We start from the raw sequence: 115,343 nt of genomic DNA, 5'->3' as shown, positions 1-115,343 counted from the left end.
GAGGGCGTTGCTGATGTCGTGGTGACGGATGGTTTCAGTGGCAACATAGCGCTGAAAACGATTGAAGGCACTGCAATGACGATGTTTTCTATGATAAAAGAAACATTTATGTCTAACTTCAAAACGAAACTGGCAGCCGGGCTGGTAAAAAGTGATTTGAGACAGCTGAAGGATCAACTTGATTACTCAGAATATGGCGGCGCCGGGTTGTTCGGCCTTGCCGCCCCTGTCATCAAAGCTCATGGTTCTTCTAATGCCAGAGCGGTTTTCAATGCCATTAAACAAGCTTCCCACATGGTGGAAGAGGATGTTACAACAAAAATAGCCGAAACGGTGAAGAATATCCACGAAGCAGAGGAGGAAAAAGCATGAAACGCGTAGCTTTTATTTTCCCCGGCCAAGGTTCTCAGGAAGTCGGAATGGGGAAAGCGTTGTTCGACACTTATGACGAAGTGAAAGAATTATTTGAACAAGCAGATGATCAACTCGGCGTTTCTTTGACAAAGTTGATGTTTGAAGGCCCACAGGAGGAACTGACGAAAACAGAGCATGCTCAGCCGGCGCTGTTAGTAAATAGTGCCGCTATCGTATCCCTTCTTAAAAAAGAAGGAATCGAACCGGTGATGACAGCCGGCCACAGCTTGGGTGAATACAGCGCGCTGGTGGCCTCCGGGGCTTTACAGCCTCTTGAAGCGGCAGCACTGGTTCAAAAGCGTGGACAACTGATGGAGCATGCTTACCCAACTGGTAAGGGGGCTATGGCTGCTGTTCTTGGTCTTGAGCAAGATGCTATCCAGGAAGTTCTGGATAAAATTGAAGGAGAAATTGTAGATCTGGCGAACATTAACTGCCCTGGTCAAATTGTTATCTCAGGCAGCAAAGAAGGTGTAGACAAAGCATCAGATTTATTAAAAGAAGCTGGAGCCAAACGTGTCCTCCCCCTGAATGTGAGCGGTCCGTTCCATTCCCGTCTGATGAAACCGGCAAGTGAGGACTTTACCGAAGCACTGAAGAAGGCCGAACTGTCTGATGCTTCCATTCCTGTGTATGCAAATGTGACTGCAGAACCCGTGACAGACAAGCAAATGATTGAAGAACTGTTAATCGAGCAGCTTTACTCTCCTGTCCGCTTCCAGGAAATTCTGGAAAAGTTTGTCGATCAGGATATCGATGCCATCGTAGAAGTCGGACATGGTAAAGTATTGAGTGGATTGGTTCGTAAAGTAAAACGGAGGATGAAGACGTTCCAAATTCAGGATCCAGAAACATTGCAAGCATTCATTGACTGGTATAAGGAGGATTCGTAATGTTGGAGAATCAAGTAGCGCTGGTTACAGGTGCTTCACGTGGAATTGGACGAGCGATCGCCATGGAGCTTGCTGGTAAAGGTGCCGCAGTCGCTGTCAACTATGCAGGCAGTGAAGCAAAAGCACAGGAAGTTGTAGAAGAAATTGAAGCTAATGGCGGAAAAGCGATCAAAATCCAGGCAGACGTATCAAAAGAAGCCGATGTGAAAGATATGGTCAAACAGACCATTGAAGCTTTTGGCCGCCTGGATATCCTGGTGAACAATGCTGGTATTGCAAAAGATAACCTGTTGATGCGAATGAAAGAAGAGGAATTCGACCAGGTGATTGATACCAACCTGAAAGGTGTGTTCTTAACTACCAAAGCTGTCACCCGTCAAATGATGAAGCAAAAAAGCGGGCGAATCATCAATATCGCATCCATCGTTGGTGTATCCGGAAATCCTGGACAGGCGAATTACGTGGCAGCAAAAGCGGGTGTTATCGGGATGACTAAATCAAATGCGAAAGAATTGGCGACTAGAAATATCCTTGTCAATGCCGTAGCACCAGGGTTCATCACTACGGATATGACCGATGAATTGTCAGAAGAACAAAGGGAAGAAATGTTGAAAATAATTCCTTTGAACCGATTGGGTGAAGGAAAAGATATCGCGAATGTAGTTCGTTTCCTTGCCTCTGAAGACAGCAGCTATATGACTGGCCAGACTATTCATGTGGATGGCGGCATGGTAATGTAAGGATTGACCCGGTGATTTACACCGGTTGAAATCATAAATTTTGAATCATCTAGTTTTTCTATGGAATTTCTACTATAATAACGGAAGGGAGGTGAAGTCTTATGGCAGATACTTTTGATCGTGTCAAACAAATCATTGTTGACCGTCTTGATGTAGAAGAATCTAAGGTTACAATGGAGGCTTCCTTCAAAGACGATCTTGAAGCGGATTCTTTGGATGTAGTTGAGCTTGTTATGGAGCTTGAAGATGAATTCGATACAGAGATCGCTGATGAAGAAGCAGAAAAAATCAATACTGTTGGTGACGCTGTGAATTACATAAACAGCATCCAATAAACAGTTGGCAAGGAGCTGTCCATCAAGTGGACAGCCCTTCCTATATTTCATCAAATCAAACTGAAAGGGTTTAGGTGAGCGATGGAAGACTTTTCAACCTTTCAAGAGAAAATAGGTATCCATTTCAACGATCTCGATATTTTAATACAAGCATTTACCCATTCATCTTATGTGAATGAGCATCGTAAGACAGAACGTAAGGACAACGAGCGTCTTGAATTTTTAGGAGACGCAGTACTTGAGCTTGGGGTGTCCCAGTACCTCTATCGCAAATATCCCGATATGAGTGAAGGTGAACTGACAAAACTCCGTGCCTCCATCGTCTGTGAAATTTCCCTGGTTCGTTTTGCTGATGAATTGAACTTCAGTGAGCTGATCCAGTTAGGGAAAGGCGAAGAGATGACAGGAGGAAGAAACCGTCCGGCACTGCTTGCGGATGTTTTCGAGGCCTTCATTGGTGCACTCTATCTGGATCAAGGGTATGAGGCTGTCCTTGCCTTTTTGGAAAAGTATGTTTATCCAAAAGTTCAAAAAGGTGCTTTTTCGCATGCGATGGATTTCAAAAGCCAGCTGCAGGAGTTTGTCCAGCGTGAAAAAAACAGAGTCATCGAATACGAAATCGTCGAAGAACTTGGTCCTGCACATAACCGTGAATTCGTCGCCCATGTCCGCATCCAGAATGAGACCGCGGGCGTTGGTATCGGTCGAACCAAAAAAGAAGCTGAACAAAAAGCTGCTGAAGAAGCGCTCCGGAAAGCTGGAGCATGTAAATAAGATGGAAAAAAGCCGCGCAGACTCTGCGCGGCTTTCTATTGGGTTTGCTATTTTCGGTAGGCGCCCAGTTCTTGGACAAATGCCTGGGTTTCTGACACACTTAATTGTCCTTTAGTTACAACCATATCATGCAGGGATTTGATTTCATCATAGTTCGCAAGGTCATAATCGGCGGGGTCCATAATGGAACGGTTGACAACCTGCAAGCGGTCAGCCAGGTCGTTGATGATCGTTTCTAAGTTTTCCTGGGTCGGTTCATTCAAGCTCATATTGGTTTCCTCCTTACAACAGGATTGGTTGGCTTCTTCTATAGCCTTATTGTTTATGATAAAATAAATGAGTTGAAATGCAAACTAAAAATCAAAGTGAATGTTAAATACATAGGAGGATGCAAATGTTCCTCAAACGTTTAGATACAGTTGGATTCAAATCTTTTGCTGAACGGGTCACCGTAGATTTTGTACCTGGTGTTACTTCTGTGGTTGGACCGAATGGCAGTGGCAAGAGTAATATTACCGATGCAATCCGTTGGGTACTCGGTGAACAGTCTGCCCGCTCATTAAGAGGCAGCAAAATGGAAGATATCATTTTTGCAGGCAGCGACACAAGAAATGCATTGAATATGGCAGAAGTGACGTTGACATTGGACAATGAAGACCAAACCCTCCCGCTGGATTACCAGGAGGTCAGTGTCACCCGGAGAGTATACCGATCAGGTGAAAGTGCTTTTTATATCAATAAACAAGCCTGCCGTTTGAAGGATATTATCAATTTATTCATGGATTCCGGACTGGGCAGAGAAGCCTTTTCCATCATCAGTCAGGGAAAAGTCGAAGAGATCCTGAGCTCAAAAGCTGAAGAAAGACGAAGTATTTTTGAAGAAGCAGCAGGAGTGTTGAAATACAAGCAACGTAAGAAAAAAGCCGAATATAAACTTGCGGAAACACAAGAAAACCTTAATCGTGTGGAAGATATCATTTATGAAATTGAAGGACAGCTTGAACCTTTGAAGGAACAGGCAGCTATTGCAAAAGATTACCTGGAGAAAAAAGAAGAATTGAAACAAGTCGAGATTTCTTTATTGATCGCCCAGATTGAAACGATTAATGAAGAATGGCAGCACCTTTTGAATAATCTGGAAGAGATGAAATTAAAAAAATCGGAAATAAAGACGGCTATTGAAGAAAAAGAAGCAATAGTCGAAGCCGAACGCGAGCAAATGCTTGCGTTGGATGAATCGCTGGAAAGTCTTCAGGAGAAGCTGCTTGTTTTGACGCAGGAATTAGAGAACTTAGAGGGAAAGAAACAGTTAGTCAAAGAACGTTTTAAGCATTTTGAAGAAAACAAAGCGAAGCTTGAAGAAGAATTCAGCCAACTTTCAGACAGGGTAGCGCAGACAAAGGAATTATGCGAAGAACATGAAAACAAACTGAACAGTTGGAAAGAACAGCGATCCAATACGAAAAAAGCGTTAAAAGAAACAGCCAGACAGCTTGAGCTGGAGACTCAGAATATTGGTGAGCAGATTGAAGAGTTGAAAAGTGATTACATTGAACTGTTGAATGAGCAAGCGGCCAAGCGGAACGAAAAACAATCCATTGCGAGACAGTTGGAACAAATCGGCTCCAAAAGTGAAGTGCAAAAAGATAAATTTAAAGATATGCGAGAAGAAAGAGAACAATTGCTTGTCGAGAAGGAAAAGCTGGAGCGTGAAGTAAACCATATCCACGAGCAGCGGGTACAAAAGGAACAGGAATTGAGCGACCTGGAAGAAAAGCTGAACAACAGCCAGGAACGCTACCAGGAATTGCAGAGCAAGCTTTACCAGGGTTATCAGTATGTAGAGAAATTAAAATCCAAAAAAGAAATGCTGGAAGAAATGAAGGAAGATTTCTCTGGCTATTTCCAAGGCGTTAAAGAAGTCCTGAAGGCGAGAGAGCAACAGTTTTTGTCAGGGGTGGAAGGGGCGGTACTGGAATTGATCGATGTTCCTGGTAATTTAATTACAGCCATCGAGACAGCGCTTGGCGCCCAGGCTCAGCATGTGATCATGCAAAATGAATCTTCCGCCCGCCAGGCCATCCACTGGCTTCGTCAGCACAATAAAGGCAGAGCGACGTTCCTGCCACTTGAAACGATACAGCCACGCTTCATTCCGGCAGATATGACTTCCAGAATAAGCGGACAACCCGGTTTTGTCGGGGTAGCTGCTGATTTGGTTCGATTTGAGGATCGTTATGATCGTGCCATCCGTCATTTACTTGGCCATATTGTGATAGCAGAAAACCTGGAAACAGCGAACAAGCTTGCTCAAACGATGCAGCGGCGTTTCAGGATTGTTACTTTAGAAGGGGATGTCATCAATCCCGGGGGAGCGATGACCGGTGGTGCAAAGAAAAAGACTAACCAATCCTTGTTTACAAGGGAAAGAGAATTGCAGGAACTGAATGACAAGCTTTCATCTTTTGAACAAAAGACCATAGCTGCAGAACAAGAGATGCAGCAATTGAAGAATCTCACTACCAATCAACAAGAGCAGGTGCAGGAACTTCGGACGATAAGAGAAGATTTGAAAGAGCAGGAACAGGAAAAACGGGCTGTCTTGCGTGAGGCCCAGGTGAAACATCAAAACCTGAATGACCAGCTGTTACTGTTCGACCAGGACCAGGAACAATATGAACAGGACCGCGACCAGCTTACGACTAGATTTGAAGACCTTGCTGGTGAATTAGAACAGTTGGAACAGGAGTTGTCAGCTTCCCAAAAAGAAATTGATACACTCACAGAAGCTGAAAAACGACAGTCAGAAAATGAGGAAAACCTGAAAGCAAAGCAGCACGAATTACAGTTGAAGCTAGCGGAGCAGGATTCTGAAGTGAAAAATCAGCAAGAGAAACTGTATGGATATCAAGTTCAAAAGAAAGAACTGGAACAACATGTTGAAGAGAACCGTAAGCAATACGAGCAGCTGATGGATATTGCCCATAACAAGCAAACAGAAGCTGAATTGGAAGCTGCAATTGAAGATAAAAAATCAGCCAAGGAAGAGACAGCTCGCCTGATTACAGAACGCAGAGAACAGCGCAACGAGCATGCTGATACGATCAAACAGATAGAGGTGCAGTTGAAGGAAGAGAACAGGACCCATCACCATTACGTCCAGGATATCCAGGATAAAGAGGTCAAGGCAAACCGTCTTGATGTAGAGTTGGAAAACATGTTGGATTACCTGCAAAAAGAATATTTTCTTACTTTTGAACGAGCGCAGCAAGAGTATGAGCGCACAACCAATATTGAAGAAAGCAAGACAAAAGTAAAACTGATCAAACGTGCCATTGATGAACTGGGTACGGTCAATCTCGGAGCGATCGACGAATATGATCGAATTCAGGAGCGTTACCAATTTTTGAGCGAACAACAGACCGATTTGAATGAAGCGAAGGATACATTATATTCTGTCATTTCCGAAATGGACGGGGAGATGGAGCGCAGGTTTGAGGATACATTTACACAAATCAAGCAGGAGTTCTCGGTCGTTTTCAAAGAGTTATTTGGAGGGGGACGAGCCGACCTTCGACTGACCGACCCTGATAATATGCTGGAGACGGGGGTGGATATCGTAGCTCAGCCGCCAGGTAAAAAGCTGCAGAATCTCAGCCTGCTGTCCGGGGGAGAACGTGCTTTGACAGCGATTGCGCTGCTATTCGCCATCCTCAGAGTGCGTCCTGTGCCGTTTTGTGTGTTGGATGAAGTGGAAGCAGCACTCGATGATGCCAATGTTGATCGGTTTGCGCGTTATCTGAAAGTCTTCAGTGAAAATACGCAATTCATCGTCATCACGCACCGGAAAGGCACAATGGAAGAGTCGGATGTACTGTACGGAGTCACGATGCAGGAATCCGGCGTTTCCAAGCTTGTTTCAGTAAGGCTGGAAGAATCTCAAGACTTACTAGAAGTATAGAAAGGAAGATTGGATGAGCTTTTTCAAAAAGTTAAAGGATAAATTTATATTAGATCCATTTGAACAAGAGTTGAAGGAACTGGAGCAGGAACAGGCAGAAGAACTGGAAGAGCAAGACCTGGAAATTGATGATACAGATGCACCAGACGAAGAAAACACAACACCAGCACCAGAAACAGACGAAAAGTCTGCTGAAGTAGAAGCGGTCCCAGAAGCAGAAGAGGAGGAAACTATCGAGGAAGCTCCGGTAGAGCAGCTTGAAACGGATGTGGAAGAGCCGGCAGAATTGGAAGCACCCGAACCTGCTCCAGCGTTACCTGTCGAAGATACCAAGCCGGAGATAGAGGAACAGGAGCCTAATATTGAAGGTCGTGAAAAATCGATTGCGGCTAAGTTCCGTATTGGCTTAACGAAAACAAGGGATTCCTTTTCTGGTAAGATCAATGATCTTGTCGCACGTTATCGCACCGTGGATGAAGATTTCTTCGAAGATTTAGAAGAGATCCTCATTTCGGCAGACGTTGGTGTGACTACTGTCATGGATATGATTGATGAACTGCAGCTGGAAGTAAAAAGACGTAATATCAAAGATACCCGTCAAGTAAGAGAAGTCATTTCAGAAAAGCTTGTAGAAATCTATTATGGTGATGACGACAGCGAAGAAATCGAAGGCTTGAACATTGATCATGACGGGTTGTCCATCGTTTTATTCGTCGGTGTCAACGGTGTTGGTAAAACGACCACCATCGGAAAACTTGCCCATCAGCTGAAAAGTGAAGGGAAGAATGTCATGATGGCAGCCGGCGATACTTTCCGTGCCGGCGCCATCGAACAATTGGATGCCTGGGGAGAACGAGTCGGCGTCAATGTGGTCAAGCACAGTGCGGGTAGTGACCCTGCAGCGGTTATCTTTGATGCCATCCAGGCAGCTAAATCACGTGATGCCGATGTGCTGTTATGTGATACGGCAGGCCGGCTGCAGAATAAAGTGAACCTCATGAATGAACTGTCTAAAGTAAAGCGTGTAATCGAACGCGAGGTACCATCAGCCCCACACGAAGTGTTGCTGGTTTTGGATGCTACTACAGGGCAGAACGCGATGAGTCAGGCCAAGACATTCTCAGAAGCTACAGATGTGTCTGGTATTGTGCTGACGAAACTTGATGGGACCGCCAAAGGTGGTATTGTACTTGCGATTCGCAATGAACTGGAGATCCCTGTTAAACTAGTAGGGCTTGGTGAAAAGGTCACTGACCTTCAGCAGTTTGACGCCCACGCTTTTGTATACGGACTATTTGCCGACATGGTGGAAGCCCACGATGAAGAAAAAGAATAGTGATGCTTGACAGCCTAGCCTTTCATTCTGTAATATTCATATATGTAAAGGCATTTCACTTAACAAGGAGTGGTTGCCGTGCTAGAAAAGACGACACGAATCAACTATTTGTTTGATTTCTATGAGACGTTGTTGACCCCTAAACAGCGGAATTACATGGAACTGTATTATTTAGAAGACTATTCTCTAGGGGAAATATCAGAAACGTTTGATGTCTCAAGGCAGGCTGTCTATGACAACATCCGTCGTACGGAAGCCATGCTGGAAGAATATGAGGATAAATTGAACTTATATGAAAAATTCCAGGAGAGACAACAACTGATCAATAAGCTGCAAGACAGGCTGAAGAATCAGGAAGAAGTGCAGGGTTTACTCGAAAGATTAAAAGAATTAGATTAGGAGGGCTCCTTCTATGGCATTTGAAGGTTTAGCCGACCGTTTACAAAATACAATCCAACGTATTAAAGGTAAAGGGAAGGTAACCGAACAAGATGTAAAAGAAATGACCCGGGAAGTCCGTCTCGCCCTCCTTGAGGCAGACGTCAACTTCAAGGTCGTCAAAGAGTTTGTCAAGCGCGTGAAAGAACGTGCAGTAGGCCAGGAAGTCATGGAAAGCTTGACACCTGGCCAGCAAGTCATCAAAGTGGTCAAAGAAGAATTGACCGATTTGATGGGTGGGGACGAGAGTAAAATAGCTGTCGCCAAACGCCCGCCGACCGTCATCATGATGGTCGGTCTCCAGGGTGCCGGTAAGACGACAACCACAGGGAAACTGGCCAATCATTTACGGAAGAAGCACAACCGTAATCCGATGCTGGTAGCGGCAGACGTCTATCGTCCGGCGGCCATCAACCAGCTTCAGACACTTGGAAAGCAGCTGGATTTGCCGGTATATGCCAAAGGCACAGATGCCAATCCAGTAGACATCGCCAATGAAGCAATTGCCGAGGCGAAAGAAAACCATCATGACTATGTCATTATCGATACCGCGGGTCGTCTGCATGTCGATGGCGAACTGATGGGTGAATTGCAGCAGATCAAGGAGAATGTCCAGCCGGATGAAATCTTTTTGGTTGTCGATGCAATGACCGGTCAGGATGCCGTCAACGTCGCAGAAAGTTTCGACGAACAGCTCGAAGTCAGCGGTGTCGTACTGACGAAACTTGATGGGGATACCCGAGGCGGGGCCGCGTTGTCTATCAAGGCAGTGACAGGCAAGCCAATCAAATTCGCCGGTATGGGAGAAAAGCTTGACCAGCTCGAGCCATTCCACCCAGAGCGGATGGCATCCCGTATCCTTGGTATGGGAGACGTCCTGACGCTGATTGAAAAAGCACAGGACAGTGTCGATGAAAAGCGTGCCAAAGAATTGGAAGAAAAGATGCGCTCAGCTTCCTTCACCTTTGATGATTTCCTGGAACAAATGGGGCAGGTCCGAAATATGGGACCCCTGGATGAACTGCTGGATATGATTCCTGGAGCCAATAAGATGAAGGGCTTAAAAAATGCGCAGATTGATGAGAAACAAATTTCGCATGTAGAAGCAATCATCCAGTCAATGACCAAGAAAGAACGTCAGGATCCATCTCTCATGAATGCGAGCCGCAAACGCCGGATCGCCAAGGGGTCTGGTACCTCTGTTTCCGAGGTCAACAGGCTTCTCAAACAATTCGAAGAAATGAAGAAAATGATGAAGCAAATGAGCAACATGCAAAAAGGAAAAAAAGGCAAAGGAATGAATTTTCCATTCATGTAATGGAAAAATCCTTTACACACAGAAAAACATCTGCTAAAATCTAAACTTGTGCGAAACATTAATAATTTATGGAGGTGCTTAAAGATGGCAGTTAAAATTCGCCTAAAGCGCATGGGATCAAAACGTAACCCATTTTACCGTGTAGTTGTAGCTGATTCACGTTCTCCTCGTGATGGACGTTTTATTGAACAAATTGGCACATATAATCCAGTAGCTAACCCAGTAGAGGTTGACATTGATGAAGAAAAGGCATTGAACTGGATGACTAATGGTGCTAAGCCAAGCGACACGGTTCGTAACCTATTTTCTAACGAAGGCATCATGACGAAGTTCCACGAAGCAAAAAACCAAAAGTAAAGTAGTGGTGATACCATGAAAGCCTTGATTGAAACTATTGTCAATCCGCTTGTCGATTACCCGGAAGACATCCGAGTGGACGTGAAGGAAGAGGAACGTAAAATCGTTTATCATCTCACAGTCAACCAGGACGATGTCGGCAAAGTGATCGGAAAGAACGGTCGGATAGCAAAAGCAATCCGGACAGTTGTTTACGCAGCAGGGTCAGACTCTAAGAAGAGAATTTACTTGGATATCATGTAATGAGGGAGAGGGATTAATAACCTTTCCCTTTTTTACACTTTCAAAGTTACAGAGTTTTTAGGAAAGCTTCGGGACAAAGGGGCAGGAACATGAAAATAATTAAAAAAATTCCTGTAAAACAAGTATTAACGGAAGAAAGCAAGAAACAGCTCTCCCAGGACTTCCAGGCACGTTACCAACGATATGACCGCGAATGCCAGCAACTTCGTTTTGAACAGAGAAAGCTGGAGAAAAGAAGTGACATTTCCCCAAGTGAAATCGAAAAACGGTTTACACAGGAAATCAAGCTCCGAAAAGAAAAGATGAACTGGGTGGAGTACAAGCTTCAACAATTAGAAATACTGCCAGAAGGCAGCGAATTGTTCATCGAAGAGGTGGAAGCGATCGTGGATGTCCAGGAAGGTGCTAAATGGAATGAAATATATGAACACCAGACAATCGTCATTAAAGATGGAATAGTAATTCAAGCGAGGTAATGAAAAACTATGGAACAACAAATGTACAATGTAGGTAAAGTTGTCAACACGCATGGGATCAAAGGGGAAGTGAAGGTGATGCGTATCACCGACTTTGACGAAAGATTCCAGCCTGGAGAGCCTTTGTATTGGGTGAAAGACGGGGGAAAGCCTGAAAAGTTGATCGTCTCCGGCCACCGTAACCATAAAGGGTTTGATCTACTCACGTTCGAAGGCCTTCCGACAATCAATGATGTCGAGCGTTTGAAAGGTGGAATCCTTCAAATCCGGGAAGAACAATTGTCTGATTTGGAGGAAGGGGAATTTTACTTTCACGAAATCATTGGGTGCCGCGTCATTCTCGAGGATGGCACGGAACTTGGAAAAGTAAAAGAGATCCTCACCCCTGGTGCGAATGATGTCTGGGTCGTGGAACGGGATGGAAAGCCAGACGCCCTTATTCCTTATATCGAAGATGTCGTCAAGAAAGTGGATATAGAGGAAGAGCAGATAGTCATTGATCCAATAGAAGGGCTGCTCGACTGATGCATATCGATATACTAACGTTGTTTCCAGAAATGTTTGAAGGTGTATTGAATAATTCCATTTTAAAGAAAGCTCAAGACCGTAACATTTTCAGTTATGATTTCATTAACTTTCGTGATTACAGCGTAAACAAGCATCAAAAGGTCGATGATTATCCTTATGGGGGTGGCGCAGGGATGGTGCTTACTCCTCAACCGCTGTTCGATGCAGTCGAAGCGGTCAAGGAACAACGGAAAACCACCCCTCGTGTAATTCTCCTGTGTCCTCAGGGCGAAACCTATACCCAGAGCAAAGCGGTAGAACTTTCGGAAGAGGATCATCTGATTTTCTTATGCGGCCATTATGAAGGTTATGATGAACGCATACGGGAACATGTGGTCACAGACGAAATATCAATCGGGGATTATGTGTTGACTGGCGGAGAGCTTGGGGCGATGGTTGTTATCGATTCTGTCGTACGTCTGTTACCTGAGGCATTAGGGAATAAACGGTCTGCGCCAGAGGATTCCTTTTCAAATGGTTTGCTTGAGCATCCCCATTATACACGTCCTGCCGATTTTCGAGGGATGAAAGTGCCGGACACTTTATTATCCGGTGACCATGCCCGTATTGAAGAATGGCGCCATCAGCAGTCCTTATATCGTACCTGGCAGCGTCGGCCTGATCTGTTAAGAGAAAGAAACTTGACGGATAAAGAAAAATCATGGATAGAAAAATGGGAAAATAACGGATAGCTTGTTGCAGTAGCAATGAAATTATGATATATTAAATTTTGTGCTTAAACGTCGGTTTAAGCGGAAAACGATGTTCCGCTGTCTCCTAGTTAGTCAAGAGCATTAGTTTGGAAGGAGAGTGAAATAGGATGCAAGATTTGATTAACGAAATTACAAAAGATCAACTTCGTACAGACCATCCTGATTTCCGTCCTGGTGATACCGTGAAGGTCCACGTAAAAGTCGTGGAAGGTACTCGCGAGCGTATCCAGGTTTTCGAAGGCGTTGTAATCAAGCGTCAAAACGGCGGAATCAGCGAAACATTCACTGTACGTAAAATTTCTTACGGTGTTGGAATCGAGCGTACATTCCCGCTACATTCCCCACGTATCGAGAAAATCGAACGTACACGCCGTGGTAAAGTTCGTCGTGCGAAGCTATACTATCTACGCAATCTGCGTGGTAAAGCTGCGCGTATTAAAGAAATCATCTAATGAAACAGTAAGGAGCTTGCACATGCCAAGCTCCTTTTTTCTACTTGAAACTACTTATGAACTTATTAGTCAGCTTATAGGAAAGGGATGGCCTTCATGAAGAATGCATGGGTGGAATGGATCAAAGCATTCCTGATCGCTGCCATATTAGCAGTATTGGTAAGAGTCGTACTTTTTGCTCCGGTCGTAGTCGAAGGACCATCGATGCTTCCGACCCTGGAAGATAATGACCATCTGATCGTCAGTAAAATCAATTACACTATCGGTAAGCCGGAACGGTTTGATATCATCGTTTTTCATGCAACCGAACGGCGTGACTATATCAAACGTGTCATCGGTGTGCCTGGTGATCATGTAGCGGTGGAGAATGATGAGTTATACATCAATGGAGAAAGAGTAGAAGAGCCCTACTTGGAAGAACGGAAACAGGAAATGCCAGACAGTCAGATCCTGACACAGGATTTTACTTTGGAACAAGTGACAGAAGAAGGATATGAAACAGTACCGGAAGGACATGTTTTCGTACTGGGCGATAACCGTAATAATTCTACTGATAGTCGTATGTTCGGTGTTGTTCCTATGGATCAGATTGTAGGGGAAGCAGTTCTGACTTACTGGCCGCTGGAACGAATCCGAATCGTACTGGAATAAGGTGATAATATGACAATACAATGGTTTCCAGGCCATATGGCCAAAGCAAAAAGAGAAGTAGGAGAGAAGCTGAAACTCGTCGACTTTGTCATCGAACTGGTCGACGCAAGAGCACCGGAATCCTCACAAAATCCGATGCTGCAGCAATTGCTTCAATCGAAACCGAAAATGATTGTAATGATGAAGAAAGATCTTGCCGATCCAAAGCTTTCCGATCAATGGAGGAATTCATTTAAAAATGCAAATGCTCCGGCTATAGCAGTGAATGCGCAGGATAAGAAAGATATCCAGGCACTCATTCAACTGGCCAAGGAAATGTCGCAGGAAAAGATGGACAAATTGAAAGCGAAAGGGATTAATCCCAGACCGGCGCGTGCTATGATTCTTGGAATACCCAATGTAGGGAAATCTACGCTTATCAACAGTCTGGCCAATAAGAAAATTGCAAAGACAGGCGACCGCCCGGGAGTTACTACCAGTCAACAGTGGATCAAGGTCAAAAAAGATTTTGAACTGCTGGATACCCCCGGGATTCTATGGCCTAAATTCGAAGATGAAGAAGTGGGATACCGACTGGCTGCTATAGGAACAATCAAAGATCAAATCTTGCCTATAGAAGATGTTGCCGCCTATATATTAGACTACCTGAAAAACTTTTATCCAGATCTCATGCAGCAACGGTATGGATTTTCCAGTTTCCATGATATGATGGAAGCATTCGAGACGATCGGTAAAAAACGCGGATGCCTTGAATCCGGGGCCAGAGTCAATTATGAAAAAACCGCAGAGGTGATCATACAAGATTTGAGGTCTGGCAAGCTTGGCCGCATTACTTTTGATGTACCGGAAGGGTATTGATGTACCAGCGCATTTTTGAATTTCAAAAGTGCGCTTTTTTCTTTGTAACTACATAAATGTAATAAATGTCCGATAATAATAGTGACGATAGGGGAGTTAAACGTTGGGAAAATGGACGATAGCTGAAGTGAAAGACATGCTGACTCGTAAACAGCTGGCTGAGAAAGATATAGAGGAATTAAGAAAGGATACCCGTAAAGGAATTCAAAAGTTACTTATGCAACATGAACAACAGCTGCAAAAAGAACATGCCATGCTTCTCAAGTATCAGGAAATGATGGAGTTTGAAAAAAAACAATACCAGCATGGCCATCATTTTGTAGCAGGCATTGATGAGGCTGGCCGAGGGCCATTGGCGGGCCCGGTGGTAGCAGGCTGTGTTGTTTTACATAAGGATTATTATTTAGAGGGTCTGAATGATTCCAAGCAGCTTTCCCCGGAGAAGAGGGAAAAGTTTTTTGAACAGATTGTAACTGACGCATTCGCTTATGGGAGCGGCATCGTAACGAATGAAGAAATTGATCGTTATAACATAAACCAAGCTACAAAAATGGCGATGACAAGAGCAGTTGAAAATCTCGGCATGACGCCGGATCATGTGCTGATTGATGCTGTAAAACTTGAGGGACTGCCTTGTCCATCAGAATCTTTGATTAAGGGCGACCAGCGAAGTGTTTCAATTGCAGCAGCAAGTATTATTGCTAAAGTAACCAGGGACCGGATGATGCGCGCAATTCATGAAGAATTTCCGATGTATGATTTCAAAGCGAATCAAGGATATGGAACCAGCACCCATATGGAAGCACTTGAACAATTCGGGCCATCTCCATATCATCGACGCAGCTTTTCACCTGTTGCAGCTGCAATCAAAAGGTAAGGGAGGAGGCAATGGGATGCAAGCCAGCGCTTCAAATCTTTTTCAAGCTTTACAGCGAGTAGCGGCACCAAATGGACCAGTCTTACGTGCTGGCCAAATGTTATCGGGGAGTGTGAAGAAACTGCTGCCAAATAATATGGCGGTCGTTTCGTTGGGGGACAAGCAAGTGACCGCAAAGCTGGAAGCATCACTGACCTTAGGGAAAAACTATTTGTTCCAGGTTCAATCGACAGACGAAGTAATTCATTTGAAAATGGTTTCGAAACAAGCTGGTGCGCAGATAGAAGAGATGAGTGAGCTGCTCAAGCGTATTGGTATAAAAGCAACATCTGAAAATATCAGGCTCTTGGACCAACTGATAACAAGAAATATTCCTTTTCGCCAATCCTCATTGAAGCAAGCGGCAGCCATTTTGAAGAGCTCCCCCAATGCCCATCACGCACTGCCAGCCCTCATCCATTTATTCGAAAAGCAGCTGCCAGTTCGGCCGGCGATTGTCAATGCTTTAATAGCCAGGCAGCAGTCGCAGTTGACAGGACTCCTGGACAAATTGGAAGATTCGCTCCTTCATAAACAATCATTAAGTAATACGGAAAATAACCTCCTGAACCGAATAACAAGTATACGGGGGAGTGGTTCAGCAGATAAGAGTATACTGACAGCAACCCTTTTGCATCATGTAATGAACGGTAACACCCAAAGCTTTCAGGTCATGAAGCAGGCAGGATTAATTGCTGAGGGTACCAGCTTTGACCGTTTTCAACGGTTGTGGCTGCAATGGGCAGTCAATCAGGGGATAAAGCTACAGACTGGAGAATCAGCTGCTTCCATTCAAGCGAAGTTGACAACACAGCATCTATCCGGTTTCCCTTTTGACTTGACCTCTGAGGCCTTCTCACGTGGAATAATGCAGCTGTACCAGCAGCAGTTACCATGGAATAAAACATCACAGGCAACATTGAATCAATGGATGAAAGCACTGGATGCGCTTCTGGACAATCCGGATAAGGGGGTATCTTCCCGCTTGATCCAGCATCAAAATTACTTAGAAAAGCAGATATTTCCTCAACTTTTTAAGCATTCACCGGATATGCAGGCAGCTCTTCACCATTTACGAGAATCAGCAAGCACAGGTAAGATTCCAACGAATGAACAGCTGAGTCGCCTCCATCAAGTTAGAGAATTGGTAGATGCAGCAGCAGGAAATCAATTAAACTCAGCAGGGAAAAATATCCTGACCACCTTTTTGCACACCATTCCAACTTCACCAGAGTTATCGCAGAGGCTATTGCTGCAAATGAAAACCACGCTTCAATTTGCAGGGCTCGATGATGAAGCGAGCTTTTTGAAACAATTACTGAACAATGAGAACATCCAGGGAAGCCAAAGTCTGAAATCCATCTTACTACAGGCAATACAGGAACAATCGGCGGGCAAGACGCAATCAGAGCGGATGCAGCAGTTGGTCCACTTCCTGAATGGTGTTCAGCTGACTGCTCACCAGGAAAATACGCAGATGGCACAGATGAGCCTTCTTTTTCCAGGTGCGTATTTGAAATCGCGTAATGATATTCAAATCAATATAGAAGGCAGGAAAAATGAAGAAGGGGTTATTGACCCTGAGTTTTGTCATGTCCTGTTTTATTTGGATTTAGAAACTTTAAAGGAAACGGTCATTGATATGTCTATCTATGATAGCAAAGTTATGTTGATCATTTATAATCATGACCAGGCCACCCTCCGAACCACAGCAAATATTCAAACAGAATTAGAAGCAGGATTGGACAAGATCGGGTATCAGCTTACTTCGCTCCAGGTAAAGAAAATCATGGAGACGAATAAGCAATCTGTCTATCCCAGCCATTTTTCAGAGAGAGGAGTGGACTACAGGATATGAATGAAAAACAAAAGCAGGCAATTGCACTTGGTTATGAAGCGGAAACGGATTATGCTCCCAAATTGAAGGCTAAAGGAAAGGGCTATGTAGCGGAAAATATCATCGAGAATGCCCGCAGAAATGAAGTTCCCGTACAAGAGGATGCCTCGTTGGTCGAATTGTTGTCCCAATTGAATATTAATGAACAAATACCAGAGGAATTATACCAGGTCGTCGCGGAAGTTTTTGCGTTTATCTACCGGGCCGATCAGGATGCAACTCCTTCATAAAAAGCTTGTGCAACAATAGGGCCGAAAAGTCGAAGACTTGATTTCGAGATATTGTAAGAGGAGAAGGACGTTGGGAAACAACTCGCTTTCCGTGGGCGAGTGATGAGCCTCCTCGAGCTGACGCTCTGTGGGGTCTCATCTAACACGCATTTCCCACAGGAGTCTCGCAGTTCCCCTACGTCCTTTGCCATAGGAAGTTCTCGAAATCCCACTTGTAAAACGCCATGATGGTAGAAAGAAGCCTTAGTCCCATATACCTCTTTATAATCATGAACATGAAGATTTTAGTTAAACACTCTTTTTTCTTTTGAAGGGTTCGTTTAGTACAAAACTGGCTGGATGGGAAGGGAAACGGCGAGACTCCCGCGGGAGAAGGGGCTAGGCGAGATCCCGCAGGGCTTTAGCCCGAGGAAGCTTGCCAGGTCCCCCGCAGGAAAGAAAAGAATGCGTAATCGCCTTGGGAGACACGACACGCATAAGCAGAACAGCAAAAGGGAAGTGATCTTTCTTCCCGTTGATGGACTGCTTATGTCGCGAGTGTCTAGGCGATGAAGCTGGAAAGCGAGTCTTTTCCCGGACCATCCCATTACTCTTATGGTAACGGACCCCACTATTTCGAAATGAGTCTTCATGGCAATACAGGATAATATAAAAGGAGAAATGTAGTTTACATAATCATATTATAGTCCCTGCAACGCCGTGTATGTCACTTTTTCGACAAGTTCCTGACGCTTACTGTGGACAATTCCCGACGTTTTTTTATACAATGGTAATGCAGTTAAAATGATGGGAGGATGGAACATGAACATTCACGAGTATCAAGGGAAAGACATTCTACGCGAATTTGGCGTTTCAGTACCAAATGGTCATGTGGCATATACCGTAGATGAAGCTGTTGAAGCAGCTGAAAAATTAGGTTCTGGTGTCACAGTTGTGAAAGCACAAATCCATGCGGGAGGCCGCGGTAAAGCCGGCGGTGTCAAAATCGCTAAAAATGCTGATGAAGTGCGTACATATGCCAATGAAATTCTTGGCAAGACGCTCGTAACTCATCAAACTGGACCAGAGGGTAAGGAAGTAAAGCGCTTACTGATTGAAGAAGGCTGCGACATTAAGAGTGAATATTATGTCGGCCTTGTATTAGACCGTGCTACAAGCCGTGTTACCATGATGGCTTCAGAAGAAGGCGGTACGGAAATTGAAGAAGTTGCAGCTGCAACTCCTGAAAAAATCTTTAAAGAAGTCATCGATCCAGTAGTCGGATTGACTCCTTTCCAGGCTCGTCGTCTGGCGTTTAATATCAACATTCCGAAAGAGCAAATTTCAAAAGCAGTTAAATTCATGATGGGCCTTTACAAAGTATTTGTAGAAAAAGATTGCTCCATCGCTGAAATCAATCCACTAGTCACTACAGGTGATGGGGATGTCATGGCGTTAGATGCTAAGTTGAACTTTGACGACAATGCACTTTACCGCCAAAAAGACGTCCAGGAGCTTCGTGATCTCGATGAAGAAGATCCGAAAGAAGTTGAAGCTTCTAAGTATGACCTCAGCTATATTGCACTTGATGGTAATATCGGTTGTATGGTTAATGGTGCCGGTTTAGCAATGGCAACGATGGACACCATCAAACACTATGGCGGCGATCCTGCCAACTTCCTTGATGTAGGGGGCGGAGCCACTACAGAAAAGGTTACAGAGGCATTTAAAATCATCTTGTCTGACGATCATGTCAAAGGAATTTTTGTTAATATCTTCGGCGGTATCATGAAGTGTGATGTCATTGCTGAGGGTGTTGTAGAAGCTACCAAACAGATCGGATTGACACTTCCATTGGTCGTTCGTTTGGAAGGTACGAATGTCGAGCAAGGTAAGAAAATCTTGGATGAATCCGGTTTGAACATCACATCCGCGGATTCAATGGCAGACGGTGCACAAAAAATAGTAGAACTAGTGAAGTAGAAAGGCGGGGAATCAGATGAGTGTATATGTTAATAAAGACACAAAAGTAATCGTGCAAGGAATTACAGGTTCAACAGCCCTTTTCCATACGAAACAAATGCTGGAGTACGGTACGAAAATCGTGGGTGGTGTCACACCAGGCAAAGGCGGCACAGAGGTTGAAGGTGTCCCTGTATTCGATACCGTTTCTGAAGCAGTCGAAAAGACTGGTGCCAATGCTTCTGTCATTTACGTCCCTGCACCTTTCGCAGCGGATGCCATCATGGAAGCGACAGATGCTGAAATGGATTTAGCCATCTGTATCACAGAGCATATTCCTGTGCTTGACATGGTGAAAGTGAAACGTTATATGGAAGGGAAGAAGACACGCTTAGTAGGGCCTAACTGTCCTGGTGTCATTACTCCAGAAGAATGTAAAATTGGTATTATGCCTGGTTATATTCATAAAAAAGGCCATGTCGGGGTCGTTTCCCGTTCTGGTACCTTAACTTATGAGGCAGTACATCAGCTTTCTGAAGCTGGAGTTGGCCAGTCTACAGCTGTAGGTATCGGCGGTGACCCAGTCAATGGTACAGACTTTATCGATGTTCTGCAGGCGTTCAATGAAGATGATGACACAGAAGCAGTTATCATGATCGGGGAGATCGGTGGTACTGCAGAAGAAGAAGCGGCAGAATGGGTTAAAAGCAACATGACCAAACCTGTAGTCGGCTTCATAGGTGGTCGTACTGCACCTCCAGGAAAACGTATGGGCCATGCTGGTGCTATTATTTCTGGTGGTAAAGGTACAGCTGACGAAAAGATTCGTGTCATGAATGAGTGCGGTATCCAAGTAGCAGAAACACCATCCGTTATGGGAGAAACTCTAATTGAAGTGCTTAAAGACAATGGTCTTTATGACAAGTGTAAAACGCATTAAAAACTAGGAAATTAACCAAGATCGTGCATGGCAGCTCCGTGCACGATCTTATTTCTAATGGAAAAAAGGAGTGGTTCTGATTGGATGAAACACGGAAATTGTTGATTTTTCTTCACAATAACCCCTACGCCAGCCGGCCTTTACTTCGTAAATTTCTTCAGCAAGATCCCGGTTTAACAACTATTTTCAACATGTCCCCCCATAACCTCTCTACCAGTTACGGTATCCCCTTGAAACGTGCATCTGCCTTCCTTCACCAACTCCATTCAGAAAATCATAGGTATAAGATGGAACAATTTATGAAAGAATTTTCTATAATGACGATATTAGACAATGATTACCCGACGCTTTTAAAAAATATCCCAGATCCTCCACTAGTCCTTTATCTGGCTGGAAACCGGGCGCTGCTTAATCATTGTCCTGCTTTGAGCGTGGTTGGAACTAGAAACCCATCAGAATCAGCATTTCCGGCGATGGAGCGTGTGCTTGCCCCACTAATCAAAGCGGGGTGGATGTTAGTCAGCGGACTTGCAGTCGGGATAGATAGGTTTGCACACCTGTTGGCTTTACGCTATCATGGTACAACAGTTGGAGTCATAGGATCGGGTTTCCATCATATTTACCCGAAACAAAACATATCCTTATTTCAACAAATGGCACAAAATCATCTGGTCATATCCGAATACGCACCTGATATTAGGCCGCAAAGATACCATTTTCCTGAACGGAATCGTATCGTCAGTGGGTTGTCGGAAGCTACGCTTGTTGTGGAAGCGAAGGCGAGAAGCGGATCTTTGATCACCGTGGATCAGGCATTAGAGCAAGGCAGGGAACTATTTGCATTTCCAGGTTCTCTTTTGCAAGAAAACAGTGAAGGGTGTAACCGTATGATTCAGGAAGGTGCCAAAATGGTTCTAAATACCCAGGATATTGTGGATTCATGGCCGAAATAACTCCATCTGTTTTGTCGAAGTTTGGCAAATAATATTTATTATCTCCTTTTTTTGAAAAAATTCTGACCAATCACGTTTGACAAATGAAAAGAAAGTATTTAATAATAGGGAAAGTTTATCAATGAAATATGCATAAGGTGCACACACCTCTATGGGAGGAACAGTTATGGCAGATTATCTAGTTATCGTCGAATCACCCGCAAAAGCCAAAACAATCGAAAAATACTTAGGAAAAAAGTATAAAGTAAAGGCTTCACTTGGACATGTCCGTGACTTGCCCAAAAGTCAAATGGGTGTAGATGTCGACAAAGAATATGAACCTAAATATATTACGATACGCGGGAAAGGTCCCGTATTGAAAGAATTGAAAACCGCAGCGAAAAAAGCAAAACGCGTTTACCTCGCTGCCGACCCCGACAGAGAAGGGGAGGCAATCGCGTGGCATTTAGCGCATAGCTTAGATATCGATGATAAATCGGAATGCCGGGTAGTTTTCAATGAGATCACTAAAGACGCAGTCAAGAATTCATTCAAAAACCCGAGAACCATTGATATGGACCGTGTTGATGCCCAACAGGCAAGACGTATCCTGGATAGGCTGGTAGGATATAATATCAGTCCTATTCTATGGAAGAAAGTGAAAAAAGGGCTTAGTGCCGGGCGTGTACAATCGGTCGCCGTCCGTTTGATCATTGATCGTGAAAATGAAATCAATAAATTCCAACCGGAAGAATATTGGTCTATTGATGGCACTTTCCTGAAGGGAAAAGAAAAATTCCCTGGTGCATTTTATGGAATCGATGGAAAAAAACAAGAATTAAAAACGAAAGATGATGTCGATAACATCTTGAATAAGATGAAGGGAAAGGAATTCCACATCGACAAAGTCAATAAACGGGAACGTAAGCGGAATCCTTCCGTACCATTTACTACCTCATCCCTGCAACAGGAAGCAGCCCGTAAGCTGAACTTCCGGGCGAAAAAGACGATGATGATCGCCCAGCAGTTATATGAAGGGATCGATTTAGGAAAGAAAGAGGGAACTGTCGGTCTGATCACTTATATGCGTACCGACTCTACCCGTCTTTCAGACTCCGCAAAAGAACAAGCCCGTAATTACATCGAAGGTCAATATGGGAAAGAATATCTTGGAGGCAATAAGAAAAAGAAACAGAAGGAAGGAGCCCAGGATGCTCACGAAGCGATCCGCCCTACTTCTGCCAACCGTGACCCTAAGGCTATGAAAAGCATTTTATCCCGCGATCAATATCGCCTGTACAAATTGATCTGGGATCGGTTCACTGCCAGCCAAATGGCCCCGGCAGTTCTGGACACGATGACGGTGCATATGACTAATCAGGGTGTCGAGTTCCGTGCTACCGGCTCTAAAGTGAAATTCAAAGGTTTCATGAAAGTGTATATCGAAGGAAACGATGACAACAAAAAGGAAGAAGATAAAATGCTTCCTGAGCTGGAAGAGGGAATGACCGTAAAAGCTGATGCGATTGAACCTAATCAGCACTTTACCCAGCCGCCTCCTCGTTATACAGAAGCAAGACTGGTCAAGACTTTGGAAGAGCTCGGAATCGGAAGACCATCCACTTATGCACCAACATTGGATACTATCCAACGGCGTGGCTATGTCGCACTCGATAATAAACGGTTTGTGCCGACTGAACTTGGAAGTATTGTACATGAATCAATCGAACAATACTTTCCTGAAATCATCAATGTGGATTTCACAGCAAAAATGGAAGAAGATCTCGATGCTGTCGAAGAAGGAAAAGTAGAATGGGTTAGTGTCATCGATGATTTTTATAAAGGTTTTGAACCACATTTAGAAAAAGCGGAACAAGAAATGGAGAAAGTCGAAATCAAAGATGAACCCGCAGGTGTGGATTGTGAAAATTGCGGACATGAAATGGTCTACAAAATGGGCCGTTATGGAAAGTTTTTGGCTTGCTCAAACTTTCCTGAATGCAGAAATACAAAACCGATCCTTAAGAAAGTTGGCGTCACCTGCCCGAAATGTAAAGAAGGGGAAGTGGTGGAGCGAAAAAGTAAAAAGCGTCGGACATTCTACGGTTGTGACCGTTATCCTGAATGTGATTTCATATCATGGGATAAGCCGATCAGCAGACCTTGTCCAAAGTGCAGCTCACTCCTGGTTGAGAAGAAATCGAAAAAAGGGGTACAAATTCAATGTACCGAATGTGATTATAAAGAAGAGGCTCAAAAGTAAGCGCAAAGTTTGCGCTTGCTTTTTCTTTTTGTTATGTATGATAGGAGTAAAAAAATTATTGACACTATCAGACCGTATCGATATAATTACCGAATGGTAAGTATATATACTTGACACGTTTTGAAAGGAGCATGCCTGATGAGTGCACAACATGTAACCGTAATCGGAGCTGGTCTGGCTGGTAGTGAAGCTGCCTGGCAGTTGGCTAAAAGGGGTATACAAGTACATTTATATGAAATGAGGCCATCTAAACAGACACCGGCCCACCATACAGATAAATTTGCGGAGCTCGTTTGCAGTAATTCGCTTCGCGCCAACTCCCTTACCAATGCAGTAGGGGTCATCAAAGAGGAAATGCGTACATTGGATTCCATCATCATACAAGCTGCCGATCAATCACAGGTTCCAGCAGGTGGAGCATTGGCGGTCGATCGCCATGAATTTGCGGGATATGTAACAGAGCATGTAAAAAACCACCAGAACGTAACTGTATATAATGAAGAAATCGGAAAGATTCCTGAAGACGGACCAGTAATCGTAGCCACCGGACCATTGACTTCAGAATCACTATCCACTCATCTGAAGGAGATGACAGGAGAAGAATACTTATATTTTTATGATGCAGCGGCACCGATCATAGAGAAGGATTCCATCGATATGGACAAAGTCTATTTAAAGTCACGGTATGATAAGGGAGAAGCCGCTTATCTCAACTGCCCTATGACCGAAGAAGAGTTCAATCGTTTCTACGAGGCATTGATATCAGCTGAGACAGTTCCATTGAAGGAGTTCGAGAAGGAAATATTTTTTGAAGGCTGCATGCCAATCGAGGTCATGGCCCAACGCGGTAAAAAGACAATGACATTCGGGCCGTTAAAGCCTGTAGGTTTAGAAGACCCGAAAACAGGAAAAACTCCATATGCGGTCGTTCAATTACGCCAGGATGATTCTGCAGGAACTTTATATAATATGGTAGGTTTTCAAACACATTTGAAATGGGGGCCGCAAAAAGAAGTTTTCCGTTTAATACCTGGCCTGGAGAACGCTGAAATCGTACGTTACGGTGTTATGCATCGCAATACGTTTATCAATTCTCCTAATTTACTTAAAGCGACCTATCAATACAAAGATAGAGACGATCTGTTCTTCGCTGGGCAGATGACCGGAGTGGAAGGCTACGTAGAATCAGCTGCAGCCGGATTGATCGCAGGCATCAATGCAGCACGTCTGCTGCAAGGAAAAGAGCCGGTTGTGCTTCCCCATGAAACGATGATGGGAAGTATGGCAAACTATATAACGACAACCAATCCTAAACACTTCCAGCCGATGAATGCTAACTTTGGTTTGATCAAACCTCTTGAGAATAAAATAAAGAATAAAAAAGAAAGAAATGATGCATACGCTAAGCGGGCATTGGAAACAATTCAGAATTTTGTTACAATTTAGTTAAAAGGATTGCACGAATTGATTGAATTGTGTTAAAATTTAAACGCCTTGAAGAGGTGGATATATGGACGATTTACAATCAGAAAAACTTCTTTTTCTGGAATACCTGCAAATTGAAAAAAATGCATCTTCACTAACCATCCAACACTATGAGAAAGATGTAGATGCATTTTTTCTTTTTATGCAAACAGAAGGGATCCCCAGTATCAGAGACGTAGATTACCCTTTGATCCGCATATTTCTGACCCGGTTGTACCAGCAGAAACTTTCCAGGAGAAGCGTTTCCCGTAAGCTGTCCTGCATGCGGTCGTTCTATCGTTTTCTTGAACGGGAAGGGAAAGTGAACCATAATCCATTCATCAATGTATCCTTACCGAAGGAAGGAAAGCCGATTCCAGAATTCTTTTATGAAGAAGAGCTGGAGCGGTTATTTTCTGTGAACGACTTGTCTACGCCGCTTGGACAACGTAATCAGGCTTTGCTTGAGTTGATGTATGGTACAGGAATCCGTGTCAGTGAATGTGTAGGCACCAAAGTGGAAGATATAGATTTCACAATCGGTACCATCCTGGTGAGAGGGAAGGGCCGGAAGGAAAGGTATGTCCCATTTGGTCAATTCGCTTCTAAAGCGATGAAGATGTACATCGAGGATGGCCGCTCCAGGCTTCTAAGAAATAGTAACAAAAAGCCGGATCACCTTTTTCTCAATGCGAAAGGGGGCACGCTATCTGATCGAGGTGTACGTCTCATCCTGGATAAAATGGTGGAAAAAGCAGCCATGACCGTAAACATCCATCCACACAAATTAAGGCACAGCTTCGCCACCCATATGTTGAATCAGGGTGCGGATTTACGGGCAGTCCAAGAGCTGCTGGGTCATGAAAATTTATCATCCACACAGATTTATACTCATGTGACGAAGGACCATTTACGTAAGATATATAGGGATAGTCACCCGAGAGCAAATAAATAGAGGTGAGAATAGGATGAGTCAACAGTTTCATGCAACAACAATTTTTGCTGTCCACCATAAAGGACAGTGCGCGATGAGCGGGGATGGCCAGGTTACACTTGGCAACCAGGTGGTTATGAAACATACAGCGAAGAAGGTGAGAAGGCTGTTCAAAGGCCAGGTACTGGCGGGATTTGCCGGATCCGTTGCGGATGCCTTCACTTTATTTGAAAAGTTTGAATCCAACCTGGAAGCGTATGATGGCAATCTAGCTCGCGCGGCGGTGGAATTAGCCAAAGAGTGGCGAAGCGACAAAGTGTTAAGGAAGCTGGAGGCCATGTTGATCGTCATGAACAAGGACGAAATGTTTCTTGTCTCCGGGACAGGGGAAGTAATTGAACCGGATGATGGCATTCTGGCTATCGGTTCAGGCGGTAATTATGCCTTGAGTGCTGGTCGTGCGTTAAAACGGTATTCTTCTGATAAAAGTGCTGAAGAAATTGCCCGTGCCGCATTGGAAATCGCAGGAGAAATCTGTGTTTTCACAAATGACCAGATTACACTCGAGGTCATCGAATAAGGAGGCTGGTATGGATGTCATTTGAGTTGACCCCAAGACAAATTGTCGAGAGACTCGATCAATATATCGTTGGTCAAAAAGATGCGAAGAAGTCGGTTGCGGTAGCATTGAGAAATCGTTACCGGCGGATGCAGCTTGATGATTATCTGAGGGATGAGATTGTACCCAAAAATATTCTCATGATCGGACCTACCGGCGTCGGAAAAACAGAGATTGCACGCCGCCTGGCAAAGCTTGTTGGAGCTCCGTTTGTCAAAGTGGAAGCCACCAAATTCACCGAAGTCGGTTATGTTGGACGTGATGTTGAATCAATGGTTCGGGATTTGACGGAAACAGCGGTCCGAATGGTTAAAGAAGAACAGATGGAAGCTGTGAAGGATCGGGCTGAAGAGCAAGCGAATAAACGCCTGGTTAAACTCATTGTTCCATCAAAAAAGAAACAGACGAATTTCAAAAATCCTTTCGAAATGATTTTCAATCAGCAACCCAATCAGGAGACCCAGGAACAGACGGGCGATGAAGAGGTTGAAGTAGAAAACAAACGGAAACGGATTGCCCAGCAGCTTGCTATGGGAGAGCTGGAAGATCAGATGGTTAACGTAGAAGTCGAAGAACAACAGCCTTCGATGTTTGATATGCTCCAAGGTTCAGGAATGGAACAAATGGGGATGAATATGCAGGATGCCATGGGTCAGTTCATGCCGAAGAAAAAGAAAAAGCGACGGCTTCCTGTTTCTGAAGCTAGAAAAGTACTTACTCAGGAAGAAGCACAAAAATTGATTGATATGGATGAAGTTACCCAGAAAGCTGTTCAGAAGGTCGAGCAATCGGGTATGATCTTCATCGATGAAATCGATAAGGTGGCCGCGAAAAGTGATAACCAGGCCAATGTATCCCGGGAAGGGGTGCAGCGAGACATCCTGCCGATCGTGGAAGGTTCCACAGTAGTGACAAAGCATGGTCCTGTCAAAACGGATCATATCTTGTTTGTTGCTGCCGGTGCTTTTCACATGGCGAGACCTTCTGACCTCATTCCGGAATTACAAGGCCGTTTTCCGATCCGGGTGGAATTAGAGAAGCTCACCATCAGTGACTTCAAACGGATTTTGACGGAGCCATCCAATGCATTATTGAAACAATATAGTGCATTATTAGAAACAGAAGGTATAAAGGTTGAATTTTCTGACGAAGCTGTAACTAAGCTTGCAGAAATCGCCTTTGAGGTTAATCAGGAAACAGATAATATCGGTGCACGGAGACTGCATACGATTCTCGAGAAACTGTTGGAGGATTTATCGTTTGAAGCACCCGATGTAACGATGGATACGATAAAAATCACCCCACAATATGTCGACGAGAAATTAAGCAGTATCGTGAAAAACAAAGATTTAAGCCGATTTATCCTTTAGAAGCGAGTACAGTTAGGAGGAAAACAAATGCAATTATTAGAACGTGCCAGAAAAATCAACTCTATGTTGCAGAAAACAACAGGGAAATCAGTCAATTTCAATGACATGTCCGCAACATTGCGTGATGTCATTGGGGCCAACATTTTTATTTTAAGTCGTAGAGGTAAGCTTTTAGGTTTTGCGATCAAACAGGAAATCGAGAATGAACGTATGAAAGCGATGCTTTCTGAACGTCAGTTTCCGGAAGCGTATACGCAAAACTTGTTCACCATCCAGGAAACAACTGCCAATATTGATATTGACAGTGAGTATACAGCATTCCCGGTAGAGAACAGAGAGCTATTTGAAAATGGCCTGACTACCATCGTACCTATCATTGGTGGTGGGGAGCGCCTTGGAACACTGATCCTAAGCCGTCTCAGCGATAGTTTTGAGGAAGATGACCTATTGCTTGCAGAATACGGGGCAACTGTTGTAGGGATGGAGATTCTTCATGAAAAGACAGAAGAAATCGAACAGGAAGCAAGAAGCAAAGCAGTCGTACAAATGGCGATCAGCTCACTATCCTATAGTGAATTGGAAGCTATTGAACACATTTTTGAGGAACTGGAAGGCAACGAAGGCCTGCTGGTAGCAAGTAAAATTGCCGACCGTGTCGGTATTACGAGATCTGTAATTGTCAACGCTCTTCGTAAACTGGAGAGTGCGGGTGTTATCGAGTCTCGCTCCCTCGGTATGAAAGGGACTTATATCAAAGTGTTGAATAACAATTTCCTGCTGGAACTGCAAAAATTACGTACCAATTAATATAAAAACTAAAAAGGCTGCCGGGATTTCCCGGCAGCCTTTTTATATAAATTATATTTGTTTCGTATCATTGATAACCATATAATAATAAATTTTTCGGAAGATTCCCTTACCCCGGAAAGTATGTAATAATAAAGGTAAGATGTTCATTATTCGCCAAAATGCTACATATTTCCCAGTAAAATACCTCGATGTAAAATATTGTCAAATTAAAAAGTAAAAAGAACTAGGACTATAGTCATTTTTTGTAAGATTTCGTAACATATTGACGATTTCGCATAGACAACCAGTCGCTATTTTCTTACAATGTGTTGGTAGGTTATGGGTCTATGCCCATTAATCAGGAGGTAGATGAAATGAAGTTATTCGGCGGGACAATGCAGACTCTGGAACATTCGCTCAACTATGCAACACAGAAAAATAATACCATATCCAATAATATCGCAAATGTCGACACTCCAGGATACAAGGCTAAAAAAGTAATCTTCAAAGACATCTTAGCGGAACAAACCACAAACAGTATCGAAGGCTTTCGTACCCACCCCAGACATCTTCCCATCGGGAATGGCGCTCTGACTCCTTACCAGGTTGTCACCGACAAAGGAACTACATATAACCACAATGGCAATAACATCGATATTGATAAAGAAATGAACGAACTTGCCAAAAACCAATTGTATTATCAATCCATGGTAGACCGAATGAACGGAAAATTCCGCAGCTTGGAAACTGTAATCAAGGGAGGCAGATAACGTGAGCATCTTTCATTCGATGAATATCAGCGCCAGTGCTTTGACGGCCCAGCGTTTGCGGATGGATACTATTTCATCCAATATTGCCAATGCAGAAACTACTAGAGCTGAATTGAATGACGACGGCAACTGGCAGCCTTATCGCAGAAAGCAGGTAGTATTTGAGCCTCGTGAAAAGGACTTTGGCACTTTTCTTAAACAAGCGAAAGCTTCTTCTGCCACTTCAGGCCAGGGTGTAAGAGTGAGCGAAATACGAGAAGACAATTCCGAACCCTTCAAACTGGAATATAACCCGAATCATCCGGACGCAAATGAAGATGGGTATGTCCAACTTCCTAATGTTGATCCACTAAGAGAAATGGTTGATTTGATGAGTGCTACCCGCTCTTATGAAGCGAACATCACTTCAGTCAACGCCTCTAAATCAATGCTGATGAAAGCATTAGAAATAGGAAAATAAGGCAGGTGACTTAATATGGTCAATTTAAATACAATCAATGGAGTGTCCAGCCTGGTACCTAAATCTCAAAATAATCTCAAAATGACCCCGGGTGATGCACAAGCAAATTTCGCCGCCGATTTAAAGCAGGCAATCGCTGATGTAAATCACAGCCAAAAGCTTTCTGATCAGAAAACGGAGGCTCTTGCTAAGGGAGAGATCGATGACTTGCATGATGTGATGATTACTGCACAAAAAGCGAGTGTTACCTTACAAACTTCTGTAGAAGTCCAAAACAAGGTCATCGATGCGTATCGTGAGATTATGAGAATGCAAGTTTAATCGCATTCTATTCCATTTCGACATTATAGTATTCTTTTGAAGTGTGTGTTTTATGGGGGCAATTATGAGAAAAAAATTAATTATTTTTAAAGAAAACATAGCAAGCTTTTGGAAAGAACGTACAAAAGCCCAAAAAAGCACCTTAATTGGCTCTGTATTAGCTTTAGTCATTGTGCTTTTGGTAGTCAGCATCTTATCTTCAAAAAGCAATATGGTCCCCCTTTATCAAAATCTATCGTTACAAGAGATCGGTCAAATGAAAACAGAATTGGATGCCCGTAATGTAAATTATGAACTGACACAAGGTGGGCAGACGATCCTGGTGCCGGAGTCGCAAGTGGATGGCCTTCTAGTAGATTTGGCAGCATCCGGACTTCCGAAAAGTGGAAACATTGATTATTCTTTTTTTAGTGAAAACACGTCATGGGGAATGACAGATAATGAATTTGACATGATTAAATTGGACACGATGCAAACAGAATTAGCGAATTTGATGAAGGGTATCGAAGGGATAACAGATGCACAGGTAATGATTAACCAACCACCTGAACCGGTTTTTATCGGGGATGAACAGCAGGAGGCTACAGCTTCCATCGTATTACATACATCACCAGGTTATCAGTTCAAAGGTAACCAGCTCGAAGGCCTTTATAACTTAGTTTCAAAATCAGTACCCAATCTTACTACAGATAATATCGTCATCATGAACCAGTATTTTGAATACTTCGATCAAAAAAGTTCAGATTCTCCTGGCAGCGGAGATACATATACACAGCAGCAGAACATCAAGAAAGATATTGAACGGGACATTCAAAGGCGAGTCCAGCAGATGCTGGGAACCATGATCGGCATGGATAAGGTAGTGGCATCTGTTACGACTGATATCGATTTTACCCAAGAGAATCGAATAGAAGAATTGGTCGAGCCTGTAGATCCTGACAGTATGGAAGGACTTCCGGTAAGTGTCGAACGTCTGACAGAGACATATACAGGGAACCCTCCTATGGCTGGCGGTGCTCCTGCAGGAGAGGACGATCCGGCAGCCTATAACGCGGAAGATGCAAATGGTGATGGCGAATATGAAATGGTCAAGGAAACGATCAATAATGAATTTGACCGTATCCAACGCGAAATTGTGGAAAGTCCATATAAGGTAAGAGATATCGGCATTCAGGTAGCGATCGATACATCAAAAGGATTAGATGATACCGGTGAGGTTCAGCTTTTATCACAGCAGGAACAAGCGACCGTGGAAGCGAGTGTCAGCTCTATCCTCGATTCGATCATTGCCACCTCTGTTGCAGCTCCTTATGAAGGAGAGGCTATAGGTGAGAATGTTTCGATCGTGTTCCAGGAGTTTAATGGAGCAGCAGAACAACAGCCTGTACCAACAGGTATCCCGCTCTGGGCATATATTGCAGGGGGCGTTTTATTGGCAGTAGTCCTCACACTGCTCTGGGTAGTGTTACGAAGAAACCAGGGACAAGATGAGGATGAAGACAGTTATCAAGAATTCATGCAGGATACCGTAGAATATGATGTTCCGGAGCTGGACGAAGAAAAAGATACCGAAGGCACTGTCAAACGAAAACAACTCGAGCGTATGGCAAGAGAAAAACCGGAAGATTTTGCGAAATTATTACGGTCCTGGATAGCTGAAGATTAGGGGGAGTGACACATGCCGAAAAAAAAGGCACTGACAGGGAAACAGAAAGCAGCCATTCTGCTGATTTCTCTTGGTCCGGACGTGTCCGCGCAAGTATACAAACACTTGACAGAGGAAGAAATTGAAAAACTCACCTTGGAGATTTCTTCCGTGCAAAAAGTGGATTCCAAACAAAAAGAAGAAATCCTCGAACAATTTCACCAAATTGCTCTTGCTCAGGATTATATAACGCAGGGCGGGGTGGGCTACGCGAAAACGGTATTGGAAAAAGCTATGGGGGAACAGGAAGCAGCCAATATCATCGGGCGCCTTACCTCTTCATTGCAGGTCCGTCCTTTTGACTTTGCACGAAAAGCGGACCCTGGTCAAATCTTAAATTTTATCCAAAATGAACATCCGCAAACGATTGCATTGGTATTGTCTTATCTTGATTCCGCTCAATCGGCCCAGGTTCTTTCTGAACTGCCACAGGAAATGCAAGCGGACATCGCCAAACGGATTGCATTAATGGACTCAACTTCACCTGAAATCATCAGCCAGGTGGAACAGATTTTGGAAAGGCATTTATCCTCCTCAGGAACACAGGATTATACACAGACCGGTGGTATCCCTGCAGTTGTGGAAGTATTGAATGGAGTTGACAGAAGTACAGAACGCACGATTCTGGATGCCCTGGAAATTCAAGATCCTGATTTGGCAGAAGAAATCAAGAAGCGGATGTTCGTATTCGAAGATATCGTCACGCTGGATAACCGTGCGATACAGCGTGTCATAAGAGAGGTTGAAAATGATGATCTCCGCCTATCACTGAAGGTAGCTAGTGAAGAAGTAAAAGAGATCGTATTCAACAATATGTCCCAGCGTATGGCGGAAACCTTCCAGGAAGAAATGGAATTCATGGGACCTGTCCGGCTAAAAGATGTAGAAGAGGCACAAACACGTACAGTAGCGGTTATCCGGCGATTAGAAGAAGTCGGTGAAATAGTGATTGCACGTGGCGGAGGTGACGATATCATTGTCTGATATTGGTGGTAATCAAAAAGAAAAGACCAGGCTTATCCAGCTCAGACCTATCCATGTAGCTGAACAAGAATTGGAACAAGACACAGAAGCATCTTTTTTCATAAAAGAAGAGGAGGTTGCCCGAAAACTCCAAGAAGCAGACAGAAAACTGAAGGAAGCTGAGCTGGAGACGGAAAAACGGCTTAAAGAAGCTGAAAAGATTATCGAGCAGCAAAAACAAGCATGGCAACAAGAAAGGTCCGATTTGGTGGAAACAGCACGAAAAGAAGGGCTCGAAACAGGATATAAAGAAGGCAGGCAACAGGGTTATCAAGAAGCGGATGATCATATAAACCAAGCTCGTCAGGTGGTTGAGAAGGCAAAAGAAGATTATCAGCAAATCATCGATTCAAGCGAGACCACCATCCTGGAGATCGCTTTACGCATTGCTGAAAAAATAATGAAACATAAATTAACAGAAACGCCGGAAGTTTTTCTTCCACTAGTTAAAAGGGTGATAGCGGAAGTCCACGATCAGCCGGAGGTGGTTGTTTCTGTCCATCCAGACCAGTACTCCCTGGTCTTAGCTCAAAAAGATGAATTGGAACTGCTCACCTCAAGTAAATCGGTTTTGACAATCTATCCGCAAGCTGAGCTTGAGCCATTCAGTTGCAAGGTCGAATCATCTTTCGGAAGTATTGACGCTTCCATCGATAGTCAATTGACCGAGCTCCGAAAACAATTGCTGGAAGTTTCCCAGGAGGGCGGTTTCGTTGAATCATAAAAGCTATTTGGAAGCCATTGATCAAATAGATACATATAAACGATTTGGGAGGATCCACCGGGTAGTCGGGCTGATGATTGAATCAAAAGGACCGGAAGCTTCGATCGGGGATGTATGTATCATCCATACACCTTCCCATACCAACAAAACCATCCAGGCGGAAGTAGTCGGATTCCATAATGAGAACATATTATTGATGCCTTTCAAAGAGGTGAGGGAAATTAGTCCGGGAAGTCTGGTTGAAGCTACCGGCTCTCCACTCCGGATAAAAGTCGGGACAGGTTTAATCGGATCAGTCGTGGATGCCATGGGGGAATCTATGGATGATCAGCTCCTTCCGAAAGGGCTAAGGTCCTATCCAACGGAACAGTCTCCGCCAAACCCTTTGTCAAGACCGACAATTAAAGAACCCCTCCATGTCGGAGTCCGGGCTATCGATACATTGCTCACTGTAGGTAAAGGTCAGCGAATCGGCATATTTGCCGGAAGCGGAGTTGGAAAGAGTACGTTAATGGGGATGATTGCCCGTAACAGTTCGGCGACAATCAATGTCATTGCACTAATCGGTGAACGAGGCAGAGAAGTCAGGGAGTTCATAGAAAATGATCTTGGTGAGGAAGGATTGAAAAAATCGATCATTGTAGCCGCTACTTCCGATCAGCCCGCACTAATGAGGATGAAAGGTGCTTATACAGCGACCGCTATCAGCGAGTATTTCCGCGACTTAGGCTATCAGGTCAATCTGATGATGGACTCGGTGACACGAGTAGCGATGGCTCAAAGGGAAATCGGGCTCGCCTCGGGAGAGCCCCCGACCACTAAAGGCTATACCCCTTCTGTATTCGCAGTCCTGCCTAAATTATTGGAACGGACAGGTACGAGTAAACAGGGAACCATCACCGCTTTTTATACGGTCCTGGTGGACGGCGATGATATGAATGAACCAATCGCTGATACGGTAAGAGGGATATTGGATGGCCATTTCGTTCTGGATCGAAAGCTGGCGGAACAAAATCAGTTCCCAGCCATTAATGTACTGAAATCGATCAGCAGGGTGATGAATCAAGTAGTTGATGAAGAACATAAACAAGCTGCCGATCGTTTGCGATCGCTGCTCGCTACTTATGAAGAAAATAGTGAATTAATTCAAATTGGCGCCTATAAAAAAGGGGCTAACCATGAAGTGGATGAAGCAATTCGCGCGTATCCGAATATAATCAGTTTTTTAAAGCAAGGCACCCATGAACCGGCACCATTCGCAGAAGCGATGATCCAACTGAAAGAGCTTAATCGCAGGAGTGATAACTGATGGCAAGTTTACATGCTTTCCATAAAATACGGGATATCCATGAAAATGATAAATTGTCTGCACAGGAAGCTTATCAACAAGCGATGAGTAAGTTTGAAGAAGCTGCAAAGCATTTATATGAAACGTTGAAAAAGAAAGAAGACGCCGAACAATTGCTGCAGAATAAATTAGCAAACGGGAAATTGTCTGCGCATTATTTTTCTCAAATGCAAGAATTTATAGCGCGATTAGATCAGAAAGTAATGCAGCTACAGCCAAAAGTGCAAACAGCAAGAAGTGAAATGGAGCAGTGCCAGCGCAAATTGACAGAAGCCTATGTCGAAGTGAAGAAGTTTGATAAATTGATCGATAAAAAAGTGGAAAAGTGGCAAATCCGACAAAAGGAAGCAGAAAAAAGACAAATGGATGAGCTTTCTTTACGTCAATTCTTAATCCAAAGAAACAGGTGAAGTTATGGCAAAATCACGTCCGAAAGAATCAGACAGCACAAATCGTCTCCAATGGTTCTTTTTTGTCATCATCATTCCTGTCATCTTTGCTGTCACATTAACTTGGATTGTATTGATGATAGCAGGAATCAACCTGGGTGATATGGCAGCCAAGTATGGTAAGGAAGTTCCGGTTGTTCAATCTTTGTTTCCTTCCCAGGAAGAAAAGAGCGAAAAACAAAGGTTCAATAAAATGCAGTATAGCTTAGATGAAAAGAACGACAGGATTGGCCAGTTGGAACAAGAAATTGCAGGGAAAAACGCAACCATCGAGGAGTTAGAGCAACAAGTCGGAGATTTGGAAGCAAAGCTGTCAATGGAAGAAAGTACAGACGAAGATAAAGAAGCGCAAGTCAAGCAGGTTTCCTCTTCGTTTAAAGATATGGATCCCGAGCAAGCTGCAGCAATCATCGGCAACTTAGACCAGCCGATTGCAGTTACCGTTCTTCGTAACCTGCCAAATAGCGAGCGGGGAAATATCCTTGGAGAATTGGATCCAGAACAGGCTGCCACATTGACAAGCTTATTGATATCAAGAGGAAATTAATGATAGTACACCTTGAAAGGAGGTGATTATGTGAATACAAGTGCAATGAAACTGGCTTTCTTTACCTCCTCAGCACAGAATGGGAAGGTACAAAAAAACATATCTCAGAACGGGGATGCAGCTACCTTTGAAAACGTATTAGCAGCTCTTCATTTAGAAAAAGGAGAGGGATCAGGAACAGCTACGGTAGCAGGAATGGTCCAGCAATTGTTGTCGGCAATCGAGGAGTCTCAAGGAACTAAGAGGACAGGCCTTCAAGATAAGCTTCAAAATATAGTGCCAAAAACAGCCATGGAGGACTTAGAGCAGCTTTCCTCGGAATTTTCCCTCGAAGATTTACAGTCATTAAAACTATTAATTGGAGGGGATAACACTGAGGCAAAAGAACAAGCTGCGGGAAACCACATATTTTTTCCTGCACCATTAGCTTCTACTCCTGCAACAGACACAGCGGAAGGGGAAGTAATGGAACATGAGAACTTGACATTAGCTATACATATTAAAGATTTAATACAACAGGCACAGCAATGGAGAGGCTCAGATACAAGTGAAACCCAATTCGGAAAGCTGGCAAAACAACTGCTTCAATCATTAGAACAATGGGCAGCTCAACAAAATGGAAATAACAGCAATCCCCAGAAAGCAGCAGCACAGGGGATCAAGGCAGCAAACACCATGGACGAGCCTCTACTGCGTGACTTGATTAAATGGTACCAATCGCGTACAGCTATACAAAATCAGGCGTATCAAAGTCAATCCCAGGTGACAACTAAAGATATGACAAAATGGCTGCAGCACGCTTTGAACAGGTATAGTGCAGACGACAAGGGTACGAAGCAGCAAACCTCTCTACCTGCAGGAGCTTTGACCAAAGTGGAACAATTCATGATCCATATAGAGCAAAAAAAATCGCCTGAAGGGATGCAAAAACAATTGATGCAGGAGTTCGATCGTGTCTTGAAATCGAGTAATATACAACTGTTGAAAAATGGTTCCATGGAAATGCAGCTGAAACTCAGACCCGCTCAGCTTGGAGATGTTGTAGTTAAAATGACACAGTTGAATGGAGAAATGGCTGTAAAAATCATCGTGACTTCTCAAGCCGCTAAAGAAATGCTTGAGGGTAATATGCAGCAGCTTCGTCACATGTTCTCCCCACAACAAGTGGTGGTTGAAAAGGCGGATATGAATACTGCACAGCAACAATTCCAATCGAAAGACCAACAAACCAACGGCAGTGATGAACAATCCCGTCAACAACATACTGCTAAGCAGCAAGAACGAGAAGAAGAGAATAATGAAAACGAAGATAGTTTCCAGGAAATTTTGTTGAACGAGAAAGTGTAGGTGAATGGAATGACCAAAGTCGATGCTTCACTTTATTTAAACCAGCAGCCATCGAGAGGATCAACAAATTCCACATTAGATAAAGATGATTTTATGAAAATTTTGATGACGCAGCTTCAAACCCAGGATCCGATGAATCCAATGGAAGATAAAGAATTCATCTCCCAGATGGCGAGTTTTTCCAGCTTAGAGCAGATGATGAACATGTCAAAAGCAATGGAGAAAATGACGGAATCGCAGTCTTTTGCACCTGTTGTCCAATATAGTTCTTTGATCGGAAAAGAAGTGACTTATCCGGTAGATGAAACAGAGAGTGGCGAAGACAGCCGACAAGAGAATGCAGTAGTTACGGCTGTCAGTCAAAAAAACGGCGAAGTCCTGCTTGAATTGAAGAATGGTAAGACGGTCGATGTCCAGTCAATTTCAAGAGTGAGTGATCTGACGACAGAATGATGTAAAGGAAGGAGACGTCATGGAACCTCGTATCCACCAGCTGCACCAACCGCTGCCTTTACCTAAGACACAATTGAAACAACAAGCAGCAATGTCTGAAGTTTCATTCAAGGATGTCTTGGCTGATGTCCAAACGCTGAAGGTAAGTAAACATGCCGGGGAGCGGCTGCAGGAAAGAAATATAAAGATTTCTCAAACTCAATGGGGAAATATTGCCCACAAAATGAGTGAAGCAAAGCAAAAGGGTATTACAGATTCATTGATATTGCTTCCCGATGCCGCGTTAGTAGTCAGTACAAAAAATAACACGGTGATCACAGCCATGGACCGCGGGGAAGCGGCCACGAAAATATTTTCGAATATCAATGGAACGATTTTAATGGATAAATAGGCTGGACCCAGAAAGGGAGGCCTGCAGAACTGCTGACTGATAGAAGCAGTTCACAAATACATGCGAATAGGAAAGGAATGTCAGCCTCATGTTACGTTCAATGTACGCTGGAATCTCAGGAATGAAAGGTTTCCAAACCAAACTGGATACAATCGGTAACAATATTGCCAATGTCAATACTTTCGGCTACAAAAAAGGCCGTACCACTTTTCAAGACATGATGAGCCAAACAATTTCAGGAGCTCAGGGTCCTACTGAATTTTTAGGAGGGAAAAACCCTTCTCAGGTTGGGCTAGGTTCAAAAATCGGTACTATCGATACGATTCATACCCAAGGGAATCGTCAATCAACCAATCGTCCACTGGACTTAGCTATTGAAGGTGATGGCATGTTTATGGTGGCTGAAGATATAAATGAGACCAACATTCTACAATCAACCATGAGCTTTACCCGTGCAGGAAACTTCTACCTTGATAATGATGGTTATGTAGTCAATAGCAACGGGCAATATCTAATTGCGGAAAATTTAAACGAAGAAACAGGTGTTAGTGAAGGTGCTGGACGTATTCAAATACCGACAGATGCTCAAAGCTTCAGTATACAAAGCAACGGTACGGTGACTTACGTAAACGATGAACAAAAAGCAGTAAATACGGCTCAAATTCGTCTGGCTAATTTTTCTAACCCTGATGGATTGGAGAAAGTTGGTAGTAATATGTATAGAGTTACTGATAATGCAGGTTTTAACTTGCAAAATGAAGAGGCAGGAATAACCCTGGATGATTTAGCAATACCAGGTCAGGGTGGAGTTGGTCAGACTGTAGATGGCGCACTTGAAATGTCCAACGTAGACCTTTCAGAAGAATTCACAGAGATGATTACAGCACAGCGTGGTTTCCAGGCTAATACAAGAATCATTACGACATCCGATGAAATCCTGCAGGAGCTTGTCAACCTGAAGCGATAAATAAGGGATGAAGGAGGATTCAACCACTGGTTTGAATCCTCCCAAATATGATTAAACTGACACGGTTGAACGGAGAAACGTTCCAACTAAATGCTTTATACATAGAACAAATACAGTCCTGCCCGGATGCAACCATTACTACGACTACCGGAAAAAAACTGGTTGTAAAAGAGGATGAAGAAGAGATTAAATTGCGTTTCACAAAGTTTTATCAGGAGATTGGTCTTGCAGGCCGATGGAAAGAAATGGGTGATAAAAGATGAGTTCCAAACTACTCAAATCAATGGTGATTGCACTATCGAGTTTGACCGTGCTTGGAATCGTAGCACTTATTATCGTACTGAACATTGGTGATCAACAAAAAGCGGAAGGGAAGCGATCGATCGATGAAATTATCGAGACTTCCTATGAAACAGAAGAAATCACAACGGATTTGAAAGATAATCGTTTCGTACGTATTCAATTTCGTATTGTAACAAACAGCAAAGATGCCAATGAAGAATTGCAGAAACGCGATTTTCAGTTACAGAATGTCCTGATCAAAGAACTTGCCTCCATGGAAGTGAGTGAGTTCAAGTCAGGTCTCGGTCAGTTGGAAAGTACAGTGAAATTGAAATTGAATGAAATGATGACAGAAGGCGAAGTCACAGATGTATATACCATTAAAAAAGTTTTGCAATGATAAAAAGTTTTTACACCTGAACGGAGGTGACATTATTGGCAGAAGAGGTTCTTTCCCAAAGTGAAATTGATGCCCTTCTTTCCGCTATTTCCACTGGGGAGATGGATGCGGATGAATTGAAGGAAGAAGAAAAAGAAAGAAAGGTAAGAGTATATGATTTCAAACGTGCGCTCCGGTTTTCAAAAGATCAGGTAAGGAGCTTATCAAGAATTCATGAGAATTTCGCACGTTTATTAACTACTTATTTTTCAGCAAAGCTTCGTACGTATGTGAATATTTCAGTTGCTTCAGTCGACCAGGTTCCATACGAAGAGTTTATCCGTTCGATACCAAAAATGACGATTTTAAACATTTTCAGCCTCCCGCCATTGAATGGAAGGATCCTCTTTGAAATCAACCCTAACATCGCTTATACGATGCTTGATCGGGTGTTGGGGGGAAGCGGAGCAAGTGTAAATAAGGTGGAAAATTTAACGGAAATCGAGACGACGATCATGAGCCAGTTATTTGAACATGCCTCTGACAATTTAAAGGAAGCATGGAGTTCTATTGTAGATGTGAATCCAATGATGGAAGAATTCGAAGTCAACCCTCAGTTTCTCCAAATGGTGTCACCGAACGAGACAGTGGTTGTTATCTCTTTGAATACGACAATCGGAGATTCTAGCGGAATGATCAATATTTGCATCCCACATGTCGTCTTAGAACCAATCATTCCTAAGCTCTCTGTCCATTACTGGATGCAGAACCAGCAACCAAAAGAAAGCAAGCCAGAAGAATACCAGGCACTTTCCAAATCGATAAAAAAGACGACGATTGAAGCGAAAGCGATTTTAGGAGAAGCGGATATTTCCATTGAGGAATTTCTTAACTTGAACCGTGATGATGTCATCCAACTTGATCAATTAATCAATGAACCAATGCGGTTATGTATTGATGAGGAACCTAAATTCTATGTACAGCCAGGTAAAAAACGTAAAAAAATGGCTGTACAGGTTCTCGAAGAAATTAAAAGGGGGGAAGATGACGATGATGAATGATGATATGTTATCTCAGGATGAAATTGATGCCCTGTTAAATGGCAGTGGTATCGATGAGGATGATAGTAATGAACAAAGCAGTTCAAACCAACGTGTAAATGTGGATGAATATTTGTCCGAATTAGAACAAGATGCCCTGGGCGAGATCGGGAATATTTCCTTCGGAAGCTCTGCCACGGCCTTATCATCGTTACTGAATCAAAAAGTAGAAATCACCACACCTACTACGAGGGTGGTCGATAGGAATCGGCTGCATGAAGAATTTCCTAAACCGAATGTGGCAATCAAAGTGACCTATACCGATGGATTCTCCGGAGAAAATTTATTAATCATCCGTACCGAAGATGCGGCCGTTATTGCCGATTTGATGCTTGGGGGAGATGGTACTTCTCCGGCGGATGAATTGAATGAAATACATCTAAGTGCTGTGCAGGAAGCGATGAACCAAATGATGGGTTCAGCCGCGACCAGTATGTCAACGGTCTTTGAAAAGCGTGTTGATATTTCGCCGCCGGTCATTGATATGCTGGATATTCCGGAGGATGAAGGACTTGATTATATACCGGATGAAAATATTTTAGTTAAAGTCTCTTTCAACTTAAAAGTGGGTAATTTGATAGATTCTAATATCATGCAGCTTTTGCCATATAAATTTGCTAAAGAACTAGTGGATCAGTTATTAAACCCTGCAGAGCAGGAAAATCAAGCTCGAGCCAAACATTACTCTGAAAAAGAGCAAACACCAACTCAAATGAGTTTAGAGAAAGATAGCCAAGGGTCCCAATCGCCCTCTTACTCTAAGCAGCAGCCGACTACACAAGCTGAAGCAACCAGGCAAGACGCTCAGCTATTAGGAGGAAATGGACAACCGAATCCGGATGCAGCTATCCAGTCAGCTCAGTTTTCTGATTTTGGTAATAACCAAATGATTTCCCATGAACAAAGGAATTTAGACATGTTGTTGGATATTCCCTTGAAGGTGACGGTGGAACTGGGCAGAGCTAAACGTACTATCAAAGACATTTTAGAATTGTCTTCAGGATCCGTTGTAGAACTGGATAAGCTTGCTGGTGAACCGGTCGACATTCATGTCAATAATAAGCTGATCGCCCAAGGTGAAGTAGTCGTCATCGATGAAAACTTTGGCGTCCGGGTGACGGATATATTAAGTCCTAAAGACAGGCTTAAAAAAATTAAATAGCAGCATGGAGAGAGGAGAAATTTTAAATGGCTAATAAAGTATTGATTGTTGACGATGCCGCTTTTATGCGGATGATGATCAAAGATATTTTAACAAAGAATGGGTTTGAAGTGGTGGGTGAAGCTCAAGATGGCCAGGAGGCTATTGATAAGTATGAAGAGACTTCACCTGACCTGGTGACCATGGATATAACCATGCCGGAAATGGATGGCATCACTGCTTTGAAGGAAATCAAACAAAGTCATCCCAATGCCAAAATCATCATGTGTTCAGCTATGGGGCAGCAGGCGATGGTCATCGATGCTATCCAGGCAGGAGCAAAGGACTTTATCGTCAAGCCATTCCAGGCAGATCGCGTTATTGAAGCAATCCAGAAAGCATTAGATTAAGCGAAGAAGTGAGGCTGCTATGATTAACAAAATGATGATCTTCACCCTGGTCATACTGGCTTCTGTCACCCCCTTTTCGCCGAATTTGGTAATAGCAAGCCCTTCCGTCATCGATTGTACGGAAAATCCAGCATTGGAGGGCTGCGCAGAAGGTGGAACAGGAGCTGGTGAAGCGCCAGTGGATGCAGAAGAACAGAGTAATGAGCCTTCCCCGTCAAACGACTCAATGGCCTGGAACCTCATCCAGTTATTATTTTCTCTGCTATTGGTCCTGGGGTTGATTTACGGGCTGCTGAAATTTTTCAATCGAAAAAATAAGATGTTTCAAAAAAATCGCAAGCTGGAAAATATCGGAGGGCTGTCGCTCGGTCCAAACCGCTCCCTTCAGCTTATCCGAATTGCAGATCGTGTGTTAGTGATCGGAGTGGGTGAGAATGTGGACCTGGTGACGGAAATTACGGATGAAGCTTCCAAACAAAATTTATTGGAGGCAGATCAGGAAGAGACGCTGGATGAACAGTTGATTTCCCGTTTTTTCAACAAGAAGGACAAAAAGAAGCCGAAAACCTACCAGCAAGCTTCATCCGTGCAATTCCAACAATTGTTTGAGGGTGAACTTGGAGACCTGAAAGAAAGCCGACAACGACTACTACATAACAAGAAGCAGCGAGAGGATCATCACGATGAATGAATTCGTAGAAATCTTTTCAAGCTCTGACCCTGAAAATGTCTCGACAGCCGTGCGGCTTCTATTATTGTTTACCGTTCTTTCCTTAGCACCAGGTATTTTGATTTTAATGACCAGCTTTACGCGAATACTAATTGTCCTGTCATTTGTACGCACTTCCCTTGCGACGCAGCAGATGCCACCCAACCAGGTATTGATCGGGATTGCCCTGTTTCTCACCTTCTTTATTATGGCTCCGACACTGCAGGAAGTGAATAATGAAGCATTGCAGCCACTTTTCAATGAAGAGATTACATTAGATGAAGCTTATGAAGAGGCAGCTGCTCCTATGAAAGAATTCATGGCGAAGCATACGCGACAAAAGGATCTTGCTTTATTTATGAATTACGCACAAATGGAACGGCCGGAAACCATTCAGGATATTCCAATGACGACGCTCGTCCCTGCTTTTGCTATTAGTGAATTGAAAACCGCTTTTCAAATGGGGTTCATGATATTCGTCCCGTTTCTTGTCATTGATATGGCAGTGGCCAGCGTCTTGATGTCTATGGGGATGATGATGCTTCCCCCTGTGATGATTTCCCTGCCATTCAAAATTCTATTATTCGTACTCGTTGATGGATGGTATTTGATTACGCATTCCTTATTGGAAGGCTTTTAGGGATAGGAGGTAGGTTGGATGAACAGTGAGATGGTCATCTCTCTGGCAGAAAGAGGGATTTATACAGTATTGATGGTAACCGGTCCATTGTTGATATTAGCACTCGGTGTCGGTTTGCTGGTAAGTATTTTCCAGGCGACCACCCAGATCCAGGAACAGACACTTGCCTTCATCCCGAAAATCGTTGCAGTCTTGCTTGGACTGATCTTTTTTGGACCATGGATGCTGACGCAAGTAGTAGAGTTCACTGCGGATATCTTCAAAAATCTTAATATATTGGTAGGTTAGATTATGCTTGAAACTATTAATCTGGCAAGCATTCCTGCATTTTTATTGATTTTAGTCAGGGTTACAGCATTTTTTGTAACATTGCCACTCTTTTCCTACCGCAACGTACCGACTCAGCATAAAGTCGGGTTCAGTTTCTTTTTAGCACTATTGATGTTTTTCACGATTAATATTCCACTCGTTTTGCCGAACGGTACATACATACTCCTTTTATTAAAAGAAGCTTTTGTTGGAATCATGATCGGATTGATTGCTTATATCATATTAGCTGCTGTTCAAATTGCAGGAGGATTCATCGATTTCCAAATGGGTTTTGCGATCGCGAATGTTATTGACCCACAGACAGGAGCCCAAAGTCCATTGATTGGCCAGTACCTTTATACTTTTGCTTTATTGTTCTTATTAGCGGTGAACGGTCACCATTTAATGCTGGATGGCATCTTTTACAGCTATGAATTGATTCCGATGCAGGCCTGGATTCCAATTGGAGACAGCAATATAGCCGCGTTTGTCATCCAGGCATTTAACCAGATGTTCATCATCGCTTTTTTGATGGCAGTGCCTGTTGTCGGCTGTTTGTTTCTTGTGGATGTCGCGTTAGGTATCGTAGCCCGGACAGTGCCGCAATTGAATGTATTCGTTGTCGGCCTTCCTTTGAAAATATTAGTAGCCCTGGCCGTTTTGTTCCTATCGATGGGAATATTCATGATGTTGATCGAAAATCTATTTGAAACCATGCTCGTCACAATGAGAGGCTTGATGCAGCTGTTTGGAGGCGCCTGATATGCACCTGAAGCTAGACTTACAGTTTTTTGCCGGTGAAAAAACAGAAAAAGCAACTCCGAAAAAGCGACAGGATTCCCGAAAAAAAGGCCAGGTCGCAAAAAGCCAGGACGTAAACACGGCTATCCTGATGCTGTTTATGTTTGCGTTGTTCATGGTTTTAGGGGATTACCTTAAAAGCGTCATGACCGGTATGTATCAACATGCTTTCCAGGAATACTTGCACTGGGAAGTCACGGAAAGAAGTGTCTTTCAGGTATTTAATGAAACGACAGTTGAATTAAGTAAAGTCATCGTACCGATTATGGGGACAGCAGTAATAGCCGGCCTTGCTTCGAATTGGCTCCAGGTAGGCTTTATGTTCACTGCGGAACCGTTGAAATTCAAACTGAACAAGATTAATCCAATTGAAGGTGCCAAGAAAATCTTTTCAGCTCGTGCGTTAGTCGAGCTGGTGAAATCGTTATTGAAAATAACCATGATTGGCACGATAACTTTTACGGTCATCTGGCTGAATAAAGACGAAATGATGATGATTTCGCAACGATCTGTCGATGGAGCACTCTCCTTTTTTGGCCATACCACCGTGATTATGGGAATAGCTTCTGCTCTGGCTCTGCTATTGATTTCCGTCCTGGATTACAGCTATCAAAAATACGATTATGAAAAAAGCATCCGGATGTCAAAAAACGATGTCAAAGATGAGTATAAAAATATTGAAGGTGACCCGCAGATCAAATCCAAAATTAAAGAGAAACAGCGTCAAATGGCTATGCAGCGGATGATGAGTGAAGTACCTGAAGCAGATGTTGTCATCACCAATCCTACCCACTATGCCATTGCCATCAAGTACGATGAAAGTAAATCCGATGCACCTTTTGTATCGGCAAAAGGCGTCGATTTTGTAGCTCAGAAAATAAAAGAAGTGGCCAAAGCGAACAAAGTGGTTATGGTAGAAAACCGTCCGTTGGCAAGAGCTTTATACGCTGAAACAGAAATAGGGGAAAACATCGACGAGCAGTTTTATAAAGCGGTAGCAGAAATATTGGCATATGTTTACCGAATTCAAAAGAAAGTCTAGAAAGTAAGGGGAGAAGACAATGGCACCGAGAGATTTATCGGTTTTATTAGGCGTCATCATGATAATCGTAATGTTGGTCATCCCCTTACCGGGCTGGCTGCTAAGCTTTTTAATTCTTATTAATATTTCACTTGCATTGATGGTCATTCTCGTTTCGATGAACATGAGAGAAGCTTTGCAATTTTCGATATTTCCTTCCTTATTATTATTAATGACATTGTTCCGGTTAGGATTGAATGTTTCGACAACCCGGTCCATTCTGTCAAAAGCTGAGGCGGGAGGTGTCGTTGAGACATTCGGAACATTTGTAATCGGCAATAATCCGCTTGTTGGCTTCGTTGTATTCATCATTTTAGTAATCATCCAGTTCTTAGTCATTACCAAGGGTGCTGAGCGTGTATCCGAAGTCGCGGCCCGTTTCACCCTGGATGCGATGCCAGGTAAACAGATGAGTATCGATGCCGACTTGAATGCCGGCATGATTTCTGAGCAGCAGGCTAAAGAACGCCGGGAAAAAATTGAACAGGAAGCCGACTTTTATGGAGCGATGGATGGAGGAAGTAAATTTGTCAAAGGGGATGCCATCGCCGGGATTATTATCGTATTAATCAATATCATCTTTGGCTTGATCATTGGAATGGTCCAGATGGATATGGGGTTTGCAGAAGCGGTGGATGTATATATGCGTCTCACTGTCGGTGACGGACTCGTCAGCCAGATACCTGCCTTATTGATTTCAACGGCAACCGGTATTGTAGTAACCAGGGTAGCTTCCAAAGGGAACCTTGGGACCGATGTATCCGATCAATTGTTACAGGATCCCAAGTTATTATATATTGCCGCTGGAACTATCTTTTTCCTGGGGCTCACACCGATCAACTTTTTCTTGACTACCTTGATTGCCTCCGTTCTCGCTTTTGGAGGTTACTGGTTGTCTCGTCCTTCGGAAACAGATGAATTCGAAGTGGAAGAAGAAGAAGAGGAAGAGGAAAGCAATCAAATGAAATCACCTGAAAATGTTGTCAACTTGATCAGTATGGATCCGGTTGAATTCGAATTCGGCTATGGACTGATTCCGATCGCAGACACAAATCAAGGCGGAGACCTGCTGGACCGTATCGTCATGATCCGGCGCCAGCTTGCGATTGAGCTTGGTATCGTGATTCCGGTAGTCCGCATCAGAGACAATATTCAATTGAGTCCTAACGAATACCGGCTGAAAATCAAAGGCAACGAAGTGGCACGGGGTGAACTAATACTCGATCATTATTTAGCGATGAGTCCAGGACATGAAGAAGATGATATTGATGGAATCGACACGCAGGAGCCCGCTTTCGGCCTGCCGGCCAAATGGGTGACAGAAGAAGTGAAGGACGACGCGGAATTGTCCGGTTATACGGTGGTTGATCCACCTTCTGTCGTGTCCACTCATATTACCGAAGTCATCAAACAGCATGCCCATCAATTGTTGGGAAGACAGGAAACACAGCAATTGATTGATCACTTGAAGGAATCTTACCCAATTCTGGTAGATGAGGTTACACCTGAACCACTTGGTGTCGGAGACATCCAGAAAGTGCTGGCTAAACTGCTGCGTGAAAATGTTTCCATTAAAAATCTGCCAATCATTTTCGAAACGCTCGCAGACTTCGGCAAGATGACTACCGATACAGAATTGCTCGGAGAATATGCCAGGCAGGCTCTTTCACACCAAATCACCCGACAGTTCACCAATGACGGTCAATCGATGAAAGTGATTACGGTTTCCGGCAAAGTGGAAAAACTGCTTGCTGATCATATTCAACAAACAGAGCATGGCAGCTACCTCACCCTGGACCCGGAAACGCAGCAAACGATCATCCAATCCGTTGCGGAACAGGTAGAACAGCTTTCTTTACAAGAGGAAACGGCCATTGTGCTTTGCTCGCCGGCAGTAAGGATGTATTTGAAACAATTGCTCGAACGCTTCCTGCCGCAAGTTAATGTGTTGTCTTATAATGAGCTGGAGCCAACAATTGAAGTCCAAAGTGTAGGGGTGGTGAACGTAGCATGAAAGTGAAAAAATTCGAAGCAGAATCGATGCCTAAAGTAATGAGCCAGGTGAAAAAAGAAATGGGCAACGACGCAGTCATTTTAAATTCCAAAGTAGTTCATCGTGGTGGTTTCCTTGGCCTTTTCAAGAAAAAAAACATTGAAGTGATTGCTGCAATCGACCCGGCAGATAAGCAGCCTCCAAGGAAACAAGCATGGAAAATGGAGAAGAAGAAGGAAGCAGCTGCGGCCACTTCCGATAACAGCTTAGTTTCTGATCAAACAGTCTTGAGCGAAATAAAAGCTCTAAAAAAGTTGGTGGAGAAAAAGCAGTCTGTCCAGCCTACAGGTTATCCACAACCCTATCAGGAACTTTATGATCATCTTGTTGCTCAGGAGATTACGGCAGAGTTAGCTGATGGTTTGCTTGCCAGGTTAAAAGCAAACGAGGAAAAGGTATCTGTCTCTATCGATGGTTTAAAATCTATCATACTTGATTCACTTGAAAGTAAAGGAACTTCCTGCACCTTTGGAGGGGTAGATTATAGCCGCCAGTTCGTTCATTTCGTGGGCCCAACAGGCGTGGGGAAAACTACTACGATCGCAAAAGTAGCCGCTCGGGCAGTATTGAATGATCAGAAAAAAGTAGCGTTCATAACTACGGATACCTATCGCATTGCAGCAATAGATCAATTGAAAACATACGCAAAACTATTAGATGTGCCTATAGAAGTAGCCTATTCGCTGGAAGATTATATGGAAGCAAGGAATAAATTCACACATTATGATTTGGTCCTGGTAGATACTGCGGGCAGGAATTTCCGGGACCCACAATATGTCTACGAGTTAAGTAAACTGATTGATTTCCGTACAGATATGGAAACCTATCTTGTGCTGTCTTTGACCTCCCGTTATAAAGATATGCAGGCAATTTTTGATCAGTTCAGTAATATACCCATCAGGAAATTCATCTTTACCAAATCTGATGAAACTTCCACATATGGAAGTGCATTGAATTTGTTGCTTAACAATGAGGTCGGGGCAGCTTACATTACCAACGGTCAAAATGTACCGGATGACATACAGACAGCATCAGCACAATGGATAGCTTCCCGAATCGCAGGTGACCGCCGTGATGCATGATCAGGCACAACAGCTACGGGACCGTTTATTGGCTAAACAACAATCCTCTCGGGCAAAAACGTTAGCAGTAATCAGTGGTAAAGGAGGAGTCGGTAAGTCGAATTTTGCGTTAAACTTTGCCCTGGCGCTGTCACAGCGCCAGCAGCGGGTGTTGGTATTTGATCTCGATATCGGTATGGGTAACATTGATATTTTAACAGGCTCGTCAGCTAAATATAATTTAGTCGATTTATTCGAGCATGGTTTGTCGATGAAAGACCTTCTTACACAAGGACCAGAATCACTGACATACATAGCAGGGGGATCGGGGTTAAGTGATTTTTTTCAGCTGGATGACACAAGGTTCGAGTATTTCTTGTCTCAATTCGATCAGATTGCCAAAGATTATGAATATATCATTTTTGATATGGGGGCAGGAATCAGCCAGGACAGTTTAAGTTTCATCCTTGCTGCAGAGGAAGCAATATTGGTAACTACTCATGAGCCTACCTCAATGACCGATGCTTATGCCATATTGAAACATATCTATCGAATGGATAAGGAGATCAAAATATACACTCTGATCAATCGTGCATACAGCCGGCAAACCGGTAAAGAAGCAATGGAACGACTCCAAAAGGTTGTACAGCAGTTCCTGACCAAAGATTTGCATCCGATGGGGATTCTCCCCGACGATAATCAGGTAATGAAAGCCGTTGCCCGACAGGTACCATTTTTACTTCTTAACCAGCATTCTCCTGCCTCAAAGGCGTTACAGCATATAACCGATCAATATTTGGAGAATAAACTTGATATCACTCCACCGCTAGCCACAAGCTTTATCGCAAAGCTTAAGCGGCTGGTTACAGAAAGGTAGAACTTATGGCTAGGACATTATTTCAGGATAAAGTGCCTCACCCTTTTAATGGCGGTCACTTTCCACAGTCGAAACCAATTGTTGCTATTGGCACTTCCACCGGGGGACCAAGGGCATTGCAGCATGTCTTAGGCAGTCTTCCTGCTGAATTCCCTTCTCCTGTGCTCATCGTCCAACATATGCCGGCAGGTTTTACTAAGTCTCTTGCACATCGGTTGGATATAGCCGCTCCAATGAAAGTGAAGGAAGCTGAACATAGAGAAATACTCGAGAATGGCACGGCATACATAACCCCGGGTAATTATCATTTGAGATTAAAAGAAGCAGGTAAGTGCTTACAAGTGGACCTGAGCCAAACCGACCGTGTGAACGGGCACCGTCCATCGGTTGATGTGTTGATGGAATCGGTTGCCTGGTTAACGGATTACCATCCGGTTGCTGTGATAATGACAGGAATGGGAACAGATGGATGGAAAGGCATCGAGAAACTGAAACAAGCTAATCGACACGCTTATGTTATTGCGGAAGCGCGGGAATCCTGTGTAGTTTATGGGATGCCAAAGGCAGTTGTGAGCCGTGGATTGCACGATAGCATGGTTTCAGTGGATGCAATTGGAAAAACAATCTTGGACGTTATGAGGGTGTAGGGGGAAATTTAAATGGAAGTGAATCAATATTTGGATATTTTCATCGAGGAAAGCAAAGAAAATCTCCAGACGGTAAATGACCAGCTGCTTGAGCTCGAACGCAACCCGAAGGATTTAACCATTATCCAGGAAATTTTTCGTTCTGCCCATACATTGAAAGGGATGTCAGCAACCATGGGATTTCAGGACCTGGCTGACTTGACCCATAAAATGGAGAACGTATTGGACGCTTTACGGAATGGTGAGATTATTGTTGACACACTGGTGGTGGATGTCCTTTTTGAAGCGGTTGAATACTTAGAAGCTATTATTATGGATATTTCGGATGGTGGACAAGGAAGAAGGGATGTTACGGCGATCGCATCCAGCATAGAAGCAATCGAATCAGGAAAAATGACGGTGGCTGAAGATGCAGAACTTGCACGTGTTTTGTCTGATTCCATAGAGCAGCCCACAGAATATCATTTGGATGAGTTCGAAACAACTGTGTTACAAGAAGCGGAAGCGACTGGTTATCACATCCTGGATATCACCATTTCTCTGCATGAAGATTGCCTCTTGAAAGCGGCCAGGGTTTATATGGTTTTCGAAGTTTTGGAGCGGGCAGGCGAAGTCATAAAGGCATTACCTTCTATTGATGAATTGGAGAATGAGCAATTTGAAAGTAGTTTTTCTGTCCTTTTAGTTACCCAGGAAAAGGGAGAAAACGTGCAAAGCAGTATTATGAAAGTATCTGAAATCGAAGAGGTCGTTGTCGCCCCTTTTTCCTTAACTGTAACAGGAGGGGAACCTCCTCAATCTGACCTGCCTGAAGATGAAAACCATCTTCCCATCGAAAAGCCTACAGAAGAAAACAGGGTAAAAGAGCAATCATCTTTGACATCAGGAAAACGTGCCCCCGGTAACAAAACCATTCGTGTTAACATCGATCGGCTCGATATTTTAATGAACTTATTTGAAGAGCTTGTCATAGACAGGGGCAGACTGGAACAACTATCAAAAGAATTAGAGCACAAGGAATTACAGGAAACGGTAGAAAGAATGGCCAGAACTTCCGGAGACCTGCAGGATATTATTTTAAACATGCGAATGGTTCCAGTCGATCAGGTTTTCAATCGTTTTCCTCGTATGGTCAGGCAGTTGGCAAAAGATCTGGGAAAAAGGATCAACCTTGAAATTTCAGGCGCTGATACGGAACTGGACCGGACGGTAATTGATGAGGTCGGAGACCCTATCGTCCATTTGATTCGGAATGCCGTAGACCATGGGATTGAAACTCCGGATGAAAGGGCAGGAAAAGGAAAACCCAGGGAAGGGACACTGAAGCTCCATGCCTATCATAGCGGCAACCATGTATTTATTGAAATATCGGATGATGGCGCTGGAATCAGTCGTGAAAAAGTTCTAAACAAGGCAATCCATCATGCTGTAATCACCCAGGAACAATCAGAGAAGCTTTCGGACAAGCAAGTCTATGAATTGCTCATGGCAAGCGGTTTTTCTACGGCAGATAGAATTTCAGATGTTTCCGGACGCGGTGTCGGGTTAGACGTGGTCAAGAATACGATAGAGTCATTGGGCGGGACGATAGAGATTTCTTCTGTTTTTGGTGAAGGCAGTAAATTTTCAATCCAATTGCCATTAACCCTGTCCATTATCTCTGCCTTACTAGTGAAACTGGATTCAGATACTTTTGCGATACCTTTATCTTCTATTATCGAAACCGCGATAATATCCCCTGCTGAAATGAAGGATGCCCACAATCAAAAAATGATTGATTTTCGAGGCAGGATGATTCCCTTGATCTTTATTAAGCAACTATTTGATATGCCAGATAAGAAAGAAACTGAAAATTGCCATGTAGTGATTGTTAGAAAAGGTGATAAGTTTGCCGGGATAGTAGTAGATTCGTTTATTGGACAGCAAGAAATTGTCCTGAAATCAGTAGGAGACTATTTATCTGAAGCTTTCGCGATCTCAGGAGCTACTATCCTTGGAGATGGACAGGTCGCACTGGTAATTGATAGTGATACTTTAATCAGGTAAAAAGAATGTAAATCAATAACGGAGGGCTAATAGGTGAACACAATAGTAGAAGAGGATTTGAAAGTGATCGTATTTGAATTGAATAAAGAAGAATATGCAGTTCCAGTGCAACAAGTAGGATCGATAGAGCGGACACAGTCGATTACTCGTGTGCCGAATACAGCTGATTTTGTCAAAGGTGTCATAAATCTTCGTGGGGTGGTTACTCCAGTCATCGATTTACGGACCCGTTTCGGGATGAAAGAAAGTGATCAATCAGAAAACACCAGAATCATCATAGTATATATGGATGATATCAAGGTGGGAATGATTGTCGATGCTGCTAACGATGTAACCGACATCCCCGGGTCTTCGGTAGAACCGCCTCCGTCTGTTGTCGGTACCGTAGAAACAGACTACATAAGAGGAATTGCAAAACTAGAAGACCGGTTGTTAATACTGCTGGATCTTCACAAAGTACTACATGAAGATGAGGTAGAAGTCATTAAGACGGTAGAAGGGTAACGTTAAATGATGAATAAATTCAGTGATTTGCACTTAGATGTATTGAAAGAAATAGGCAATATTGGGGCAGGTCATGCAGCGACTTCCCTATCCTTATTATTAGATAGAAAAATTGAAATGCATGTACCGGCAGTGAAAGTAGTAGATTTCGATGAAATGATGAATTTGGCAGGCGGTCCGGAAGAAAGGGTAGTTGCTATTTTCCTTCGCATTCATGGTGATGCCCCGGGGAATATGTTTTTCGTATTGCCCCCAATGCAGGCTGGCATGTTTGTCAAGACGATGACCGGTGTCGTTTCATGTCAATTCACACAACCTCCTTATGATGATATGGCAGTCTCTGCTATGCAGGAATTGGGCAATATTCTTACTGGATCTTACTTAACATCGTTAGCTGATTTTACAAACATGAACCTCCAGCCCTCTGTGCCTGCATTAGCGATTGATATGGTGGGTGCTGTTTTAAGCTATGGATTACTTGAATTATCTCAGTACAGCGATCAGGCGATAGTCATTGAAACGCTGCTGGCGGACGAAGCCGGGTCCACGAAGGATATCCGCGGTCACTTTTTTCTGTTGCCTGACCCAGGTTCTTATCAGAAGATATTCACTTCACTGGGGGTAAACACCCATGATTAAAGCGGCGAAGGTCGTGAAAGTGGGTATTGCAGACATGAATTTTGTAACAGCACCTGACGTGCTCAAGACCTCGGGGCTGGGTTCCTGTGTGGCTGTCATATTATTTACCAGCCATAGGCAAGTGGCAGGGATGGCCCATGTCATGCTGCCAAGTAGCAGTTTAAACCATAGTCAGTCGCTCAATCATGCTAAATATGCCGACACAGCCATCCAGGCATTATTAGCAGGTTTTAAGAAACACCATATTGCCGGTTACATGTTAAAAGCTAAAATTGCAGGTGGAGCGCAAATGTTTCCGTTCGCTTCACAAAACGATGATGGGTTGGCTCGCATAGGACCGAGAAACGTAAAGGCTGTCAGGCAGCAGCTGGAAGCTTACCGGATTCCGTTGATAGCGGAGGATATTGGCGGCACAGCTGGCCGGACAGTGGTGTTTGACCCTGCTACCAGCATACTGCAGGTGAAGACGGCCGATAGAGGGGTGGCTGAAATATAATGGCAGGAAATCTTTTATGGAACTTATCCTTTGCCGTGTTCGGTTTTTGTTTATCATTCATTTTATCACTGCAAAATAATTCACTTGATACATCCATGATCCGGGCCGCTGCCGTATTTATTTTCATGTACGTGATTGCTTTTTCATTCCGGTGGGCATGTCACTATATTAATAGAACTAATCACGAAACAGCTGAGGACGATAGGAAGAAGATGTCAAGAATTAAAGATGATAGAAACCATACCAGAGAAGATCCGGTCGCTAAACAAGCATCGGAAACGATCAGACAGCTGTTAAACGAAGACTAAAGATAAACTATGGATGAACATGTAAGAAGGAGGGGTTGTATGGCAAACTCGTTAACTGCTAAGGAACAAGAACTATGGAGTCAGTGGCAGCACGAAGAAGATATGGAAGCTGCAAATGAATTGATTGAAAAACATCTTCATCTTGTAAACTTTCATGTGCAACGAATATCTGCCCATTTACCTTCAAGTGTAAATAAAGAGGATATTAAAAGTTTAGGATTGTTAGGGTTATATGACGCCCTTAAAAAATTTGATGTCAATCGCGATTTGAAATTTGATACATATGCCTCTTTTAGAATTCGCGGAGCCATTATGGACGGACTGCGTAAAGAAGATTGGCTGCCTCGGTCTGTAAGAGACAAGGCTAAAAAAATCGAACAAGTATCAGAACGTATGGAACAGCAGTTGCAGCGTCCCCCTTCCGCAAAAGAAATAGGGGAAGCATTGGACATGGGGGAAGAAGAAGTAGCTGAAGTCATTAAAGATTCTTTATTTGCCCATGTGCTATCGATGGAGGATAAATCTAAGGATGGCGACAGTGAACATAAGGAAGGGATAGGCTATACACTCCCCGACACGAAAACATTGACCCCTGAAAAAAATATTGTACAACAGGAAAACCATCAAGATCTGGCAGAAGGGATAAAAAAGTTAAAAGAGAAAGAGCAGCTGGTCATCAGCCTTTTTTATTATGAAGAACTTACGTTGACCGAAATCGGTCATGTGCTAGGGTTGACGACTTCCCGGATTTCCCAAATTCATGCAAAGGCATTATTCAAATTGAAAGATGGCCTTGCAGGATTATTGTTGGATTGATGATCAGCTAGAGGTGATAGCATGGAAATGGCTCACGATTTTTTAATTATAAGAATAGCAAAAGATAAGATGAAGGTGGAATTGGACATCAGAAAAGATGATTTGCCATTTCCGCTATCAAGGGAAGTGCTGTTGGAATTTTTACAACACCATCATGTACAGTTCGGCATTAATCTCGAATTGATTGAGCATGTGGCATCAACAGAAGATATCACGTTGTTTCCTATCATAGCCGCTGTAGGAAGGGAACCTGTTAAAGGAGAAGATGGGCAAGTATTATTTTATAAGCCATACACCCATACGATTAATGAAAAAGAGAAAGTGAGTTTCAGGGATATCATCCACATCCCTTCCGTAGAAACAGGAGAACGTATTGCAGACATTGTACCTCCTGGACCAGGAACGCCTGGGAAAAACATACATGGCGAAAAAGTACAAGCAAAACCAGGACGTGCCGCACGTATGGTTGCTGGTGAAAACGTTAAAATGAACCAGGCGGATCATGCTTTTTATGCCAAGGCTTCCGGACAGTTGAACATAAGGGGTCATGCACTAAATGTACTCCCTTCTTATGAGGTTAACGGTGATTTAGATATGCGTACAGGAAATTTAGACTTTGTCGGTTCGGTCACTGTAAGAGGAAATGTTCCAACAGGTTACCATATTAAAGCAGAGGGCGACATCACTGTGAAAGGGCTGGTAGAGGGAGCGAAACTGGATGCAGGTGGAACGATTACGATAACAGAAGGAATAGCCGGACAAGGAAAAGCGGAAATCTCTGCTGGGATGGACATTCGTCTTGGATATATCAATCAAAGCAGGGTGGAGGCTGGTGGAAACCTTTTTGTAGAAAAATCCATACTCCACAGTGAAGTGACAGCGAAAGGCGATATCTATTGTCAACAAGGTCATATTATCGGCGGTGTATTATCGGCCGGACGTGCAATCGAGGCGAAAGATGCCGGAAACCGTATGAGCACCAAAACAGAATTGTATTTAGGTGTGAATAAAAAGGTAAAAGCAAGAGAAAAAACGTTACACGATGAATATAAGAGTCTTGAAGATAATATGAAAAAATTACGATTGATCGGAAATCTCCTGGATAATAAGAAACACAAAACAGGAGAATTAACCCCGAAAGAACGGGTGACGAAGCTGCGTCAAAAAAATTCATTACATAATTATGAACTTAGAAGGCAAGTTCTTTTAGAAGAGTTGAGTGAACTGAAGAGTGATATTGGGGAATTAAAAGATACAAGGCTGTGCGTCAATGGCACGCTGTACTCTAATGTAGAAATCGGTTTCGGCAAGTATCATAGGAAAATCTCCCGTCCGATTACTAATATATATGCTACACTTACTGATGGAGAAATCGTGATTCGCTCACTGGGATAAGAAAAGTATATAGTTGAATGGATTTTGGAAATAGCGAGGGTTGTTTAATGGTTACTTTTTTATTGATCATTAGTTTTATATTACACGGCGTTCTGATACTGAGCATGGTTATCTTGTCCGCGAGGGTGAAGAAAGCAGAAGAACTCGAGAGTCGTCAAAAGCAAGTAGCAGAAGACATTGAACAAATGTTTACCGCATACCTGCTTGAAATCAAAGAAGAAAATGAACGTTTTCAGCAAATGCTTAATATGGAAGAGAAAACGGCGACCCATTATTCACCTTCACACCCAGAGCGAAATCGTGTTTCTGAGGCAGAAAATCCTGTCCATACCGGACAACAGGACTTCGAGAAGCAATCAAAGCCGGTTTACCAGCCACTTATGCCGGGAAATGAACAAGTAAACTATGAACCTTCTTTCTCAACCCAGGTATTTGCACTCCAAGATCAGGGTTATTCTATTGAGGAAATCGCCCGCAAATTAAACAGGGGTAAGACAGAAATTGCTTTAATTTTAAAATTCAATCAACAAAATATGTGATTATACTTGATTGCACCAATGGCTTATGATATATTTACTTTTGGTGTCAATACACACGGTTGCAGATTCCCGCCGAGGGTGCTCTATACATGAGTTTCGGTAGGAAGATGAAGTGGCCGGAGGATACTAAAAAAACCAAACAGGAGGAATTAACATGTCTGTAATTTCAATGAAACAGCTGCTTGAAGCTGGTGTTCATTTCGGACACCAAACTCGCCGCTGGAACCCGAAGATGAAAAAATACATCTTCACTGAGCGTAACGGCATCTACATCATCGACCTTCAAAAGACGGTCAAAAAAGTAGATGAAGCATTCAACTACGTCAAGGACGTAGCTGCTGACGGCGGAAACATTCTTTTCGTCGGTACAAAAAAACAAGCACAAGAAACGGTACGTGATGAAGCTACCCGTTGTGGTATGTATTACATCAACCAACGCTGGTTGGGTGGTACATTGACAAACTTCCAAACTATCCGCAAGCGTATCAATCGTTTGAAAGATATCGAACGCATGGAAGAAGACGGAACTTTCGACGTACTTCCTAAGAAAGAAGTAGTCGGTCTTCTTAAAGAAAAAGATCGTCTAGTCAAATTCTTAGGCGGTATTAAAGAAATGAAGAGTCTTCCTGATGCAATGTTCGTTATTGACCCACGTAAAGAGCGCATTGCTATTGCTGAAGCTCATAAACTGAACATTCCAATTGTCGGAATTGTAGATACAAACTGTGACCCGGACGAAATCGATTATGTCATTCCAGCAAATGACGATGCGATTCGTGCTGTTAAATTGCTTACTTCTAAAATGGCTGACGCTGTTCTTGAAGCGAAGCAAGGGGAAGAAACTGAAGTTGCAGAAGAATCTGCTCCAGCTGAAGAAGCAGAAGCTGCAACCGAGTAACAAAGGTTTCAAAGGTGATAAGAGGGGAGAACCTTTTATCACCTTTTTTAAAGAGGATGTTCAGAGGCCTTAGGACGCAAGTGTATGCAATCTAGCTTCCACCCAAAGCCGGACTTCCTTTTCTTCTTTGTTTGAATTTAACTAATAAAGCATACGTTGAATGCTAAATTTCTAAAGGAGGAAATTACATGGCTGTAACTGCTAAAATGGTAAAAGAACTGCGCGAAAAAACTGGTGCAGGTATGATGGATTGTAAAAAAGCACTAACTGAAACGGATGGAGATATGGACAAAGCGATGGAATGGCTTCGCGAAAAAGGTATCTCTAAAGCACAAAAGAAAGCGGATCGTATCGCAGCAGAAGGTTCTGCACACGTTGAAGTTGACGGAAACACTGCTGTATTGCTTGAAGTCAACTGCGAAACTGACTTCGTAACAAAGAACGATCAATTCAAAGCTCTTCTTCAGGAGCTTGGCAAGCACTTGCTTTCTCAAAAGCCTGCTACAGCAGAAGAAGCATTGGAGCAAAAGCTTCATGGGGAAGGCGATACTGTAAACGAATATATCAATTCCACGATTGCTAAAATCGGTGAGAAAATTTCTCTTCGCCGTTTCACCATTCTTGACAAAACAGATAACGACGCTTTCGGTGCTTACATTCACATGGGTGGAAACATCGGCGTACTGACTCTTCTAGAGGGTACGACTGACGAAGCTGCAGCTAAAGATGTAGCGATGCATATCGCTGCTGTTAACCCTCGTTATGTATCCCGTGATGAGGTTTCTGAAGAAGAAGTAAACAAAGAACGTGAAATGCTTAAGACTCAAGCGTTGAATGAAGGCAAGCCTGAACATATCGTTGAAAAAATGGTAGAAGGCCGTTTAGGTAAATTCTTCGAAGAAATTTGCCTGCTTGAACAAAGCTTTGTAAAAGATCCAGATCAAAAAGTTAAAAAATTCGTCGAATCTACAGGCGGTTCTGTAAAAGGTTTCGTACGCTATGCAGTAGGCGAAGGCATGGAAAAGCGCGAAGACAACTTTGCTGAAGAAGTTATGAGCCAAGTTAAAAAATAAGCATGCCTGAAAAATAGGGGACACACATGGTGTTCCCTATTTTCAAACATGCTACATATTTTGAAATCAGCTTCTTTTTAAGAACGAATGATAAACAATCAGATAAAATAGGTATATGGAGGTTACTATGACTGCAGCTCGTTACCGTCGAATCGTATTGAAACTAAGTGGTGAAGCCTTAAGTGGAAAGCAAGGATATGGCATTGATCCTGCTATTATCCAATCTGTAGCCAAACAAATCAAAGAAGTTGCCGAACTAGGAGTAGAAATTGCCGTGGTAGTAGGTGGCGGTAACATTTGGCGAGGAAAAGTCGGAAGTGAGATGGGCATGGACAGGGCAAATGCTGATTATATGGGGATGCTTGCCACTGTCATGAACTCTCTTGCATTGCAAGACAGCCTGGAAAATAACGGCATTCCTACCCGTGTCCAAACTTCGATTGAAATGCGCCAGGTGGCTGAACCTTACATCCGTAGAAAAGCAATCCGTCACCTAGAGAAAAAACGAGTCGTCATTTTTGCGGCAGGTACGGGTAACCCTTATTTCTCCACGGATACCACTGCGGCGCTTCGTGCTGCAGAAGTAGAAGCAGATGTGATTCTTATGGCTAAGAATAATGTGGATGGTGTCTATAATGCGGACCCTAAACTAAATAAAGATGCTGAAAAGTATGATCAGCTTTCTTATATGGATGTTTTGAATGAGGGATTAGGTGTTATGGATTCAACGGCATCATCTTTATGTATGGACAATGATATTGCTTTACTGGTATTCTCGATAACTGAAGAGGGTAATATCAAAAAAGCAGTTCTAGGTGAAAATATCGGAACGATTGTAAGGGGGAAATAAACATGTCCAATGAAGTGATCAAAGAAACGAAAACGAAAATGGAACAAGCTGTGCAAGCTTATTCCCGTCAGTTGGCAACAGTACGTGCAGGTCGCGCGAACCCTAATCTATTAGATAGTGTCCATGTCGACTACTATGGAGCTTCTACCCCTTTGAACCAACTGGCTCAAGTCTCTGCACCAGAAGCGAGATTGCTGGTCATCACACCTTATGACAAATCTGCGATTGCGGATATTGAAAAAGGAATCCAGAAAGCTGATCTTGGCTTATCTCCTTCAAGTGATGGCAACATCATCCGTATCAATATTCCCGCTTTAACAGAAGAACGTCGTAAAGATCTTGTAAAAGTAGTAGGGAAGTACGCGGAAGAAGCAAAAGTTCAAATCCGGAACATCCGTCGTGACAGCAATGACAAATTGAAAAAGCTTGAGAAAGACGGAGATCTTACTGAAGATGAATTACGTGGATTCCAGGACGATGTGCAGAAAGCCACGGATAAGCATGTTGCGAAAGTCGATGAGCTTTCCAAAAACAAAGAAGCAGAAATCATGGAAGTTTAACCAAAAGCGCAAGCGTCCCATTCAGTGACGTATCGATTGGACGCGGAATGAACTGTTTCCTTTTAATAGTACTTTAAAGTAAAAAGCCGCGCTGTAACTGGCGCGGCTTTCTATTTTGCCGTTCTTTTTAAGAAAAAGTAAGCGAATCTTTTCGTGTTTTGCTTTATGTCATTATACGCATGGTGTAGGATTATAGTATAATAAATAAGATAAGTATCCTTATTGGAGGATGTCGAAATGCCAATCAAATTTCCATTTACGAAACAAAAAACAAAACCTGAACCTCAAACTCCTGGGTTGGATTATAAGCAATTGCCACGTCATGTCGCTATTATCATGGATGGAAATGGAAGATGGGCAAAAAGTAAAGGACTGCCTAGAATTGCAGGTCACAAAGAGGGCATGAATGTCGTCAAAAAAATTGTCAGGCATGCCTCAAACCTGGGAATTGAAGTACTGACTCTTTATGCTTTCTCCACAGAAAATTGGAAGCGCCCGAAAACGGAAGTGGAATTCCTGATGAAATTACCCATGGAGTTTTTAAATACATATCTCCCGGAACTGATTGAAAAGAACGTACGCGTTGAAACAATCGGTGATTTCGAGAGATTACCTGAGCATACAAAAACGGCCGTCCAAGAGGCGAAAGACCGTACCAAAAATAATACCGGTCTTATATTGAACTTTGCATTGAATTACGGCAGCCGGTATGAAATGGTAGAAGCTGTCAAGGTAGTAGCTGATGAAGTGAAACAAGGAAACCTGGATGTTGATGAAATAGATGAAGGCTGTATTTCCAGGCATTTGTATACAGCTGATTTAAAAGAACCGGATTTATTAATACGTACAAGCGGGGAACAGCGTCTGAGCAACTTCCTGCTCTGGCAGCTGGCCTATAGTGAATTCTGGTTCACCGATGTATACTGGCCGGATTTTGACGAAGCATATTTTGAAAAAGCGCTGTACGATTATCAAAACAGAAAACGTCGTTACGGCGGAGTATAAGGTGTTGAAGTAGCATGAAACAAAGAACCATTACAGCAATTGTGGGAGCACTTATCTTCCTTCCCTTGATAGTACTGGGTGAATGGCCTTTTAAAATATTCGTTTACCTCATTGCCAGTATAGGAATTTTTGAATTGATCCGTATGAAAAGGATATCCCGTTATTCTTTTCCATCGATTATTACACTTCTTTTGTTATGGGCGCTAATGTTTCCATTCGGAGAAGTTTTTGGAATGGAAGATGTGGAGGTCACCAAGTCTGAATTGACATTGCTGGCAGTATTGATATTACTAAGCTATACCGTGCTGGTGAAAAATCGTTTTACTTTTGATGATGCAGGTTTTCTATTAATTTCCGCAATTTATGTAGGGATGGGCTTTCATTATTTGATTGAGACGCGCGATAGCGGATTGCATTTCGTTTTTTATGCGCTGTTTGTTATTTGGGCAACGGATACAGGAGCCTATTTGTTTGGCCGCGCATTCGGTAAGCATAAGCTCTGGCCGAAAATCAGCCCTAAAAAGACGATCGAAGGGGCAATAGGTGGTGTTGTCCTGGCATGTATCGTGGCGCTCATCTTCCAGTACTTCTACCCTGTGCACTCATCAACAATCATCGTCGTGATCGTTACGATTGTAGTTTCGTTCTTTGGTCAGATCGGCGACCTCGTCGAGTCTGCATTTAAACGTCACTACGCTGTGAAGGATTCTGGAAATATCCTTCCCGGTCATGGCGGGGTACTCGACCGGTTTGACAGCCTGATTTTCATTTTACCGGTATTACATTTCATAAATTTCATTTCATAGCATTCAATAGAAGTGGGAGAGATTTATCTTATGAAGCAAATAACACTCCTGGGAGCGACCGGTTCGATTGGAATCCAGACGCTTGATGTCATTCGTCTGCACCCCGATCATTTTTCCGTCTATGCGCTTGCCTTTGGAAAAAATATTAATAAAGCATTACCCTTAATAAAAGAATTCAAACCAGAAGTAGTGGTGGTACAAGACCACTCAGTCAAGCAACAGGTAGAAAGTGAGTTTCCGACTATTAGGGTATTGCAAGGAACTGAGGGAATGATTGCTGCCAGTACAGCGGAAAAAGTAGATATCCTGGTCAACGCAGTGATGGGGAGTGTAGGACTGCCGGCAACAATGGCAGCGATTGAAGCACGTAAACTGATTGCCATCGCAAATAAAGAAACTCTTGTTACAGCCGGGCATCTTGTCATGGAAGCAGCCAGAAAATACCAGGTAGACTTATTGCCGGTAGACAGTGAACATTCCGCTATTTTTCAAAGTTTAAATGGAGAGAAAAATGAATCGGTAGAACGGCTGATTCTTACTGCCTCCGGCGGAAGCTTCCGCGACAAAACCAGGGAGGACCTTGCAGGTGTCACCGTTGATGATGCCTTGAACCATCCGAATTGGAGTATGGGTGCTAAAATTACGATAGATTCAGCCTCCATGATGAATAAGGGCCTCGAAGTGATCGAGGCCCACTGGCTATTTGATATTCCTTATGAGCAAATAGATGTTATACTTCATAGAGAGAGTGTCATACATTCCATGGTGGAATATAAAGACAGAAGTGTCATCGCCCAGTTAGGGACTCCTGATATGAAAGTTCCGATCCAGTATGCTCTCACTTATCCTGACCGTCTTGATTTATCGATGACAAAACGGTTAAACTTAGAAGAAATTGCCACATTACACTTTAAGCCGATGGATTATGAGCGGTTCCGCTGCTTGAAATTAGCATATCAGGCAGGAAAGGAAGGTGGTTCCATGACCACTGTACTTAACGCCGCTAATGAACAAGCTGTCGATTTATTCCTTAAAGGGGAAATATCATTTTTAGACATAGAAACATTGATTGAACAAGCTTTAGAGCGTCATCAAACGATCCGCAAACCTGATTTAGAGACAATCATCACTATCGATCAGGAGACCCGGCAGCAGGTGCGCTCGTATTTAAAATAAAGGAAGGTGCTTCTTTTGACGACTGTTATCGCTTTTATACTCATGTTCGGTGTGTTGGTATTTGTACATGAGTGGGGGCATCTGATCTTTGCCAAGAGGGCAGGGATGCTTGCAAGAGAATTCGCGATCGGGTTTGGTCCGAAAATCTTTGCCTTCACAAAGAATGAAACGCTTTATACAATCCGACTGCTTCCTGTTGGAGGATATGTAAGGGTCGCTGGTGAAGATCCGGAAATAATCGAATTGAAAGCTGGACATCATGTCGGATTGGAGTTCAATGATCAAGGCAAAGTCAACAAAATTATAGTCAATAACAAGTCCAAACACCCTAACGCACGCGTGATTGAAGTTGAAAGAGCTGATCTTGATCACCGTCTTGTCATCGAAGGTTATGAACTCGACGAAGATGAGAAGCTGGTTTTTGAAGTAGATCCTAAAGCCTACTTCGTTATGGATGAGAAAGAAACGCAAATTGCTCCGTATAATCGCCAGTTCGCTTCTAAGACAATAGGACAGCGAGCGATGCAGCTGTTTGCAGGTCCAATGATGAACTTTGTATTGGCCATCATCGTCTTTTTCATTTTGGGATTCATCCAGGGTGTGCCAGTGGATGAAGCTCAAATAGGAAACGTTGTCGAGGATACTCCTGCTCAACAGTCCGGCCTCCAGACCGGGGATGAAATTATTGCAATCGATGGTCAGCAAGTATCTACCTGGGAGGAGTTTACAGAAATTGTCCGTAATCACCCCGATGAGGAATTGGACTTTACAGTCGTGAGAAACGGACAGGAACAGGAGCTTTCTGTAACACCTGCTTCCATTGAGCAACAGGATGTGAAGATTGGTCAAATCGGAGTGGAACGTGCTTTTGATGATTCATTTGTAAAAACGATCCAATTTGGTTTTACTCAAACATATGACTGGACAAAGCTGATCCTCGTCAATTTAGGCAAGCTCGTGACAGGTCAGTTTTCCTTAGATATGCTTTCTGGTCCAGTTGGCATCTATGATGCTACAGATAAAGTGGTTCAAACAGGATTCATCAACTATTTGATGTGGTCAGCGATTTTGAGTATCAACCTTGGTATTGTCAATCTACTGCCATTACCTGCACTGGATGGAGGACGGCTATTGTTCGTAGCCATTGAAGCAGTAAGAGGCAAGCCGATTGATCCACAAAAAGAAGGCGTCGTCCATTTCATCGGCTTCGCATTGCTTATGCTGCTGATGCTGGTGGTTACCTGGAATGATATCCAGCGCCTTTTCCTATGATAACCCGACAAGTTATAATAGAAGATAGATCATTATCTTGTAATATGGAGAACTGGAAGTAAGGTCTACAGCGATTACTTCCAGTTTTCCTATCAGTAGTATGGAATAGAGGTGTCGACTATGAGACAAAGTGAAATGTTATTGCCAACCTTGCGAGAAACCCCGGCAGATGCGGAAATTAAAAGCCATCAGTTGTTAGTCAGAGCGGGGTATATCCGTCAGATTGCTTCTGGAGTCTACAGTTTCCTGCCGATTGGCCGCAGGGTATTACGGAAAGTTGAAGAGATTGTAAGAGAAGAAATGGAAAAGGCCGGAGCTCACGAAATGTTGATGGCAGCTTTGCAGCCAGCAGAGTTATGGAAAGAAACGGGTCGCTGGGATACTTTCGGACCTGAACTTATGCGTCTGCATGACCGCCATGAACGGGAGTTCGCTCTCGGGGCTACCCATGAAGAAGTTATTACAAGTATCGTTAGAGATGAAGTGAAAAGCTATAAGAAACTGCCACTGACTGTCTATCAGATTCAAAATAAATTCCGTGATGAAAAACGTCCGCGTTTCGGTTTATTACGCGGCCGGGAATTTTTAATGAAGGACGCTTATTCGTTCCATGATTCTTTTGAAAGCCTTGATGGTACATACCAAAGGATTTTTGATGCGTATTCAAACATCTTCCGGCGCTGCGGTTTGAATTTCCGTGCGGTAATTGCGGATTCAGGAGCAATGGGTGGTAAGGATACTCATGAATTCATGGTTTTGTCAGAAGTGGGAGAAGATACAATTGCTTATTCTGATACTTCCCGCTATGCCGCTAATATTGAAATGGCGCCTGTCATTACAGAATATACAAAGTCTGAAGAAGAGCCGAAAGACATGGAGAAGGTGGAAACTCCTGATCAGAAGACCATGCAGCAGGTTGCTGATTACCTTGGCCATTCCCTTGAAGAAGGTCTGAAATCAATCATGTTCAAAGTAGATGACCGCTTTGTTATGGTTGTTACACGAGGGGATCATGAAGTGAATGATGTAAAACTCAAAAATCTTTATGATGCCAGCTTGATTGATCTCGCTTCTGAAGAAGAAACAAGAGAAATGATCGGTGCCGGTTTTGGTTCACTCGGACCTGTTGGTGTACCGGAAAAGGTAGAAGTAATCGCTGATCTTGCTGTGGAGGCAATGGTGAACACCACCTGCGGCGCCAATGAAGAGGGTTATCACTATAAGAATGTAACGCCAGGCAAAGACTTTACCGTGGATAAATACGCCGATCTCCGTTTTATTAAAGAAGGTGATCCATCTCCGGATGGAGAAGGTACCATTAAATTTGCCAGAGGTATTGAAGTAGGACATGTATTCAAGTTAGGTAAATTCTATGCAGATAAGATGGACGCTTCTTACCTGAATGACCAGGGCAAGTCCAATACCATGATCATGGGATGCTACGGCATAGGTGTTTCAAGAACATTGGCATCGATCGTGGAGCAATACCATGATGAAGACGGGATTACATGGCCGGCAAATGTTGCACCTTACCAAGTACATGTATTGACCCTGAACCCTAAAAAGGAAGAGCAGGCAGCACTTGGAGAAGAGTTGTACCAGAAGCTGTTAGCTCAAGGGATTGAGGTTTTATATGATGACCGGAAAGAGCGCCCAGGAGTGAAATTTGCGGATAGTGATCTGATCGGTATCCCGCTTCGTGTGACAATTGGAAAACGTGCAGGAGAAGGCATCGTCGAATTTAAAGATAGGGCCACCAAGGAACAAATCGAGCTTGAAGCGGATCAAGTTATCGATCATGTGAAACAGTTCCTGAACAAATAAACGCTTCAATTGTATCTTGATTTAACGGATATACCCTTGCTACATTAATAATGCGAGGGTATATTTTATTGTTTCGATGAAGTTGTTATTGGTCTGCCAAAATCGAAGGCTGTAACTCAGCCGCGAGGGCTACGATTTATTGGGAGGAATCATCGTGGGAGTTTCAAGTAGAGAAAAGATGGAGCTGTTATTAGAGCAAATTCAGTTCCCTGAAGAAATAGCAGAACAGCACTTGAGCAAAAGCTCATTAAAAAAATTGGAAGTATACAAACAGACGAAAACATGGCACTTTCACTTTCAACTGGAGTCTCCGATGCCTCCATCAGTGTATCAATTATTCATTACTAAACTGCAGGAAGGTTTCCGCCATATTGCTCCTGTGGTGGATTGGACATTCCACACAGACCAGCAAACCATCCAGGAAAGTGACTTGCTGGATTATTGGAAGTGTTTTGTACAGACAGTACCTCAGTTATCTCCTGCCTACAAGGATTTAGTGTTAGAACAGCAGCCGGAGATAAACGGGAATAAGATTATGTTAACCTGTCGCAACGAAGCAGAAAGTCATGCCGTTCAGAAACGCCTGCATGAGCCATTGCTTTCCTTCTGCAAAAAAGTAGGAATTACTCCATGTACAGTTGCGACACAAGTAAAAAGCCAGGAAGAGGAAATCAAGAAGTTTCAGGAAGCGCGGCAAAAAGAAGATCAGTTATTCGTCCAGCAGGCAGTCAAAGAGAAAGAAGAACGTGCCAAGCAGCAGGGGGAAAAAGAGCATGAAGGTCCTGTCATGATTGGGTATAACATCCAGGAGGATCCTGATAAGATGTGCGATATTCTCGAAGAAGAACGGAGAAAAATCGTTCAGGGTCATGTCTTCGATGCCGAAGTGAAGGAATTACGTTCCGGCCGCCATCTGCTTTTGTTGAAAGTTACAGATTATACGGATTCTTTCTCCATCAAGATGTTCTCTCGCGGTGATGATCATGCTGAACAGTTCAAGGCGATTAAAAAAGGAATGTGGATCAAAGCACGGGGAAGTATCCAAACAGACAATTTCACATCTGAACTGACCATGATGGCGAATGACATCAATGAAATCAAACCGCTTCAACGCGTCGATGAAGCACCAGAAGGTGAAAAACGGGTAGAGCTGCATGCGCACACTACCATGAGCCAAATGGATGCTCCTGTTGCTCCCGGACGTCTTATTGAAACTGCAGCAAGATGGGGACACGAAGCAATTGCCATTACCGACCATGCGGTTGTACAAGCCTACCCAGAAGCACATTCGGCAGGAAGTAAACACGGCATCAAGATCATTTATGGGGTGGAAGCGAACCTGGTCGATGATGGAGTGCCAATAGCTTATGAAGAACAGGATCGCGACTTGGCCAGCGATACGTATGTAGTGTTTGACGTCGAGACGACCGGTTTATCAGCGGTCTATGATAAAATCATTGAACTTGCTGCGGTTAAAGTAAAAGACGGGGATATCATTGATCGTTTTGAATCATTTGCAAACCCGCATCACCCGCTATCCCAAACGACTACTGACCTGACTGGAATTACCGATGATATGGTGAAAGATGCTCCTGAAATTGAGGATGTGTTAAAGGAATTCCATGAGTGGACAGGAGATTCCATTTTAGTCGCTCATAACGCTAGCTTTGACATGGGCTTTTTGAATGCCGGTTATAAAAATTTAGGTATCGGTAAATCAACTTTGCCTGTCATCGATACGCTCGAGCTGGCTCGTCTGCTCGTGCCAGAATTGAAAAACCACCGTTTGAATACGTTATGTAAGTTTTTTGATATTGAACTTACCCAGCATCACCGGGCAATCTATGATGCTGAAGCAACTGGATATTTGCTTTGGAAGTTAATTAAAAAAGCTTTAGAAAGAGGAATCACCAACCATAAGAACTTGAATGATTATATGGGAGAAGGGAACGCGTATCAGCGTTCACGTCCCTTCCATTGCACATTGCTTGCCACCAGTCTTACAGGCTTGAAAAATATCTATCGCCTTGTTTCTCATGCTCATGTCGATTATTTTTACCGGGTGCCCAGGATACCTCGTTCTAAATTGACAAAGCTGCGGGAAGGAATCCTTATCGGATCTGGATGCGACAAAGGTGAAGTGTTCGAAACGATGATGCAAAAGTCTGAAGAGGAAGCGGAGAAAACGGCTGAGTTTTATGATTATATTGAGATCCAGCCACCTGGAAACTACTACCACTTGATAGAGAAAGAACTGGTACAGAACGAAGCACAGATTTACGATATTTTAAAAAAGCTGATTGCGATGGCGGATCGTCTTGGCAAAAAAGCGGTGGTAACCGGGAATACGCATTACATTGAACCGCATGAAAAAATGTATCGCCAAATTCTTATTTCTTCCCAAAACGGTAATCCGTTGAATCGCCAGACACTACCGGAAGTCCACTTCAAAACGACCAACGAACTTTTAAAAGAATTCGCTTTTCTTGGAGAAGACACCGCTAAGGAAGTAGTGGTGACCAACACGCAGGCAATAGCCAATCAGATAGAAGAAATTTCTCCGGTCAAAGATGATCTGTTCACTCCGAATATCGAAGGTGCTGACCAGGAAATCCGTGAAATGTCCTACAATAAAGCAAAAAGTCTTTATGGCGATGTGCTGCCTGAGTTGGTTGAGAAACGTTTGGAAAAAGAATTGGACAGTATTATCGGACACGGGTTTGCCGTCATCTATTTGATTTCTCAAAAGCTGGTTAAAAAATCACTGGACGATGGCTACCTTGTCGGTTCACGTGGTTCTGTCGGTTCCTCTTTCGTAGCGACGATGACCGGAATCACCGAAGTCAATCCATTGCCTCCGCATTATGTCTGTAAACATTGCCGTGAGCCGGAATTCTTTACAGACGGTTCCGTCGGAAGTGGGTTTGATCTCCCTGAGAAGGATTGTCCGAAGTGTGGAGAACCGATGAATAAAGATGGCCAGGACATTCCGTTTGAAACTTTCCTTGGTTTCAAAGGAGATAAGGTCCCTGATATCGATTTGAACTTTTCTGGGGAATATCAGCCGCACGCTCATAATTATACAAAAGTACTGTTCGGGGAAGAAAAAGTCTACCGTGCGGGAACAATTGGTACGATTGCAGAAAAAACTGCTTACGGCTACGTAAAAGGGTATGCAGGAGATCATCAATTACAAATTAAAAATGCCGAAGTGGATCGACTTGTCCATGGGTGCACTGGGGTGAAACGAACCTCTGGGCAGCACCCGGGCGGTATCATTGTTGTACCGGATGATATGGAAATTTACGATTTTACCCCGATACAATATCCGGCGGATGATACGAAATCGGAGTGGCGTACGACTCACTTCGACTTCCATTCCATTCACGACAACCTGCTCAAACTTGATATCCTCGGTCACGATGACCCGACTGTCATCCGTATGCTGCAGGATTTGAGTGGCATCGACCAAAAAGAAATCCCTGTCGATGATCCGGAAGTCATGAAAATTTTCAGTGGGCCGGAGACTCTGGGAGTCACCGCCGATGAGATTTTATGTAAAACCGGTACACTTGGTGTTCCGGAATTCGGGACACGCTTTGTTCGTCAGATGCTTGAAGACACCAGGCCGAAGACATTTGCTGAACTAGTAATCATTTCAGGCTTGTCACACGGTACGGATGTATGGCTCGGTAACGCCCAGGAATTGATCAATGATGGCATCTGTACATTGCCGGAAGTAATCGGCTGTCGTGATGACATCATGGTTTATTTGATGCACAAGGGGCTTGAACCTTCACTTGCCTTTAAGATCATGGAATTTGTTCGTAAGGGACGCGGACTTCAGGATGAGTGGATTGAAGAAATGAAGAAACACGGGGTCCCTGACTGGTACATTGATTCCTGTAAAAAAATCAAATACATGTTCCCGAAAGCCCACGCGGCTGCTTACGTATTAATGGCAGTGCGGATCGCCTACTTCAAGGTTCACTATCCGATCTATTTCTATGCTGCTTACTTTACCGTCAGAGCAAGCGATTATGAATTGGAGACGATGGTCAAAGGGGCAGATGCGATCAAGAAACGAATTGAAGAGATTCTGGCTAAAGGAAATGACGCTTCGCCGAAAGAGAAGAGTTTGCTGACAGTGCTCGAACTATCTCTGGAGATGTGCCAGCGAGGCTATTCCTTCCAGACAGTTGACCTGTATAAATCAAGTGCATCCGAGTTTCTTGTCGATGGCAATACCCTGATTCCACCTTTCAATGCCATTGACGGCCTTGGAACGAATGCCGCTATCAATATAGTGAAAGCGCGGGAAGATGGCGAGTTTTTATCCAAACAGGACTTGCGAGAGAGAAGCCGGATTTCCAAAACAGTGCTTGAATATCTAGACCAGCAGGGCTGTTTAGAAGGGATGCCGGAAGAAAACCAGCTTTCTTTATTCTGATGGTTAGGAATGGCCTTTCTTGCAATAAATAGCAACGTATGATATATTTTTATTGGTTAGAAAAGTGATACGAAGGACGGCGAAAGAGTGGGGCAACCCGCTCTTTCGTTTATCTTTACGGTTATTTTTCTGTGTCGAATTGGCTTAGCACCTGTTGCGCACTACATATGCTGTAGTGCCGTATTTTTGTAGAGATACATTACCCGACAACTACAGAATTCAATTGAATGAAGAAAACCCGCCAATCATGCATGATAGGAATGGTTATATTAGAAATACTAAGGGGAAGAAGAAGGAGGGAACGACATGGGTGAAAATGTTATACGCTTGACAGAAGAGCTGGTTCAGCCGGTATTGGAAGACATGAACCTGGAGCTCGTCGATGTTGAATTCAAAAAAGAAGGGAAGAACTGGTTCCTTCGTGTGTTTGTAGATAAAGAAGATGGCGTAGATATCGAGGAATGCGGGTATGTCTCTGAACAGCTTAGTGAAAAGCTGGATGACGTGGATCCGATTGAATTCCCTTATTTTCTCGAAGTAGCCTCACCAGGAGCGGAACGACCGTTGAAAAACAAGGAAGCAATTCAAAAGCATGTCGGCCGCCGCGTTCATGTGAAGCTATATGAACCGATAGATGGTGACAAAGAATACGAAGGTGACTTGAAATCCTTTGATAATGATGTCGCTGAAATTGAATTCCGAATTAAAACGAAAACAAAAACAGTTGAAATTCCTTATGATAAAATCGCTAAAGCCCGTCTGGCAGTGAGTTTCAATTAAAGGGGGAGAAGATAGTTGAGCAACGAACTTTTTGAAGCAATCCATTATCTAGAGAAGGAAAAAGGCATCGATAAAGATATATTGATTGATGCCCTTGAAGCTGCGTTGATTTCTGCTTACAAGAAAAACTTCAATTCAGCTACTAACGTACGAGTGGATTTGAACGAAGAGGAAGGATCCATGCGGGTGTATGCAAGGAAAACAGTAGTTGAGGAAGTTATGGACCCTCAGCAGGAGGTTTCAACGGAAGAAGCAAAAGAAATTAATCCGAATTATGAGCTGGAAGATGTCATTGAAGTGGAAGTTACACCGAAGGACTTCGGACGTATCGCAGCTCAGGCAGCTAAACAAGTAGTGACCCAGCGTGTCAGGGAAGCGGAACGTGGTATTATCTATGGCGAATACAGCGACCGCGAAGAAGATGTCATGACGGGGATTATCCAACGGAAAGATCCACGCTTCATATATGTGAATCTTGGTAAAATCGAAGCCCGTCTTCCTGAAGCTGAACAAATGCCGACGGAAACATATGAAATCCACGACCGCCTGAAAGTATTGGTCACAAAAGTGGAAAACACCAATAAAGGTCCACAGATTTATGTATCACGTACTCACCCGGGCCTTCTGAAGCGCCTGTTTGAAATGGAAGTTCCAGAAATTTTTGACGGGACTGTAGAAGTTAAGTCAGTAGCACGGGAAGCGGGAGACCGTTCTAAAATCTCTGTCTTTGCGGAAGACCAGGAAATTGATCCGGTCGGTTCCTGCGTTGGCCAGCGGGGGCAGCGTGTTCAGGCTATTGTCAATGAATTGAAAGGCGAGAAAATAGATATTGTCCAATGGTCTGAAGACCCGGTAACCTATGTTTCCAACGCCTTGAGCCCTTCCAAAGTGGTGAAAGTGCTTGTTAATGAGGAAGAAAAAGCAACCACCGTCATCGTACCCGATTACCAGCTATCCTTAGCGATCGGTAAACGTGGTCAGAATGCCCGTCTTGCTGCCAAATTGACTGGCTGGAAGATCGACATCAAGAGCGAATCAGAGGCTGAAGAAGAAGGCCTATTGGATGATAATGCCGATAATTTAGAAGAAAACGATACAGTTGAAGCTTTTTCTGACACAGACGAAGAACGCTTTGAATAAGGAGTGGTAGTTATGGCTGCTTCCAGAAAAGTACCATTACGTAAATGTGTAGTAACGAAAGAAATGAAACCAAAACAGCAGCTGATACGTGTCGTGCGCAACAAAGAAGGAGAAGTATTTGTTGATCCGACTGGAAAGAAAAATGGCAGAGGCGCTTATGTTTCAAAAGACACAAAAGTGATCGAAACAGCCCAGGACCAGGATGTCCTCAGCCGGCAGTTGAATACAAAAGTGGATGTTTCCATTTATGAAGAACTGAAAGAAATTGCTGGAGAATGACGAAATGCAAAAAGCATTGAATTTACTAGGACTTGCCTTTCGAGCCGGCAAGTGTACACTCGGTGAAGAATTAATCACAAGAGATATCCAGAAAAAAAGAGCCAAACTTGTATGGATAGCAGAAGATACAGGCTACCAGACGAAAAAAAAGCTGATAGACAAATGCAGCTTTTACAATATACCCTACTATCTTGCAGCCGACAGGGATACACTTTCCCAGGCTATTGGTAAGGAGGGGAGAGTCGCGATCGCAGTTCTTGACCAAGGATTTGCGAAAAAGTTGCAATCGCTGCTCGATGAATCTATTCGGGGGTGAACGTATGAGTAAGATGAGAGTATATGAATATGCGAAAAAAAATGAAATGACAAGTAAGAAAGTGATCAATAAATTGGAGTCCTTGAATATCGAGGTATCCAACCATATGTCAACGATTTCAGACGAAACAAAATCTAAGTTGGACCAGGAATTCGGCTTTGGGAAAAAGGAACAAAAGCCAGAAAAACAGCAAAAAAACGATTCCAACAAAAAGGATGCTCAAAAACAAAACAATATGAATAATCAACCAGGCAAGCAAGGAAACAACAAGAAAAAATCCAATCAGAATAAAAAGAAGAGCAACAATCAGAAGAAGAACCAAAAACAAGAACGAAACCAGCAGCAGCAAAACCAAAAGCCGGCTAAAAAGGGCACTCCGGAGAAAATTTTATTCTCTGGCACGCTTACAGTAGCTGAGTTGGCGGAAAAACTGAACAAAGACACTTCCGAAATCATCAAAAAATTGATGATGTTAGGTGTCATGGCAACGAAAAACCAGGATCTTGATGTAGATGCGATCGAATTGATCTGTTCCGAGTATGGGGTAGAAGTCGAAGAAGAAGTACAAGTCGACGAAACCGATATTGAAAACTACCAATTCGAAGATGCGGCGGAAGATTTAGAAGAACGTCCTGCAGTGGTCACTATCATGGGGCACGTCGACCATGGTAAAACAACATTACTTGACTCTATCCGTGATACCAAAGTGACCGAAGGGGAAGCAGGCGGCATCACCCAGCACATCGGTGCTTACCAGGTAGAGGAAAATGGCAAGAAAATCACTTTCCTTGATACACCAGGTCACGCTGCTTTTACGAGCATGCGATCCCGTGGTGCCCAGGTAACGGATATTGCAATTTTAGTTGTAGCAGCAGATGACGGTGTCATGCCGCAGACAGTAGAAGCGATCAACCATGCAAAAGCTGCTGAGGTACCGATCATCGTAGCTGTCAACAAAATGGATAAAGAAGGTGCAAACCCTGACCGTGTCATGCAGGAACTGATGGAATATGAGTTGATTTCCGAGGACTTCGGGGGCGAAACCATTTTCGTCAAGATGTCTGCAGTCAAGCATGAGGGCATCGACGATTTATTAGAAATGATCGTACTTGTATCTGAAATGGAAGAATTGAAAGCCAACCCGAACCGTCCAGCATATGGTACAGTCATTGAAGCAGAGCTTGATAAAGGCCGCGGGTCCGTAGCTACCTTGCTTGTGCAAAATGGTACATTGCGTGTCGGTGATGCACTCGTGGTAGGAAATACGTTTGGCAGGGTCCGTGCAATGGTTAATGACCTTGGCCGTCGAGTGAAGTCGGCTGGACCTTCTACTCCAGTAGAAATCACGGGCTTAAATGAAGTTCCGCATGCCGGAGATCGTTTCCTTGCCTTTAAAGATGAGAAGAAAGCCCGTGCAATCGGAGAGGCTCGCCAGCAGAAGCAAATCGAAGCACAACGTAGCGATAGAACAAAAGTAAGCCTGGATGACTTGTTTGAACAGATCAAACAAGGGGATATTAAAGATATCAATCTGATTTTGAAAGCTGACGTTCAAGGTTCAGTTGAAGCTCTTGCTTCTTCCCTGGAAAAGATCGATGTCGAAGGTGTCAAAGTCAACATCATCCACACCGGTGTAGGTGCCATCAATGAATCAGATATCAATTTAGCATCTGCATCTAATGGCATTGTGATCGGGTTCAATGTCCGTCCTGACGCCAACGCTAAAAAAGCGGCCGAATCTGAAGATGTAGAAATCCGTTTACACCGCGTCATTTATAAAGTAATGGAAGAAATTGAAGCGGCTATGAAAGGGATGCTTGATCCTGAATATGAAGAAAAAATCATCGGTCAAGTGGAAGTCCGTGAAACATTCAAAGTGTCTAAAATCGGTACAATTGCCGGCGGTTATGTAACTGATGGTAAAATAACTAGAAACTCCGGAGTGCGGGTTGTACGTGATGGCGTCGTTATTTTCGAAGGTGAAATTGATACGTTGAAGCGTTTCAAAGACGACGTGAAAGAAGTAGCGCAAAACTATGAGTGTGGTATTACAATCAAGAATTATAATGATATCAAAGAAGGCGACATCATCGAAGCATATGTCATGGAGGAAGTAGAGCGTACATGATCCTTAGTGCTGAAGTAGAATGCTTCATCTATGACGCTCAGTCGTTGAAGGAGAAACGTTCTGTCATTAAAAGGATTACTACCCGGCTGCATAACGAGTACAACGTTGCTGTAAGTGAACTGGATTACCAGGACTTATGGCAGCGTACTGTAATCGGCATCGTGACGATTTCAAGTGACCGGGTTCAGGCAGAACGTCTAATCCAACAAGCGTTAGCCTTCATTGACTCATATCCTGAAATTGAAAGGGCAGAGACGACATTGGATTGGTGTTAACCTGCCTTAGCATAGAAGAGGTGGATGACATGAGTGATTTACGTGCCAATCGCGTAGCAGAACAAATGAAGAAAGAGCTTGGAGATATTATCAGCAAAAAGATCAAAGACCCTCGTGTAGGTTTTGTGACGGTGACAGATGTAAGTGTTACCGGTGACCTTCAGCAAGCGAAAGTTTATATCTCCGTTTTAGGTGACGATAAACAACAGCAGGATACATTGCTCGGTTTGGCCAAGGCAAAAGGGTTCATCCGTTCTGAGATAGGAAAAAGAATCCGCCTGCGCAAAACACCAGAAATATCTTTTGAATTCGATGAAGCGATTGAACGAGGCAATCGTATCGAAGAGATACTCCGTGATTTGAATGATACGCATAGCAATTAATCCAGAAGAAGACTGTCCTCTTTTTGCCTGCTCTTGTGCCTGAGTATATACAGCTGCCGAATTCCGACTGTATCCGAAAGGGCATAGAGAGGGCTCCTAAGAGAGACGGTCTTTTCTTTTACTTTAAGAAAGTTTAACTTTGTTAAAGGATTAAAGTATAAGAAATACTAAGGCTTTCGCCATAAGTACTTGGCGACAAGCCACGTTTTTCTAATGATTAGGGGGTGTATAGTTTGGATGGTATACTGCCGGTTTGGAAACCAAAGGGTTGGACTTCCCATGATTGTGTGATGAAGGTAAGAAAAATTCTGCATACCAAGAAAGTCGGCCATACAGGTACCCTTGATCCTGATGTAGAAGGAGTACTTCCATTATGTATCGGACGTGCTACCAAGATCGTACCTTTTTTGACTGATACAATAAAAGTCTATGAAGCTGTCGTGACTCTCGGTTATGCAACGGATACAGAAGATAGCTCCGGAGAAGCAGTCGAATCCCGGGAAGTGTCCGAGCCGTTCGATGAGAAGGCTGTCAGTGAAATACTGAACTCCTTTCAAGGAAAAATTAAACAAGTTCCCCCGATGTACTCTGCGGTTAAAGTAAAAGGAAAAAAACTTTATGAATATGCCAGAGAAGGAAAAATAGTTGAACGTCCTGTCCGTGAGGTTTATATTCATAATATAGAAAAGCTCGGCTCCATGCGATATGAGGATGGAAAAGCAAGTTTTCCATTTCAAGTCATCTGTTCAAAAGGTACCTATATTCGGACTTTATGCGTCGACATCGGCAGGGAACTTGGCTATCCTGCCCATATGTCATTTCTGGAACGTACGCGTACAGGTGATATCAGCAAAGAGGATTGTTTCCCATTAGAAGAAATCCAAAAGCTTGCTGACCATGAAGCTTATGACAAACTGTTGCTGCCGCTTGAAAGAGGTTTAAATCATTTGGATGCCTGGCAGGTAGATGAGGAAACAAGCGAAAAAATTAAACATGGACAAGTACTGCCTGCACCAGCTCAAAACTTTACAAGTGATGTTTTTTGTGTCAAATTTCAAGATGAAGTTCTGGCAATCTATCAATTCCATCCGGAAAAAAAAGGGAAAGTGAAACCGGTAAGAGTTTTCTGATGGAGGCTTTATCTGTAGTAAAAGTAGGTGAACACCGTGAAAATTACCGAATTGAAATATCCCCATGATTTTGATACCGATGATTTTCCTCCCTCCGCACTAGCGCTAGGATTTTTTGATGGCGTCCATAAAGGCCATCAGAAGCTGATTAATACTGCAGTGGCTAAAGCACGGGAGGATAAGCTTCAAAGCGCTGTGATGACATTTTATCCTCATCCTTCTGTTGTATTGAAAAAACAGGAACAACATGCTAAATACATTACACCAATGCGGGAGAAACAACAGATATTGGAAGATCTTGGAGTGGAACAATTGTTCATCGTTAATTTTGATGAGCAGCTAGCGGACCTTTTACCCCAGGAATTTGTCGATCATTTTCTTATCCAGTTGAACGTCCGACATGTCATAGCGGGATTCGATTATAGCTATGGGAGGATGGGGAGAGGCAACATGGAGACACTGCCATTTCATTCCCGGGGAAAATTTGACCAGACTGTTATTGAAAAAGTACAAGATGATGAAGAGAAAATAAGTTCGACCCGTATTCGTCATGAATTGAAACTGGGTAATATGCGAGAGGTATCCTGGCTGCTTGATCGTCCCTTTTCCACTTATGGAAGAGTGGTGGAAGGTGATCAACGCGGAAGGACGATTGGATTTCCTACCGCAAATATCGAGTTGCACGAGGACTATTTATTGCCTCGAGTAGGAGTGTATGCTGTCAGTGTCAAACACAAGGGGCAGGTCTATACTGGTATGGCCAATCTTGGATATAAGCCGACCTTTCAAGATGATGCTGAAAAACCAAACCTCGAAGTGTATATTTTTGACTTTTCTGGAGATATTTATAATGATTGGCTGGAAGTCTATTGGCATGCTTTCATTCGAAAGGAAGAAAAGTTCAATGGAGTCGAAGCTCTGATTGAACAACTAAAGCAGGATGAACTGGAAATCCGTCGTTTTTTCTCTGATCACCAGAACTAATCCTTGCATTTTTTATGCAAAAGTTGTACCCTTAAATACGGAACCTTCGCTTGGCAATGCGTTCCTCCAACGCTTGCTAGGGGAAAGGGAATTTTTATAGAAATCTAGGAGGTGTAGCCGTATGGCCATCACACAAGAACGTAAAAACGAAATCATTAATGAGTATAAGACTCATGACAACGACACTGGATCTCCAGAAGTACAAGTTGCTGTTTTGACTGAGCAGATCACCAGCTTGAATGAACATTTGCGCACGCATAAGAAAGACCATCATTCTCGCCGTGGTTTGTTGAAAATGGTAGGTAAGCGTCGTAACCTATTGAACTACCTACGTAATAAAGACGTTACACGTTACCGCGAGTTGATCAAGAGTCTTGGCTTGCGTCGTTAATGGTAAAGACAAAAAGCGGGAGTTTATCCCGCTTTTTCTGTATGTTTGAATACATAAAGATGCATCCTTTGGTTGCATACTTTTATAAACGCACATCTCTTCATCCTTTTGCAACAAGCGTAAACATCCATGCTTCAACTACTGAGCAAAGGGTATAAGGAGAGATTGTTTTCACTTTATCAGTGAGTATTGAGAGGAGTATAGAAATTTATGGCAGATGAAAAACAAATTTTTTCGATCGAAGTCGGCGGTCGGACCTTCTCCATCGAAGTAGGAGAATTAGCTAAGCAGGCCAATGGAGCTTGCATGATACGTTATGGCGATACTTCTGTATTGTCCACTGCGACTGGATCAAAGGAACCGAAAGACCTACCTTTCTTTCCGTTGACTGTCAATTATGAAGAACGCCTGTATGCTGTCGGGAAAATTCCTGGTGGGTTCATTAAAAGGGAAGGACGTCCAAGTGACAAAGCAGTTCTTGCTTCCCGTCTGATTGACCGTCCTATCCGTCCAATGTTCCCGGATGGATTTCGTAATGATGTACAAGTCATCAGCACCGTTATGAGTGTTGATCAGGACTGTTCATCTGAAATGGCAGCCATGCTTGGTTCATCATTGTCCCTGGGTATTTCAGATATCCCATTCGCAGGCCCAATTGCCGGAGTGATTGTGGGACGTATCGATGGTGAGTTCGTTATCAATCCGACAACGGAACAACAAGATAAAAGTGATATCAACTTAACAGTTGCCGGAACAAGGGATGCTGTCAACATGGTAGAAGCGGGAGCTTTGGAAGTTCCTGAAGAAGACATGCTGGAAGCAATCATGTTCGGTCACGAAGAAATCAAACGCCTGGTAGCATTCCAGGAAGAAGTTATCGAAGCAGTCGGTAAAGAAAAGATGGAAGTGACTTTAGTTGACCTTGATCAGGAATTAAAGCAGCAGCTGGAAGCTGACGCAAAAGAGACAATGGTCAATGCTATTCAGACGCACGAAAAGAAAGCCCGTGAAGCAGCGATCGATACGGCTAAAAAAGACATTATCGCCAGCTACGAAGAACAGGAAGCGGATGAAGAAACCATCCAGAAGGTTAAAGCTATTTTGGATGATATGGTGAAAGAGGAAGTACGCCGGTTAATCACCAAAGAAAAAGTACGTCCAGACGGCCGTAGTCCCGAAGAAATCCGCCCACTTTCTTCCCGTGTCGGTGTATTGCCACGTACGCATGGGTCAGGTTTGTTCACTCGTGGACAGACACAGGCGCTTAGTATTTGTACCCTTGGACCGCTGGGTGACGTCCAGATACTGGATGGTTTGGATCTGGAGGAATCGAAGCGTTTTATGCACCACTATAACTTCCCGCATTTTTCCGTCGGCGAAACTGGACCGATTCGTGGGCCAGGCCGTCGTGAAATTGGTCACGGGGCACTAGGCGAGCGCGCTCTTGAAGTGGTTGTACCATCTGAAAAGGATTTCCCTTATACCATCCGTCTTGTTTCAGAAGTACTGGAGTCCAATGGTTCTACATCCCAGGCAAGTATTTGCGCGAGTACATTAGCGATGATGGATGCAGGTGTGCCAATCAAAGCTCCTGTTGCCGGTATCGCGATGGGACTTGTTAAATCGGGAGAAGATTATACAATCCTGAGTGATATCCAGGGTATGGAAGATTTCCTTGGGGACATGGACTTCAAAGTAGCCGGTACAGCTGAAGGTGTCACCGCATTGCAAATGGATATCAAAATCGAAGGACTTTCCCGTGAAATCCTGGAAGAAGCATTAACCCAGGCGAAAAAAGGCCGTATGCACATTTTAGAAAGCATGCTGGCTACGATTCCGGAGTCCCGTCAGGAACTATCCCAATATGCACCTAAGATTTTGACGATGCAGATCAAACCAGACAAAATCCGTGATGTCATTGGGCCAAGCGGAAAACAGATTAACAAGATTATTGAAGATACAGGGGTTAAAATCGATATCGAGCAGGATGGAAAAGTATTCATCTCTTCCACAGATTCAGAGATGAACTTGAAAGCGAAGCAGATCATCGAAGATATCGTCCGTGAAGTAGAAGTCGGAGAAATTTACGAAGGTAAAGTTAAACGTATCGAGAAATTCGGTGCCTTTGTGGAACTCTTTAAAGGCAAAGACGGCCTGGTCCATATTTCTGAAATGGCAGAAGAACGGATCGGTAAAGTGGAAGATGTCGCAAAAATTGGTGATATTCTGAAGGTCAAGGTTAAAGAAATCGATAACCAGGGCAGGGTCAACCTTTCACGCAAAGCCGTATTGCTTGATGAAAAGAAAAAGCAAGAAGCAGCAAACAATAACGAAGCATAATGAAAAAGAAGCTGGGCAGCCAGTTTCTTTTTTTTATGCTTTCATTTCATTGCACAGTTCTACCTCGTCCTCCTTCTCCATAAGGTAATAATAGAGGGGAGGGATACATGTGAAAATACGCTACATATGGGCAGCTGCATTCGTTATTTTCATCATCTTTATTTGCTTTTTTACTATTAACAGTAAATACGGGCTTACTAAAAATGTTTATCTCCCACTTACTGCCTCCAAAGAATCAAATCCTCTCTACCAAGAGATCAAAGAAAGACGTAGTGAATTCGAAATTGCTCCCGAGGATGCTTACATTGATCAAGTGTGGAAAAAAACACCGGGATTGAACGGAAAAAAGGTTAACATAAAAAAATCCTTTGACAATATGAAAAAAGAAGGCGTTTTTAATGAAAAAAAGTTAGTGTTTGATCCTGTGCGTCCTCAGAAATCGCTGGAAGATCTCCCCGCTTCACCCATTTATCGAGGTCATCCTGATAAGGAAATGGTTACCTTTCTAATCAATGTTTCCTGGGGAGCTGAGCATATTCCTTCCATGTTAAAAACGCTGAAGGAAAAAAAGGTAAAAGCCAATTTTTTCATTGAGGGAAAATTTGCTGAGAAAAATCCAGATTTGGTAAAAATGATCAAGGAAGAGGGGCATATAATAGGAAACCATGCATATAACCACCCTGATATGAGTAGAATGAACAGCGGAGAAATTCAGGAACAAATAGAACGAACGAACCAAATTTTAGCCTCGTTGACAGATGAAAATCCAAAATGGTTTGCACCGCCTTCTGGCAGCTATAATGATGCTGTCATAGAAACTGCCGCAGCATTGGAGATGGAAACTGTGCTATGGACGGTCGACACCGTAGATTGGAAAAAGCCAACAAAACAAGTGATGGTCCAACGGGTAGTTTCTAAAATTCACCCTGGGGCCATGGTATTAATGCACCCAACAGCAGTAACAGCTCAAAGTCTCGGAGAAATGATCGAGCAGATAAGCGAAAAAGGATTGAAAATAAATGATATTGAGGCCTTGATGAGTGAATCAAGATAAAAAGGAGGCAGATCATGCGATTCAGAAGCCTTAGCGGAAAAGAAATCGTGGATGTAGCCAGTGGCACCAAACTTGGCATCTTAGGTCAGACCGATTTAGAGATAGATGAAAAAACAGGGCAAATTAAATCATTTGTCATTCCTGAATATAAATGGTTTGGTGTGAAATCAGGTAACGAGGGTCATCGGATTACCTGGAATGAAATCATTCGGGTCGGGGAAGATATGATTTTGATACAGCCTAAAAAAGAATAGAGGTACGAATCGATGGACGATTCGTACCTCGTTTTTTTATTCACGCTTTGTTCATAAGAAGTTTATTCAACTAAAGGCCCGTAAAGTAGAAGACTCAGTTTCAAGATAGTAGGGGTTCTTTACCAAAAAAGTGTTATGGGTGGCTTGGAAACTACTCGCTTTCCTGCGGGGGAACTGGCAAGTCTCCTCGGTCGTTACACTTCCTGTGGGGTCTTGCCTAGCTCCTTCTCCCGCGGGGTTCTCGCAGTTTCCCAACCACCCCATCCGAAGGATGAGAGAAACGAACCCCCGCCATAGACGAAGCTGTCTTCTACAAATCATATGGAGCTATGATGTAGGTTATAAGCACGCTTTTATGAGTAGCTCTCTCTATGCTTGTAGCACGGCATACCGATGTTTCCGTTTCTCTTATAAAAGCAAGGAGGTCCGGGAAATTGCGAGACTCCTATGGGATGAACATGATCGGTGAGATCCCGCAAGGCGAAGCCTGAGGAAGCTCACCACATGCCCATGGAAAGCGAGTGATTTCCCGGACCTCCAAACGCTCACCCCTATAATGGAAACAGTTTCTCTTGAAACGGAGTATTCAGCTAAAGGGAGCTTAACTGTAAAATCCAGCAAAAGCTTTTGAGATAGCGAATAAAATAAACGAATACGCTACAAGTCGCTCAGTTTAAACGCTGAGCTTTTTTTAGTTTTACACAAATAAATGACCTGGTAATGATACAAGGAACGAACATTACGCTCCCACATAGGATAGAGGGAGAACATAAAGCACCCATGCAAAAGGAGGTGTCCGGTATGCTGACCGGATGGAATGTGGCAATCCTCGGCGGTGATGCCAGACAGATCGAAATGATACGCAAACTGAGTGAATGGGATGCTACGCTTCACTTAGTTGGATTCGATCAATTGGATTATGGCTTTACCGGAGCAAATCATATCGATATGGATGATGATGAAGTAGAAAAATTTGATGTCGTAATTCTGCCTGTCGCCGGGACAGACGAAAACGGCAATATTGATAGTATTTTTTCCAATCAAAACATGGTGCTGGATGAAAAATGGGTGGAGCGGACGAAAGAAGATTGTATCTTCTTAACCGGGATAGCCAACGGTTATTTAACCAAGTTGCTTGAAACTTCTAATCGCTTGTTAATTCCATTGCTCTCCAGAGATGATGTAGCAATTTACAATTCAGTCCCTACCGTAGAAGGCGCGATCATGATGGTCATCCAGAATACAGATTTCACCATCCACTCATCAAGAGTTCATGTGCTGGGGCTAGGGAGGGTCGGGATGAGTGTCGCCAGGGCGTTCCATGGCCTGGGGGCAAAGGTCTTTGTAGGGGTAAGAAAACCCGCGCATTATGCCAGGGTACAGGAAATGGGGCTCGAACCATTTTATTTGAATAGACTGGATGAAGTTTCAGAGAACACAGATATCATGATTAATACGATTCCCGCCCCCATTATAAATGCCTCAGTCATTAGGAAAATGCCTAGTCATACGTTCATTTTGGATCTTGCATCCAAACCCGGGGGTACTGACTTCCGCTATGCGGAAAAACGTGGTATCAAGGCCCTGATTGCTCCAAGTCTGCCTGGTATTGTCGCACCGAAAACTGCTGGCAGGATTTTGGCAAATACTGTTTTACAGATTTTGAAGGATCAACAGAGAAAGGAAGGAGAAACCAAATGAGTCTAGCTGGTAAAACAATTGGTTTCGGATTGACTGGTTCACACTGTACGTATGATGCGGTGTTTCCAGAGATAAAACGTCTGATTGATATGAAAGCTACCGTGATACCCATACTATCTTATACCGTACAAAAAACCGATACGAGGTTTGGAGATGCAGAAGACCACTTGAAAAAGCTGAAAGAGCTGACCGGAGAAGAGTTGATCATGACCATTCCGGATGCGGAACCATTAGGACCGAAACGTCCACTTGATTGTATGGTAATCGCCCCATTGACGGGCAACTCGATGAGTAAAATGGCCAATGCTTTGACTGATTCTCCTGTATTGATGGCAGCCAAAGCAACATTAAGAAATGGCGGTCCCGTTGTACTTGGTATATCAACGAACGATGCGCTTGGTTTGAACGGGGTTAACCTGATGAGACTGATGGCCACTAAAAATATCTATTTTATTCCATATGGCCAGGATAACCCATATAAAAAACCGAATTCCCTTGTCGCTGATATGACAAAATTGCCAGAAACCGTTGAAGCAGCCATCAACGGCAGGCAGAAACAACCTGTACTCATTCAGCGTCATTTCGAAGAAGCTTAGATATGATTAACATTGTCTCCCCTTAATATGATAGAATACAAGAATAGTGACTCTATTTCAGAGAATTTTCAATTATTCAAACGAGAAAGGGGACACAGATATGAGTCAAACTAAACAATACAATGTAGCAGTAGTAGGTGCCACAGGTGCTGTAGGCCAGAAAATGATAGAAACATTAGCGGATAGAGACTTTCCAATCAAAAGTCTGAAGCTTCTGTCTTCCTCCCGTTCAGCGGGAAAGAAGATAACATATAAAGGGGAAGAGATCACGGTAGAAGAAGCAAAGCCTGAAAGCTTTGAAGGAATTGATATCGCTTTGTTTTCCGCCGGGGGATCCATTTCCAAGAAATTCGCTCCTGAAGCAGTTAAAAGAGGAGCTGTGGTTGTAGATAACACAAGTGCATACCGTATGGATCCAGAAGTTCCGCTGGTTGTGCCTGAAGTAAACAAAGAAGACATCAAGGAACATAAAGGGATTATTGCCAATCCGAATTGCTCTACCATCCAAATGGTAGCAGCGCTTGAACCGATTAAAAAGGCCTTTGGATTAAAGCGAATCATCGTTTCCACTTACCAGGCTGTATCAGGTTCCGGTACGGAGGCAATCGATGAATTACGTGAGCAATCTCAGTCTTTCCTTGATGGAGAGGATATGAAAGCAGAAATCCTGCCAGTAAAAGGCGACAAAAAGCATTTTCCTATTGCATTCAATGCTTTACCGCAAATTGATACCTTTGAGGAAAATGGCTACACCTTTGAAGAAATGAAAATGATCAATGAAACGAAAAAAATTATGCATGCAGAAGATTTATCAGTGTCGGCAACTTGTGTAAGACTTCCGATTTTCACATCTCATGCGGAAAGTGTATATATTGAATTAGAGAAAGACGGTTTATCAGTCAAAGACCTTCATCAATCCCTTACAAATGCTCCTGGAATTGTATTAGAAGACGATCCGGCAACCCAAACGTATCCTACTCCATTGAGCGCTGCCGAAAAGCGGGAAGTGTTTGTAGGCAGGGTGCGTAAGGACTTGGACCAACCAAATGGGTTCCATCTTTGGGTAGTCTCTGATAATCTATTAAAGGGAGCGGCTTGGAATTCTGTACAAATCGCAGAACAACTGGTTGCTAATGATTGGTTGTAATTTCTTAGTTGATGGGGTGTCAACATGAAAGTAGTTGTACAAAAATTTGGTGGAACATCTGTAAGAGATACAGCAGGTAGAAAAAAAGCGATCGAACATATCCAGACAGCAATTGAGCAAGGTTTTAAGGTGGTTGTCACCGTTTCTGCAATGGGCAGGAAGGGTGACCCTTACGCCACCGATACGTTGCTTGACCTCGTGGGTTTTCCCGCCTCAAATATTTCTTCCCGTGAACGTGATTTATTAATGTCATGCGGAGAAACAATTTCATCTGTAGTTTTTTCCAATGAGTTGAAACGGGCAGGTATCCATGCGATCGCCTTGACTGGCGGTCAGGCTGGATTCATAACAAATGGAGATTTTACAAAAGCTAAGATTACCAAAATGGATTCCACACGAGTGGAAGAAGAATTGAACTCACATGATGTGGTGGTGGTTGCCGGTTTCCAGGGGAGATCGGAAGAGAATGAAATCACTACCATCGGCCGCGGAGGCAGTGACACAACAGCTGCAGCATTAGGTGCGGCTCTTCAGGCCGATTTTGTAGACATTTTCACAGATGTGGAAGGGATTATGACAGCGGATCCTCGAATCGTAGATTCCGCACGTGCCCTTGATAAGGTTACTTATAATGATATTTGTAATCTGGCTTATCAGGGGGCGAAAGTCATTCATCCAAGAGCAGTTGAAATTGCCATGCAGGCAGAAGTACCAATTCGTGTACGGTCAACTTATTCCCTCGATGAAGGTACGCTTGTAACTTCCTCCAGGGAGTCAGAAGCCGGAAAAGATATTCCAGATCGGTTAGTAACAGGGATCGCTCACATTTCAGGTATCACTCAAATCAGAGTGCTTGCAAAAGAAGAACCATACCAGCTGCAATCCGAGGTATTTAAATCCATGGCTGAAGCTGGGATATCGGTAGATTTCATTAACATTTCTCCAAGTGGAGTCGTTTATACGATAGAAGATTTATACACGAACCGAGCTGTGGAAATTTTGGAAAACCTGGGTTATACACCTGAGGTGATCCGTAATTGTGCCAAAGTATCGACAGTGGGTGCGGGTATGACCGGTGTTCCAGGTGTAACTGCGAAAATCGTTCATACTTTGACAGAAGCGGGGGTACAGATATTACAATCTGCCGACTCCCATACGACGATATGGGTGTTGATCCCGCAGGATGACTTAGTCACGGCTGTCAATGCCTTGCACAACGTTTTTGAACTTGACACTGAATAACAGTGAGTGAGAAGGGAGAAAGTGCAAGATGAATTTCGGCAGAGTATTGACAGCAATGGTCACTCCATTTGATAACAAAGGTAATATTGATTTCGAAAAGACGACTAATCTTGTCAACTATTTAATCAATAATGGATCAGATGGGCTGGTCGTTGCAGGAACTACAGGCGAGTCTCCAACCTTGACATCAGAAGAGAAAGCAGCACTATGGAAGCATACGGTGGAGGTCGTTGATAAACGTGTGCCTGTAATTGCTGGCAGTGGCAGCAATAATACACATGCTTCCATTGAGTTGACCAGGAAAGCGGAAAATGCCGGTGTAGATGCTGTCATGCTAGTGACTCCTTATTACAATAAGCCGAACCAGCATGGGCTTTATGAACACTTTAAGAGTATTGCCTATGAAACGAAACTCCCTGTAATGTTATATAATGTTCCAGGTCGCTCCATTGTACCGATAGCAGCGGAAACTGTTATCGCGCTCTCAAAAATACCGAATATCGTTTCATTAAAAGATGCAAGTAAAGATTTTGAAGCAATTTCAGAAATAATCGAGCGGACACCTGAGAATTTTACTGTATATGGGGGAGAGGATAGTCTGACCTTGCCGATTCGATCTGTCGGTGCTTCAGGCATCGTCTCGGTTTCTTCCCATGTAATTGGAAAAGAGATGCAGGAGATGCTTGAAAAGTTTGAACAGGGTGATGTGAAAGGTGCTGCTCAGGTACATCGTCAGCTTATTCCAATAATGAGTGAGTTATTCAAAGCGCCTTCACCAGCACCTGTGAAAACAGCATTACAAATAAAAGGAATCGATGTCGGAGGAGTAAGACTTCCTCTTGTGCCATTGAGTCCTGAAGAGCGGGAACGGTTAGTCAAAATGCTCCATGTTTCCGTTTAAAACAAAATTTGGCTACGTATAATAGGAAAGCAGCATTTGCCATTATGGCATCTGCTGCTTTTTCATTTGCCCCTCCACTTACCCTCTTCTCATTAATTTATGAAGTTAGTTTAACACTTTATATTTCATAATATAACTTGCCATAAACAAAATCCCATTAATATTACCAAAGCCTTTACCAGGGTTTGTATTGGATGATAATGTCTGGTTCATACTAATCATAAAGAAAGGGGTATGATCATGACAGATTTTAATAATCAACCGCAACAACCTCAGAAAGAACAGCCTGAAGAGCAGCCGAAGAAATCAGAACTGGTGGAAAAGATCCAACAGCTTGGACAATCAAACGTTCCCCAGGCTCCCGATTCTAATATTCATGTTCTGCCTATAATTGGACAAGTGGAAGGGCATATGCAGCTTCCTCCACAAAATAAAACGACTAAATATGAACATTTGATTCCACAGCTCGTCGCTATCGAACAAAACCCGAAAATCGAAGGGTTAGTAGTTCTGCTGAACACGGTAGGTGGAGATGTGGAAGCAGGACTTGCTATCTCGGAAATGATTGCTTCGCTTTCCAAGCCAACCGCATCAATTGTGCTCGGGGGAGGCCATTCCATCGGTGTACCGATTGCTGTTTCTACGGATCATTCATTTATCACAGAGACTGCAACGATGACCATTCACCCTATCCGGATGACCGGCCTGGTGATTGGAGTGCCTCAGACCTTCGAATATATGGATAAGATGCAGGATCGCGTAGTAAATTTCGTAACCCAGCATTCCAACATCACTGAGGATAAATTCAAAGAATTAATGTTTGCAAAAGGTAACCTTACCAGAGACATCGGAACAAATGTAGTAGGGCAGGACGCTGTTGATTATGGGCTGATCGATGCTGTCGGTGGAGTGAAAGAAGCAATGGAAAAATTGAACGAAGAGATTGATAAAAGAAAACCTGACAATGATGAGCAGGTGATTCAGTGATGGTACTTTATACTCCACTTAGTGAAGTAGACATTTTCCCGGCAGCTCAGGCAGACTACGATAATATAGTGATAACGCAATATAATCAAAAGACTGTTAAAGCTTTGAAGCTGGAAAATGGAAACTATCAAATCGTCCAGGTTTTATCGACCGATCCCTCTGATTACTTACATCCCGATTACCAGCCGGGAATGCAATTTAACGCTTAAACAGACACCAAACACATGCTTGCCTGTGCTATAATGAAAATAACTTTAAACGAACAGGGATGTCGCTCACAATGGATTATTCATTTGCGCCGGCATCCTTGTCTTTTCATTATGGAAGATAGAGGTGACAGCATGGCAAAAAAGAGAAACAAAAAGAAACAGGCCAAGTTGAAAAAACAATTGAAAGTTGAATTGCTTGGTCTCTTATTCATATTGCTTGCGGTATTCGGAAGTGGGGCTAGCGCAATCAGTGATGGAGCCATACCCGGTGGCCTGGAGCACATATTTCAATTTTTCTTCGGCGTGTGGTATTTTATAGCATCGGTCTTTCTCCTGGTGCTGGGTTTATTTTTGATGATCAAAAGAAAATGGCCGGTATTCTTACATAAGCGATTGGTGGGATTTTATATCATCTTCCTTTCCACAATTCTTTTCACACATATTCAGTCGTTTGAAAGCATTCTGGCAGGTTCTGTACAGCCATCGATTTTAAAAACGACATGGGAGCATTATTTTGCCTATTTGGATGGCAGTCTGCCATTCTCCGTTATTGGCGGTGGAATGACTGGAGCCGTGTTATTTGCACTTACGTATTTTCTCTTTTCAGCAGCAGGAGCTAAGATATTATCGGTGTTCGGAATTATCATCGGAATTATTTTTCTTACTGAATGGTCGCTTGGCAGTTGGTTGGAAAGTGTGTTCAGCAAGTTCCTTTCATTTATTCGTAATCAATGGGACGCTATCAAATCCAACCGGGTAACAAAAGAGAAAGCACCGAAGAACAAAGACAAAAAGAAGAAACAAAAAGCGGATAAAGAGGAAATCCCGGAAGAAACCGAACCGGAAGTCGCAGGAATTTCTGATAACGAAGAACCGATTATCCAGGATTTCACCGATATTGCTTATTCTTCGGAACTGAAACAGCAGCAGGATCAAACCGAACCAGCTGCTAAGATTGAAACAGACGAAAAGGATGATGATCAGCTGACCCAGTCATTGCCGATGACGGAGGTAGAGAATAAGGATTATCAATTACCGAGCATGGACTTGTTAGCAGAGCCTACGCATAACTCCCAGTCGCAGGAGCGTTCCCAAATCCAGGCCACGGTACGTAAATTGGAAAAGACCTTCCATAGCTTTGGAGTAAAAGCCAAAGTTACCAAAGTCCATGTCGGGCCGGCTGTTACGAAATATGAAGTTTATCCTGATGTCGGGGTTAAAGTAAGTAAGATTGTTAATTTACATGATGACCTTGCCTTGGCATTGGCCGCAAAAGATATACGGATTGAAGCTCCAATACCAGGGAAATCTGCTGTCGGAATCGAAGTACCGAACACAGAGGTGGCGATGGTTTCCTTGCGGGAGGTTTTAGAATCCAATTACGCCAAGCAGGGCCAGAAACTTGGATTTGCACTCGGGCGTGATATTTCCGGTGATGCTGTAATAGGGGAATTGAATAAAATGCCCCATCTGCTTGTAGCAGGTGCTACCGGAAGCGGGAAAAGTGTATGCATCAACGGCATAATCACCAGTATATTGATGCGCGCTAAACCACATGAAGTGAAAATGATGATGATCGATCCGAAAAAAGTGGAACTGAATGTCTACAATGGCATCCCTCACTTGCTGTCTCCAGTGGTGACGGATCCAAAAAAAGCGGCAAGGGCATTGAAAAAAGTAGTAGCTGAAATGGAACGCCGTTACGATTTATTTTCGGATACAGGGACAAGAAATATTGAAGGCTATAACGAATATATCAAAAAGCAGAACCAGGACACGGATGATACACAGCCGCAACTGCCATATATCGTCGTGCTGGTTGATGAGCTGGCTGACTTGATGATGGTTGCCTCGAATGATGTGGAAGATGCAATCACCCGGCTTGCACAAATGGCACGTGCAGCCGGCATCCATTTAATTATCGCTACCCAGCGTCCTTCGGTGGATGTCATTACGGGGATTATTAAAGCCAACATTCCATCAAGGATTGCGTTCAGCGTTTCTTCCCAAACGGATTCAAGGACGATCCTTGATTCCGGTGGGGCAGAGAAGCTGCTTGGCAGAGGGGATATGTTGTTCATGCCGGTAGGCGCCTCGAAACCAACACGGGTACAGGGTGCGTTCTTGTCGGATGAAGAGGTTGAACGAATCGTTAATTTCTGTGTCGAGCAGCAACGTGCGCAATACCAAGAGGAAATGATTCCAGAAGAGGAAAGCGAAGTAAAGCAGGAAGTAGATGATGATCTTTATCCAGAAGCGGTCCAATTAGTCATTGAAATGCAAAGCGCAAGTGTTTCCATGCTCCAAAGACGATTCCGGGTCGGTTATACAAGAGCGGCCAGATTGATTGATGCTATGGAAGACAACGGAGTGGTTGGCCCTTATGAGGGCAGTAAACCGAGAACTGTGCTTGTATCACAAACCAGTGAAGAACAGCAAAGCTCGTAAACGATCTATATTTGTTTTTCTTTACACAAAAAATCCTATGCCTTTTTAATCGGGCATAGGATTTTTTTACAGTAACATTATAAAATTGTTTAGGGTGAAAATAGCCCTATTTAATCACACTAATTTAAAAAGTTGTGTCTTAATTAGTAAAAATGAGAAAACACTATTTATTTATGACTAGTTTAGTGGTATATTATTGTCTGACAAGATGTGTCGAACGTCAGATGTCAGATCTCATACGTTAGGAAAATTGGAGGGAACTCTATGTCAATCAGACAGGACACCCGGCATTTGTATTTACAAGTGATCGAACAGGTGAAACGGGATATAGAAAACGGTATCTATAAAGAAAAAGAAAAACTGCCATCTGAATTTCAACTCTCCAAAAAACTAGGGGTTTCCCGAGCGACATTACGTGAAGCTTTAAGAATCCTTGAAGAAGAAAACATTGTAACACGACGACATGGTGTAGGTACCTTTGTCAATCCTAAACCAGTGTTTTCATCAGGTATTGAAGAGTTGATCAGTGTTACGGCAATGATACAGAAATCGGGTATGACTCCTGGAACCCAATTTCTTTCGACAGATTTCATTGAACCCACAGATGAAGACAAATCACGCTTTGAACCCATTCATATACATAGTTTAGCACAAATAGAGCGGGTCAGGACTGCTGATTCGCAGCCAGTGGTTTATTGTATCGATAAACTCCCTGATGGGCTTATACCCGTCAAAGATGTGTTGGAGAGAGATTCCATTTTTGACAGTCTGGAAGAGTATGCCAATAAGCGTGTAAGCTATGCAGTCACTTATATTGAGCCAATCGGATATCACGATCGCATTTCCCCTATTTTAGAATGCGAACCAGAACAATCGTTGCTTCTTCTCAAGCAGATGCATTATACGGAAATGGATGAGCCTGTGTTGTATTCATCAAATTACTTCCGGGCAGACAAGTTCAGTTTCCATGTTTTACGAAAAAGAGTGTAAGCGATTTCAAAGAAGGTTTTGGTTGCAAATACACTTTTAGGGGGTGATGGACGGCAATCAAGTAAATTATGAAAGCGGTTTTAGTTAGATTTTTGCTAATTTTATTACTATTAGGGGGTAATTATTTTGAAAAATCGTCGTTTTCTATTAGTTTTTTCTTTATTGCTGGCGATTGGTATGATTTTGGGTGCATGTGGATCTTCTGATGGCGGCTCCAACGAATCAGAAGGCAGCAATGGTAGTGATGGAGACAATGGAAATAGTGAAGAAGCATCTGAAGGTGATTTCTCAGTTGCAATGGTTACGGACGTAGGGGGAATTGATGATAAATCATTCAACCAGTCCGCATGGGAAGGTTTGCAGGCTTTTGGTGAAGAGAATGGCATGGAAAAAGGACAAGGCATCGATTATGCCCAATCCGCCAGTGATGCCGACTATAACACGAACTTAAACCGTCTGGTTCGCAGTGATTATAACTTGATTTTCGGAATCGGCTTTTTGCTTGCTCCAGCAATCGAAGAGGTTGCAGATCAAAACCCGGAAACCAATTTCAGCATTGTTGACTCTGTGGTTGAAAAAGATAACGTGGCGAGCATTGTATTTAAAGAACACCAAGGGTCTTTCCTTGTTGGGGTAGCAGCTGCTATGAAGACAGAATCTGACCAAGTAGGCTTTATCGGCGGTGTAGACAGTGACTTGATTAACAAATTCGAAGCTGGTTTCCGTGCTGGTGTCAAATCTGTCAATCCTGACATTGAAGTGAAAGTTCAATATGCAGGCGCATTTGATGCTCCGGATGATGGTAAAGCTATCGCTTCTAACATGTATTCTCAAGGAGTGGATGTAATTTATCACGCTTCAGGTGGTACAGGAAACGGTGTTTTTGCCCAAGCTAAAGACCTGAAGCAAAACGATCCAGACCGTAACGTTTGGGTTATCGGTGTTGACCGTGACCAGCATGAAGAGGGTCAAATTGATGATATGAACGTTACCTTGACTTCTATGGTCAAGCGAGTGGATATCGCAGTACAGGATATCTCCACAAAAGCGATGAACGACGAATTCCCTGGTGGAGAAGTCGTAGAATACGGGCTTGAAGATGATGCTATCAGTGTCGCAACTTCGAATGAAGAGGCAATGACTGATGAAATCAAAACTGCTGTTGAGGATTGGAAGCAAAAAATCGTCGACGGTGAAGTAGAAGTACCAAGCACACAAGATGAAGCAAAATCATTTGAAGATTCCCTTTAAGTTTGCATGGAAAGGTTGGAGCCCCAGCCTTTCCTTCTCTTACATAAAAAACATCAAATGAAAAGCAGGCAGCCCTTTTCATTTGATGTTTTTAAAGAAAGAAATCTATTAACTTATCTATCTATTACACAATGGTTTACGTTCGATAAAGAAAGTGGGGGAAACCATGGATTATGTTATTGAAATGTTAGACATCCGAAAAGAATTTCCTGGTATCGTCGCAAACGATAATATCACGCTCCAAGTGCAAAAAGGCGAAATACATGCTTTATTAGGTGAAAACGGTGCCGGTAAATCTACGTTGATGAATGTTCTTTTTGGCCTGTATCAACCAGAAAAAGGTGAAATTAAAGTACGCGGGGAAAAAGTCAAAATAAGTGATCCAAATGTTGCCAATCGGCTTGGAATCGGGATGGTCCATCAGCACTTCATGTTAGTGGACAAGTTTACGGTCACAGAAAATATCATTTTAGGAAGCGAACCTAAAAAGAAAGGTACCGTAGACCTCAAGAAAGCGGAAAAAGAAGTAGAGCGGCTGTCTGAGCTTTACGGTCTGAAAGTCGATCCTAGAGCGAAAATCCGTGATATTTCTGTCGGGATGCAACAACGTGTCGAGATTTTAAAAACCCTATACCGTGGTGCTGAAATATTGATTTTTGACGAGCCGACAGCCGTATTGACACCACAGGAGATCAAAGAACTTATTGAAATCATGCGTGCTCTGATAAGAGAAGGTAAATCTATCATTCTCATTACTCATAAGCTGAAAGAAATCATGCAGGTCTGTGATCGATGTACAGTAATTCGTAAAGGGAAGGGAATTGGCACCGTGGATGTAGCTGCTACCAATCCGACTGAACTGGCTTCCTTAATGGTTGGCCGCGAAGTCACTTTTTCCACGGAAAAAACACCTGCCAATCCAAAAGATGTCACACTATCTATCAAGGATTTATCGGTGAAAGATGCCAGGCAGGTAAAGATGGTCAAAAACCTGAGCCTCGATGTGAAAGCTGGAGAGATTGTTGGTCTGGCCGGGGTAGATGGCAACGGCCAATCGGAATTGATTGAGGCGATTACAGGCTTAAGAAAATCGGCGAGTGGCTCTATTCACTTAAATGGTAAGCCAATTACCAACTTGACACCACGAAAAGTAACAGATGCAGGTATCTCGCATATCCCGCAAGACCGACACCGGTTCGGGTTAGTACTGGATTTTCCAGTTGGAGAGAACATGGTGCTGCAAACTTATAATAAAAAACCATTTTCGAAAAATGGCATCCTGAATTACAAAGAAATCTATAAAAAAGCAGAATCATTGATTAAAGAATACGATGTGCGTACGCCTTCTGTTTTCACCAAAGCCAGAGCGCTCTCAGGAGGTAACCAGCAGAAAGCGATCATCGGCAGGGAAGTGGACCGTTCTCCTGATTTAATCATTGCAGCCCAACCGACCAGGGGACTGGACGTAGGGGCCATCGAGTTCATTCACAAAAAATTGATTGAAGAGCGGGATAAAGGCCGTGCCGTATTACTGCTATCCTTCGAACTTGATGAGATTATGAACTTGAGTGATCGGATTGCAGTAATGTTTGATGGGAAAATCGTTTCAGAAGTGAAGCCAGAAGAAACGACAGAACAAGAACTCGGTCTGCTTATGGCTGGCAGTAAACAGCAGAAAGCTGGTGAGCAGTAATGTTTTCAAATCGTTTAGTAAATATACTAATTCCTATTGTGTCCGTCTTTCTCGGTTTATTAGTGGGAGCATTCATCATGCTTGGTTTTGGTTATAACCCATTCCTTGGCTACTTATCCTTATGGAACGGAGCTTTTGGGGATTCTTACTTCTTTGGAGAAACCCTGAGGCAAGTCACCCCTTATATTCTTTCCGGTTTAGCTGTAGCATTCGCTTTCCGGACTGGTTTGTTCAATATCGGGGTAGAAGGTCAGGTCATCGTTGGCTGGTTAGCCTCTGTCTGGGTTGGTCTGGCGATTGACGCGCCAATGATCATCCATCTCCCCTTAGCGGTATTAGCGGCGGCTTTGGCTGGTGCAGCCTGGGGGTTTTTACCAGGATTGTTAAAAGCCAAGCTCGGTGTCCATGAAGTTATTGTCACCATCATGATGAACTACATCGCATTATATACTTCCAACGCTTTGGTACGTAACGTCATTAGTGATGGTAAAGACCGTACGGAACGGGTGCCTGAGACGGCATCATTGACTTCAGAATGGCTGGCGTCTCTTACCCAATATTCCAGATTGCACTTCGGTCTATTAATTGCATTATTTGCAGCTGCAGTCATGTGGTTTTTACTGAATAAGACAGCAAGGGGCTATGAGCTTCGGGCGGTCGGTTTCAATCAGGATGCTTCCAGATATGCGGGGATGAATGTCGGACGTAACATTATTTTATCGATGGTCATCTCAGGTGCTTTTGCAGGACTTGCAGGTGCCATGGAAGGTATCGGTACATTCGGCTACCAATCTGTAAAGGGTGGTTTTACCAATATTGGATTTGATGGTATCGCCGTAGCCTTGCTCGGTGGCAACGCTGCAATAGGTGTCGTGCTGGCAGCCTTATTATTCGGTACTTTGAAAATCGGTGCACTGAACATGCCGACAGGCGCTGGGGTGCCGACTGAGTTGGTGGATATTGTCATTGCTATGATCATTTTCTTTGTCGCTTCTAGTTATATGATTCGCTGGTTCCTGTTGAAAATTAAAAAGGAGGGGAAATAATATGGGGTTCTTAGATATTCTGCAATCAATCATCGGCCCGGCTATTTTCTTCTCAGCCCCTCTGATTCTTACCGCCATCGGTGGTGTATTTAGTGAAAGGTCCGGCGTCGTTAATATCGGGCTCGAAGGACTTATGGTGATGGGAGCATTTGTCGGTATTGTTTTCAATCTTACTTTCATAGAAACGTTCGGTTCCTGGACACCCTGGATATCTATTTTTGTAGCAATGATTGTCTCTGCAATTTTTGCAATCATTCATGCTATTGCATCGGTTACTTTTCGCGCTGATCAGGTAGTCAGCGGGGTAGCTATCAACTTTTTAGCCTTGGGACTAGGGTTGTTTTTGACAAAGCAATGGTATGGAAAAGGACAGACAGATATGGTAGACAGACCTTTTTATACAACAGACGTACCTTTCTTGTCAGATATTCCGGTCATTGGAGAGTTGTTTTTCTCAGGAATGTACTTGACTTCCTATTTAGCAATAGCAGTCGCTGTTCTCGGTTGGTATGTATTGTACAAAACCCCATTTGGATTGCGTCTTCGCTCGGTGGGAGAGCATCCGATGGCTGCTGATACAAATGGTATCAATGTCACAAAAATGCGTTATGTCGCTGTCATGATCTCGGGCGCGATGGCCGGTCTCGGGGGTTCGGTGTTCGCACTTACGATTGCACTCAATTTTTCTCATTCTACAATCGTAGGCCAAGGGTTCATGTCGTTAGCTGCCGTCATTTTTGGTAAATGGCATCCCCTTGGAGCAATGGGGGCGGCGTTGTTCTTCGGCTTTGCCCAAAGCCTGAGTATTATCAGTTCAGGTGTTCCATTGCTGCAGGATGTTCCGCAGGTCTTCTTATTGATTGCACCTTATGTGTTGACGATATTAGCTCTGGCCGGAGTCATCGGTCGAGCAGAAGCACCAAAAGCGATTGGTACACCATACATCAAAGGAACCCGCTAAATCAAAATTCACCCGGTCTTTAAAACCCGGGTGAATTTTTTTACATTTCGGAAGTAATCACGTAGGATAATAAATGGAATGAATTTTTTAGAATGGATAAATATAGATTGAATTGAAAAAATAAGAGAAGCAGATTGAATGAGGAGGACTGGATTATGAAGATAACTAAAGAAAAAATGTTAGAAAAGAAAGGGTATCGGTTACATATCCTTCCCAGTAAGAAATATAAAACCATTAACATAGTAGCAAAATTCAAATCTGAATTAAAAAAAGAGTGGATGACAAAGCGGGCATTGCTGCCGATGGTGCTGCAAAAAGCGACCCAAAACCATTCCAGCCCACGCGAGTTGCAATCCGCATTAGAAAATTTATATGGTACTATTCTGAGCAGTGATGGGACCAAAAAAGGTGAGAATCACGTCATCAGTTTTCGAATGGAAGTTGCTAACGAAGCTTATTTGAATGACCAGACGCCGTTACTGGAAGAAGCACTTCGTCTTCTCCATGATGTCCTCTTCAACCCTAAAACAGAAAATGGCGCCTTCGATGAGAAAATATTCAACCGTGAAAAACAGACGTTGGAGCAAAAGATCACCTCCATTAAAGATGACAAAATGAGTTATGCGAATATGCGTCTGATCGATAATATGTGTAAGGAGGAGCCATATTCCTATCATGTCCACGGGTATCCGGAAGATCTGGAAAAATTGACCGCTGCTGACTTATATGAGTATTACCAATCCTTCATCACGAATGACTTGTTAGATGTATATGTAATCGGGGACTTTGACGAAAATGAAACAGAGCGTTTGATGGATAAGTATTTTACAAGGGAGCAGTCCAGCAACGATACAAGCATAATGCAAAACTCAGCTACGCCAAACGTAGACGAATATCAGGAAATCATCGAACAAGATGAACTGAACCAGGGTAAACTTCATCTGGGCTTCCGCACGCATACGACATTTGGTGATGAAGATTATTATGCACTGCAGATTTTTAATGGCCTCTTCGGCGGGTTCCCAAGTTCCAAGTTGTTTATGAATGTACGGGAAAAGCACAGTCTTGCTTACTATGCTGCATCGAGGTTTGAGAGCCATAAAGGTTTGCTGCTTGTATTCAGTGGTATCGCTCCTCATGATTACGACCAGGCAAAAACGATTATTCTCGAGCAAGTGGAAGCGATGCGAAAAGGGGAGTTTAGCGAAGAAGAAGTGGAACAAACAAAAGAATTAGTGATCAATCAACTATTAGAAACGATGGACAGCGCACAAGGATTGATTGAAATTCTCTATCACCAAGTATTATCGGGCCATATGATCGAGGCCGAAGAGCTTGTTAATAATATCCGCTATGTTTCCAAGCAAGACGTAGTTGATATGGCCGCTAAAATTGAATTAGATACCATTTACTTCTTAACAAGCAAAGAAGGGGGAGCACAATAATGAAGGAACTCGTCTACGATCAGCTTAAAGAAAAAATATATACAGAGACGTTAGATAACGGGCTGAAGGTCTTTTTATTAAGTAAACCGGATATGGTAAAAACGTTCGGCATCTTTGCTACGGATTACGGTTCAATCGATCAGACTTTCACTCCGATCGGTAAAAATGAAAAAGTAACTGTCCCTGAAGGCATTGCTCACTTTTTAGAGCATAAACTATTCGAAAAAGAAGACAGGGACGTTTTTCAGGATTTCACCAAGCAGGGTGCATCCGCAAATGCATTTACATCATTTACAAAAACAGCCTACCTTTTCTCTGCCACAAGCAACATTGAAAAGAATGTGGAAACGTTATTGAATTTTGTGCAAGATCCTTTCTTTTCTGATCAATCGGTAGAAAAAGAAAAAGGCATAATCGCTCAGGAAATTAAGATGTATGATGACCAGCCTGACTGGCGTGCATTTTTCGGTACAATTCAAAGCCTTTTCCACGAACACCCTGTCCGTGTAGATATTGCCGGTACCGTCGAGTCGATCGAAGAGATCACCAAAGAAGATCTTTATACGTGCTATGAAACTTTTTATCATCCATCCAATATGACTTTGTTCATAGCGGGGAATTTCAACCCTGAAGAAATGATGAAGCAGGTCAAGGATAACCAGAACGCGAAAGAATTTGCAGACACACCATCCATCCAACGGTCTTATCCTGAAGAGCCGGATACAGTAGCAAAATCATATGGAAAAATAGAGATGCCAGTAACTACTTCCAAATGCATGGTCGGCATTAAAGAGAAAGTAGCAGGATTATCAGGGAAAGAACTTTTGAAAGCAGAACTTTTATCCAGCATGATTCTAAGCCACTACTTTTCAAAGAGTGGAGAATTTTATGAAGAGTTGTATGAAAACGATTTGATCGATGACAGCTTTCATTACGAAACAGACCTTGACCGCCAATTCGGTTTTACGATTTTAGGTGGTGATTCAAGGAAACCGGATGAACTGGCGGACCGGGTAAAAGAGATGCTCCATCAACTGAAAGAACGGGAAATTGCCGAGGTAGATTTCGACCGTATGAAAAAGAAAAAAATAGGTCAGTTTTTACGAGCGATGAATTCGATGGAGTTCATAGCCAATCAGTTCTCCCATTATCACCTGCTTGGTATCGATTTGTTCGAAGTGCTTCCTGAAATTGAGTCGTTGACCACAAAGGATGCAAATGAATTTTTGAAAGACTGGATTAATGAAGAACGAATCGCAGTTTTCCAGGTAATTCCACAGCAAGCTGGCTGAACGAGAATATGAGTAATAACATATTGATTATTGGTGCAAGTGGAGATATTGGGAGTGCTATTACCAGAGTCTTATCCGATCAAGGTAAACGTGTGTTACTGCAGTATCACTCGAATGAAAAATCTATCACACAGCTGGAAAAATCCATTCCAAAAGAGCAGTGGCTCGGAGCTGTAAAAGCAAACTTGGAGACTTCAGCCGGCATCCACGATTTTTTAGAAAATCTATCGTACCACATCGATGGGGTAGTTTTTGCGGGCGGCCGGGCTTTAATTGGATTATTTCAAGATATGACAGAACCGGAGATGGATCAGCTTTTCCATCTCCATGTCAAAACGCCCTGGCTGGTCACCAGGCATCTCCTCCCAAGTATGATCAGGCAGAGATATGGCCGAATTATACTTCTGTCTTCCATTTGGGGAGATATAGGGGCGAGCATGGAGGTGCTATATAGTTCCGTAAAAGGGGCCCAAAACAGCTTTGTGAAAGCCCTGGCAAAAGAAACTGCCAGAAGCGGCATTGCAGTGAATGGGGTTAGCCCTGGATTTATCGATACAAAAATGAATGAGGCTTTCAATAATGAGGAACGCGCCTCATTATTAGAAGAAATTCCTTCCGGTCGAGCAGGAACCCCGGAAGAAGTTGCTAAAGTAGTTGGATTTTTGTTAAGTGAAGATACGAACTATATTAATGGAGAAATCATCAAAGTCAATGGAGCCTGGAGCTAAGGCAGTCAAAAATTTTTTCCTCCTGTTCCTTCTTTTGCGTATAATATTTCCCATTTTTCTTAAACTAAGGGTGTATTTTAAACAAAGGAGGAAACAGTATGTCTGTACTTGACAACTTTGATTCATGGAAAGATTTCTTAGGCGATCGTCTTCACCAGGCGGAAGGGCAAGGGATGAATCAGAACGCCGTATCTGATCTTGCTTATGAAATCGGTGGTTATCTGGCTAAGCAGGTCGATGCAAAGAATGATCAAGAAGCAATCCTTCGCGATCTATGGAATGTGGCTGACAAAGAGGAACAGCATGCCATTGCAAATATGATGGTGAAATTAGTTCAAGATCAAGGTACCCAACGCTGAATAGAAAGTCTACATCTGAAAGTCGCGCTGTTGCATCAGCGCGGCTTTTGTCTGATTGTGTCGATATTACCATCAGTAAAGTTTGCAATAGGACTAATTGTGGAACTCTCCAAAATATATAAACACTCCTTTTCTAATATATGAAAATCATTTATTATAAAAGAAGGGTTGAAGCTGGTTTTTTTTGCTGGTACATAACATTTGATTCCAGAGGAGTTGTCGTATGGAGAAAAAAGAGTGGTATCTGGAATATGAAATTCAATATAATCGACCAGGACTATTAGGGGACATTTCTTCTTTACTGGGGATGCTGGCGATTAATATTATTACGATCAACGGTGTCGAAAACTCTCACCGCGGTATGCTGTTGCTGTGTAAAAATGAGGAGCAGATCGACCGATTGAAATCTATTGTAAAAACCATGGACACCATCAAAATCACGAAATTGAGACGCCCTAAACTTCGTGATACTCTGGCGGTGCGTCATGGTCGGTATATCCATAGTGATGTAGATGACCGGAAAACATTCCGGTTTATTCGTGAGGACCTGGGTTTACTGGTTGATTTTTTGGCAGAACTATTTATGAAAGACGGCCATAAGCTTGTGGGAATCAGAGGAATGCCTCGGGTTGGCAAAACGGAATCCATTGTCGCTTCCAGTGTATGTGCAAACAAACGCTGGTTGTTTGTATCCAGTACACTCCTGAAACAAACGATCCGAAGCCAGTTGATCGAGGATGAATATAGTGAAGATACATTATATATCATAGATGGAATCGTTTCGACTCGACGAGCGAATGAAAAGCATTGGCAGTTAGTACGGGAAATTATGAGGCTGCCAGCCACTAAGGTTGTAGAACACCCTGATATATTTGTGCAGGAGTCGGAATATAAAATGGAGGATTTCGACTATATCATCGAATTAAGAAATACAGAAGACGAAGAAATAACTTATGAGACAGTAGAAAAGCCAGAACTTTCACCAAACGATGGTTTTTCCATGTTTGATTTTTAATAGTAATGGATGGTGTTATACATGGAGCTCGGTACTCGCTTGAGAGAAGCGCGAGAGTCAAAAGGCTTGTCGTTAGAAGATATCCAGCAAGTCACTAAAATACAAAAACGTTATCTTCAAGCTATAGAAAAAGGGGATCATAGTGTGCTGCCCGGGACTTTTTACGCCAGGGCCTTCATCCGGGAATATGCAGCAGCAGTTGGACTTAGCCCTGATGAAATTATGGAGGAGTATAAAAATGAGCTCCCCGCATCCCCGGAGGAAAGTGCAGTCAGCTACAATCGCATGCAGCGATCCAAAGAAGAGGCATCTCCTTCAAATGGAAGTTTTTCAAGAGTTTTTCCTACTATAATTACAATTATTTTAATAGGAATCATTATTTTTGCCGCCTATTTTTTCCTATCTAAACTCGATTCAGAAAATGATAATGACTCGACACAGCAGAGAGACAGCGGTGATGAAATCATTGTCGAAGATTCTGCCGGGGAAAATAGTTCAACAGATGAAAATTCCGAAGAAAAAGCTTCCAAGGATGAGGAAGAATCAAAAGAAACAGCCACACAGGAAGACGATTCCGACAAGAAAATTGAAAACGAATCAGAAGAAATATCAGCGGAAGTGACTGAGACCGGTTCTGGCAGTTTCCCGCAACATACGGTAGAAGTCTCTCAGGCAGAAGAACTTGAGTTGACGATTGAGCTGAATAAGACCAGCTATTTGGAAGTAAAGAAGGGCCCCAATGGGGAAACCTTCATTCCTAGCATTGAATATGGAAAAGACGATTCTCCAATAACAATAGATATAAGCGGTGAAAAGCAGATTTACATCAAATCCGGCTTTGTCCCGGCTACTACGATAAAGCTGAACGGGAAAAAGATTGAATTCCCGGTGGATAAAATGCAGCAAAAGTTTCTCATCAAAGTAGCGGAATGAACGATTCTATAGAAGCTGTTCCAAAGGAACGCAAGGGGTCCCGGAAGACCCCTGTAACATTTCTTTATGGAACAGCTTTAATCATGCAGGAAGCCATTTAGGAGTGTGTTAACAATGAATATACCAAATCGAATTACCATTTCACGAATTTTATTGATTCCTATTTTTATTATCCTTATGAGTGTGCCCTTTAATTGGGGGGATATCGCTATGGGTGATCGTGAGCTACCGGTCTCCCACCTGGCAGCTGCTATCCTTTTTATTATCGCTTCAACTACCGATTGGATTGATGGCTATTACGCCAGAAAACATAATTTAGTCACGAATCTTGGTAAATTTCTTGATCCACTTGCCGACAAACTGCTCGTGTCTGCCGCTATGATTTTATTAGTGGAGCAAGGACTGGCGCCAGGCTGGGTTGTAATCACTATTATCAGCAGGGAATTTGCTGTCACAGGGTTGCGCCTGGTTGCGGCAGGGGAAGGTATCGTCCTTGCAGCGAGTAATATGGGTAAATGGAAAACAACCCTGCAAATTGTTGCTATATCCGCGTTGCTCCTTCATAACTGGCCGTTTGCTTATATTGGGTTCCCATTTGGAATCATCACTTTATACGCAGCATTAATCATCACGGTTATTTCCGGCTATGATTATTTTGCGAAAAACTGGCATGTAATGAGGGATTCAAAATAATGAAGACAGTAAAAGCAGAAATTATCGGTATCGGAACAGAGTTGTTACTGGGGCAAATCGCTAATACAAATGCGCAATGGATTTCCGCACAGCTGGCGGCTCAAGGTATTCATGTTTATTTCCATGGTGTGGTCGGTGATAATTTCAACCGGTGCGTCGAAACATTCGAAGCAGCTCAGCGCCGATCTGATCTGGTAATCGTAACTGGCGGCTTAGGTCCTACGGAAGATGACATGACGAGAGATGCAGCAAATAAACTTTTTGACCAGACATTGTTGGAGGATGCGGAAAGTTTAAAACGTGTTGAACATTTTTATCAAAAAAACAACCGGATCATGTCTCCGAATAATCGGAAGCAAGCACTTGTGTTCGAACATGCAAGTGTCTTACAAAACCATGAAGGGATGGCTCCTGGAATGATTGTGGAGCATGAGGGAGTGCTATGGATATTCCTTCCTGGTGTCCCATCTGAAATGAAGTATCTGATGGAAAAGCATGCAATGCCTTATTTATATGATTATTTTGATTTAAGCACGGAAATAGTTTCTGAGATGCTGCGATTTATCGGAATTGGAGAATCACAACTAGAGCATGAGCTTCAACATATGATCAGCAGCCAGACGAACCCTACAATTGCCCCTTTAGCATCTGAAGGAGAAGTTGGATTAAGATTGACCGCGAAAGGGGAAACAAAACAAGAAGCACGAACTATGATTGCTTCCCTAAAAAAACGAATTCTAGCTAAAGTCGGAAACTATTATTATGGTTCGGATAAAATAACCATTCAGCAAAAAGTGGTTGAACTATTAAAGGAAGAACAGGTAACGATAGCTGCTGCAGAAAGCTTAACGGGTGGCCGGTTCACCGATCAGATGATCAGTGTGCCAGGTGCTTCCAGCGTCTGTGAAGGAAGTTTGGTGACGTACACACCTGCGATGAAAGAAAGTCTTCTGGGCGTACCTGGGGATCTCATCACTCAGTATGGAACCATAAGTGAAGAATGTGCCCGGTCTATGGCGGAGAATGTCCAGCGGTTAACCAGAAGTAATATCGGCATCAGTTTCACAGGTGTAGCAGGACCAGACGCAAGCGAAGGAAAGGATCCTGGAACTGTTTTCATCTCCCTTCGTATCAATAAGGAGCAAGAGCTGGTCAAAAAATTTCATTTTAATGGCGGCCGGGAGACTGTACGTAACCGGGCAGTGAAGAAAGGGTATGAATTACTCTTCCATAAGTTGAAAAAAGATTTTTCCAGCCCCGCTTCTGGGTGATAATTCTTGTTTCCTTTAGGTATAAATCAAAAGTCAGCTGATGCAAATTATAAAAAAAGGGAACATCTATTCGCTTTTTAGTTGGCAAATCGTTCAAAACAAGTTATCATAAGGATAGCAAAGCTGAAAGGGGAATATTATGAGTGATCGTAAACAAGCGTTAGACATGGCGCTTAAACAAATTGAGAAACAATTCGGAAAAGGCTCTGTTATGAAGTTAGGGGAACAAGCCGAACAAAAGGTAAATACGGTGCCTAGCGGATCGTTGGCACTTGATGTAGCACTAGGTGTTGGCGGATATCCACGTGGGCGTGTCGTTGAAATATATGGTCCGGAATCATCAGGTAAAACAACTGTTGCACTTCATGCGATTGCAGAAGCTCAACGGAATGGTGGACAAGCAGCATTTATTGACGCCGAGCATGCATTAGATCCTGTCTATGCACGGAATCTCGGTGTTAATGTAGATGAACTCCTGTTATCCCAGCCAGATACAGGGGAGCAGGCTTTAGAAATTGCAGAAGCACTTGTGCGTAGTGGTGCTGTCGATATGGTGGTTGTCGATTCTGTAGCAGCCTTGGTGCCTAAAGCGGAAATCGAAGGGGAAATGGGAGACTCACACGTCGGTCTGCAGGCACGACTGATGTCCCAGGCTTTGCGTAAGCTTTCTGGTGCAATCAACAAATCAAAGACTACAGCTATCTTCATCAACCAAATCCGTGAAAAAGTCGGAGTCATGTTCGGTAATCCTGAAACTACTCCAGGCGGCCGGGCATTGAAGTTCTATTCTTCTGTACGTCTGGAAGTACGTCGGGCTGAAACTTTGAAGCAGGGCAACGACATGGTCGGGAATAAAACCCGGATCAAAGTTGTCAAAAACAAGGTAGCTCCTCCGTTCAAGCAAGCGGAAGTTGATATCATGTACGGTCAAGGTATTTCAAGTGAAGGTGAATTGATTGATATCGGTTCCAGCCTTGATATCGTCCAGAAAAGCGGTTCCTGGTATTCCTATAACGATGAACGTTTAGGACAGGGTCGTGAAAATGCGAAGCAATTCCTGAAAGAAAACCCTGATGTCTATCAAGCTATCAACGATCAGATCCGTAAGCATTACGGTATGTATGAAGGTCAGGATGACGAAGAAACATCAACGGGAGCAAATCAGGAATCTTTAGACGTATAAATCGTTAGGAAAGCAGCGCATTTCATAAGCGCTGCTTTTTTAATGTATAGGAAATTATAAAATTTATTGATGTGGATAACATTTTTTACAGTGGTATGACTCCAGCTCCAGCTCCTGCTTACAGGATCTTCCGTTGGCCATGGACCCGGGAATTTTCTTCCAAGCAGCCTTGAAACATAGCGGTATCAGTATCTATCAAGAAGATATATTTGACGATTCCTTGACATTACCATTACACAAGCTTAAAATTAACGTGTATCATTTTCATTTTTTTATACACCTAACAAACAATTTTTGTCTGAAAATGAAACGTATGTACATGCCGACAAATTGTACAATTTCATAGCAAGAGGAGGTGAAATCATGGATAATTTGGTATCCCTGCTCATCTTCATTTTGCTTGCCCTGATCGTCGGTATTGTTGTTGGTTATCTCATTCGGAAATCCATTGCGGAAGCGAAGATTTCAAGTGCTGAAGAATTGGCAAAACAGATTGTTGATGAAGGTCGTCGTAATGCAGAAGCTGCTAAAAAAGAAGCACTTCTGGAAGCTAAAGACGAAAATCATAAGTTTCGCCAGGAAGCAGAAGACGAAATTCGCGAACGCCGTATGGAATTACAAAAGTCAGAAAATCGTTTAATGCAGAAAGAAGAAAACCTTGACCGTAAAAGCGAAACGCAAGATAAGCGTGAGCTTACGCTCGAGAAAAAAGAGGAAACTCTTGCCGAAAGACAACAACAAATTGAAGAAATGGAAAGCAAAGTGAAAGCTATGCTGCAAGAGCAACAAACTGAGCTTGAACGCATTTCCGGCTTAACTTCAGACCAGGCTAAACAGATTATTTTAGAACGTGTTGAACAAGAAGTTTCTCACGAATCTGCTCTCATGATCAAAGAAGCAGAGAACCGTGCCAAAGAGGAAGCGGATAAGAAGGCGAAAAGCATTCTTTCACTTGCCATGCAGCGTTGTGCCGCTGATCATGTAGCGGAAACGACGGTATCGGTTGTAAACCTTCCAAATGATGAAATGAAAGGACGGATCATTGGTCGTGAAGGTCGAAATATCCGAACCTTGGAGACATTGACCGGAATCGACTTGATTATAGATGATACGCCAGAAGCTGTCATTTTATCAGGTTTTGACCCGATTCGTAGAGAAACTGCCCGGATAGCATTAGAGAAATTAGTACAGGATGGAAGAATTCATCCAGCTCGTATCGAAGAGATGGTCGACAAATCTCGTCGCGAAGTAGATGAATATATTAGGGAAGTCGGTGAACAGACTACTTTTGAAGTAGGTGTCCACGGCTTACATCCTGACTTGGTAAAAATTCTTGGCCGTTTAAAATATCGTACAAGCTATGGTCAAAATGTTTTAAAACACTCCATGGAAGTAGCGTATCTCTCAGGGCTGCTTGCAGCAGAGCTGGGGGAAGACGAAACATTAGCCCGCCGTGCCGGCCTTCTGCATGATATCGGTAAAGCGATCGATCATGAAATTGAAGGAAGTCACGTAGAAATCGGTAAAGAGCTGGCAGTCAAGTATAAGGAAAATGAGGTTGTCATCAATGCTATTGCCTCCCACCATGGGGACGAAGAACCGACATCAATCATTTCCGTGCTTGTAGCTGCTGCTGACGCTTTATCCGCGGCACGCCCAGGTGCTCGAAGCGAAACTCTGGAAAACTACATTAAACGCCTGGAGAAACTGGAAGAGATTTGTGAAGCTCATGAAGGAGTGGAAAAATCCTTTGCCATTCAGGCAGGTCGTGAAGTCCGAATTATGGTGAGGCCAGACGAAATCGATGATGTTACTGCTACAAAAGTAGCACGCAGCATCCGTAAACAGATTGAGGATGAGCTTGACTATCCTGGTCATATCAAGGTGACCGTTATTCGTGAAACGCGATCAGTGGAATACGCTAAATAAAGTGGCCCTAACCGGCCACTTTATTTTTGTGTTTTGACATTAATGGCAGCCTATGTGAAACTGAATCTGAATATAGTGCAGAAAGGATATAATTATGAAAATACTTTTTATTGGTGATGTTGTTGGTTCACCTGGAAGAGACATGGTACAAGAATACCTGCCGAAATTAAAAGCGAAATACCAGCCTGCAGTAACCATTATTAATGGGGAAAATTCTGCTTCAGGCAAAGGGATCAATGAAAAAATATACCGCAGTTTCCTGGAATGGGGAGCGAATGCTGTCACACTAGGGAACCACGCCTGGGATAAGAAAGAAATCTTTGATTTTATTGAGGATGCTACTTATATGGTCCGTCCGGCTAACTATCCGGAAGGAACGCCGGGGAAAGGGATCACATTTGTGAAAACTAATCATGGAGAAGTAGCAGTACTTAATCTACAGGGACGAACGTTTTTGTCGCCTAACGATGACCCTTTTCGCAAGGTGGATGAATTGATAAAAGAAGCTAAGAAACGAACGAATATCATTTTCCTCGACTTCCATGCGGAGACCACGAGTGAGAAGCAAGCGATGGGATGGTATGTAGATGGAAGAGTCAGCATCAATGTCGGTACACACACCCATGTGCAAACAGCGGATGAACGAATACTTCCAGGGGGAACTGGCTATATCACAGATGTAGGTATGACCGGCCCGTATGATGGAATTCTCGGTATGGATCGGGAAGCCGTAATCAAACGTTTTCTTACAAATCTTCCGGTACGTTTTGAAGTCCCTAAACAGGGAAGAAAACAACTAAGCGCAGTCTTGGCGGATGTAGAGGAAAGCACCGGAAAGGCCAGGAAAATTCAACGGATCATGATTAACGACGACCACCCTTTCTTCGGCTGATTATTTGAACTTTTCAAAAAATTCCTTCATAATGGAAAGGAATAATCTTCATCTCCAAGAATATAGTAGTTATGGAACAACTATAGTTTATGAAGGAGGAGCTAGTAATGGAAATATTAAAAGTCTCAGCTAAATCCAGTCCGAATTCAGTAGCAGGAGCTCTAGCAAACGTCTTAAGGGAACGTGGCTCAGCGGAGATTCAGGCAATTGGCGCTGGTGCCTTGAACCAGGCCGTCAAAGCAGTGGCTATTGCCAGAGGTTTCGTCGCACCAAGTGGTGTGGATCTTATTTGTATTCCAGCATTCACAGATATCATGATTGATAATGAAGAGCGTACTGCAATAAAGTTGATTGTTGAACCTAGATAGGCGACAGGCTCTTCCTATGAAAATTTATGATGGACAAGATCAGCCGTGCTTGTAAAAAGCACGGCTTAAATTTTTTGGGTTGGAAAGGAAGAAAACCAGTGATCATAGATGCGCATTGCGATGTATTATGGAAGTTATGGGAAAATAAAGTGGATTTTTATAATAGTGAATCATTACGATTCAATTATTTGAAGTGGAAAAAAAGCGATGTAAAGGTTCAGTGTTTTGCAATTTTCGTGCCCGAAGAAGTAGCAGAAGAAGCACAATTCAGCGTAGCACTTGAAATGGCATCCATCTTTTTCGAACAAATTATTGAACCGTATGATGATATACGTTTCGTTTCAACCAGACAGGATTTAATGAATTTGCAGCCGCATGAAAAAGGAGCAATTTTGACATTGGAAGGATGTCATGCGATTGGTTCAGATATTAACAAATTGAAGACGCTTATACGTCTTGGTGTAAGGATTGTTGGCCTGACCTGGAATCAAGCCAACGCAGTTTGCGACGGAATTGAAGAAGTTCGAGGGGCGGGATTGTCCTCCTTTGGTCACAAGGTAGTTGAATATTTGAATAAGGAACAGATTTGGACCGACTTATCACATATTTCCTATCAAGGTTTTTGGGATGTACTTTCTATTAGTAATTATCCCATGGCCTCCCATTCGAATGTTTACCACCTGTCTCCCCATAAGCGAAACCTTGACGATACCCAGTTGCAAGCTTTGATCGATTGTAATAGCTGGGTCGGAATCACTTTTGTTCCGGAATTTATCAATGGAAATCATCATGCATTCATGCAGGAAATCGTGCCTCACGTGGAGTACATAGTAGCTATGGGTGGAGAAAATGTGATCGGTTTCGGCTCCGACTTTGAAGGTACAGATGACCTAGTAACCGGTTTGCAGGTGGTAACAGATTATAAATTTCTGATTAATGAACTTTGTCACAGTCAAACAAAGGAAACTATGCAAAAATTGATGTGTAAGAATTTTGTCGATAAATTCCCCCGGCAAACATGATGCAGGAGCTTGTTCAATTTAGCGGATTTGCTTGAAAATTACTACATGAAGGGATATGATTTATATACATATATCACTTGCATCGTAGCAGGCATTCTATTTGGTTTTTCTGCATATTGCCGGGCTGGTACCTATGCTTCACAAGATTTTTATTTGGTAAGGTATTCTATTATCCTATGTATCTATATGGGAGAAGATCCATGGACAAATTAAAAGGGGTGTAGTAGATGGTTGAACAACTTTCCTGGAAAGTTGGCGGGCAGCAAGGGGAAGGGATTGAAAGTACTGGAGAGATTTTCGCCATTACTTTGAATCGTCTTGGTTATTATCTCTATGGCTATCGTCATTTTTCCTCTCGTATCAAGGGTGGACATACGAATAATAAGATCCGGGTTTCAACTGAAAAAGTGAGATCAATTGCCGATGATTTGGATATACTAGTCGCATTTGATCAGGAAACGATCGATGTCAATGCGCACGAATTACATAGTAAAGGAATAGTACTGGCAGACGCTAAGTTCAATCCGACTCTGCCAGAAGGAGTAAACGTTACTCTTTATTCGGTTCCTTTTACAGAAATTGCAACCGATCTTGGCACGTCACTAATGAAGAATATGGTCGCAGTCGGAGCATCAAGCGCGATTATGAATCTTAAGTGTGAAGTTTTCCGCGATGTTGTGGAAGAGATTTTCTCCCGTAAAGGTGAACAAGTCGTTGCTAAGAATATGGAAGCCATTGTTAAGGGAGCCGAGTACGTCAGGGAACAAGATAAAGGTAACCTTCACCAGATGGAACTGGCAGAAGCGGATGGAAAAAAGCGGATGTTCATGATCGGAAACGACGCAATCGCTATGGGATTTTTAGCAGGCGGATGCCGTTTTATGGCCGCCTATCCGATTACCCCTGCTTCTGAAATCATGGAATATATGATTAAGAAGCTCCCGGAATTCGGTGGGACAGTGATCCAGACAGAGGACGAAATTGCTGCTGCTACAATGTCCATTGGAGCTAATTATGCCGGGGTACGTACCATAACAGCTTCTGCCGGGCCGGGTTTATCATTGATGATGGAGTCAATCGGCTTAGCCGGGATTACAGAAACTCCCCTCGTCATTGTGGATACTCAGCGTGGAGGACCAAGTACAGGGCTTCCTACTAAGCAAGAACAGTCGGATTTAATGGCTATGATTTATGGGACCCACGGGGAAATCCCGAAGGTCGTATTGGCACCAAGCACAGTACAGGAAGCTTTTAATGATGCTGTGGAAGCGTTGAATATAGCAGAAGAATATCAAGTACCAGTCATTTTATTATCAGACTTACAGCTGTCACTTGGCAAGCAGACCGTCGAGCCACTAGAATACGACAATATCGAAGTGCGCCGTGGTAAGCTGGAGGAACATCCAGACCTTCCTGAACTGGATAAAGGGGAATATTTCAAACGTTATCAAGTTACCGAAGATGGCGTGTCGCCTCGGATTCTGCCAGGAACTAAAAACGGTATTTTCCATGTTACCGGTGTAGAGCATGACGAAACAGGTAAACCTAGTGAACTTGCATCTAACCGAAAAGATCAGATGGATAAACGGCTGCGTAAGCTGAAGAAGTTACCAGAAGTTTTCCCTGTACCCGTCCATATAGATGCCAGGCATGAAGAAGCGGATGTTTTATTTGTAGGATTCAATTCAACACGTGGTGCCATCGAAGAGGCGAAAGGAAGGCTGGAAGAGGAAGGATATAAAGTGAACCACGCCCATATCCGTTTGATTCATCCATTCCCGTCCAAGGAAGTCAAAACTCTTGTTGATCAAGCTAAGAAGGTAATCGTTGTAGAGAATAATGCAACTGCCCAGTTGGCTAATATAATCAAGATGAATGTCGGCAGTCAGGAAAAGATGGAAAGTATCCTTCAATATGATGGTACTCCGTTCCTGCCAGGCCAAATTCATCACCGAAGCAAGGAGTTGTTATAAATGGCGACATTCAAAGAGTTCCGTAATAAGGTGAAACCAAACTGGTGTCCAGGGTGTGGCGATTTTTCTGTCCAGGCATCCATTCAACGAGCTGCGGCTAATGTAGGCCTGGAACCTGAAGATTTAGCGGTAATATCAGGAATAGGATGTTCCGGGCGTATTTCCGGCTATATCAATTCTTATGGCTTCCATGGAATCCACGGGCGAGTCCTGCCGATTGCCCAGGGTGTAAAGATGGCTAACAAAAACTTGAAAGTCATCGCTTCTGGAGGCGACGGCGACGGATTTGCGATTGGAATGGGCCACACTGTCCATGCGATTCGCAGAAACCTTGATATCACATACATCGTAATGGATAACCAGATTTATGGTTTGACTAAAGGACAGACGTCCCCGAGAAGTGAAAAAGGTTTTAAAACGAAAAGTACGCCGGAAGGTTCAATCGAATCTGCGGTCAACGTTATGGAAATGGCCTTATCCGCTGGTGCAACATTTGTAGCACAGAGCTTTTCCAGTGATTTGAAAGAATTGACTTCTTTGATTGAACAAGGCATCAACCATGAAGGTTTTTCTTTGATCAATGTATTCAGCCCTTGTGTTACTTATAATAAAGTCAATACTTATGACTGGTTTAAAGAAAATCTCGTCAGTTTAGATGATATTGAAGGGTATGACAGCTCTGATCGTAAAAAAGCGATGGCTACTTTGATGGAACATAACAGTCTGGTAAAAGGTCTGATCTATCAAAATACAGAGCAAAAATCCTATCAGGATTTAATTCATGGTTATGCGGATCATGCGTTGAAAGACAGTGAACTTAAAATTGATAAAGATAAATTCGATAACCTGGTTAATGAATTTATGTAAGGAGAAAAGCCCGATCAGCAACATCTGATCGGGCTTCTTTTATTGTTAGAAGAAGCTTAGGACTATATTTCATATGTTTTGCAGCTGCTGGATTCGTGCTTGAAAAAGTCGCCGTTGGTCAGACGCCTATCCACGGTGTTCAATTGTCCTCTCTGTGTGAACAATGACATTTGCGTAATTTTAAACTCATGATAAAATAGTGATATATCTAGTTTTATGAGATTGATAGAGAATGGGAGTGTTCGTAGTGGGTGGAACAATGAAAGCTATTGTGAAGCATCACCGTGGAGTAGGAGCGGAACTGCAGGAGGTAGAGATTCCTGCGATTAAAGAAAATGAAGTGCTGATAAAAGTGAAAGCGACATCGATTTGTGGAACAGATGTCCATATATACAACTGGGATGAATGGTCTGCCAGCAGGGTCAATCCGCCATATGTGTTTGGCCATGAGTTTGCTGGTGAAATAGTTGAGCTAGGAAGCAAGGTAACAACTTTTCAGGAAGGCGACTATGTAAGTGCAGAAACTCACTTAGTTTGTGGTCATTGTCCGCAATGTTTGACAGGAAAATACCATATTTGTGAAAATACAGAAATCATCGGGGTAGATACGCAAGGCTGTTTTGCGGAGTATGTCGCCCTTCCAGCTGATAATCTTTGGAAAAACCCGGCTGATATGCCTACAGATATCGCTTCTGTACAGGAGCCGATGGGAAATGCAGTCCATACTGTATTGAATGGTGATGTGGCTGGAAAATCAGTAGCAATCATCGGATGTGGACCGATCGGATTGATGGCTGTTGGGGTCGCTAAAGCAGCTGGTGCATCACAGGTGCTGGCTTTTGATTTGAATGAATATCGTCTTGGTTTAGCTGCTCAAATGGGGGCAACTACCTTAATTAATTCAGCTGAAGAAGATCCGGTTGAAAAAGCGAAGGCTCTGACAGACGGTCATGGTGTTGATGTTGTATGTGAGATGAGTGGACATCCCGTCGCCATGGATCAAGGCTTCAAGATGATTACTAATGGAGGTAGAATGTCAATTCTCAGCCTTCCGACCAAGCCCGTCACGATTGATGTGACGAATGACATCGTATTCAAAGGGATTGAAGTCCAGGGTATTACCGGACGTAAAATGTATGAAACCTGGCAGCAAGTGTCCCGTCTTTTACATTCGAAACAAGTGGATCTGACCCCAATGATTACGCATCATCTGCCACTGGAAGACTTTGAAGAAGGCTTCCGGCTTATGAACGAAGGAAAATGCGGGAAAGTAG

Annotated in this window: 117 protein-coding genes (2 of these 117 cut by a window edge); 116 read left to right on the top strand and 1 reads right to left on the bottom strand. The window is 43.2% G+C overall.

Going from position 1 to position 115,343, the window contains the following annotated elements:
• The 5 genes from plsX to rnc form a co-directional block, all read left to right on the top strand.
• Nucleotides 1-372 carry the 3' end of a phosphate acyltransferase PlsX gene (gene plsX, locus ACGTN9_RS08190; RefSeq protein WP_499591851.1) on the top strand. It extends 636 nt beyond the left edge of the window, so 372 of the gene's 1,008 nt are visible here — the last part of the coding sequence; its start codon lies beyond the left edge, outside the window; it ends in the stop codon at nt 370-372.
• Nucleotides 369-1,307, top strand: a complete 939-nt coding sequence (fabD, locus tag ACGTN9_RS08185) for an ACP S-malonyltransferase (protein ID WP_499591850.1) — start codon at nt 369-371, stop codon at nt 1,305-1,307. The genes plsX and fabD overlap by 4 nt, the downstream gene beginning before the upstream one ends.
• Complete coding sequence (gene fabG / locus ACGTN9_RS08180; protein WP_499591849.1) at nt 1,307-2,047, top strand: 3-oxoacyl-[acyl-carrier-protein] reductase; 741 nt, start codon at nt 1,307-1,309, stop codon at nt 2,045-2,047. The genes fabD and fabG overlap by 1 nt, the downstream gene beginning before the upstream one ends.
• Before the next feature lie 101 nt (nt 2,048-2,148).
• Nucleotides 2,149-2,382: an acyl carrier protein gene (acpP, locus tag ACGTN9_RS08175; RefSeq protein ID WP_028782755.1), complete on the top strand. Its 234-nt coding sequence runs from the start codon at nt 2,149-2,151 to the stop codon at nt 2,380-2,382.
• A gap of 81 nt (nt 2,383-2,463) precedes the next feature.
• Nucleotides 2,464-3,156 (top strand): ribonuclease III, encoded by a 693-nt coding sequence (gene rnc, locus ACGTN9_RS08170; protein ID WP_499591848.1) that lies wholly within the window; start codon nt 2,464-2,466, stop codon nt 3,154-3,156.
• Nucleotides 3,157-3,203: 47 nt separating this feature from the next.
• Here the strand turns inward: rnc and ACGTN9_RS08165 are convergent, their stop codons facing one another.
• Nucleotides 3,204-3,425, bottom strand: a complete 222-nt coding sequence (locus ACGTN9_RS08165; RefSeq protein ID WP_028782757.1) for a DUF1128 domain-containing protein — start codon at nt 3,423-3,425, stop codon at nt 3,204-3,206.
• Between the two features lie 125 nt (nt 3,426-3,550).
• Here ACGTN9_RS08165 and smc point away from each other — a divergent pair, with 125 nt between their 5' ends.
• The 111 genes from smc to tdh all read left to right on the top strand — a co-directional run.
• Entirely contained in the window at nt 3,551-7,117 is a 3,567-nt protein-coding gene (gene smc, locus ACGTN9_RS08160) for a chromosome segregation protein SMC (protein ID WP_499591847.1), read from the top strand.
• Nucleotides 7,118-7,478: 361 nt separating this feature from the next.
• Nucleotides 7,479-8,453 carry a signal recognition particle-docking protein FtsY gene (gene ftsY / locus ACGTN9_RS08155; RefSeq protein WP_499591938.1) on the top strand — a complete coding sequence of 325 codons (975 nt, stop codon included), beginning with the start codon at nt 7,479-7,481 and terminating at the stop codon, nt 8,451-8,453.
• A 78-nt stretch (nt 8,454-8,531) separates the two neighbouring features.
• Entirely contained in the window at nt 8,532-8,852 is a 321-nt protein-coding gene (locus ACGTN9_RS08150; protein ID WP_499591846.1) for a putative DNA-binding protein, read from the top strand.
• A 13-nt stretch (nt 8,853-8,865) separates the two neighbouring features.
• Nucleotides 8,866-10,209 carry a signal recognition particle protein gene (ffh, locus tag ACGTN9_RS08145; RefSeq protein ID WP_499591845.1) on the top strand — a complete coding sequence of 448 codons (1,344 nt, stop codon included), beginning with the start codon at nt 8,866-8,868 and terminating at the stop codon, nt 10,207-10,209.
• A gap of 84 nt (nt 10,210-10,293) precedes the next feature.
• Nucleotides 10,294-10,566, top strand: coding sequence for a 30S ribosomal protein S16 (gene rpsP, locus ACGTN9_RS08140; protein WP_062445812.1), 273 nt, complete (start codon nt 10,294-10,296; stop codon nt 10,564-10,566).
• Between the two features lie 15 nt (nt 10,567-10,581).
• Nucleotides 10,582-10,809 carry a KH domain-containing protein gene (locus ACGTN9_RS08135; RefSeq protein WP_093046781.1) on the top strand — a complete coding sequence of 76 codons (228 nt, stop codon included), beginning with the start codon at nt 10,582-10,584 and terminating at the stop codon, nt 10,807-10,809.
• Between the two features lie 89 nt (nt 10,810-10,898).
• Entirely contained in the window at nt 10,899-11,285 is a 387-nt protein-coding gene (locus ACGTN9_RS08130) for a YlqD family protein (protein WP_499591844.1), read from the top strand.
• Between the two features lie 9 nt (nt 11,286-11,294).
• On the top strand, nt 11,295-11,810 hold the full coding sequence (gene rimM, locus ACGTN9_RS08125; RefSeq protein ID WP_499591843.1) for a ribosome maturation factor RimM: 516 nt from the start codon (nt 11,295-11,297) through the stop codon (nt 11,808-11,810).
• On the top strand, nt 11,810-12,544 hold the full coding sequence (gene trmD / locus ACGTN9_RS08120) for a tRNA (guanosine(37)-N1)-methyltransferase TrmD (RefSeq protein WP_499591842.1): 735 nt from the start codon (nt 11,810-11,812) through the stop codon (nt 12,542-12,544). The genes rimM and trmD overlap by 1 nt, the downstream gene beginning before the upstream one ends.
• 128 nt (nt 12,545-12,672) lie before the next feature.
• Nucleotides 12,673-13,017: a 50S ribosomal protein L19 gene (gene rplS / locus ACGTN9_RS08115; RefSeq protein WP_028782766.1), complete on the top strand. Its 345-nt coding sequence runs from the start codon at nt 12,673-12,675 to the stop codon at nt 13,015-13,017.
• A gap of 96 nt (nt 13,018-13,113) precedes the next feature.
• The gene (lepB, locus tag ACGTN9_RS08110) at nt 13,114-13,668 is read left to right on the top strand and encodes a signal peptidase I (protein WP_499591841.1); all 555 of its coding nucleotides are present in this window, start codon (nt 13,114-13,116) and stop codon (nt 13,666-13,668) included.
• 9 nt (nt 13,669-13,677) lie between these two features.
• Nucleotides 13,678-14,526 (top strand): ribosome biogenesis GTPase YlqF, encoded by an 849-nt coding sequence (ylqF, locus tag ACGTN9_RS08105; protein ID WP_499591840.1) that lies wholly within the window; start codon nt 13,678-13,680, stop codon nt 14,524-14,526.
• A gap of 103 nt (nt 14,527-14,629) precedes the next feature.
• Nucleotides 14,630-15,403: a ribonuclease HII gene (gene rnhB, locus ACGTN9_RS08100; protein ID WP_499591839.1), complete on the top strand. Its 774-nt coding sequence runs from the start codon at nt 14,630-14,632 to the stop codon at nt 15,401-15,403.
• A gap of 16 nt (nt 15,404-15,419) precedes the next feature.
• Nucleotides 15,420-17,300: a TP0910 N-terminal domain-containing protein gene (locus ACGTN9_RS08095; protein ID WP_499591838.1), complete on the top strand. Its 1,881-nt coding sequence runs from the start codon at nt 15,420-15,422 to the stop codon at nt 17,298-17,300.
• A complete protein-coding gene (locus ACGTN9_RS08090) occupies nt 17,297-17,569 on the top strand; it encodes an EscU/YscU/HrcU family type III secretion system export apparatus switch protein (protein ID WP_499591837.1) in 273 nt (90 codons plus the stop codon). The genes ACGTN9_RS08095 and ACGTN9_RS08090 overlap by 4 nt, the downstream gene beginning before the upstream one ends.
• A gap of 801 nt (nt 17,570-18,370) precedes the next feature.
• Nucleotides 18,371-19,531: an ADP-forming succinate--CoA ligase subunit beta gene (gene sucC, locus ACGTN9_RS08085; RefSeq protein ID WP_499591836.1), complete on the top strand. Its 1,161-nt coding sequence runs from the start codon at nt 18,371-18,373 to the stop codon at nt 19,529-19,531.
• A gap of 16 nt (nt 19,532-19,547) precedes the next feature.
• Nucleotides 19,548-20,450: a succinate--CoA ligase subunit alpha gene (sucD, locus tag ACGTN9_RS08080; RefSeq protein WP_499591835.1), complete on the top strand. Its 903-nt coding sequence runs from the start codon at nt 19,548-19,550 to the stop codon at nt 20,448-20,450.
• A gap of 317 nt (nt 20,451-20,767) precedes the next feature.
• Complete coding sequence (gene dprA, locus ACGTN9_RS08075; RefSeq protein WP_499591834.1) at nt 20,768-21,403, top strand: DNA-processing protein DprA; 636 nt, start codon at nt 20,768-20,770, stop codon at nt 21,401-21,403.
• A gap of 166 nt (nt 21,404-21,569) precedes the next feature.
• Nucleotides 21,570-23,645, top strand: a complete 2,076-nt coding sequence (gene topA / locus ACGTN9_RS08070; RefSeq protein ID WP_499591833.1) for a type I DNA topoisomerase — start codon at nt 21,570-21,572, stop codon at nt 23,643-23,645.
• A gap of 138 nt (nt 23,646-23,783) precedes the next feature.
• A complete protein-coding gene (trmFO, locus tag ACGTN9_RS08065; RefSeq protein WP_499591832.1) occupies nt 23,784-25,091 on the top strand; it encodes an FADH(2)-oxidizing methylenetetrahydrofolate--tRNA-(uracil(54)-C(5))-methyltransferase TrmFO in 1,308 nt (435 codons plus the stop codon).
• Nucleotides 25,092-25,155: 64 nt separating this feature from the next.
• A complete protein-coding gene (gene xerC, locus ACGTN9_RS08060) occupies nt 25,156-26,064 on the top strand; it encodes a tyrosine recombinase XerC (protein WP_499591831.1) in 909 nt (302 codons plus the stop codon).
• A 13-nt stretch (nt 26,065-26,077) separates the two neighbouring features.
• A complete protein-coding gene (gene hslV / locus ACGTN9_RS08055) occupies nt 26,078-26,623 on the top strand; it encodes an ATP-dependent protease subunit HslV (RefSeq protein ID WP_499591830.1) in 546 nt (181 codons plus the stop codon).
• Between the two features lie 14 nt (nt 26,624-26,637).
• Complete coding sequence (gene hslU / locus ACGTN9_RS08050) at nt 26,638-28,032, top strand: ATP-dependent protease ATPase subunit HslU (RefSeq protein ID WP_499591829.1); 1,395 nt, start codon at nt 26,638-26,640, stop codon at nt 28,030-28,032.
• 27 nt (nt 28,033-28,059) lie between these two features.
• Entirely contained in the window at nt 28,060-28,839 is a 780-nt protein-coding gene (codY, locus tag ACGTN9_RS08045) for a GTP-sensing pleiotropic transcriptional regulator CodY (RefSeq protein ID WP_499591828.1), read from the top strand.
• 356 nt (nt 28,840-29,195) lie between these two features.
• Complete coding sequence (flgB, locus tag ACGTN9_RS08040) at nt 29,196-29,591, top strand: flagellar basal body rod protein FlgB (RefSeq protein WP_499591827.1); 396 nt, start codon at nt 29,196-29,198, stop codon at nt 29,589-29,591.
• 1 nt (nt 29,592) lies between these two features.
• Nucleotides 29,593-30,051, top strand: coding sequence for a flagellar basal body rod protein FlgC (gene flgC, locus ACGTN9_RS08035; RefSeq protein ID WP_499591826.1), 459 nt, complete (start codon nt 29,593-29,595; stop codon nt 30,049-30,051).
• Nucleotides 30,052-30,066: 15 nt separating this feature from the next.
• Nucleotides 30,067-30,372 (top strand): flagellar hook-basal body complex protein FliE, encoded by a 306-nt coding sequence (fliE, locus tag ACGTN9_RS08030; RefSeq protein WP_499591825.1) that lies wholly within the window; start codon nt 30,067-30,069, stop codon nt 30,370-30,372.
• A gap of 64 nt (nt 30,373-30,436) precedes the next feature.
• On the top strand, nt 30,437-32,038 hold the full coding sequence (gene fliF, locus ACGTN9_RS08025; RefSeq protein ID WP_499591824.1) for a flagellar basal-body MS-ring/collar protein FliF: 1,602 nt from the start codon (nt 30,437-30,439) through the stop codon (nt 32,036-32,038).
• Between the two features lie 12 nt (nt 32,039-32,050).
• Nucleotides 32,051-33,061, top strand: coding sequence for a flagellar motor switch protein FliG (gene fliG / locus ACGTN9_RS08020; protein WP_499591823.1), 1,011 nt, complete (start codon nt 32,051-32,053; stop codon nt 33,059-33,061).
• A complete protein-coding gene (fliH, locus tag ACGTN9_RS08015; RefSeq protein ID WP_499591822.1) occupies nt 33,054-33,824 on the top strand; it encodes a flagellar assembly protein FliH in 771 nt (256 codons plus the stop codon). The genes fliG and fliH overlap by 8 nt, the downstream gene beginning before the upstream one ends.
• A complete protein-coding gene (fliI, locus tag ACGTN9_RS08010) occupies nt 33,814-35,133 on the top strand; it encodes a flagellar protein export ATPase FliI (protein WP_499591821.1) in 1,320 nt (439 codons plus the stop codon). Before fliH ends, fliI begins: the two co-directional genes overlap by 11 nt.
• Nucleotides 35,133-35,582: a flagellar export protein FliJ gene (gene fliJ, locus ACGTN9_RS08005; RefSeq protein ID WP_499591820.1), complete on the top strand. Its 450-nt coding sequence runs from the start codon at nt 35,133-35,135 to the stop codon at nt 35,580-35,582. The genes fliI and fliJ overlap by 1 nt, the downstream gene beginning before the upstream one ends.
• Before the next feature lie 4 nt (nt 35,583-35,586).
• Nucleotides 35,587-36,168, top strand: a complete 582-nt coding sequence (locus ACGTN9_RS08000; protein WP_499591819.1) for a MotE family protein — start codon at nt 35,587-35,589, stop codon at nt 36,166-36,168.
• 30 nt (nt 36,169-36,198) lie between these two features.
• A complete protein-coding gene (locus tag ACGTN9_RS07995) occupies nt 36,199-37,515 on the top strand; it encodes a flagellar hook-length control protein FliK (protein WP_499591818.1) in 1,317 nt (438 codons plus the stop codon).
• A gap of 9 nt (nt 37,516-37,524) precedes the next feature.
• Nucleotides 37,525-37,968, top strand: coding sequence for a flagellar hook assembly protein FlgD (gene flgD, locus ACGTN9_RS07990; RefSeq protein ID WP_499591937.1), 444 nt, complete (start codon nt 37,525-37,527; stop codon nt 37,966-37,968).
• A gap of 19 nt (nt 37,969-37,987) precedes the next feature.
• Nucleotides 37,988-38,359, top strand: coding sequence for a TIGR02530 family flagellar biosynthesis protein (locus ACGTN9_RS07985; RefSeq protein WP_499591817.1), 372 nt, complete (start codon nt 37,988-37,990; stop codon nt 38,357-38,359).
• Nucleotides 38,360-38,447: 88 nt separating this feature from the next.
• Entirely contained in the window at nt 38,448-39,326 is an 879-nt protein-coding gene (gene flgG / locus ACGTN9_RS07980; protein ID WP_499591816.1) for a flagellar basal body rod protein FlgG, read from the top strand.
• A 47-nt stretch (nt 39,327-39,373) separates the two neighbouring features.
• Nucleotides 39,374-39,589 carry a flagellar FlbD family protein gene (locus tag ACGTN9_RS07975; protein WP_499591815.1) on the top strand — a complete coding sequence of 72 codons (216 nt, stop codon included), beginning with the start codon at nt 39,374-39,376 and terminating at the stop codon, nt 39,587-39,589.
• Nucleotides 39,586-40,008, top strand: a complete 423-nt coding sequence (gene fliL / locus ACGTN9_RS07970) for a flagellar basal body-associated protein FliL (RefSeq protein WP_499591814.1) — start codon at nt 39,586-39,588, stop codon at nt 40,006-40,008. The genes ACGTN9_RS07975 and fliL overlap by 4 nt, the downstream gene beginning before the upstream one ends.
• A gap of 35 nt (nt 40,009-40,043) precedes the next feature.
• The gene (gene fliM, locus ACGTN9_RS07965; protein ID WP_499591813.1) at nt 40,044-41,048 is read left to right on the top strand and encodes a flagellar motor switch protein FliM; all 1,005 of its coding nucleotides are present in this window, start codon (nt 40,044-40,046) and stop codon (nt 41,046-41,048) included.
• Nucleotides 41,038-42,249 carry a flagellar motor switch phosphatase FliY gene (fliY, locus tag ACGTN9_RS07960; RefSeq protein ID WP_499591812.1) on the top strand — a complete coding sequence of 404 codons (1,212 nt, stop codon included), beginning with the start codon at nt 41,038-41,040 and terminating at the stop codon, nt 42,247-42,249. The genes fliM and fliY overlap by 11 nt, the downstream gene beginning before the upstream one ends.
• A 26-nt stretch (nt 42,250-42,275) precedes the next feature.
• A complete protein-coding gene (locus tag ACGTN9_RS07955; RefSeq protein WP_499591811.1) occupies nt 42,276-42,638 on the top strand; it encodes a response regulator in 363 nt (120 codons plus the stop codon).
• A gap of 19 nt (nt 42,639-42,657) precedes the next feature.
• Nucleotides 42,658-43,329, top strand: a complete 672-nt coding sequence (locus ACGTN9_RS07950; protein WP_499591810.1) for a flagellar biosynthetic protein FliO — start codon at nt 42,658-42,660, stop codon at nt 43,327-43,329.
• A complete protein-coding gene (fliP, locus tag ACGTN9_RS07945) occupies nt 43,322-43,987 on the top strand; it encodes a flagellar type III secretion system pore protein FliP (protein WP_499591809.1) in 666 nt (221 codons plus the stop codon). Before ACGTN9_RS07950 ends, fliP begins: the two co-directional genes overlap by 8 nt.
• Before the next feature lie 18 nt (nt 43,988-44,005).
• A complete protein-coding gene (gene fliQ, locus ACGTN9_RS07940; protein ID WP_093045799.1) occupies nt 44,006-44,275 on the top strand; it encodes a flagellar biosynthesis protein FliQ in 270 nt (89 codons plus the stop codon).
• Between the two features lie 3 nt (nt 44,276-44,278).
• A complete protein-coding gene (gene fliR, locus ACGTN9_RS07935) occupies nt 44,279-45,058 on the top strand; it encodes a flagellar biosynthetic protein FliR (protein ID WP_499591808.1) in 780 nt (259 codons plus the stop codon).
• A gap of 1 nt (nt 45,059) precedes the next feature.
• Complete coding sequence (gene flhB, locus ACGTN9_RS07930; protein WP_499591807.1) at nt 45,060-46,139, top strand: flagellar biosynthesis protein FlhB; 1,080 nt, start codon at nt 45,060-45,062, stop codon at nt 46,137-46,139.
• Nucleotides 46,140-46,158: 19 nt separating this feature from the next.
• Nucleotides 46,159-48,192, top strand: coding sequence for a flagellar biosynthesis protein FlhA (flhA, locus tag ACGTN9_RS07925; protein WP_499591806.1), 2,034 nt, complete (start codon nt 46,159-46,161; stop codon nt 48,190-48,192).
• A complete protein-coding gene (gene flhF, locus ACGTN9_RS07920) occupies nt 48,189-49,313 on the top strand; it encodes a flagellar biosynthesis GTPase FlhF (protein ID WP_499591805.1) in 1,125 nt (374 codons plus the stop codon). The genes flhA and flhF overlap by 4 nt, the downstream gene beginning before the upstream one ends.
• The gene (locus tag ACGTN9_RS07915) at nt 49,306-50,169 is read left to right on the top strand and encodes a MinD/ParA family protein (protein WP_499591804.1); all 864 of its coding nucleotides are present in this window, start codon (nt 49,306-49,308) and stop codon (nt 50,167-50,169) included. The genes flhF and ACGTN9_RS07915 overlap by 8 nt, the downstream gene beginning before the upstream one ends.
• Before the next feature lie 5 nt (nt 50,170-50,174).
• The gene (locus tag ACGTN9_RS07910; protein ID WP_499591803.1) at nt 50,175-50,816 is read left to right on the top strand and encodes a CheB methylesterase domain-containing protein; all 642 of its coding nucleotides are present in this window, start codon (nt 50,175-50,177) and stop codon (nt 50,814-50,816) included.
• 12 nt (nt 50,817-50,828) lie between these two features.
• Nucleotides 50,829-52,862 carry a chemotaxis protein CheA gene (locus ACGTN9_RS07905; protein ID WP_499591802.1) on the top strand — a complete coding sequence of 678 codons (2,034 nt, stop codon included), beginning with the start codon at nt 50,829-50,831 and terminating at the stop codon, nt 52,860-52,862.
• Between the two features lie 33 nt (nt 52,863-52,895).
• The gene (locus tag ACGTN9_RS07900) at nt 52,896-53,366 is read left to right on the top strand and encodes a chemotaxis protein CheW (RefSeq protein ID WP_499591801.1); all 471 of its coding nucleotides are present in this window, start codon (nt 52,896-52,898) and stop codon (nt 53,364-53,366) included.
• A 6-nt stretch (nt 53,367-53,372) separates the two neighbouring features.
• Nucleotides 53,373-54,005: a chemotaxis protein CheC gene (locus ACGTN9_RS07895; RefSeq protein ID WP_499591800.1), complete on the top strand. Its 633-nt coding sequence runs from the start codon at nt 53,373-53,375 to the stop codon at nt 54,003-54,005.
• Entirely contained in the window at nt 53,998-54,501 is a 504-nt protein-coding gene (locus tag ACGTN9_RS07890) for a chemotaxis protein CheD (protein WP_499591799.1), read from the top strand. Before ACGTN9_RS07895 ends, ACGTN9_RS07890 begins: the two co-directional genes overlap by 8 nt.
• On the top strand, nt 54,501-54,809 hold the full coding sequence (locus ACGTN9_RS07885) for a hypothetical protein (protein WP_499591798.1): 309 nt from the start codon (nt 54,501-54,503) through the stop codon (nt 54,807-54,809). Before ACGTN9_RS07890 ends, ACGTN9_RS07885 begins: the two co-directional genes overlap by 1 nt.
• A gap of 39 nt (nt 54,810-54,848) precedes the next feature.
• Nucleotides 54,849-55,625 (top strand): FliA/WhiG family RNA polymerase sigma factor, encoded by a 777-nt coding sequence (locus ACGTN9_RS07880; protein ID WP_499591797.1) that lies wholly within the window; start codon nt 54,849-54,851, stop codon nt 55,623-55,625.
• A gap of 21 nt (nt 55,626-55,646) precedes the next feature.
• Nucleotides 55,647-57,020, top strand: a complete 1,374-nt coding sequence (locus ACGTN9_RS07875; RefSeq protein ID WP_499591796.1) for a flagellar assembly protein A — start codon at nt 55,647-55,649, stop codon at nt 57,018-57,020.
• Nucleotides 57,021-57,145: 125 nt separating this feature from the next.
• Entirely contained in the window at nt 57,146-57,559 is a 414-nt protein-coding gene (locus tag ACGTN9_RS07870; protein WP_499591795.1) for a coupling factor for flagellin transcription and translation, read from the top strand.
• A gap of 154 nt (nt 57,560-57,713) precedes the next feature.
• Nucleotides 57,714-58,457 (top strand): 30S ribosomal protein S2, encoded by a 744-nt coding sequence (gene rpsB / locus ACGTN9_RS07865; protein ID WP_093045784.1) that lies wholly within the window; start codon nt 57,714-57,716, stop codon nt 58,455-58,457.
• A gap of 188 nt (nt 58,458-58,645) precedes the next feature.
• Complete coding sequence (tsf, locus tag ACGTN9_RS07860; RefSeq protein WP_028782808.1) at nt 58,646-59,530, top strand: translation elongation factor Ts; 885 nt, start codon at nt 58,646-58,648, stop codon at nt 59,528-59,530.
• Nucleotides 59,531-59,657: 127 nt separating this feature from the next.
• On the top strand, nt 59,658-60,380 hold the full coding sequence (gene pyrH, locus ACGTN9_RS07855; RefSeq protein WP_499591794.1) for a UMP kinase: 723 nt from the start codon (nt 59,658-59,660) through the stop codon (nt 60,378-60,380).
• A 2-nt stretch (nt 60,381-60,382) separates the two neighbouring features.
• Nucleotides 60,383-60,940, top strand: coding sequence for a ribosome recycling factor (gene frr, locus ACGTN9_RS07850; protein WP_499591793.1), 558 nt, complete (start codon nt 60,383-60,385; stop codon nt 60,938-60,940).
• Nucleotides 60,941-61,177: 237 nt separating this feature from the next.
• Nucleotides 61,178-61,945: an undecaprenyl pyrophosphate synthase gene (gene uppS, locus ACGTN9_RS07845; protein WP_499591792.1), complete on the top strand. Its 768-nt coding sequence runs from the start codon at nt 61,178-61,180 to the stop codon at nt 61,943-61,945.
• Nucleotides 61,946-61,959: 14 nt separating this feature from the next.
• Nucleotides 61,960-62,751, top strand: a complete 792-nt coding sequence (locus ACGTN9_RS07840) for a phosphatidate cytidylyltransferase (protein WP_499591791.1) — start codon at nt 61,960-61,962, stop codon at nt 62,749-62,751.
• 30 nt (nt 62,752-62,781) lie between these two features.
• The gene (dxr, locus tag ACGTN9_RS07835) at nt 62,782-63,927 is read left to right on the top strand and encodes a 1-deoxy-D-xylulose-5-phosphate reductoisomerase (protein WP_499591790.1); all 1,146 of its coding nucleotides are present in this window, start codon (nt 62,782-62,784) and stop codon (nt 63,925-63,927) included.
• Nucleotides 63,928-63,942: 15 nt separating this feature from the next.
• Nucleotides 63,943-65,199 carry an RIP metalloprotease RseP gene (gene rseP, locus ACGTN9_RS07830; RefSeq protein ID WP_499591789.1) on the top strand — a complete coding sequence of 419 codons (1,257 nt, stop codon included), beginning with the start codon at nt 63,943-63,945 and terminating at the stop codon, nt 65,197-65,199.
• A 120-nt stretch (nt 65,200-65,319) separates the two neighbouring features.
• A complete protein-coding gene (locus tag ACGTN9_RS07825) occupies nt 65,320-67,023 on the top strand; it encodes a proline--tRNA ligase (protein WP_499591788.1) in 1,704 nt (567 codons plus the stop codon).
• A gap of 154 nt (nt 67,024-67,177) precedes the next feature.
• Complete coding sequence (locus tag ACGTN9_RS07820) at nt 67,178-71,473, top strand: PolC-type DNA polymerase III (RefSeq protein WP_499591787.1); 4,296 nt, start codon at nt 67,178-67,180, stop codon at nt 71,471-71,473.
• A 306-nt stretch (nt 71,474-71,779) separates the two neighbouring features.
• Entirely contained in the window at nt 71,780-72,253 is a 474-nt protein-coding gene (gene rimP / locus ACGTN9_RS07815; protein ID WP_499591786.1) for a ribosome maturation factor RimP, read from the top strand.
• Nucleotides 72,254-72,268: 15 nt separating this feature from the next.
• Nucleotides 72,269-73,393 (top strand): transcription termination factor NusA, encoded by a 1,125-nt coding sequence (gene nusA / locus ACGTN9_RS07810; RefSeq protein WP_499591785.1) that lies wholly within the window; start codon nt 72,269-72,271, stop codon nt 73,391-73,393.
• Between the two features lie 12 nt (nt 73,394-73,405).
• Complete coding sequence (rnpM, locus tag ACGTN9_RS07805) at nt 73,406-73,672, top strand: RNase P modulator RnpM (RefSeq protein WP_499591784.1); 267 nt, start codon at nt 73,406-73,408, stop codon at nt 73,670-73,672.
• Between the two features lie 4 nt (nt 73,673-73,676).
• Complete coding sequence (locus ACGTN9_RS07800; RefSeq protein WP_499591783.1) at nt 73,677-73,988, top strand: YlxQ family RNA-binding protein; 312 nt, start codon at nt 73,677-73,679, stop codon at nt 73,986-73,988.
• Nucleotides 73,989-73,992: 4 nt separating this feature from the next.
• Nucleotides 73,993-76,116, top strand: a complete 2,124-nt coding sequence (gene infB, locus ACGTN9_RS07795) for a translation initiation factor IF-2 (RefSeq protein ID WP_499591782.1) — start codon at nt 73,993-73,995, stop codon at nt 76,114-76,116.
• Nucleotides 76,113-76,391 (top strand): DUF503 domain-containing protein, encoded by a 279-nt coding sequence (locus ACGTN9_RS07790; protein WP_499591781.1) that lies wholly within the window; start codon nt 76,113-76,115, stop codon nt 76,389-76,391. Before infB ends, ACGTN9_RS07790 begins: the two co-directional genes overlap by 4 nt.
• A gap of 29 nt (nt 76,392-76,420) precedes the next feature.
• Nucleotides 76,421-76,774, top strand: coding sequence for a 30S ribosome-binding factor RbfA (gene rbfA / locus ACGTN9_RS07785; protein ID WP_093045768.1), 354 nt, complete (start codon nt 76,421-76,423; stop codon nt 76,772-76,774).
• Nucleotides 76,775-76,998: 224 nt separating this feature from the next.
• Complete coding sequence (truB, locus tag ACGTN9_RS07780) at nt 76,999-77,904, top strand: tRNA pseudouridine(55) synthase TruB (RefSeq protein ID WP_499591780.1); 906 nt, start codon at nt 76,999-77,001, stop codon at nt 77,902-77,904.
• A gap of 36 nt (nt 77,905-77,940) precedes the next feature.
• Nucleotides 77,941-78,888, top strand: coding sequence for a bifunctional riboflavin kinase/FAD synthetase (locus tag ACGTN9_RS07775; protein ID WP_499591936.1), 948 nt, complete (start codon nt 77,941-77,943; stop codon nt 78,886-78,888).
• Between the two features lie 121 nt (nt 78,889-79,009).
• A complete protein-coding gene (gene rpsO, locus ACGTN9_RS07770) occupies nt 79,010-79,279 on the top strand; it encodes a 30S ribosomal protein S15 (RefSeq protein WP_499591779.1) in 270 nt (89 codons plus the stop codon).
• A 210-nt stretch (nt 79,280-79,489) separates the two neighbouring features.
• Entirely contained in the window at nt 79,490-81,619 is a 2,130-nt protein-coding gene (pnp, locus tag ACGTN9_RS07765) for a polyribonucleotide nucleotidyltransferase (RefSeq protein ID WP_499591778.1), read from the top strand.
• 109 nt (nt 81,620-81,728) lie between these two features.
• Nucleotides 81,729-82,673, top strand: coding sequence for a polysaccharide deacetylase family protein (locus ACGTN9_RS07760; protein ID WP_499591777.1), 945 nt, complete (start codon nt 81,729-81,731; stop codon nt 82,671-82,673).
• Nucleotides 82,674-82,687: 14 nt separating this feature from the next.
• Nucleotides 82,688-82,927, top strand: coding sequence for a YlmC/YmxH family sporulation protein (locus ACGTN9_RS07755; RefSeq protein ID WP_176791592.1), 240 nt, complete (start codon nt 82,688-82,690; stop codon nt 82,925-82,927).
• An 801-nt stretch (nt 82,928-83,728) separates the two neighbouring features.
• A complete protein-coding gene (dpaA, locus tag ACGTN9_RS07750) occupies nt 83,729-84,628 on the top strand; it encodes a dipicolinic acid synthetase subunit A (RefSeq protein ID WP_499591776.1) in 900 nt (299 codons plus the stop codon).
• The gene (locus tag ACGTN9_RS07745; protein ID WP_499591775.1) at nt 84,625-85,224 is read left to right on the top strand and encodes a dipicolinate synthase subunit B; all 600 of its coding nucleotides are present in this window, start codon (nt 84,625-84,627) and stop codon (nt 85,222-85,224) included. Before dpaA ends, ACGTN9_RS07745 begins: the two co-directional genes overlap by 4 nt.
• 100 nt (nt 85,225-85,324) lie before the next feature.
• Nucleotides 85,325-86,371: an aspartate-semialdehyde dehydrogenase gene (asd, locus tag ACGTN9_RS07740; protein ID WP_499591774.1), complete on the top strand. Its 1,047-nt coding sequence runs from the start codon at nt 85,325-85,327 to the stop codon at nt 86,369-86,371.
• A gap of 24 nt (nt 86,372-86,395) precedes the next feature.
• Nucleotides 86,396-87,613: an aspartate kinase gene (gene dapG / locus ACGTN9_RS07735; protein ID WP_499591773.1), complete on the top strand. Its 1,218-nt coding sequence runs from the start codon at nt 86,396-86,398 to the stop codon at nt 87,611-87,613.
• Nucleotides 87,614-87,641: 28 nt separating this feature from the next.
• A complete protein-coding gene (dapA, locus tag ACGTN9_RS07730; protein WP_499591772.1) occupies nt 87,642-88,514 on the top strand; it encodes a 4-hydroxy-tetrahydrodipicolinate synthase in 873 nt (290 codons plus the stop codon).
• A gap of 240 nt (nt 88,515-88,754) precedes the next feature.
• Nucleotides 88,755-89,501, top strand: coding sequence for a ClpP family protease (locus ACGTN9_RS07725; protein WP_499591771.1), 747 nt, complete (start codon nt 88,755-88,757; stop codon nt 89,499-89,501).
• A complete protein-coding gene (locus ACGTN9_RS07720; RefSeq protein WP_499591935.1) occupies nt 89,501-89,710 on the top strand; it encodes a YlzJ-like family protein in 210 nt (69 codons plus the stop codon). The genes ACGTN9_RS07725 and ACGTN9_RS07720 overlap by 1 nt, the downstream gene beginning before the upstream one ends.
• A gap of 132 nt (nt 89,711-89,842) precedes the next feature.
• Entirely contained in the window at nt 89,843-92,158 is a 2,316-nt protein-coding gene (locus tag ACGTN9_RS07715) for a DNA translocase FtsK (protein WP_499591770.1), read from the top strand.
• 264 nt (nt 92,159-92,422) lie between these two features.
• The gene (locus ACGTN9_RS07710; protein ID WP_499591769.1) at nt 92,423-93,148 is read left to right on the top strand and encodes a GntR family transcriptional regulator; all 726 of its coding nucleotides are present in this window, start codon (nt 92,423-92,425) and stop codon (nt 93,146-93,148) included.
• A 126-nt stretch (nt 93,149-93,274) separates the two neighbouring features.
• Nucleotides 93,275-94,399: a BMP family lipoprotein gene (locus tag ACGTN9_RS07705; protein ID WP_499591768.1), complete on the top strand. Its 1,125-nt coding sequence runs from the start codon at nt 93,275-93,277 to the stop codon at nt 94,397-94,399.
• 166 nt (nt 94,400-94,565) lie between these two features.
• Complete coding sequence (locus ACGTN9_RS07700; protein ID WP_499591767.1) at nt 94,566-96,092, top strand: ABC transporter ATP-binding protein; 1,527 nt, start codon at nt 94,566-94,568, stop codon at nt 96,090-96,092.
• Nucleotides 96,092-97,138, top strand: coding sequence for an ABC transporter permease (locus ACGTN9_RS07695; protein WP_499591766.1), 1,047 nt, complete (start codon nt 96,092-96,094; stop codon nt 97,136-97,138). The genes ACGTN9_RS07700 and ACGTN9_RS07695 overlap by 1 nt, the downstream gene beginning before the upstream one ends.
• Nucleotide 97,139: 1 nt before the next feature.
• Nucleotides 97,140-98,099 carry an ABC transporter permease gene (locus tag ACGTN9_RS07690; protein WP_499591765.1) on the top strand — a complete coding sequence of 320 codons (960 nt, stop codon included), beginning with the start codon at nt 97,140-97,142 and terminating at the stop codon, nt 98,097-98,099.
• A 155-nt stretch (nt 98,100-98,254) separates the two neighbouring features.
• Nucleotides 98,255-99,544 (top strand): EF-P 5-aminopentanol modification-associated protein YfmF, encoded by a 1,290-nt coding sequence (gene yfmF, locus ACGTN9_RS07685; protein ID WP_499591764.1) that lies wholly within the window; start codon nt 98,255-98,257, stop codon nt 99,542-99,544.
• On the top strand, nt 99,544-100,836 hold the full coding sequence (gene yfmH / locus ACGTN9_RS07680; RefSeq protein ID WP_499591763.1) for an EF-P 5-aminopentanol modification-associated protein YfmH: 1,293 nt from the start codon (nt 99,544-99,546) through the stop codon (nt 100,834-100,836). Before yfmF ends, yfmH begins: the two co-directional genes overlap by 1 nt.
• A gap of 8 nt (nt 100,837-100,844) precedes the next feature.
• Nucleotides 100,845-101,564, top strand: coding sequence for an elongation factor P 5-aminopentanone reductase (ymfI, locus tag ACGTN9_RS07675; protein WP_499591762.1), 720 nt, complete (start codon nt 100,845-100,847; stop codon nt 101,562-101,564).
• A 98-nt stretch (nt 101,565-101,662) separates the two neighbouring features.
• Complete coding sequence (locus tag ACGTN9_RS07670; protein ID WP_499591761.1) at nt 101,663-101,923, top strand: DUF3243 domain-containing protein; 261 nt, start codon at nt 101,663-101,665, stop codon at nt 101,921-101,923.
• A gap of 223 nt (nt 101,924-102,146) precedes the next feature.
• Nucleotides 102,147-102,938 carry a DUF3388 domain-containing protein gene (locus tag ACGTN9_RS07665; RefSeq protein WP_028782847.1) on the top strand — a complete coding sequence of 264 codons (792 nt, stop codon included), beginning with the start codon at nt 102,147-102,149 and terminating at the stop codon, nt 102,936-102,938.
• Nucleotides 102,939-102,959: 21 nt separating this feature from the next.
• On the top strand, nt 102,960-103,871 hold the full coding sequence (locus ACGTN9_RS07660) for a helix-turn-helix domain-containing protein (RefSeq protein ID WP_499591760.1): 912 nt from the start codon (nt 102,960-102,962) through the stop codon (nt 103,869-103,871).
• Between the two features lie 114 nt (nt 103,872-103,985).
• A complete protein-coding gene (pgsA, locus tag ACGTN9_RS07655; protein ID WP_499591759.1) occupies nt 103,986-104,564 on the top strand; it encodes a CDP-diacylglycerol--glycerol-3-phosphate 3-phosphatidyltransferase in 579 nt (192 codons plus the stop codon).
• Nucleotides 104,564-105,835, top strand: coding sequence for a competence/damage-inducible protein A (locus ACGTN9_RS07650; RefSeq protein ID WP_499591758.1), 1,272 nt, complete (start codon nt 104,564-104,566; stop codon nt 105,833-105,835). The genes pgsA and ACGTN9_RS07650 overlap by 1 nt, the downstream gene beginning before the upstream one ends.
• A 139-nt stretch (nt 105,836-105,974) precedes the next feature.
• Nucleotides 105,975-107,018, top strand: coding sequence for a recombinase RecA (recA, locus tag ACGTN9_RS07645; protein WP_499591757.1), 1,044 nt, complete (start codon nt 105,975-105,977; stop codon nt 107,016-107,018).
• 363 nt (nt 107,019-107,381) lie between these two features.
• Entirely contained in the window at nt 107,382-108,947 is a 1,566-nt protein-coding gene (gene rny / locus ACGTN9_RS07640) for a ribonuclease Y (RefSeq protein WP_499591756.1), read from the top strand.
• 94 nt (nt 108,948-109,041) lie between these two features.
• Nucleotides 109,042-109,839 carry a 2',3'-cyclic-nucleotide 2'-phosphodiesterase gene (ymdB, locus tag ACGTN9_RS07635; protein ID WP_499591755.1) on the top strand — a complete coding sequence of 266 codons (798 nt, stop codon included), beginning with the start codon at nt 109,042-109,044 and terminating at the stop codon, nt 109,837-109,839.
• A gap of 107 nt (nt 109,840-109,946) precedes the next feature.
• The gene (gene spoVS / locus ACGTN9_RS07630; RefSeq protein WP_028782854.1) at nt 109,947-110,207 is read left to right on the top strand and encodes a stage V sporulation protein SpoVS; all 261 of its coding nucleotides are present in this window, start codon (nt 109,947-109,949) and stop codon (nt 110,205-110,207) included.
• 98 nt (nt 110,208-110,305) lie between these two features.
• Nucleotides 110,306-111,229, top strand: a complete 924-nt coding sequence (locus ACGTN9_RS07625) for a dipeptidase (RefSeq protein ID WP_499591754.1) — start codon at nt 110,306-110,308, stop codon at nt 111,227-111,229.
• A gap of 227 nt (nt 111,230-111,456) precedes the next feature.
• A complete protein-coding gene (locus ACGTN9_RS07620) occupies nt 111,457-113,202 on the top strand; it encodes a 2-oxoacid:acceptor oxidoreductase subunit alpha (protein WP_499591753.1) in 1,746 nt (581 codons plus the stop codon).
• Nucleotides 113,203-114,069, top strand: a complete 867-nt coding sequence (locus tag ACGTN9_RS07615; RefSeq protein ID WP_499591752.1) for a 2-oxoacid:ferredoxin oxidoreductase subunit beta — start codon at nt 113,203-113,205, stop codon at nt 114,067-114,069.
• Between the two features lie 247 nt (nt 114,070-114,316).
• Nucleotides 114,317-115,343: the 5' portion of an L-threonine 3-dehydrogenase gene (gene tdh / locus ACGTN9_RS07610; RefSeq protein WP_499591751.1), read on the top strand. The gene runs 14 nt beyond the window's last position; the window shows 1,027 of its 1,041 coding nt (coding positions 1-1,027); its start codon is at nt 114,317-114,319; the stop codon falls past the right edge of the window.

This window comes from Halobacillus sp. B23F22_5, assembly GCF_043497085.1.
GTDB lineage: Bacteria > Bacillota > Bacilli > Bacillales > Halobacillaceae > Thalassobacillus.
Note: the sequence above shows the minus strand (reverse complement) of the source record. Positions and strands in the feature narration are given on the sequence as shown.

Excerpts from the sequence above, each read along its gene's own strand:
- fabD (WP_499591850.1), top strand. The coding sequence starts at position 369 with ATGAAACGCGTAGCTTTTATTTTCCCCGGCCAAGGTTCTCAGGAAGTC.
- fabG (WP_499591849.1), top strand. The coding sequence starts at position 1,307 with ATGTTGGAGAATCAAGTAGCGCTGGTTACAGGTGCTTCACGTGGAATT.
- acpP (WP_028782755.1), top strand. The coding sequence starts at position 2,149 with ATGGCAGATACTTTTGATCGTGTCAAACAAATCATTGTTGACCGTCTT.
- rnc (WP_499591848.1), top strand. The coding sequence starts at position 2,464 with ATGGAAGACTTTTCAACCTTTCAAGAGAAAATAGGTATCCATTTCAAC.
- ACGTN9_RS08165 (WP_028782757.1), bottom strand. The coding sequence starts at position 3,425 with ATGAGCTTGAATGAACCGACCCAGGAAAACTTAGAAACGATCATCAAC.
- smc (WP_499591847.1), top strand. The coding sequence starts at position 3,551 with ATGTTCCTCAAACGTTTAGATACAGTTGGATTCAAATCTTTTGCTGAA.
- ffh (WP_499591845.1), top strand. The coding sequence starts at position 8,866 with ATGGCATTTGAAGGTTTAGCCGACCGTTTACAAAATACAATCCAACGT.
- rpsP (WP_062445812.1), top strand. The coding sequence starts at position 10,294 with ATGGCAGTTAAAATTCGCCTAAAGCGCATGGGATCAAAACGTAACCCA.
- ACGTN9_RS08135 (WP_093046781.1), top strand. The coding sequence starts at position 10,582 with ATGAAAGCCTTGATTGAAACTATTGTCAATCCGCTTGTCGATTACCCG.
- ACGTN9_RS08130 (WP_499591844.1), top strand. The coding sequence starts at position 10,899 with ATGAAAATAATTAAAAAAATTCCTGTAAAACAAGTATTAACGGAAGAA.
- rimM (WP_499591843.1), top strand. The coding sequence starts at position 11,295 with ATGGAACAACAAATGTACAATGTAGGTAAAGTTGTCAACACGCATGGG.
- trmD (WP_499591842.1), top strand. The coding sequence starts at position 11,810 with ATGCATATCGATATACTAACGTTGTTTCCAGAAATGTTTGAAGGTGTA.
- rplS (WP_028782766.1), top strand. The coding sequence starts at position 12,673 with ATGCAAGATTTGATTAACGAAATTACAAAAGATCAACTTCGTACAGAC.
- lepB (WP_499591841.1), top strand. The coding sequence starts at position 13,114 with ATGAAGAATGCATGGGTGGAATGGATCAAAGCATTCCTGATCGCTGCC.
- ylqF (WP_499591840.1), top strand. The coding sequence starts at position 13,678 with ATGACAATACAATGGTTTCCAGGCCATATGGCCAAAGCAAAAAGAGAA.
- ACGTN9_RS08095 (WP_499591838.1), top strand. The coding sequence starts at position 15,420 with ATGCAAGCCAGCGCTTCAAATCTTTTTCAAGCTTTACAGCGAGTAGCG.
- ACGTN9_RS08090 (WP_499591837.1), top strand. The coding sequence starts at position 17,297 with ATGAATGAAAAACAAAAGCAGGCAATTGCACTTGGTTATGAAGCGGAA.
- sucC (WP_499591836.1), top strand. The coding sequence starts at position 18,371 with ATGAACATTCACGAGTATCAAGGGAAAGACATTCTACGCGAATTTGGC.
- sucD (WP_499591835.1), top strand. The coding sequence starts at position 19,548 with ATGAGTGTATATGTTAATAAAGACACAAAAGTAATCGTGCAAGGAATT.
- dprA (WP_499591834.1), top strand. The coding sequence starts at position 20,768 with ATGACGATATTAGACAATGATTACCCGACGCTTTTAAAAAATATCCCA.
- topA (WP_499591833.1), top strand. The coding sequence starts at position 21,570 with ATGGCAGATTATCTAGTTATCGTCGAATCACCCGCAAAAGCCAAAACA.
- trmFO (WP_499591832.1), top strand. The coding sequence starts at position 23,784 with ATGAGTGCACAACATGTAACCGTAATCGGAGCTGGTCTGGCTGGTAGT.
- xerC (WP_499591831.1), top strand. The coding sequence starts at position 25,156 with ATGGACGATTTACAATCAGAAAAACTTCTTTTTCTGGAATACCTGCAA.
- hslV (WP_499591830.1), top strand. The coding sequence starts at position 26,078 with ATGAGTCAACAGTTTCATGCAACAACAATTTTTGCTGTCCACCATAAA.
- hslU (WP_499591829.1), top strand. The coding sequence starts at position 26,638 with ATGTCATTTGAGTTGACCCCAAGACAAATTGTCGAGAGACTCGATCAA.
- codY (WP_499591828.1), top strand. The coding sequence starts at position 28,060 with ATGCAATTATTAGAACGTGCCAGAAAAATCAACTCTATGTTGCAGAAA.
- flgB (WP_499591827.1), top strand. The coding sequence starts at position 29,196 with ATGAAGTTATTCGGCGGGACAATGCAGACTCTGGAACATTCGCTCAAC.
- fliE (WP_499591825.1), top strand. The coding sequence starts at position 30,067 with ATGGTCAATTTAAATACAATCAATGGAGTGTCCAGCCTGGTACCTAAA.
- fliF (WP_499591824.1), top strand. The coding sequence starts at position 30,437 with ATGAGAAAAAAATTAATTATTTTTAAAGAAAACATAGCAAGCTTTTGG.
- fliG (WP_499591823.1), top strand. The coding sequence starts at position 32,051 with ATGCCGAAAAAAAAGGCACTGACAGGGAAACAGAAAGCAGCCATTCTG.
- fliJ (WP_499591820.1), top strand. The coding sequence starts at position 35,133 with ATGGCAAGTTTACATGCTTTCCATAAAATACGGGATATCCATGAAAAT.
- ACGTN9_RS08000 (WP_499591819.1), top strand. The coding sequence starts at position 35,587 with ATGGCAAAATCACGTCCGAAAGAATCAGACAGCACAAATCGTCTCCAA.
- flgD (WP_499591937.1), top strand. The coding sequence starts at position 37,525 with ATGACCAAAGTCGATGCTTCACTTTATTTAAACCAGCAGCCATCGAGA.
- ACGTN9_RS07985 (WP_499591817.1), top strand. The coding sequence starts at position 37,988 with ATGGAACCTCGTATCCACCAGCTGCACCAACCGCTGCCTTTACCTAAG.
- flgG (WP_499591816.1), top strand. The coding sequence starts at position 38,448 with ATGTTACGTTCAATGTACGCTGGAATCTCAGGAATGAAAGGTTTCCAA.
- ACGTN9_RS07975 (WP_499591815.1), top strand. The coding sequence starts at position 39,374 with ATGATTAAACTGACACGGTTGAACGGAGAAACGTTCCAACTAAATGCT.
- fliL (WP_499591814.1), top strand. The coding sequence starts at position 39,586 with ATGAGTTCCAAACTACTCAAATCAATGGTGATTGCACTATCGAGTTTG.
- fliY (WP_499591812.1), top strand. The coding sequence starts at position 41,038 with ATGATGAATGATGATATGTTATCTCAGGATGAAATTGATGCCCTGTTA.
- ACGTN9_RS07955 (WP_499591811.1), top strand. The coding sequence starts at position 42,276 with ATGGCTAATAAAGTATTGATTGTTGACGATGCCGCTTTTATGCGGATG.
- ACGTN9_RS07950 (WP_499591810.1), top strand. The coding sequence starts at position 42,658 with ATGATTAACAAAATGATGATCTTCACCCTGGTCATACTGGCTTCTGTC.
- fliP (WP_499591809.1), top strand. The coding sequence starts at position 43,322 with ATGAATGAATTCGTAGAAATCTTTTCAAGCTCTGACCCTGAAAATGTC.
- fliQ (WP_093045799.1), top strand. The coding sequence starts at position 44,006 with ATGAACAGTGAGATGGTCATCTCTCTGGCAGAAAGAGGGATTTATACA.
- fliR (WP_499591808.1), top strand. The coding sequence starts at position 44,279 with ATGCTTGAAACTATTAATCTGGCAAGCATTCCTGCATTTTTATTGATT.
- flhB (WP_499591807.1), top strand. The coding sequence starts at position 45,060 with ATGCACCTGAAGCTAGACTTACAGTTTTTTGCCGGTGAAAAAACAGAA.
- flhA (WP_499591806.1), top strand. The coding sequence starts at position 46,159 with ATGGCACCGAGAGATTTATCGGTTTTATTAGGCGTCATCATGATAATC.
- flhF (WP_499591805.1), top strand. The coding sequence starts at position 48,189 with ATGAAAGTGAAAAAATTCGAAGCAGAATCGATGCCTAAAGTAATGAGC.
- ACGTN9_RS07915 (WP_499591804.1), top strand. The coding sequence starts at position 49,306 with ATGCATGATCAGGCACAACAGCTACGGGACCGTTTATTGGCTAAACAA.
- ACGTN9_RS07910 (WP_499591803.1), top strand. The coding sequence starts at position 50,175 with ATGGCTAGGACATTATTTCAGGATAAAGTGCCTCACCCTTTTAATGGC.
- ACGTN9_RS07905 (WP_499591802.1), top strand. The coding sequence starts at position 50,829 with ATGGAAGTGAATCAATATTTGGATATTTTCATCGAGGAAAGCAAAGAA.
- ACGTN9_RS07895 (WP_499591800.1), top strand. The coding sequence starts at position 53,373 with ATGATGAATAAATTCAGTGATTTGCACTTAGATGTATTGAAAGAAATA.
- ACGTN9_RS07890 (WP_499591799.1), top strand. The coding sequence starts at position 53,998 with ATGATTAAAGCGGCGAAGGTCGTGAAAGTGGGTATTGCAGACATGAAT.
- ACGTN9_RS07885 (WP_499591798.1), top strand. The coding sequence starts at position 54,501 with ATGGCAGGAAATCTTTTATGGAACTTATCCTTTGCCGTGTTCGGTTTT.
- ACGTN9_RS07880 (WP_499591797.1), top strand. The coding sequence starts at position 54,849 with ATGGCAAACTCGTTAACTGCTAAGGAACAAGAACTATGGAGTCAGTGG.
- ACGTN9_RS07875 (WP_499591796.1), top strand. The coding sequence starts at position 55,647 with ATGGAAATGGCTCACGATTTTTTAATTATAAGAATAGCAAAAGATAAG.
- rpsB (WP_093045784.1), top strand. The coding sequence starts at position 57,714 with ATGTCTGTAATTTCAATGAAACAGCTGCTTGAAGCTGGTGTTCATTTC.
- tsf (WP_028782808.1), top strand. The coding sequence starts at position 58,646 with ATGGCTGTAACTGCTAAAATGGTAAAAGAACTGCGCGAAAAAACTGGT.
- pyrH (WP_499591794.1), top strand. The coding sequence starts at position 59,658 with ATGACTGCAGCTCGTTACCGTCGAATCGTATTGAAACTAAGTGGTGAA.
- frr (WP_499591793.1), top strand. The coding sequence starts at position 60,383 with ATGTCCAATGAAGTGATCAAAGAAACGAAAACGAAAATGGAACAAGCT.
- uppS (WP_499591792.1), top strand. The coding sequence starts at position 61,178 with ATGCCAATCAAATTTCCATTTACGAAACAAAAAACAAAACCTGAACCT.
- ACGTN9_RS07840 (WP_499591791.1), top strand. The coding sequence starts at position 61,960 with ATGAAACAAAGAACCATTACAGCAATTGTGGGAGCACTTATCTTCCTT.
- dxr (WP_499591790.1), top strand. The coding sequence starts at position 62,782 with ATGAAGCAAATAACACTCCTGGGAGCGACCGGTTCGATTGGAATCCAG.
- ACGTN9_RS07825 (WP_499591788.1), top strand. The coding sequence starts at position 65,320 with ATGAGACAAAGTGAAATGTTATTGCCAACCTTGCGAGAAACCCCGGCA.
- rimP (WP_499591786.1), top strand. The coding sequence starts at position 71,780 with ATGGGTGAAAATGTTATACGCTTGACAGAAGAGCTGGTTCAGCCGGTA.
- rnpM (WP_499591784.1), top strand. The coding sequence starts at position 73,406 with ATGGCTGCTTCCAGAAAAGTACCATTACGTAAATGTGTAGTAACGAAA.
- ACGTN9_RS07800 (WP_499591783.1), top strand. The coding sequence starts at position 73,677 with ATGCAAAAAGCATTGAATTTACTAGGACTTGCCTTTCGAGCCGGCAAG.
- infB (WP_499591782.1), top strand. The coding sequence starts at position 73,993 with ATGAGTAAGATGAGAGTATATGAATATGCGAAAAAAAATGAAATGACA.
- ACGTN9_RS07790 (WP_499591781.1), top strand. The coding sequence starts at position 76,113 with ATGATCCTTAGTGCTGAAGTAGAATGCTTCATCTATGACGCTCAGTCG.
- rbfA (WP_093045768.1), top strand. The coding sequence starts at position 76,421 with ATGAGTGATTTACGTGCCAATCGCGTAGCAGAACAAATGAAGAAAGAG.
- rpsO (WP_499591779.1), top strand. The coding sequence starts at position 79,010 with ATGGCCATCACACAAGAACGTAAAAACGAAATCATTAATGAGTATAAG.
- pnp (WP_499591778.1), top strand. The coding sequence starts at position 79,490 with ATGGCAGATGAAAAACAAATTTTTTCGATCGAAGTCGGCGGTCGGACC.
- ACGTN9_RS07755 (WP_176791592.1), top strand. The coding sequence starts at position 82,688 with ATGCGATTCAGAAGCCTTAGCGGAAAAGAAATCGTGGATGTAGCCAGT.
- dpaA (WP_499591776.1), top strand. The coding sequence starts at position 83,729 with ATGCTGACCGGATGGAATGTGGCAATCCTCGGCGGTGATGCCAGACAG.
- ACGTN9_RS07745 (WP_499591775.1), top strand. The coding sequence starts at position 84,625 with ATGAGTCTAGCTGGTAAAACAATTGGTTTCGGATTGACTGGTTCACAC.
- asd (WP_499591774.1), top strand. The coding sequence starts at position 85,325 with ATGAGTCAAACTAAACAATACAATGTAGCAGTAGTAGGTGCCACAGGT.
- dapG (WP_499591773.1), top strand. The coding sequence starts at position 86,396 with ATGAAAGTAGTTGTACAAAAATTTGGTGGAACATCTGTAAGAGATACA.
- dapA (WP_499591772.1), top strand. The coding sequence starts at position 87,642 with ATGAATTTCGGCAGAGTATTGACAGCAATGGTCACTCCATTTGATAAC.
- ACGTN9_RS07725 (WP_499591771.1), top strand. The coding sequence starts at position 88,755 with ATGACAGATTTTAATAATCAACCGCAACAACCTCAGAAAGAACAGCCT.
- ACGTN9_RS07720 (WP_499591935.1), top strand. The coding sequence starts at position 89,501 with ATGGTACTTTATACTCCACTTAGTGAAGTAGACATTTTCCCGGCAGCT.
- ACGTN9_RS07715 (WP_499591770.1), top strand. The coding sequence starts at position 89,843 with ATGGCAAAAAAGAGAAACAAAAAGAAACAGGCCAAGTTGAAAAAACAA.
- ACGTN9_RS07710 (WP_499591769.1), top strand. The coding sequence starts at position 92,423 with ATGTCAATCAGACAGGACACCCGGCATTTGTATTTACAAGTGATCGAA.
- ACGTN9_RS07700 (WP_499591767.1), top strand. The coding sequence starts at position 94,566 with ATGGATTATGTTATTGAAATGTTAGACATCCGAAAAGAATTTCCTGGT.
- ACGTN9_RS07695 (WP_499591766.1), top strand. The coding sequence starts at position 96,092 with ATGTTTTCAAATCGTTTAGTAAATATACTAATTCCTATTGTGTCCGTC.
- ACGTN9_RS07690 (WP_499591765.1), top strand. The coding sequence starts at position 97,140 with ATGGGGTTCTTAGATATTCTGCAATCAATCATCGGCCCGGCTATTTTC.
- yfmF (WP_499591764.1), top strand. The coding sequence starts at position 98,255 with ATGAAGATAACTAAAGAAAAAATGTTAGAAAAGAAAGGGTATCGGTTA.
- yfmH (WP_499591763.1), top strand. The coding sequence starts at position 99,544 with ATGAAGGAACTCGTCTACGATCAGCTTAAAGAAAAAATATATACAGAG.
- ymfI (WP_499591762.1), top strand. The coding sequence starts at position 100,845 with ATGAGTAATAACATATTGATTATTGGTGCAAGTGGAGATATTGGGAGT.
- ACGTN9_RS07670 (WP_499591761.1), top strand. The coding sequence starts at position 101,663 with ATGTCTGTACTTGACAACTTTGATTCATGGAAAGATTTCTTAGGCGAT.
- ACGTN9_RS07665 (WP_028782847.1), top strand. The coding sequence starts at position 102,147 with ATGGAGAAAAAAGAGTGGTATCTGGAATATGAAATTCAATATAATCGA.
- ACGTN9_RS07660 (WP_499591760.1), top strand. The coding sequence starts at position 102,960 with ATGGAGCTCGGTACTCGCTTGAGAGAAGCGCGAGAGTCAAAAGGCTTG.
- pgsA (WP_499591759.1), top strand. The coding sequence starts at position 103,986 with ATGAATATACCAAATCGAATTACCATTTCACGAATTTTATTGATTCCT.
- ACGTN9_RS07650 (WP_499591758.1), top strand. The coding sequence starts at position 104,564 with ATGAAGACAGTAAAAGCAGAAATTATCGGTATCGGAACAGAGTTGTTA.
- recA (WP_499591757.1), top strand. The coding sequence starts at position 105,975 with ATGAGTGATCGTAAACAAGCGTTAGACATGGCGCTTAAACAAATTGAG.
- rny (WP_499591756.1), top strand. The coding sequence starts at position 107,382 with ATGGATAATTTGGTATCCCTGCTCATCTTCATTTTGCTTGCCCTGATC.
- ymdB (WP_499591755.1), top strand. The coding sequence starts at position 109,042 with ATGAAAATACTTTTTATTGGTGATGTTGTTGGTTCACCTGGAAGAGAC.
- spoVS (WP_028782854.1), top strand. The coding sequence starts at position 109,947 with ATGGAAATATTAAAAGTCTCAGCTAAATCCAGTCCGAATTCAGTAGCA.
- ACGTN9_RS07620 (WP_499591753.1), top strand. The coding sequence starts at position 111,457 with ATGGTTGAACAACTTTCCTGGAAAGTTGGCGGGCAGCAAGGGGAAGGG.
- ACGTN9_RS07615 (WP_499591752.1), top strand. The coding sequence starts at position 113,203 with ATGGCGACATTCAAAGAGTTCCGTAATAAGGTGAAACCAAACTGGTGT.